The sequence below is a fragment of the Arthrobacter sp. 2MCAF15 genome, from assembly GCF_052115605.1.
In the GTDB taxonomy this organism is placed as follows: Bacteria; Actinomycetota; Actinomycetes; order Actinomycetales; family Micrococcaceae; genus Arthrobacter.
On the sequence record NZ_JBFRGZ010000013.1, the window covers coordinates 1 to 115,343 of the forward strand.

At 61.4% G+C, this 115,343-nt stretch carries 95 protein-coding genes and 5 pseudogenes (1 of these 100 running past the window's edge); 38 read left to right on the top strand and 62 right to left on the bottom strand.

All coding sequences use genetic code 11. The annotated features are described in order from the left end of the window. Both AB4089_RS15030 and AB4089_RS15035 read left to right on the top strand, forming a co-directional pair. A pseudogene (locus AB4089_RS15030) lies at nt 1–131 on the top strand (IS110 family transposase); the annotation flags it as partial. Between the two features lie 198 nt (nt 132–329). Then, entirely contained in the window at nt 330–1,682 is a 1,353-nt protein-coding gene (locus AB4089_RS15035) for a ParB/RepB/Spo0J family partition protein (protein ID WP_441410082.1), read from the top strand. A 566-nt stretch (nt 1,683–2,248) separates the two neighbouring features. Here the strand turns inward: AB4089_RS15035 and AB4089_RS15040 are convergent. Further along, nucleotides 2,249–2,548, bottom strand: a complete 300-nt coding sequence (locus AB4089_RS15040) for a hypothetical protein (protein WP_441410083.1) — start codon at nt 2,546–2,548, stop codon at nt 2,249–2,251. A 227-nt stretch (nt 2,549–2,775) separates the two neighbouring features. On the opposite strand from AB4089_RS15040, the gene mobC reads away from it, so the two are divergent. From mobC to AB4089_RS15060, 4 genes are all read left to right on the top strand, one after another. Continuing rightward, nucleotides 2,776–3,165 (top strand): plasmid mobilization relaxosome protein MobC, encoded by a 390-nt coding sequence (mobC, locus tag AB4089_RS15045; protein ID WP_441410084.1) that lies wholly within the window; start codon nt 2,776–2,778, stop codon nt 3,163–3,165. Between the two features lie 2 nt (nt 3,166–3,167). Then, on the top strand, nt 3,168–4,808 hold the full coding sequence (locus AB4089_RS15050) for a relaxase/mobilization nuclease domain-containing protein (RefSeq protein WP_441410085.1): 1,641 nt from the start codon (nt 3,168–3,170) through the stop codon (nt 4,806–4,808). A gap of 27 nt (nt 4,809–4,835) precedes the next feature. Continuing rightward, a complete protein-coding gene (locus tag AB4089_RS15055) occupies nt 4,836–6,068 on the top strand; it encodes a hypothetical protein (RefSeq protein WP_441410086.1) in 1,233 nt (410 codons plus the stop codon). Nucleotides 6,069–6,304: 236 nt separating this feature from the next. Beyond that, entirely contained in the window at nt 6,305–6,607 is a 303-nt protein-coding gene (locus AB4089_RS15060) for a DUF4193 domain-containing protein (RefSeq protein WP_248761080.1), read from the top strand. Nucleotides 6,608–6,687: 80 nt separating this feature from the next. Here AB4089_RS15060 and AB4089_RS15065 read toward each other — a convergent pair whose 3' ends face one another. Further along, complete coding sequence (locus AB4089_RS15065; RefSeq protein ID WP_441410087.1) at nt 6,688–7,011, bottom strand: hypothetical protein; 324 nt, start codon at nt 7,009–7,011, stop codon at nt 6,688–6,690. Between the two features lie 225 nt (nt 7,012–7,236). On the opposite strand from AB4089_RS15065, the gene AB4089_RS15070 reads away from it, so the two are divergent. Both AB4089_RS15070 and AB4089_RS15075 read left to right on the top strand, forming a co-directional pair. Then, complete coding sequence (locus tag AB4089_RS15070; RefSeq protein WP_441410088.1) at nt 7,237–8,469, top strand: ATP-binding protein; 1,233 nt, start codon at nt 7,237–7,239, stop codon at nt 8,467–8,469. A 67-nt stretch (nt 8,470–8,536) separates the two neighbouring features. Further along, on the top strand, nt 8,537–12,217 hold the full coding sequence (locus tag AB4089_RS15075; RefSeq protein ID WP_441410089.1) for a YobI family P-loop NTPase: 3,681 nt from the start codon (nt 8,537–8,539) through the stop codon (nt 12,215–12,217). 318 nt (nt 12,218–12,535) lie between these two features. Here AB4089_RS15075 and AB4089_RS15080 read toward each other — a convergent pair whose 3' ends face one another. The 4 genes and pseudogenes from AB4089_RS15080 to AB4089_RS15095 form a co-directional block, all read right to left on the bottom strand. Beyond that, entirely contained in the window at nt 12,536–13,333 is a 798-nt protein-coding gene (locus tag AB4089_RS15080; RefSeq protein WP_441410090.1) for a hypothetical protein, read from the bottom strand. A gap of 287 nt (nt 13,334–13,620) precedes the next feature. After that, complete coding sequence (locus AB4089_RS15085) at nt 13,621–13,914, bottom strand: hypothetical protein (protein WP_441410197.1); 294 nt, start codon at nt 13,912–13,914, stop codon at nt 13,621–13,623. Between the two features lie 160 nt (nt 13,915–14,074). After that, nucleotides 14,075–14,233 (bottom strand): annotated as a pseudogene (locus AB4089_RS15090) (hypothetical protein); the annotation flags it as partial. Nucleotides 14,234–14,236: 3 nt separating this feature from the next. Next, nucleotides 14,237–14,629 (bottom strand): hypothetical protein, encoded by a 393-nt coding sequence (locus tag AB4089_RS15095; RefSeq protein ID WP_441410091.1) that lies wholly within the window; start codon nt 14,627–14,629, stop codon nt 14,237–14,239. A gap of 358 nt (nt 14,630–14,987) precedes the next feature. On the opposite strand from AB4089_RS15095, the gene AB4089_RS15100 reads away from it, so the two are divergent. From AB4089_RS15100 to AB4089_RS15115, 4 genes are all read left to right on the top strand, one after another. Further along, a complete protein-coding gene (locus AB4089_RS15100) occupies nt 14,988–16,085 on the top strand; it encodes a tyrosine-type recombinase/integrase (RefSeq protein ID WP_441410092.1) in 1,098 nt (365 codons plus the stop codon). Between the two features lie 5 nt (nt 16,086–16,090). Next, complete coding sequence (locus tag AB4089_RS15105; RefSeq protein WP_441410093.1) at nt 16,091–16,423, top strand: helix-turn-helix domain-containing protein; 333 nt, start codon at nt 16,091–16,093, stop codon at nt 16,421–16,423. Between the two features lie 181 nt (nt 16,424–16,604). Beyond that, nucleotides 16,605–17,924, top strand: a complete 1,320-nt coding sequence (locus AB4089_RS15110) for a hypothetical protein (protein ID WP_441410094.1) — start codon at nt 16,605–16,607, stop codon at nt 17,922–17,924. Nucleotides 17,925–17,974: 50 nt separating this feature from the next. Then, nucleotides 17,975–18,301, top strand: coding sequence for a hypothetical protein (locus tag AB4089_RS15115; protein WP_441410095.1), 327 nt, complete (start codon nt 17,975–17,977; stop codon nt 18,299–18,301). A 232-nt stretch (nt 18,302–18,533) separates the two neighbouring features. On the opposite strand, the gene pmfR is transcribed toward AB4089_RS15115, so the two are convergent. Continuing rightward, entirely contained in the window at nt 18,534–19,946 is a 1,413-nt protein-coding gene (pmfR, locus tag AB4089_RS15120; protein ID WP_441410096.1) for a transcciptional activator PmfR, read from the bottom strand. A 232-nt stretch (nt 19,947–20,178) separates the two neighbouring features. Between pmfR and AB4089_RS15125 the strand changes: the two genes are divergently transcribed. The 5 genes from AB4089_RS15125 (at nt 20,179) to AB4089_RS15145 (ending at nt 25,351) form a co-directional block, all read left to right on the top strand. After that, the gene (locus AB4089_RS15125) at nt 20,179–21,456 is read left to right on the top strand and encodes a flavin monoamine oxidase family protein (RefSeq protein ID WP_441410097.1); all 1,278 of its coding nucleotides are present in this window, start codon (nt 20,179–20,181) and stop codon (nt 21,454–21,456) included. Next, nucleotides 21,453–21,803 (top strand): cupin domain-containing protein, encoded by a 351-nt coding sequence (locus AB4089_RS15130; RefSeq protein ID WP_441410098.1) that lies wholly within the window; start codon nt 21,453–21,455, stop codon nt 21,801–21,803. Before AB4089_RS15125 ends, AB4089_RS15130 begins: the two co-directional genes overlap by 4 nt. Before the next feature lie 99 nt (nt 21,804–21,902). Then, nucleotides 21,903–23,477: an aldehyde dehydrogenase family protein gene (locus tag AB4089_RS15135; RefSeq protein WP_441410099.1), complete on the top strand. Its 1,575-nt coding sequence runs from the start codon at nt 21,903–21,905 to the stop codon at nt 23,475–23,477. Between the two features lie 221 nt (nt 23,478–23,698). Next, on the top strand, nt 23,699–25,078 hold the full coding sequence (locus AB4089_RS15140; protein WP_441410100.1) for an NAD-dependent succinate-semialdehyde dehydrogenase: 1,380 nt from the start codon (nt 23,699–23,701) through the stop codon (nt 25,076–25,078). 57 nt (nt 25,079–25,135) lie between these two features. Further along, entirely contained in the window at nt 25,136–25,351 is a 216-nt protein-coding gene (locus tag AB4089_RS15145) for a hypothetical protein (protein ID WP_441410101.1), read from the top strand. A 149-nt stretch (nt 25,352–25,500) separates the two neighbouring features. Here AB4089_RS15145 and AB4089_RS15150 read toward each other — a convergent pair whose 3' ends face one another. Then, nucleotides 25,501–26,016: a TetR/AcrR family transcriptional regulator gene (locus AB4089_RS15150; protein WP_441410102.1), complete on the bottom strand. Its 516-nt coding sequence runs from the start codon at nt 26,014–26,016 to the stop codon at nt 25,501–25,503. 122 nt (nt 26,017–26,138) lie between these two features. Next, complete coding sequence (locus AB4089_RS15155; protein WP_441410103.1) at nt 26,139–27,755, bottom strand: helix-turn-helix domain-containing protein; 1,617 nt, start codon at nt 27,753–27,755, stop codon at nt 26,139–26,141. Between the two features lie 269 nt (nt 27,756–28,024). Here AB4089_RS15155 and AB4089_RS15160 point away from each other — a divergent pair, with 269 nt between their 5' ends. Beyond that, nucleotides 28,025–28,882 (top strand): acetoacetate decarboxylase family protein, encoded by an 858-nt coding sequence (locus tag AB4089_RS15160; protein WP_441410104.1) that lies wholly within the window; start codon nt 28,025–28,027, stop codon nt 28,880–28,882. A gap of 80 nt (nt 28,883–28,962) precedes the next feature. After that, the gene (locus AB4089_RS15165) at nt 28,963–30,393 is read left to right on the top strand and encodes an APC family permease (RefSeq protein WP_441410105.1); all 1,431 of its coding nucleotides are present in this window, start codon (nt 28,963–28,965) and stop codon (nt 30,391–30,393) included. 227 nt (nt 30,394–30,620) lie between these two features. Here AB4089_RS15165 and AB4089_RS15170 read toward each other — a convergent pair whose 3' ends face one another. The 20 genes from AB4089_RS15170 to AB4089_RS15265 all read right to left on the bottom strand — a co-directional run bounded on the left by AB4089_RS15170 (nt 30,621) and on the right by AB4089_RS15265 (nt 55,280). Beyond that, complete coding sequence (locus AB4089_RS15170; protein WP_441410106.1) at nt 30,621–31,550, bottom strand: bifunctional methylenetetrahydrofolate dehydrogenase/methenyltetrahydrofolate cyclohydrolase; 930 nt, start codon at nt 31,548–31,550, stop codon at nt 30,621–30,623. A gap of 96 nt (nt 31,551–31,646) precedes the next feature. Beyond that, nucleotides 31,647–34,121: a GcvT family protein gene (locus AB4089_RS15175; RefSeq protein ID WP_441410107.1), complete on the bottom strand. Its 2,475-nt coding sequence runs from the start codon at nt 34,119–34,121 to the stop codon at nt 31,647–31,649. A gap of 59 nt (nt 34,122–34,180) precedes the next feature. Beyond that, nucleotides 34,181–35,044 carry a formyltetrahydrofolate deformylase gene (gene purU, locus AB4089_RS15180; RefSeq protein WP_441410108.1) on the bottom strand — a complete coding sequence of 288 codons (864 nt, stop codon included), beginning with the start codon at nt 35,042–35,044 and terminating at the stop codon, nt 34,181–34,183. A gap of 368 nt (nt 35,045–35,412) precedes the next feature. After that, nucleotides 35,413–36,201, bottom strand: coding sequence for an SDR family NAD(P)-dependent oxidoreductase (locus AB4089_RS15185; RefSeq protein WP_441410109.1), 789 nt, complete (start codon nt 36,199–36,201; stop codon nt 35,413–35,415). A 46-nt stretch (nt 36,202–36,247) separates the two neighbouring features. After that, on the bottom strand, nt 36,248–37,714 hold the full coding sequence (locus tag AB4089_RS15190) for an APC family permease (RefSeq protein WP_441410110.1): 1,467 nt from the start codon (nt 37,712–37,714) through the stop codon (nt 36,248–36,250). 152 nt (nt 37,715–37,866) lie between these two features. Next, entirely contained in the window at nt 37,867–38,274 is a 408-nt protein-coding gene (locus AB4089_RS15195) for a DMT family transporter (RefSeq protein ID WP_441410111.1), read from the bottom strand. Beyond that, nucleotides 38,264–39,016 (bottom strand): SDR family NAD(P)-dependent oxidoreductase, encoded by a 753-nt coding sequence (locus tag AB4089_RS15200; RefSeq protein WP_441410112.1) that lies wholly within the window; start codon nt 39,014–39,016, stop codon nt 38,264–38,266. Before AB4089_RS15200 ends, AB4089_RS15195 begins: the two co-directional genes overlap by 11 nt. Nucleotides 39,017–39,095: 79 nt before the next feature. Continuing rightward, a complete protein-coding gene (locus AB4089_RS15205) occupies nt 39,096–39,416 on the bottom strand; it encodes a DMT family transporter (RefSeq protein ID WP_441410113.1) in 321 nt (106 codons plus the stop codon). Between the two features lie 142 nt (nt 39,417–39,558). Continuing rightward, complete coding sequence (locus tag AB4089_RS15210) at nt 39,559–40,407, bottom strand: acetoacetate decarboxylase family protein (protein ID WP_441410114.1); 849 nt, start codon at nt 40,405–40,407, stop codon at nt 39,559–39,561. Between the two features lie 444 nt (nt 40,408–40,851). Next, nucleotides 40,852–42,063 carry a D-arabinono-1,4-lactone oxidase gene (locus AB4089_RS15215; RefSeq protein WP_441410115.1) on the bottom strand — a complete coding sequence of 404 codons (1,212 nt, stop codon included), beginning with the start codon at nt 42,061–42,063 and terminating at the stop codon, nt 40,852–40,854. A gap of 98 nt (nt 42,064–42,161) precedes the next feature. Further along, the gene (locus tag AB4089_RS15220; protein WP_441410116.1) at nt 42,162–42,359 is read right to left on the bottom strand and encodes a hypothetical protein; all 198 of its coding nucleotides are present in this window, start codon (nt 42,357–42,359) and stop codon (nt 42,162–42,164) included. Further along, the gene (locus tag AB4089_RS15225) at nt 42,360–45,296 is read right to left on the bottom strand and encodes an FAD-binding and (Fe-S)-binding domain-containing protein (protein ID WP_441410117.1); all 2,937 of its coding nucleotides are present in this window, start codon (nt 45,294–45,296) and stop codon (nt 42,360–42,362) included. It abuts the gene before it with no gap. Between the two features lie 125 nt (nt 45,297–45,421). Then, nucleotides 45,422–46,390, bottom strand: a complete 969-nt coding sequence (locus AB4089_RS15230; RefSeq protein ID WP_441410118.1) for a sugar ABC transporter substrate-binding protein — start codon at nt 46,388–46,390, stop codon at nt 45,422–45,424. A gap of 67 nt (nt 46,391–46,457) precedes the next feature. Next, nucleotides 46,458–47,456 (bottom strand): ABC transporter permease, encoded by a 999-nt coding sequence (locus tag AB4089_RS15235; protein ID WP_441410119.1) that lies wholly within the window; start codon nt 47,454–47,456, stop codon nt 46,458–46,460. Continuing rightward, entirely contained in the window at nt 47,453–48,337 is an 885-nt protein-coding gene (locus AB4089_RS15240; protein ID WP_441410120.1) for an ATP-binding cassette domain-containing protein, read from the bottom strand. Before AB4089_RS15240 ends, AB4089_RS15235 begins: the two co-directional genes overlap by 4 nt. Nucleotides 48,338–48,970: 633 nt before the next feature. Continuing rightward, nucleotides 48,971–49,978 carry an inositol 2-dehydrogenase gene (gene iolG / locus AB4089_RS15245; protein ID WP_441410121.1) on the bottom strand — a complete coding sequence of 336 codons (1,008 nt, stop codon included), beginning with the start codon at nt 49,976–49,978 and terminating at the stop codon, nt 48,971–48,973. A gap of 48 nt (nt 49,979–50,026) precedes the next feature. Beyond that, complete coding sequence (locus AB4089_RS15250; protein WP_441410122.1) at nt 50,027–51,490, bottom strand: APC family permease; 1,464 nt, start codon at nt 51,488–51,490, stop codon at nt 50,027–50,029. Nucleotides 51,491–51,640: 150 nt separating this feature from the next. Further along, a complete protein-coding gene (locus tag AB4089_RS15255; RefSeq protein ID WP_441410123.1) occupies nt 51,641–52,624 on the bottom strand; it encodes a D-2-hydroxyacid dehydrogenase in 984 nt (327 codons plus the stop codon). Nucleotides 52,625–52,695: 71 nt separating this feature from the next. Then, nucleotides 52,696–54,456, bottom strand: coding sequence for an IlvD/Edd family dehydratase (locus AB4089_RS15260; RefSeq protein WP_441410124.1), 1,761 nt, complete (start codon nt 54,454–54,456; stop codon nt 52,696–52,698). Nucleotides 54,457–54,509: 53 nt separating this feature from the next. Further along, nucleotides 54,510–55,280: an SDR family NAD(P)-dependent oxidoreductase gene (locus AB4089_RS15265; RefSeq protein WP_441410125.1), complete on the bottom strand. Its 771-nt coding sequence runs from the start codon at nt 55,278–55,280 to the stop codon at nt 54,510–54,512. A 183-nt stretch (nt 55,281–55,463) separates the two neighbouring features. Here AB4089_RS15265 and AB4089_RS15270 point away from each other — a divergent pair, with 183 nt between their 5' ends. Continuing rightward, nucleotides 55,464–56,648 carry a Gfo/Idh/MocA family protein gene (locus tag AB4089_RS15270; RefSeq protein ID WP_441410126.1) on the top strand — a complete coding sequence of 395 codons (1,185 nt, stop codon included), beginning with the start codon at nt 55,464–55,466 and terminating at the stop codon, nt 56,646–56,648. Nucleotides 56,649–56,737: 89 nt separating this feature from the next. Here AB4089_RS15270 and AB4089_RS15275 read toward each other — a convergent pair whose 3' ends face one another. From AB4089_RS15275 to AB4089_RS15315, 9 genes are all read right to left on the bottom strand, one after another. Beyond that, entirely contained in the window at nt 56,738–58,093 is a 1,356-nt protein-coding gene (locus AB4089_RS15275) for an aldehyde dehydrogenase family protein (protein WP_441410127.1), read from the bottom strand. Nucleotides 58,094–58,185: 92 nt separating this feature from the next. Next, nucleotides 58,186–60,132: a 3D-(3,5/4)-trihydroxycyclohexane-1,2-dione acylhydrolase (decyclizing) gene (gene iolD / locus AB4089_RS15280; RefSeq protein WP_441410128.1), complete on the bottom strand. Its 1,947-nt coding sequence runs from the start codon at nt 60,130–60,132 to the stop codon at nt 58,186–58,188. Nucleotides 60,133–60,320: 188 nt separating this feature from the next. Then, nucleotides 60,321–61,454, bottom strand: a complete 1,134-nt coding sequence (locus tag AB4089_RS15285; RefSeq protein ID WP_441410129.1) for a Gfo/Idh/MocA family protein — start codon at nt 61,452–61,454, stop codon at nt 60,321–60,323. An 83-nt stretch (nt 61,455–61,537) separates the two neighbouring features. After that, nucleotides 61,538–63,298 carry a hydantoinase B/oxoprolinase family protein gene (locus AB4089_RS15290; protein ID WP_441410130.1) on the bottom strand — a complete coding sequence of 587 codons (1,761 nt, stop codon included), beginning with the start codon at nt 63,296–63,298 and terminating at the stop codon, nt 61,538–61,540. A gap of 2 nt (nt 63,299–63,300) precedes the next feature. After that, on the bottom strand, nt 63,301–65,391 hold the full coding sequence (locus AB4089_RS15295; protein WP_441410131.1) for a hydantoinase/oxoprolinase family protein: 2,091 nt from the start codon (nt 65,389–65,391) through the stop codon (nt 63,301–63,303). A 34-nt stretch (nt 65,392–65,425) separates the two neighbouring features. Next, complete coding sequence (locus AB4089_RS15300) at nt 65,426–66,325, bottom strand: fumarylacetoacetate hydrolase family protein (RefSeq protein ID WP_441410132.1); 900 nt, start codon at nt 66,323–66,325, stop codon at nt 65,426–65,428. A gap of 2 nt (nt 66,326–66,327) precedes the next feature. Next, nucleotides 66,328–67,617, bottom strand: a complete 1,290-nt coding sequence (locus AB4089_RS15305; protein WP_441410133.1) for an aspartate aminotransferase family protein — start codon at nt 67,615–67,617, stop codon at nt 66,328–66,330. Between the two features lie 19 nt (nt 67,618–67,636). Continuing rightward, nucleotides 67,637–68,584, bottom strand: coding sequence for a C-terminal binding protein (locus AB4089_RS15310; protein WP_441410134.1), 948 nt, complete (start codon nt 68,582–68,584; stop codon nt 67,637–67,639). A 224-nt stretch (nt 68,585–68,808) separates the two neighbouring features. Then, a complete protein-coding gene (locus AB4089_RS15315) occupies nt 68,809–70,608 on the bottom strand; it encodes a sigma-54-dependent Fis family transcriptional regulator (protein WP_441410135.1) in 1,800 nt (599 codons plus the stop codon). A gap of 394 nt (nt 70,609–71,002) precedes the next feature. On the opposite strand from AB4089_RS15315, the gene AB4089_RS15320 reads away from it, so the two are divergent. After that, nucleotides 71,003–71,671 carry a TetR/AcrR family transcriptional regulator gene (locus AB4089_RS15320; protein WP_441410136.1) on the top strand — a complete coding sequence of 223 codons (669 nt, stop codon included), beginning with the start codon at nt 71,003–71,005 and terminating at the stop codon, nt 71,669–71,671. Nucleotides 71,672–72,705: 1,034 nt separating this feature from the next. On the opposite strand, the pseudogene trpA reads toward AB4089_RS15320, so the two are convergent. Together trpA and AB4089_RS15330 are read right to left on the bottom strand one after the other, a co-directional pair. After that, nucleotides 72,706–73,490: pseudogene (gene trpA, locus AB4089_RS15325) on the bottom strand (tryptophan synthase subunit alpha). Next, nucleotides 73,487–74,392: pseudogene (locus tag AB4089_RS15330) on the bottom strand (pyridoxal-phosphate dependent enzyme). Before AB4089_RS15330 ends, trpA begins: the two co-directional pseudogenes overlap by 4 nt. A 1,570-nt stretch (nt 74,393–75,962) precedes the next feature. Between AB4089_RS15330 and AB4089_RS15335 the strand changes: the two are divergent. The 7 genes from AB4089_RS15335 (at nt 75,963) to AB4089_RS15365 (ending at nt 84,822) form a co-directional block, all read left to right on the top strand. Then, nucleotides 75,963–76,703, top strand: coding sequence for an IclR family transcriptional regulator (locus tag AB4089_RS15335; protein ID WP_441410137.1), 741 nt, complete (start codon nt 75,963–75,965; stop codon nt 76,701–76,703). 25 nt (nt 76,704–76,728) lie between these two features. Further along, on the top strand, nt 76,729–78,762 hold the full coding sequence (locus AB4089_RS15340; protein WP_441410138.1) for a hydantoinase/oxoprolinase family protein: 2,034 nt from the start codon (nt 76,729–76,731) through the stop codon (nt 78,760–78,762). Beyond that, nucleotides 78,759–80,414: a hydantoinase B/oxoprolinase family protein gene (locus tag AB4089_RS15345; protein WP_441410139.1), complete on the top strand. Its 1,656-nt coding sequence runs from the start codon at nt 78,759–78,761 to the stop codon at nt 80,412–80,414. Before AB4089_RS15340 ends, AB4089_RS15345 begins: the two co-directional genes overlap by 4 nt. Before the next feature lie 50 nt (nt 80,415–80,464). Continuing rightward, nucleotides 80,465–81,808: an MFS transporter gene (locus AB4089_RS15350; RefSeq protein ID WP_441410140.1), complete on the top strand. Its 1,344-nt coding sequence runs from the start codon at nt 80,465–80,467 to the stop codon at nt 81,806–81,808. 40 nt (nt 81,809–81,848) lie between these two features. Beyond that, a complete protein-coding gene (locus tag AB4089_RS15355) occupies nt 81,849–83,177 on the top strand; it encodes an aspartate aminotransferase family protein (protein ID WP_441410141.1) in 1,329 nt (442 codons plus the stop codon). A gap of 26 nt (nt 83,178–83,203) precedes the next feature. Further along, nucleotides 83,204–83,569 carry a RidA family protein gene (locus AB4089_RS15360; protein ID WP_441410142.1) on the top strand — a complete coding sequence of 122 codons (366 nt, stop codon included), beginning with the start codon at nt 83,204–83,206 and terminating at the stop codon, nt 83,567–83,569. 71 nt (nt 83,570–83,640) lie between these two features. Further along, nucleotides 83,641–84,822 carry an aspartate aminotransferase family protein gene (locus AB4089_RS15365; RefSeq protein WP_441410143.1) on the top strand — a complete coding sequence of 394 codons (1,182 nt, stop codon included), beginning with the start codon at nt 83,641–83,643 and terminating at the stop codon, nt 84,820–84,822. A gap of 221 nt (nt 84,823–85,043) precedes the next feature. Here the strand turns inward: AB4089_RS15365 and AB4089_RS15370 are convergent, their stop codons facing one another. Continuing rightward, nucleotides 85,044–85,274 carry a hypothetical protein gene (locus AB4089_RS15370; RefSeq protein WP_441410198.1) on the bottom strand — a complete coding sequence of 77 codons (231 nt, stop codon included), beginning with the start codon at nt 85,272–85,274 and terminating at the stop codon, nt 85,044–85,046. A 113-nt stretch (nt 85,275–85,387) separates the two neighbouring features. Beyond that, nucleotides 85,388–85,531 (bottom strand): annotated as a pseudogene (locus AB4089_RS15375) (TraM recognition domain-containing protein); the annotation flags it as partial. 276 nt (nt 85,532–85,807) lie between these two features. Between AB4089_RS15375 and AB4089_RS15380 the strand changes: the two are divergent. The 4 genes from AB4089_RS15380 (at nt 85,808) to AB4089_RS15395 (ending at nt 90,121) form a co-directional block, all read left to right on the top strand. After that, a complete protein-coding gene (locus AB4089_RS15380; RefSeq protein ID WP_441410144.1) occupies nt 85,808–87,205 on the top strand; it encodes a flavin monoamine oxidase family protein in 1,398 nt (465 codons plus the stop codon). Between the two features lie 14 nt (nt 87,206–87,219). After that, nucleotides 87,220–87,633, top strand: a complete 414-nt coding sequence (locus AB4089_RS15385; protein WP_441410145.1) for a Rid family hydrolase — start codon at nt 87,220–87,222, stop codon at nt 87,631–87,633. A 142-nt stretch (nt 87,634–87,775) separates the two neighbouring features. Further along, entirely contained in the window at nt 87,776–89,260 is a 1,485-nt protein-coding gene (locus AB4089_RS15390; RefSeq protein ID WP_441410146.1) for an APC family permease, read from the top strand. A 192-nt stretch (nt 89,261–89,452) separates the two neighbouring features. Continuing rightward, on the top strand, nt 89,453–90,121 hold the full coding sequence (locus AB4089_RS15395; RefSeq protein ID WP_441410147.1) for a TetR/AcrR family transcriptional regulator: 669 nt from the start codon (nt 89,453–89,455) through the stop codon (nt 90,119–90,121). 65 nt (nt 90,122–90,186) lie between these two features. Here the strand turns inward: AB4089_RS15395 and AB4089_RS15400 are convergent, their stop codons facing one another. The 4 genes from AB4089_RS15400 to AB4089_RS15415 all read right to left on the bottom strand — a co-directional run bounded on the left by AB4089_RS15400 (nt 90,187) and on the right by AB4089_RS15415 (nt 92,726). Then, nucleotides 90,187–90,489 carry a Dabb family protein gene (locus AB4089_RS15400; RefSeq protein ID WP_441410148.1) on the bottom strand — a complete coding sequence of 101 codons (303 nt, stop codon included), beginning with the start codon at nt 90,487–90,489 and terminating at the stop codon, nt 90,187–90,189. Nucleotides 90,490–90,583: 94 nt separating this feature from the next. Next, nucleotides 90,584–91,024, bottom strand: a complete 441-nt coding sequence (locus tag AB4089_RS15405; protein ID WP_441410149.1) for a cupin domain-containing protein — start codon at nt 91,022–91,024, stop codon at nt 90,584–90,586. 125 nt (nt 91,025–91,149) lie between these two features. After that, nucleotides 91,150–91,926: a fumarylacetoacetate hydrolase family protein gene (locus tag AB4089_RS15410; RefSeq protein WP_441410150.1), complete on the bottom strand. Its 777-nt coding sequence runs from the start codon at nt 91,924–91,926 to the stop codon at nt 91,150–91,152. An 11-nt stretch (nt 91,927–91,937) separates the two neighbouring features. Beyond that, nucleotides 91,938–92,726, bottom strand: coding sequence for an SDR family NAD(P)-dependent oxidoreductase (locus AB4089_RS15415; protein ID WP_441410151.1), 789 nt, complete (start codon nt 92,724–92,726; stop codon nt 91,938–91,940). A 313-nt stretch (nt 92,727–93,039) separates the two neighbouring features. Here AB4089_RS15415 and AB4089_RS15420 point away from each other — a divergent pair, with 313 nt between their 5' ends. Then, nucleotides 93,040–93,351 (top strand): putative quinol monooxygenase, encoded by a 312-nt coding sequence (locus tag AB4089_RS15420; protein ID WP_441410152.1) that lies wholly within the window; start codon nt 93,040–93,042, stop codon nt 93,349–93,351. A gap of 436 nt (nt 93,352–93,787) precedes the next feature. On the opposite strand, the gene AB4089_RS15425 is transcribed toward AB4089_RS15420, so the two are convergent. Genes AB4089_RS15425 through AB4089_RS15475 form a run of 11 tightly spaced genes read right to left on the bottom strand, consistent with a single transcriptional unit; the run spans nt 93,788 to nt 105,181 of the window. Then, a complete protein-coding gene (locus tag AB4089_RS15425) occupies nt 93,788–94,297 on the bottom strand; it encodes a DUF4913 domain-containing protein (protein WP_441410153.1) in 510 nt (169 codons plus the stop codon). An 11-nt stretch (nt 94,298–94,308) separates the two neighbouring features. Next, the gene (locus tag AB4089_RS15430; protein ID WP_441410154.1) at nt 94,309–96,078 is read right to left on the bottom strand and encodes a type IV secretory system conjugative DNA transfer family protein; all 1,770 of its coding nucleotides are present in this window, start codon (nt 96,076–96,078) and stop codon (nt 94,309–94,311) included. Further along, nucleotides 96,075–97,673 (bottom strand): ATP/GTP-binding protein, encoded by a 1,599-nt coding sequence (locus AB4089_RS15435; RefSeq protein WP_441410155.1) that lies wholly within the window; start codon nt 97,671–97,673, stop codon nt 96,075–96,077. Before AB4089_RS15435 ends, AB4089_RS15430 begins: the two co-directional genes overlap by 4 nt. Then, nucleotides 97,673–99,181: an SCO6880 family protein gene (locus AB4089_RS15440; protein ID WP_441410156.1), complete on the bottom strand. Its 1,509-nt coding sequence runs from the start codon at nt 99,179–99,181 to the stop codon at nt 97,673–97,675. The genes AB4089_RS15435 and AB4089_RS15440 overlap by 1 nt, the downstream gene beginning before the upstream one ends. Next, complete coding sequence (locus tag AB4089_RS15445) at nt 99,168–100,448, bottom strand: hypothetical protein (protein ID WP_441410157.1); 1,281 nt, start codon at nt 100,446–100,448, stop codon at nt 99,168–99,170. Before AB4089_RS15445 ends, AB4089_RS15440 begins: the two co-directional genes overlap by 14 nt. Continuing rightward, complete coding sequence (locus AB4089_RS15450) at nt 100,445–101,185, bottom strand: hypothetical protein (RefSeq protein WP_441410158.1); 741 nt, start codon at nt 101,183–101,185, stop codon at nt 100,445–100,447. The genes AB4089_RS15445 and AB4089_RS15450 overlap by 4 nt, the downstream gene beginning before the upstream one ends. 27 nt (nt 101,186–101,212) lie before the next feature. Then, complete coding sequence (locus tag AB4089_RS15455; RefSeq protein WP_441410159.1) at nt 101,213–101,482, bottom strand: hypothetical protein; 270 nt, start codon at nt 101,480–101,482, stop codon at nt 101,213–101,215. Between the two features lie 11 nt (nt 101,483–101,493). Then, entirely contained in the window at nt 101,494–102,111 is a 618-nt protein-coding gene (locus tag AB4089_RS15460; protein WP_441410160.1) for a DUF6668 family protein, read from the bottom strand. Nucleotides 102,112–102,145: 34 nt separating this feature from the next. Then, nucleotides 102,146–103,552 (bottom strand): chromosome partitioning protein ParA, encoded by a 1,407-nt coding sequence (locus AB4089_RS15465; protein WP_441410161.1) that lies wholly within the window; start codon nt 103,550–103,552, stop codon nt 102,146–102,148. A 40-nt stretch (nt 103,553–103,592) separates the two neighbouring features. Beyond that, on the bottom strand, nt 103,593–104,108 hold the full coding sequence (locus tag AB4089_RS15470; RefSeq protein ID WP_441410162.1) for a hypothetical protein: 516 nt from the start codon (nt 104,106–104,108) through the stop codon (nt 103,593–103,595). Next, on the bottom strand, nt 104,105–105,181 hold the full coding sequence (locus AB4089_RS15475) for a CHAP domain-containing protein (protein ID WP_441410163.1): 1,077 nt from the start codon (nt 105,179–105,181) through the stop codon (nt 104,105–104,107). Before AB4089_RS15475 ends, AB4089_RS15470 begins: the two co-directional genes overlap by 4 nt. Before the next feature lie 128 nt (nt 105,182–105,309). Here AB4089_RS15475 and AB4089_RS15480 point away from each other — a divergent pair, with 128 nt between their 5' ends. Then, on the top strand, nt 105,310–105,636 hold the full coding sequence (locus AB4089_RS15480; protein ID WP_441410164.1) for a helix-turn-helix domain-containing protein: 327 nt from the start codon (nt 105,310–105,312) through the stop codon (nt 105,634–105,636). 271 nt (nt 105,637–105,907) lie between these two features. On the opposite strand, the gene AB4089_RS15485 is transcribed toward AB4089_RS15480, so the two are convergent. The 4 genes from AB4089_RS15485 to AB4089_RS15500 all read right to left on the bottom strand — a co-directional run bounded on the left by AB4089_RS15485 (nt 105,908) and on the right by AB4089_RS15500 (nt 108,608). Beyond that, a complete protein-coding gene (locus AB4089_RS15485) occupies nt 105,908–106,363 on the bottom strand; it encodes a hypothetical protein (protein ID WP_441410165.1) in 456 nt (151 codons plus the stop codon). Nucleotides 106,364–106,513: 150 nt separating this feature from the next. Next, on the bottom strand, nt 106,514–107,137 hold the full coding sequence (locus tag AB4089_RS15490) for a hypothetical protein (protein WP_441410166.1): 624 nt from the start codon (nt 107,135–107,137) through the stop codon (nt 106,514–106,516). Further along, complete coding sequence (locus tag AB4089_RS15495; RefSeq protein ID WP_441410167.1) at nt 107,134–108,135, bottom strand: hypothetical protein; 1,002 nt, start codon at nt 108,133–108,135, stop codon at nt 107,134–107,136. The genes AB4089_RS15490 and AB4089_RS15495 overlap by 4 nt, the downstream gene beginning before the upstream one ends. Continuing rightward, on the bottom strand, nt 108,132–108,608 hold the full coding sequence (locus tag AB4089_RS15500; protein WP_441410168.1) for a hypothetical protein: 477 nt from the start codon (nt 108,606–108,608) through the stop codon (nt 108,132–108,134). The genes AB4089_RS15495 and AB4089_RS15500 overlap by 4 nt, the downstream gene beginning before the upstream one ends. 793 nt (nt 108,609–109,401) lie before the next feature. Here AB4089_RS15500 and AB4089_RS15505 point away from each other — a divergent pair. The 3 genes from AB4089_RS15505 (at nt 109,402) to AB4089_RS15515 (ending at nt 114,063) form a co-directional block, all read left to right on the top strand. Next, entirely contained in the window at nt 109,402–111,243 is a 1,842-nt protein-coding gene (locus AB4089_RS15505; protein ID WP_441410195.1) for a hypothetical protein, read from the top strand. A gap of 1,096 nt (nt 111,244–112,339) precedes the next feature. Then, nucleotides 112,340–113,314, top strand: a complete 975-nt coding sequence (locus AB4089_RS15510) for a ParA family protein (protein ID WP_441410169.1) — start codon at nt 112,340–112,342, stop codon at nt 113,312–113,314. A gap of 2 nt (nt 113,315–113,316) precedes the next feature. Beyond that, nucleotides 113,317–114,063, top strand: coding sequence for a hypothetical protein (locus AB4089_RS15515; RefSeq protein ID WP_441410196.1), 747 nt, complete (start codon nt 113,317–113,319; stop codon nt 114,061–114,063). A gap of 272 nt (nt 114,064–114,335) precedes the next feature. Here AB4089_RS15515 and AB4089_RS15520 read toward each other — a convergent pair whose 3' ends face one another. Continuing rightward, a complete protein-coding gene (locus tag AB4089_RS15520) occupies nt 114,336–115,148 on the bottom strand; it encodes a helix-turn-helix domain-containing protein (protein WP_441410170.1) in 813 nt (270 codons plus the stop codon). A 73-nt stretch (nt 115,149–115,221) separates the two neighbouring features. Between AB4089_RS15520 and AB4089_RS15525 the strand changes: the two genes are divergently transcribed. Beyond that, nucleotides 115,222–115,343, top strand: partial view of a VOC family protein gene (locus AB4089_RS15525; protein ID WP_441410171.1) — the 5' portion only. The gene runs 391 nt beyond the window's last position; only the first 122 of its 513 coding nucleotides appear in the window; it begins with the start codon at nt 115,222–115,224; its stop codon lies beyond the right edge, outside the window.

Below are 115,343 nucleotides of genomic sequence, written 5' to 3' on the forward strand. Positions count from 1 at the left end.
ACTGGCATGCAGCGGCCCAGCGCAACCTCTTCAATCGCTTCCTAGGCCAACTCCACCACTGCCTCACCACGCGTATCCATTTCGATGAAGCTACAGCCTTCACCCCGCGGGCAGCAGACCTTGCCGCTTGACTTCTTAAACACGTGAGATGTCTGCGTCGCTGATTTCCTCCGGGAATTTCCTTCCCCTTGCCTGCGGTAGACAGGCCTCCGTCGGCCGCCGAGCAAGCAAGCTTGCCAGCAACAAAAAAACAACGGGGGGAGAGGGGAGCTGGCCGGTCACCTAAGCCGCCCCACCCACCCCACTTCTCGGACAAGAAGGAGCAAACCATGAACGTCACACCCACCCTCGAAATGCTCGACCCGGCCACCCTGACCGTGGACATCAACGTCCGCAAAGACGCCGCCCTGACCGCCGATTTCATCGCCAGCATCAAGGAACACGGCGTGGTGGAACCCGTCATCGCCCACCGCAAAGACGACGGGACGGTGCATGTCCTGATGGGACAGCGCCGCACCCGCGCCGCTGTGGAAGCCGGACGCGACAGCATCCCGGTGATGATCATCGAATCCCCCGAGGAAGCCGAGCGGATCGTGACGCAGGTGGTGGAGAACATCCAGCGCGCGGAGCTGACCGAAGCCGACGAGGCCGACGCCTACCACCAGCTGTCCCTGATCGGCGTCTCCGCCGCCGCGATCGCCAAGAAGACCGGGCGGACCAAGACGACCGTGGAGAGTGCGTTGAAGGCCAAATCCACTGACACCGGATCCGCCGCCCTGGGCAAGGGGTACACGATTGAAGCGGCCCTGATTCTGGCCGAGTTTGCCACTGACGGTGACGCGGTGGAGGAGTTGGAATCGGTCATCGCCGATGAGCCGGACATGCTCGCCCACGTCACCCAGCAGTTGCGGGACCGCCGCGACCGCGCGGCCGCCCTCGCGGCGCTGACCGCCGAGCTGGAAGCCGCCGGGACCACCGTGGTGGAACGGGCCGGATACGACGGGGACAGTGAAAACGTCCGGGTGTCCTCACTGAACCGGGCCGACGGGGAACCGGCCACCGAGGAGGATGCCAACGCCGTGCACATCGCCTCCTCCTACAACGGCCAGCACTCCACCGTCCCGGTCGTGGCCGGATGGAAGGAACTGGGTTTCACGCTCCGGTACAGCGGCTACGGGGCGTCAGCGGCGAACAAGGGTCCGATGACGGAGGAGCAGAAGGCCGAGCGGAAAACCCTGATCGAAAATAACAAGCTGATGCAGTCGGCTACTGTGGTCCGCCGCGACTTCGTGAAGGCCCTGCTGGCGAAGAAGCAGCCGCCCAAGGGATGGCAGCACTTCACCGTCCACGCCATCACGCACTATCCCGAAACGGCGAGTGGCTACGAGGGTGCCGTCGCCGCCGAGATGGCCGGAGCCAAGCCGGGGGAGACCTCGGACAGGTGGGGCTGGAACCCGTTGCGGGACCATGTGGCCAGGTCCACGGCCCGGCCCGAGGTGTCCCTGATTGCACTGGTCTGCGCAGGGTATGAGAAAACAATCGCCAAGGACTCATGGCGGTCCCCGAGCGTCCGCCACGTCGACTACCTGACGAGGCTCATTGCCTGGGGATATACGGCAAGTCCGGTTGAGCGGATCATTCTCGACACCGCCGCACCGTCACAGGACGACGAAGCCGCATAAGAGCCCCTTGCCGGGCGGAATCCCTACCGCCCGGCAAGGCCCCCGGCCACCCACCACAGGAAGGGCCGGGAACCTTCCAGAGGTCGGGCGGTCCGCCGCACGACGGGAACCAAAGTTGCTGGTCATCAGCGGCGGACCGCCGTTTGACGCGACCGCCAGGAACCATCCAGGTGCCGCGGCTCCGGCAGACCACGCGACCCGCAACGTGGCACCACGCGCACAATTCGATGACCCGTCAGCCGTTCAGGCTCGGCGCAACATTCAGCTAAGCTGGATCACAGTTTTCCTTTGTCCGAGGAGCAGAAAAGGACCGGCCACCAGGCCGGTCCTTTTCTGTTTAACCGCACACCCGGACGGCAACGCGGACGTCAGATCTTCAAATCTCTCCGACCCGGCTCGCTCCTTACGGAGACTGTGCACAGCCACCGCTTACCCAGGGTGACGTGCGCTGGGGAGGGTGACGTGGTGGTTGTGTGCAGACGGTCAGGTGGGTCCCGTCGTCCAGATGTGTGCGGGAAAAGCCCGTAGGAAATAGCTTTTGCCGTGCCCATGTGGGCGAGGGGTTGCTACTCCGAGACGCCATCTACGGGACCTGACTCTTGCGCGGCCTTCCGGCCCCGCGGACGCCCGCTGGCCTTCTTGGTCGGAGCGTCCAGACCGAAGCCGCGCAGGTCGGAGTCGCTCCAGTCTGCGCGCAGGGCGGCCTGGTAGTCCTTGGCGTACTTCTGCTCCGCTGCAGCGAGCAGCTGAGCAGCTTCCTGAACCTCGACACCGCTGGCAGCGGCCTGCTTCACGGCGTTTACTTTTGCGTCCCTAGCGGCGTCGATCTTGGCGGCGGCTCTTGCGGCGATGTCGTTGATATCCATACCCGAACCCTACCGGCCACCGCTGACGGTCGGAGGCAGGGTTTTCAGAAGTCTCGCATACGGGGCGAAAAACGTCCAAAGCCGATCATGCGGAGCAAGCTATACATTTACACGGGTGTAAATGGCGTGTCGCTCACGCGCCTGCTGCGGTTTGCTTGGCACACTCGTTGGTGTGGTCCCCGGTTTCGGGGTCGCTGGGCTGGGCTTTCAAGGGGACGGGGGAGTGCTTGACTGAGCAGAATGAATCCCGTCCGCGCCTGTCCAAACGCCGCCGTGAGAATTCGCCGGCGGGGACGAAGAAACGCCGCGAGGTGTGGGTCACCGTTGAGGAAGAAGCCGCGCTTGTCGCCAGGGCCGAGCGGGAGAAGGTCACCGTCCCGAACCTCCTGATTTCAACGGCGCTGTCTGAGCACTCGGAATCTCCGACGGAGCGCCGCGCCATTGCAGCGGAACTGATGTCCCTGCACAATCTGCTGGCCCGGTCCTCGAACAACATCAACCAGCTTGCCCGGCAGGCCAATGCGACCAGCGAGTTCCCCGCCGAAGCGCGTGAAGCGCTCAAGCACATCCGCACTGTGGCCATGCGGATCGACGACGCCATTGACGGGCTGATGTAGGGATGATTCCGAACATTACCCGCGGTTCGCGCATGGGCGGGCTCATGGTTTACCTGGCATCGACCGATGCCAACAAGACGAAGAACGCACACACCGACCCGCACCTGGTGGCCGGGGATGCGGCGATCATGGCGTGGTACGACGACGGTGTGCTGGACCGCGACGATGCCCTGGCGATTGCCAAGCATCTGGACCGGCCGCGGAAGATGTTTGGCGTCTCGGTGCAGATCAAGGACATGCAGTGGGACGCGGCGAAGAAGGAGCGCGTTCACGTCGGGTACAAGGACGCCAGCGTGTGGCATTGCTCGCTGAGCCTGCGAGCCGAAGAGGGCGCACTGACGGATCAGCAGTGGGGCGATATCGCCAACGACTTCGTGGACGCCATGGGCTTCACCGAGGCCAGCGGCAAGGCCCGGTGCCGGTGGGCCGCGGTGAACCACGGCACGTCCGAGAACGGCAACCACCACATCCACCTGGCCGTGTCCCTCGTCCGCGAGGACGGCACCAAAGCCTCCACTCACGGCGACTATAAGCGTGCGCAGGAAACCTGCCGTGAGCTGGAGGTCAAGTACGGTCTTGAGCAGCTCTCCACGGTGCACGCCACACGTGGCTACGACCGGGCCGAAAAGGCCACCGCTGTCCGGGACGACCGGGAAATGCACCGGTCATCCCTGGCCCGGAAGGTACGGGCCAGCGCCAGCGCCTCCGGGTCCGAAGCGGAGTTCGTCCGCCGGGCCCGCGACACCGGACTGCTGGTACGGCCGCGCTACGCGAAGAACACCACCGACGTCGTGGTCGGGTACTCCGTAGCCGAACGCCCCGCCCGGGGAGAGCGTCCTATCTGGTTCGGCGGCGGGACCCTCGCCTCCGACCTTAAACTCGGGGCCCTCCGTGAAGAGTGGCCCGACACCCCGCACCTGGCAACGGAAGCCGCAGCGGAATGGAACGCAGCCGCACGGAACAGGCGCACGGCCTTAAAGACCGGCCCCGAGCATGCAACACCGCCGGCGGAGGCGTGGGTGGAATACACCCGCAACGCGGCTGAATTGGCTAACCAGCTGCGCACCATCCCGCGTGACGATCACGCGACCTGGGCGAAGGCAGCACGGGACGTATCCGGGGCGTTCGCGGCCTGGTCCTACCGGCTCGAACCGACCCCCGGTCCGCTGGCGGCCACCGCCGCCGAACTGTCCCGCACCGCTCAGCTCCGCGCACCACGGCAGCACAGCAAACCCGTCGCTCTGCCGAGCATTGCCGGGACGGCCATGTTGTTCATGGCCGCGTCGAGCAAGAACAAGACAGCCGCCCAAACAGCACTCATGGTGCAGCTGATCAACACCGCCTTCGCCGTCTATGAAATGCATGCCCAGTCCGGGAGGACCCGTGAGGCCCAGCGCATCCGCACCGTGGTCGAGGAGCGGCTGGCCCCGTTCACCGGCACCATGCCCAAGGCCGTTTTGGTCGGTGCCGGGCAGCAGCCGGCACCCACGGCTGGAGTAACGCCGCGGGCGATCGACATCGCCCGGCGCGGCATGGTCCCGATCCGTCCCGGATCAGCGGTGCCCACGATCCCAACGCCGGCGACGCCGACCAAGACCTACCAGCCCAGCCGGCGCGACTCCGGTCCGGGCCTCGACCGATAGATCACCACCAACTGCAAGGGGAACACGATGAGTGAATCAGATGGCATGGATGACGTCCTGGACGGCGGTCTTCGGCAGTCGCTGATGATCGCCTCACGCATGGCCGAGACACTGGCACGCCGGCGGCAGGAGAGCCAGCGCCAGATCGAACACCAGGACACCCAGACAGCGCACGAAGCGCGGGCACGCCTCGGGGCTGAACGCAGTGCCGCGCACGCAGCGCTGGCACCCGTGGAGAAGGACCAGTGGTGGGACAAGGCACAGCCCAGTGACATCGCGACGGCACACGCCGTCGCGACAAGCTGGAAGGACCACGACCCGGCCGCCTTGGCAGCCTCGGAGAAAATCCGGCAGGAAGTGCTCACCCGCTACGGCATCGACACCCACGACGTCGGCACGGACGCCGCCTATCTGGAATCAGGGATCGAGACCATTACCACCGGGAAGGCCCGGCAGGACGAACTGGCCCAAAGTCAGGAAGAGGCACGCAAGGCGGCCATAGAACACGGGAAGGCCATGCAGCTGCTCGCAGCGGCCCGCGCCGAAGAACTCCGCGCTCAGGCCGCGACACTCGCCCCGGAAATGGAACGCCACCAGGTACCTGCCGAGTACCTGGCCAATCCCGAGCTGGCCCAGGCATTGCAGACCGCCCACAGCGCGAAGACCCCCACGGCAGTGGCGGCGGCGGACGCTACCGTGCGGGAACGTCTGTTCCTTGTCGGCAAGGACGGGATCAATGGTCCCGACATTGACCAGTTGCGGAAGGAAACCACCGCGATCGTCAACGGCGCCGGCAACTCCCACTTTCAGGATCCGGCGTTCGTGAAGGCGGCCAAGGAGATGCACGAGGCCAGGCTCCTGGCAGAGGGCGGGTTCAAAGGTTCCGAGCGGACGCCCATGGAGCAGCGGTACGAACGCGCGGAGAAGGAACTCTTTTCCCGTCTTGAAGGTGTTGGCCGCGAGATCGAAAGCCGCGTTACCGGTGACGACAGCAGCCGGGTCAAAGACCAGGGCCTGAAAACTGAAAGCACATCGGCCGCTGGCTACGGTTCGGCCGAACGCCACGAAAAGTTTGCCGAGACCCTGACGAATACCGGCGCTAGCGAAACTCAGGTTCGGGGCCGCCTCGCCGCGGCCCGCAGCGAGGGCACACACCCTAATTCGGCAGTAACCATGGGCAAGGGCGCAGCCAAAGCCCGAAAGTCCCGCACTGGGGCAGCAGTAGGGGCTGAACGAGGTAAGAACGGCCTCAGCCGGTAAGCACACCGCAACAAGGGCTGCCATCAGGCAGCGCCTGTAGGGGAGTTGCCCGATCCGGCGGCGGCATATTGCTCTGGCACTGCGTAACGCGGGGAATGCACCGGCGCCGTCCGCGGCTGAGGGCGGCACACTGACGTCTTTCGGTCCTTTCAGGTGGGAACAGCGGCGCATTGGTGTACGTTGCTGTCTCGTCAGAAGAACATCGCAGAAAACATCAGAAACGAGAATCACCTAAAGTGGCAACCGATTACGACGAAGTCCGTTCCGACGTCAAGGAATCCCAGGACCGTTCCTTGGAGGCATTGCAGTCAGCGAATGCCCCGGATGCCCGCAGCGTCGTCACCGAACTGGACGAGGCCGATGCCCTCGATGAGGGCCTGACCCCCGGGGGCGAAATCGTCGCCGAGGAGCTCATTGTTCAGGTCATTCCGCAGGCCGCGGATGAGTTCACCTGCTATTCCTGTTTCCTTGTCCGGCACCGGTCCCAACTCGCGCGCGAAAGCAACGGCCACTCGTACTGCATCGAATGCGAAGGGTAGGGCATCCATTCCTCAAGAGGCAGTAGCCGGCGGTTCATCGTGGGTTCTTGCCCTGAGGTGGGGGAGTTGATTGTTGCGGGTCAGGCTGCCTGGGTAGCCGAGGCCGCCAGGGCCGCGGTCTCAGGGGCGAGGATGCTCAGCCTGTAGTCGGACTGGAGCGGATCGACGCGGGCAGGCAGATGGTGGGATCTCGAGCAGGCCCGGAGTTCTTCCAGCGCGTCGGGCTCGATCCGGGCCCGGGTCATATCAAGCTCTAAGGCCATGTCCGCGGTGAGCGAGTTGGCGCGCTTCATCACTGCATACAGGCCGTGGACGCTTTTGGATGTCACATGACCCTGCGCGGCAACCTGGGCCTTTGCGCAGTCGAGGTCCACCCGGACCAGCACCCGAAGCTTGTCTGTCACGAAATTTCTCCGCTCTATGTTGGGGCGCCACGACGCTGTGGCGACCCCGGACAACCATAGACCAAATGTGATCCACGCAACACCATAAGGGTGGGCGTATTCCATCGAGGAGCGGGGCCGACCTCTTCCGCCGCTGTAGCTTCCACCCCGACCCCTGGCTTTATTGCAAAATACACACTTTATTAGAAACCAATAAAGTCAAGTAAATCTTGTAAGATTCGTGACATGGATCCAGTGAACAACCCCTACACTCCGAACGCGGGTGCGACGCCGGAGATTGTCATCGGCCGTGACGATCTCCTTGAGGACTTCCGGATCCTCCTGCGCAGGCTCGACAAGGGCCGCACCAATCAATCCATGATTGTCACCGGGCTCCGCGGTGTCGGCAAAACCGTCTTGCTGGGGGAGTTCCGTCAGATAGCAGAAGAGTTCAAATGGAAGGTCCTGGAACTCGAGGCCAGCAAACACGATGACGACCACTTCCGCAGGACGATCTACTCGCAGCTGCGGGCCGCGCTCTACCAGATATCACCCCGGGCCAAGTGGGGAGACAAGGCCCGGAAAGCCGCCCAGGTTCTGCAGTCCTTCAGCCTGTCCATCGATCCGTCCTCAGGTGTCCCCACCCTGTCGCTGGACGTCGATGCCGCCGACGGCTTTGCAGACCACGGCAGCCTCAGCCTGGATCTGACTGATGTTCTGGTCTCGATTGGGGAGGCGGCGCGGGACCATGGCACTGGTTTGGTCCTGCTGTTCGACGAAGTCCAGTTCTTGAGCCAGTCACAACTGGAGGCTGTCATCCAGGCGGTCCACAAGTCTGTGCAGCGCAAGCTCCCCGTGACGTTCGTCGGTGCCGGGCTGCCGCAGATCGCCGAGTTGGCCGGTGACGCGAAATCCTATGCTGAGCGGCTCTTCAAGTTCCCGAAGCTCGGTTCCCTGGACTTCGACGACGCGAAGAAGGCTCTGGCTGAACCTGCGAATATTGAACAGGTGCGATTCGAAGACGATGCGCTGGTCCGGGCCTTCGAACTCACCGAAGGTTACCCATACTTTGTGCAGGAACTCGGCTATCAGGTGTGGGCCATCGCGCAGGGCAATGTCATCACGCTCGGGGATGTCGAAGACGCGAAAGACGCCTACGAGGCGAAACTGGACTCGTCCTTCTTCCGTGTCCGCCTCGACCGAGCGACGCAACTACAGATCGCGTACATGCGGGCCATGGCGCAGCTAGGTCCCGACTCTCAAAAGGCCGCGGACGTCGCCGCCGTCATGGGACGTGAATCCACGCAACTGGCCCCCACCCGCTCGGAACTGATCAACATGGGCCTGCTCTATACCCCCGCCCACGGCTACGCAGGGTTCACGGTGCCTCACTTTGACCGGTTCATGCTGCGGGCCGTCCCACATCTCGAAGTTCCTCCCGTCCAAAAACGCCGCCCCAAGCCCAAGAAAGCCGAGTGAGTCCATGTTTCTTAGCGGTCTTGTAAGCAAGTCGCGGTGGTCCCCTGAGCGCAGGGGAGTAGTTGCCGTGACGGACGTGGAATCAAGACAGGATGGGGGTGGGGACGTTCCTGAATTGCACCCACTTGCTCCTAAGTACAACGCGGCACATCACAGTGCCTATGTCTCGGTTCTCCGGCATGCCATTGAGAAGCAACCAACCGCCCGAAACATCGCCCTCGCGGGAACATACGGCACCGGCAAAAGCAGCATCCTTGGAGAAGTGAGCCGCCAATTCAAGGATCGGGTTCTGGAAGTTTCCCTGCTGACGCTTGGCGTGGAACCGGACGACCACCCTCCGGCAGCCGCCGACAGCAATCCGGCCGCAGGTACAACAACGAACCGCATCCAGAAAGAGATCGTCAAGCAGCTTTTGTATCAACAGCGCCCGGCTTCGGCTCCAGAGTCACGCTTTCGCCGTATCACACGGTTCCAGTGGCGGCGTGAGTCACTATGGGCGGTTGCAGTCGGTGTCTTCGGCTTGGTCTCCTTGATCGCCATTGGACTGGATATTTCGGCCTTGCCAAATGTCGGACGTGCTCTGGAGCCGTTGCCTACCTGGGTGCGGACTCTGGGGATCTACTTGGCGATTCCCCTGATAATTGCGTCGGCCGTCCTTGTGGTCCGGTTATTCATCCATGGCCGACTCGGCGTTGAGAAGGTCAGCGCAGGCCCGGCGACAATCACATTGCCACCGCGTTCATCCAGCTACTTCGATGAGTACCTCGACGAAATCATCTACTTCTTCGAGACCAACACAGCGTGCGACATTCTGATCATTGAGGATCTTGACCGGTTCAACGATCCCAGGATCTTCGAGGCCCTTCGGGCCCTCAACAGTCTGCTCAACTCGGCGAAGCAACTGGGCGGTCGGAATATCCGATTCATCTACGCAGTCCGGGACAGCGTATTCGAAAAGCTTGGCCGTGAAGACGATGATGCGAACGATGAAGCCCGCGCCGAGCTGAAGCGCGCCAACCGCACGAAATTCTTCGAGCTCGTCGTCCCGGTCGTGCCATTCATCACCCACAAGAACGCCAGAGACCTTATGCATGAGCTTCTGACGACGCGGCGCCACAACATCTCGAAGGATCTCATCGATCTCGCTGCACGTCACGTCGCCGACATGCGGCTCATCTACAACATCGTCAACGAATACGAAATCTTCGAGCACCGGCTTCTCAAAGTTGATAATCCCGTACCAGAACTGGACGCCGATCGGCTACTCGCCATGATCCTCTTCAAGAACGCCCATATGGCTGACTTCGAAGCCATACGACACGGAACGTCCTCGCTCGACAAGCTCTACGATGCATGGCGCGCGCTGGTGAGTCACAACCTTCAGTCCATTCGGAAGAACAACGAGACACTTCGGAACCGCATTGAATCGCAACAAGGCGCAAAGGAGCGCGCGCTGGCCTTGGCTGATCGGCTACGGAAGACGATCGACAGTCTCGCGGACGCGCCGGGCACGAGCATTGCCGACAGAACGATTTATATCGACACGAAGCCTGTCAATGATGCCATCATGGCGACACCTGCCTTCTGGCGGAACCTGCGGAACGGGGAAACCCAACTCAGCATCCTGGTCCAGAGCCACTACTACAGCAGCCACAACAACAACCATATGGTCCTGTCTGCCGAAGCCGTTCAAACGCTGATCGGTGAGGAAATCGACGTGGAGCCTTTTTCGCAGTCATCAATATCAGCGGATCAAAAAACAATCGAGCGCAGTAAGGCGTACACCGCCTTCCTTCGCCGGCACACCTGGAAGCAACTGATCGAACGGCTTGAATTCAGGCACACAGCTATCGAAGGCGGCCCAACCTTGACCTTCGGCGGAATAGCAGAGCGCCTGTTGCCGTCACGGTTGGCGCTTGATCTGATCGTTGGGGGTTACGTCACGCCGTATTTCACCCTCTACGTTTCTTCCTTCTACGGCCAATTGATCCGCCCGGACGCAATGACGTACATCATGCGCTGCGTCGACCACGGTGTGGCAGATCCTGACTACCCACTCGATGCTGCTGACGTTGAAGCGATCATCCGGGACCAGGGTTCGTCGGTCCTCAACGAGCGCAGCATGTTCAATGTCTCGGTGTTGGACCATTTGCTCGCAGCGCGCCCTCAAGAGGCGGTCATAGTGGCCAGGAATCTCGCTGCAGGAGGCGAAACTGAGAGCAAGTTTGTTGATCAATACCTCGGCGCAGGGATGGACAAAGCAGGGTTCGTCACCCAGCTGACTCCATTCATGCCGACGATCTTTACCTGTCTTGCAACTCATGCTGCCCTCGATGCTCCCGAAAAGGCGACAGTGATTGATGCCGCGATAGGAGCACGTCGAACAAACATTGAGTACGACAACTCCGAGCGGCTTCGCACGTTCGTGGAGTCTGCATACGTGCATTTCCCGGCCCTCACTGACGGGAAAAGCAAGACAACACCCAAACAAGCCGTCTCATTCATCGATTCAATCGGTGCCCGGATCGCTAGCGTGAGTAGTCTTTCCGATGCCAGTTGCGCAGAACTGGCGAAGACAACTGCCTATCGGATCACGGCTGAAAATCTGGAACGCGTAAGTCAGACCGACAACATCTCCCTCGACCGACTGAGATCCATCGGCACGACAGCATATCTCCATACGATGGCCCACATCGAAGACTATTCGCTGGCCTATGCCGACTCGCCGGCGACTCCTTGCACAGTGGAGGATCCGGATGCTTTCGTAGCCATTTTAAATGAGTCTTCCGAGTGGCGTAAATCCGACTATGCCTTTGTCGTATCCAATGCACACCCTGATTGCCGGGTCGGAAACCTTGAGGATGTGCCGACCGGGGCCTGGCCGTCACTTGTTGCAGGTCTACGGACGCCTATGACCTATCGGAACGTCGCGGCCTATCTCGAGTGGCAGGAAGAGGTCGACGAGAACCTGGCCGCGTCTCTGAAGGCCGTCTCCGAAATACCCGATGCTGACGGCGCCGACGAACAGCAAAGGGTGGAGCTGGCCTTGTCTGTTCTGAATGCCTCAAAGACCTTGCCAAGTCCCGACCATCGCCTTTCACTGGTCCGTTCCCTAGAAACGGGCGAGCTGCCAACTGCATCCATTGATCCGGAATCCGGAGACCTCATCGGAAACTTGATCGACGTAGGACTCATCGCCGATGATGCGGACGCCTTCAGCCCGAGGCTCATGGTCGACTGGTCAACCCTCGAACATGCGATACGGAAGTCTGGTCAGTACGCAGAACTACTGTCGCCAGACACACTGGCATCCCAGCACATCGCTCCACTCTTGCTCAGCGAGAGCATCAGCAATGACCTTCGAAGACGAGTCGTCAATATACTTCGGACCTTCCCGAACGCGCCAAGGGACGCATACGAAGCCGTCGCCCAGGTGGTCTTCCAAGGACGTATCACGTTGGATGCCACAGGAATCGAGCTGGTCCACCAAGGAGGTGTAGCCACGTCGACTGTCGTGAAGTTAGTGGCGGATGCGGTTGATCGACTGGCTCTCGAAGACCTGCAAGACCTACTCCGCAAACTCGGCAAACCCTACTCCCGCATAGCCGACAAAGGCAGATACGTAACTAAGCTTGCCAACACGCCCGAGCACCAAGCAATCCTCAAATCCCTCCACCAAGGCGGGATCGTTTCCAAGTTTCCGATCGACACGGACGCCAGGATCAAAGTGACACTAAAACAAGCATGACCTTCAATCCGCTCCGAGGGCGGCGGTGGATTCCAGCCACGCCTGAGGTCCGGGAAGGGCAGGACCACCGCCGAGGCCAAAGCCATCGCTTGAAGCCGCAGGATGACAACTAGTTCCCCATCCCATCGATTGATCCCCGCCGAAGCCCTGCGAGGATCCCACTCGCGGATCGTTCGTATCAGTAGTCCAAAGACACCCTCCGATAGGGACCTAATCCTTAATGCGATCGGACAGAAAAGGACAACTCAGTCGTTCTCCCACTACGGCCCGACGAGGAGGCGCCGAACCCGGTTTGGCGCCGCTCTCGAGCACGCTACTCTAAATGACCTTCCGTCGGTAGAGCCAGTCCGCTAGCCAGCGAATGCCTGGTTCTTTTCGCTGAATCTCCTCAATGGCCGTCCATCGCAACGTCGAGAAGGCAGCGGTAGCAGCTGCCGCAAGAACAGAAAAGACAAGTCCCACGGGCGCGAGCATCGCCTTAACCGCAGCTGTATCCCACCCGAACCATCCTGCCATCAATGCAAGGTTGAAAAGCATGGACAGCATCACCGGGCCCAGGTGAACTGCGAGCCAGCCGACGCTGGTTTCAAAAGGCTCACTGAACCGCAGAGCTCGTACACCGATTACTCCAGCGGCAGTGGCGCCGCCTATGCACACGTTCCCAAGAAGAACGGCCTGCACTGCAGGATTAAAGTCGTCCTCACCAACAACCTTGAGTGCTGGGGACAGTGTTTGCTGCAGGGCCTGTGAAAACAGGAAGAGCGCAACAGCAGTGCCGAGCACAGTCGCGATAAATAGGAATATCGCGCTGCCTCGTGCCCATCTCCGCTCTCCTGGTGGACTTTCATCTACACCGTCTTCGCGCCATATCTTGATGAGGAGGAACAACCCGGAGAGCCACGAGAAGTGGCGTTTCACATCCTTTTTGATGGCATTGGAATAGAACAACGATTTGGGCTGATCGAACGGGAAGGTGTGAGCCTCTTTCCGAACGGTGTACCGCGCCAAGAACTTCTTGGCGCCCGGCTGATCTGCAGATGGGTTTTCCTGAACCTCCACATGTACTACGCGCCGGCGAAACAACCCTAGAAAACTCATATCCCCCACTTGATTCATTGGCGTCCCTGATCTGGGCGCTAACGAAGGATTCTACGTCGGCCAGGTCCGCGCGTCGCGGAACCAGCGCTGGCGCTCTCCAATAGGCGGACGTCTCACATCCAACGTAGATTTTCCTCCCTCCTACACCGGCGACGGTCGACGCACCAGTTGTGCATTAGCTTCTGCTTTTGGCCGGGGGGCCTTCGGGAATCGTGCCCCAGTCGTGCTCCCATTGGAGCTCGAGGAGGCGAAAAGCACCGCGGATTTCGGGACTGTCGTGCTGCAGCAGTTCTTTGACCGTCACATCATGGATGTTCGGCGGGGATCACCCGGGCGCTCAAAGATGGCCCACAGCTGGAGATCGTCACCTGACGGGAGGCAAAATTCACGCCATCGAAGTCTGTCATCTCATAGAGCCACGCCGCGACAGCCTGGGTCAGGTGACGTTGCCGGGCGTCCTTCAGGGCGGCGGCGTCAAAGTCTGCCAGACCCAGGCTCAGGGCCATACCGATGAAGTGCGGGTATAGGGCCGCGACGCTGCCGGAGTCGGTCACCGCGCAGTACCGCCCGGACAGCTCTGCGGACGCGGCAGCGCGCACTTCCAGCCACACCCTGGGGACGCGCCCCCGGGGTGATGGTGGGATGCAGGACCTTATCCTCGTCATCCTCAACGATCTCGTCCAGCTCCACGTTCAGCCGTGCATCTTTGCGGAAGTGCGCCAGAACTTCGAGCAGGCACGCCAGCAGGGATGAGCCGGCGTAGATGGTGCGGACGTTGCCGTGCAGGTCATCCCACCGGCCCGGGAACCGTCCGTCGGTGGCCCATTCCCAGCCGCTCCAGGCCCACGGTTCCGGGCGGAAGCCGACACGCCAGACCCTGCCGTCGGCCCCGGCCGCGGTCAGTTGTGCAGAAACCACAGATCAGCCTGCGGCCGCGAAAGCGCGGGCGGCGGCCAGCACCTGCGGGCCGGCGTCGTCCAGCTGGCCTTCGCGGAGCAGGCGCGCCGGCGCGACATCATCCAGCTGCGGGTTCATGCCCTGGAACCAGGCCTGCACCACGGCCCGGGAATCCCGCTCCGCGAGCAGGGCCGCCACATGGTAGGCCGTGCGGAGCCGGTGCATCACGTCGGCGGAAGGTTTCCGTTCCCCGTCGGCCCACAGCCGGACGGCCCGGGTTTCCTTCACGGAACCGATGTAGGCGACCAGTTTTGCTCCCAGCAGGTCCCTCAGATCCCGGACCAGCACGTCGTCGGGCAGCCGGATGGAATCCTGGTGCGCCTTCAGCCCGCCGCGGGCGCCTGTCACTGCAGTCATAGTTCATGCTCCCACGAAAACACAGGTCGGATCAATACTCAGATCACACCCTGGATCACACCCAATATAGCCGATATCCGTGATTATGTCAGCCTGAATGATGATTATTGCATCAGATGCAATATCGCTGACCCCAGGGACTCTCCCATCGCAACGGAACCATTCCGACCAGTTAACCTGGCCCTGACCTGAGTAAACGCTTCGACGACGGGCGGCGCGAGGCGTTCTGCCGGAGTCATCCGGACAGCCTCCCGGACACCTGTTCCCACAGAACATGAACCATTGACCCGCGGATTTGCAACGATCGTGCATTAATTGCATGATTCATTCATCCAATGCAATGTCAGGAAGGGTTGTTGTGGCGGTTGATTCTGCCGGCCGGGTGCTGGAGTTCGGCGATGTGCGGTTCCTGCATCCCGAGGATCAGGTGTTCGCCCAGATGCTCACCGGGTGGCGCAATCAGCAGCTGAGCCGGAATCTCGCCCTGGGCACCATCGAGTCCCGGGAACGGCTGGTGACACGGTTCCAGGAGTCCACGAACGAGTACCCCTGGCAGTGGACACCGGCGCACGTCGATGAGTTCTTCGGCGATCTGCGCAGTGTGAAGCATGCCGCCCAGTCCACGATCCGCAGTTATCAGGCGGCCTTGCGGGCTTTTTGCTCCTACGCGGCCTCTCCTGACTACGGGTGGGACAGGGTCTGCGAACAGTACTTTGGAGCGCATCCCTCGCAGGTCTGTTTCGACTGGAACACCGCCGTCCACGCCCAGGCCACTGAATCGTCGCCAGGCCGGCGCCCGTTCACCCGCCGCGAGCTGCAGGCCTTCTTTGACCGTGCCGACGATGAAGTGGACCGGATCGCATCGCTGGGCCGCAAGGGCTGGCTCCCGGCCTACCGTGACGCGGTCCTGTTCAAAGTCGCGTACTGCTGGGGGCTGCGCCGCAATGAGGTCCGGCACCTGCAGACCGTCGATTTCGCCAGGAACCCGCACGCCCGCGAGTTCGGCAAATACGGGGTCCTGCAGGTCCGGTACGGGAAGGCCATGCGGGGTTCTCCCCCGAAGCGCCGGAGTGTCCTGACGGTGTTCGACTGGTCGGGCGAAATCGTCTCCGACTGGCTTGAACGCGGCCACGCGCACATGACGGACGGGCTGGATCTCTTTTCGTCCGAACGCGGCACCCTGGTGTCCGAGACTGCGTTGAACCGCCGGTTCAACCGCTACTGCGAGGACCTGGGCCTCTCCCCCGGCCTGGACATCCACTCGCTGCGCCGTTCCTACATCACGCATCTGATCGAGGCCGGCATGGATCCCCTGTTTGTCCAGCATCAGGCCGGCCACGAGCACGCCTCGACCACCGCCCTCTACACCTCGGTCTCGAGTGACTACCGGGTAAAGACCCTGCGCCGGGCCCTGGATTCCACGGTCCGGGACGCGCTGGCCGGAATGGGAGACTGATCCTCATGAAACGAGAGATCGACTACCGCTGGCGGCTTCCGGAACTGATGGCAGCGCGGGGACTGCACAACAGCACCGACCTCAGCCCTTTACTGCGGGAACGCGGTATCGAACTGTCGGCCTCCCAGGTCTACCGGCTCGTCACCCAACGCCCGGAACGGATCTCGCTGATGATGGTCGCCGCCCTCTGCGACATCTTCGGCTGCGGACCCGAGGAGCTGATTACGGTCACGGCCTCGGACGCGAAAGTCCGCAAGGTCGCCTCCGACGCCAACGTCGTCGATCTGAACAAGACGATCCGGCCCAAACGCGCCCGCGTGATCCGCGATGACGGCTGAGATCACCCCGCGACCCATCAGGCGCGGCCGCCCCCGCACCACAGGCGCGTTCACCTGTGACAGGTGCTCGAGGGCGGCCGGCCGGCACCGGGCCAGCTGGCCCGAAGGCAGGATCTGTGGGACCTGCTTCACCGCGGCCATGCGCACGCACGGCCCCTGCCCGGGCTGCAGCACGGACCGCATGCTCCCCGGACGATCCCCGGCCCACGGCAACGAACCTGTTTGCGTTGACTGCGCAGGCATCACGCAGGACTATCACTGCGGGCGTTGCGCCACGGAGACAGAGCATTACCGCCAGGACATCTGCGCCCGCTGCTCGCTACGGGACGACCTGACCGTGCTGCTGCGCGTTGACGAACCAGCCCCAAGTCCCGAAACGGCACCGGCAAAGCTGCTCACTGCCCTCTGCGGAGCACAACGCCCCGAAAGCATCCTGACCTGGCTGCGCAGGGCCGGCGTCCGTGATCTGCTCGGGCGGCTTGCTGCCGGCGACATCCCTCTCAGCCACGAGGCGCTGGACAAGGAACCGAACAGCCTGAGGGTGGAGCACGTCCGCAGCCTGCTCATCCATCACAAGCTGCTCCCGGAGCGGGACCACTACCTCGCCCTTTTCGAACGCTGGCTCACCAGCAAGGTCGACGCCGTCGAAGACCCCGAGGTCCGGCGGCCTGTTGAATCCTTTGCCCGCTGGCATCACCTGCGACGCATCCGGAGCCTCTCCGGGGACGGGAGCCCCACGCGCGGTCCCGTGCACAGCGCGAAGCAGGAAATTACCGAAACCATCAAGTTCCTTACCTGGCTCAAAACCACCCACGGCCGGGTGGTTGAGTCCTGCGTTCAGGGCGACGTCGATGCATGGCTGGCCGACGGCCCGACCACCAGGCACGCCATCCGGACCTTCTTCATCTGGGCGGTCAAGAACCGGACCTGCACAAACATCACTATCGGCCACCGCCAAGCGAAAACCATGCCGTTGCTAGGTCAGGACCAGCGGCTCACCATGCTCAAAGCCTGCCTCACGGCCGACGTCGACACTCTGCCATACCGGGTCGCCGCCACGTTCCTGCTGCTTTACGCCCAGCCAGTCGTGAAGATCGCCGCAATGAGAAGCACCGATGTGATCCTTACGCCCGATGGCCTGCGTCTGTCACTCGGGGAAGGAGATCCAGCGCCAGTACCGGAACCTTTCGCCGCACTGCTCACAGAACACGTGGCCTCACGCCCCAACATGCGCACCGGCAACACTTCCGGCAGCGAGTGGTTGTTCCCCGGCTACCGCCCCGGCCGGCATATCCACCCCAACACCCTCATGGAACGTCTCCGGGAGGTCGGCATCGACCTCCTAGGCGCACGCAACGCAGCCCTCCGCGCACTCGTCAACGAGGTGCCCGCACCGCTCGTCGCCGAAATGCTCGGCTACAGCTACCAAGTCACCCACAAGCACGCCATCGCAGCAGCCGAACCATGGTCTCGCTACTCGCGCCAAGAGAGGCTGCCATAGTCACCGGCAGGAAGCTTCCGTAGATTTGTTGCCACCGCTAGGATCGCTGGATGCAAGCCGAGGAGAAGAACGGTGGAATCAATCCACGCAGCATTGCCCGCGCTCTGAATACGTGCCTGGCCTTTGGTATCGCGCTTCTTGTCATGGCGTATGCCCTGGGCTTTCACAACAGCACCCCCCAATACTCCGCGATATTAGGTGGGGCACTCCTCTGCTTCGTAGCCGCGCTGGTCATTTTGATGCGGCACCTTGCCAAGCGGGCACAAGATTCGTCTCGTTCGTTTCCTCGATCGGCCGCATGGGTTGTTTCCATACTGATGGCCGGGTCGGCGGCACTCTTAATTTGGGGAACATTCGTTGACCAGCTAAAAAGCTGACACAACCGGGCCTGCGCTTCAGCAATCCACGGCGCGCACGACCACTGAGATTGCTCAAATAGTTCGAAAACGAATATCGACGGTTACCAGTAAGGGTGACGAAAGGTTGGGGACGGGCGGCCTTCGTCAGCTCCCGGCGGAAGTGCTGCACCGGTGGCCGGTTCGTTGTCGGTGAGCATCCCCGCAACGGGTCGTTTTGTTTCTCGCTGCATCTGCTTTAGCGGATGCTAGATCAATCTGAAGTTGGTGAATAGGAGGCCCATGCCTGGTATGCCAACCAGAACGCAGAAAGGTCCGCTGACGATGAGATATCCCTACCGGTGATCTCTTTGATCTTGGCTAACCTGTAAGACAGGGTTTGGCGATGGATCCCTAGTTCCGCGGCCGTTTCGTTCCATCTGCGGTCTTTTGCAAGGAAAGCGAAAAGCGTCTCACGAAGAGCTGAGGATTTGGCGTCGGGCGCAGCCAGTTCACCTAGCACTTGCTGCACAATTGCTGACGCCTCTTTCCTTGATCGGGTCAGTAGCGAAATTGGTACGCCCGCGAAGTCGAGCCACTGGTGATTTGCTCCACCGGAGGACAAGACTTTATGGGCTTCCTCTGCGGCGAATTTTGCGTCCCGGAGATCAATATAGGTTGATGACGCGGCGGCTCGGATTCCTAGCCCTTCAAGGAGCTGCCGGACGTCCTTGCGGATTCTCTCGGGCATAAGAAGCATGAACGAGTTGCGTCCGGGGCCGGCGAGCACTGGCATTCCCCCGATCGAGACTGCCCTGGCGGCTTTGGGCCCTTGGTCCGTCGCGATCGCAACCATCTGATACCCAGCCGCGATGGCACCTGGCTTCAGAACAGCATCGAGATTATCGGGTATGTGGCCGTCGAGAAGGGCTTCAAGCGCGTGTGCGGAGCGTTCAGCTCGTTCTCTAATCGAACTCAGAAGTTGGCTCACTGCGACGTCGATAACCTGCAGGACGTGGATCAGCAGGAAGCTACCGATTTCTTCGCCGGGAAATTCGGTGACTCTTAGCTTTACCTTGGTATCGCCGGGAAGGGAGTATGAACGCTCGCGAGCCTTCGGCGACATCGTGGTAACGGGCGGCCCCTCGAGGATGGTCAGGCCCGTCTGGGTGTCAAGCACGCTGAGCCTAGCCCCTAAGAGGGCCTGAAGGTCGTCCATCAAACGCTTCGGATCGGCGTGGGCATATGTAGAAAGCTGGTAAAGCTTGCTCAGCTTGAGCACCTGCAGTGTCTGAGTGGAGGCGGTTGCGGCAGCAACGGTGCGGCCAAGGGCCGCAAAGGGGGTTTCCTCATTGGTGAGCAGAACTGGAAATGCTCGGCGGTCGGCCTCATCCAGGAGTTCCTGAGTTAATGGCGGCAAGCTTGGGTGGTCGCCAAGGGCTACTCCGGCCAAACCCGCTTCGTCCAACCTTCTGATAAAAGCCAGTTGCTCCTCGGCTTCGTGCGGGACGCACAGCCCAACGGTCATGAGCAGTTCGTGGGGCCCCAGCCAACGGTCCGGATCGCTTAGCTCGCAGCTGTGGGCCCAAAGGACTTGTCGGTCAAGACCATTTGCCCCTGCCAGGACTCGGGTCCCCAAGCTCTGGGTGCTTACTAGGTCATTTACGGTCAAAACAGACTGGTCCACGTATGAAATGGTACGCCTAAACCAAATTGCAGTGAAATTCTTGCATTCGTACGATATATCTCCCCTTTCATGGTCAGTACTGTGAGTCACACGACATGGAAGCAACCATCAAAGGAGATGCACCGATGGCCCCAAGCTACGGGCTTGCAGCTGATTTATGGCGTAAAGCAGCACACCGCCCAGGTATAGCCGCGGCCAACGCCTCGTTGTGCGTCGGTAGGGAGACAAAACAATGAGTACCCTTCGTGAAGGTGCCAGAATTGCCGTGCTCGGCGCTGGTCTTGCCGGTCTGGCCGCTGCTACCCAGCTCAAGAGCGACGGATTCCAGGTAACCGTTTTTGAGGCCCGGGACCGCTCCGGCGGCCGCGTCTGGTCAGAATCCATTTCGGCCGGGCGTGAGGAACCGTGCATCATCGAGCGTGGCGCAGAGTTCGTGCTTAACGGTTACACGACGATGCGCCGCCTCTTGGCTCATACCGGGCTTGAACTCGTCGACACGGGGATGAGCTACTACGTCCGTGCCTTGGCAGACACGCCGAAAATCAGCACGGATGATGTCGTCGAAGCAGGACGGGCCGCTGCAGCCATCGCCCGGACCTACGATACGCCGCCCTCAGCCGAAACCGTTCTGCAGCGGTTGGAGCTAAGCGACCGCCTCGTCGACGCACTGCGGGGCCGCATTGAGATCTCGACCGCTGTAGCGGCGGATCAGGTCAGTGCTGACACCCTCGAGCACATAGCCTCTTTCGAGCCACTCCCTAGCTGGCGAGTCAGCGGCGGCAACCAGGAACTGCCAAAGGCCCTGGCGGCCCGTCTTGGTAGTGCAGTCCGCTATCGGGAATACGTTCACTCGGTACAGGATTCCGGAGCCGGCGTCGTCGTGGAAACGACAGGCGGAGTGGCAGTTTTTGATGCAGTGGTTGTGGCGCTGCCCCTGTCTCTGATTAGGGACGCGGCCACCATCGCGCTGCCCCTGCCCGGATGGAAGAAGGCGGCACTGGGTCGGGTGCTGCAGGGAGACGCTGCCAAGCTCCATCTTCCTCTCCGCTCTGCGCCAAAGACCAGCGCAGTTATGTCGACGAACGGTCGTTTTTGGACCTGGACCGCGACCGACAGTACCGGGACAGTGACGCCGGTGCTCAACTCATTCATGGGCTCCCCCGGAGCGCTGGACAGGGCCGCCGGCAGTGACGATGACTTTCAGGCCTGGATTACACACGCCCAGCACATACGACCGGACTTGGACTTCGATGAGTCCGAAGCTGTAACCACAATTTGGCGTCACGACCCCCTCGCCCGGGGCGCCTATGCTGCGTTCGGCCCAGGCGGAGGGAAGAAAGACTCCGAAGAGCTCGAACGATCAGTCGGCCATATCTACTTTGCAGGCGAATATGCAGACCCCGATTTCACGGGCCTCATGGAAGGTGCCTTGAGAAGCGGGGAGCGCGCAGCCGCCAGGATTCATCACGCTGCCGTCGGCGTTGCTGCCGAGGTGGTGGGTGTCCAATGACAAACGTCGTAGCAACGATAGCCACTGTTCAATGGCCAAAGAAGGTAGCCATCAGCCCAGAACGTGTGATTTCCGGGAGTCCTTCCGCAAGCACCTTTGTCCTTTACCGCGATTCCCGCACAGAAGCCGGGCTCTGGAAGGTCGAACCAGGTGAGTTCACGACCAGGCTGACCGGCTACAGGGAATTTATCCACATCGTCGAGGGCGCAGGCCAACTCATCCACGATGACGGCGAAACCATCGACCTGCGCGCCGGGACTGTCGTAGCACTGCCAGAAGGATGGGCAGGCCGATGGCGAATAACCGCGCCTTTGGTCAAGTCCTACTCCATCGTCAGCCAGTACTGAGGCCGCCAACCTGCGGATGCTCCGGCAACCAAAGGCCGTTCAATCCAGCCGGCACCCCGGCCCCTATCCACAGAAACAAATCCGAAAAGGAACCAAGTCATGAACTCCGACATCGAATTCGCCCGCGTAAGCAACAGCTTCTTCAGCAACGGTGAATACTTGGCAGCGCCGCACGGGCGTGACGTTATCGATCCCTCCAACAACACCGTGTTGGGAAGCATGGCCGAAGTCCCCCATGACGACATCGAGACAGTCATTGCCAATGCCAACTCCGCGCAGAAGCTCTGGTATGCGAAGACCGCCCTCGAACGGGCTGAAATCCTTCACGAGGTCGCAGCAGAGATGAAGAAAATCAGCCCGGAAATCGCTGAATTGCTGACGCTTGAAACCGGCAAGCCCTATAAGGAAAGCGCAGATGAGATGGGCTGGTCCGTCTCGGCCGTTGACTACTATGCCGAGCTGGGCAGGCATTCAATCGGTTCCATGCTTGGCTCGACCGTCCCCGGGCAAACCCATTACACGCTCAAGGAACCTATGGGCACTGTCGTGAGCATTCTGCCCGCGAACTTCCCGATTCTGCTGCTCATGTGGTCTGCGGCGGCAGCGCTGGCCGCCGGTAACTCCCTCATCATCAAGCCCTCGGAGACCGCGTCTCTGACAACCCTTTCGTTCATGCGGGCCTTCGACGCTCTTCCGGCCGGCCTGGTGCAGTGTGTGACCGGCGGACCAGATGTCGCCAAGCAGCTTGTCTCCCACAAGAACACACACATGATCGCATTCACCGGCAGCATCTCCACCGGCCAGGCTGTCTCCCGCGCCTGCGCCGAGCACTTCAAGCCGCACCTCATTGAAGCCTCTGGGAGTGACGTCTTCCTAGTCATGCCCTCGGCACCCATCGATGTGGCCGCACGGGCGGCCACCTTTGCCTCCTTCTTCAATGCAGGTCAGGTATGCACCTCGGCAGAAAAGTTCCTTGTCCACGAAGACGTCTATGACGAGTTCATGGAGGCCTTCATCGCCAACGTAAAGAAACTGCGCATAGGACACGGCCTCGACAAGGTTGACCTTGGCCCTCTGGAAACCGCCCGTGAGCTTGACCGTGTTGAGGCCATCCTCGCCCGCGCGGTGGAACAAGGCGCGACAATCACCCTTGGCGGAAAGCGGCTGAACCTCGGCGGAAAGCTGGAAAACGGCTTCTTCTTCGAACCGACCATCCTCGAAGGCCTGCGCCCGGACATGGACATCTTCACCACCGAGGTCTTCGGCCCCGTTGCCCCTGTATACAAGGTATCAAGCTTCGAAGAAGCCCTGAAGATCACCAACGACTCCCCCTTTGGCCTCGGCTCCACCCTGTACTCCAAGGACGTGGAGGAGATCACCCGGGCAACGAACGAAATTGTCGCCGGCATGGTCTGGATCAACGCCCCGATCCTCGACAACGACGCAGGACCCTTCGGCGGACGCAAAATGTCCGGCATCGGACGCCAGCTGGGTGCCGAGGGCCTGGACACGTTCCGCCACACCAAACTTGTCATGATCGACCCGGCCGCCACCAGCCATGACTTCTGGTGGTTCCCGTACCAGGACGATGAAGCCTGGAAGGGTGCAGACAACCAGTCGGCCGAAGCCGTCGAAGAGCAGCCCATCCACCACTTCGCACCTGCCGGGGCCTGACCGCCAATCCAGCGCAGCACACATTAGAGGGAACCCGGTTGCCGCCAGGCCGGGTTCCCTCCCCCCCGGACGTAGCTGATTTCAGTCGAGGCAGCACGCGTCCAAATGATCTGCCGGAGTCTTGCCCACCTTTCCAGCGAGGCTGCAGCTGGGTACAGAGACCCCTAAGTTTCTGACCAACCACATCCCGGCCACCACCCACATTCCTAAAGGAAAACATCATGATCGCCACGATCAACCCGGCCACGGGCGAACACCTTCAGTCCTTCGATGCACACTCGAACCGCCAGGTTGATTCCATCCTGACCACAGCAGCCGAGGCCCAAAAAGCGTGGAGGCTTGTGCCTGTTGAAGACCGGGTGCAAATACTGCGAAACACCGCCAAGATCCTCCGTGAAAACAGCGGGGAATACGCCCATCTCATCACCCTAGAGATGGGCAAACCCATAGCCGAGGCCCGTGCTGAAATCGAAAAGTGCGCCCTAACAGCGGACTACTACGCCGAGAACGCCCCCCGGTTCCTGAGCTTCGAAAGCATCGAGAGCGGGGCTCAGGACAGCGGAGTCGTTTTCGAACCATTGGGTGTGGTGCTAGCGATCATGCCCTGGAACTATCCGTTCTGGCAGTTCTTCCGGTTCGCGCTTCCGGCACTCGCTGCCGGTAACGGAGCCATTCTCAAGCACGCAAACAATGTCCCGCGCTCGGCGCTGGCCGTCCAGGACGTTCTCGATAAGGCGGGCCTGGCCCCCGGCCTATGCGCTACCATCCTCGTCGAGCCTGAACGGGTAGCCAGCATAATCGCAGATGACCGGATAGCGGCAGTCACATTAACCGGCTCCACACAGGTCGGCAGCATAGTGGCTGCGCAAGCCGGGGCTGCCCTGAAGAAGCAGGTGCTGGAGCTAGGCGGGTCAGATCCATTCATCGTATTGGCTGACGCGGATATCAAGGAAGCAGCCAGGGTTGCTGTCAAAGCCCGATTTACCAATGCAGGCCAAGCTTGCGTTAATGCCAAGCGTTTCATCGTCGATGAAAAAATCGCTGACGAGTTTGTTGCCGAGTTCGTGATTCAAACCCGGGAACTTGTCATAGGAGATCCTTCAGATCCTGCAACAGAGGTCGGGCCGATGGCCCGTGAGAACCTTCGGGCCTCACTTCACGACCAGGTCCAGCGCACCCTGGATGCAGGCGGACGCCTCCTGCTCGGAGGCGAGGCTGTTGAGGGACCCGGATTCTACTATCGCCCCACCATCATCGACCGCGTCAAACCGGGCCAGGCGGCCTTTGACGAGGAAACGTTTGGACCCGTCGCAGCAATTACTCGCGTGGCATCCACCGATGAAGCCATCGCGCTGGCAAATCAAACGGAATTCGGCCTCGCAGCCGCGCTGTGGACCCAGGATCTTGCTACCGCCTGGGACCTGTTGCACCGGATCGATGCCGGAGCGGTATTCGTCAACGGTATGGTCGCGTCTGACCCGCGCCTGCCCTTTGGCGGCATCAAAAAATCCGGATACGGACGCGAGCTGGGTCCTCAGGGAATCCGAGAGTTCACGAACATGAAGACGGTCTGGATAGGCCCCAACACCGGAGGGAGTTAGAAAAGCATGAAAGGCCAGTTACAACAACCGGGAAAAGGACATACCGTCTCAAACCCTGTGCCTGACGACTTCACTTCGGCCAACGCCGTGTGGGACTGGATTGACCTGACCCCCGGAGACGTTGTCCATGTCCGCACGGACACCGGGGTAATTAGCCGGGCGGTGGTCGACACGCTCACCGATGACGGAACCATGGTCTGGCTCCGGAATGATCCCATGGGCTACCGATCCCTCCACCTCATCACTGACCCACTCACCTTGTACAAGCAATGACCAGTAAGGACAGCGATCAGCCGCTCCGGTCGCTGTCCTTCAAATGGAGTGCTTCTCCGACCAAGTTTGATGTGGTGAGCAACGGGGGCTTCATCACTGACTTCCCTGTAGGTGGCCCCCGCACAGACTTCCGGCCAAACCAGCTGTACTTAAACGGGTGTCGGTAAAACCTTCCGTAAGCAGAACCGTGCCCAATCCTCGCCAAGCGGGTCGTCAAGCCCTAATCCGTATAACATGATGCCGTCGAGCATCGCGATGACGAGTTTAGTGTCATCGACTGAAAGGTGAGGTCTGAGCAGTTCACTGAACGCCACTTCCCACCGCTGGTTGAGGGACCGCAGGGCTGGCCTGCGGTAGGCAAGCACGTGCACTTCATACTCCAAAATGCTCATGTCGCGGCGAGTGTTCGTGTAGATGAGCGCCAGGTCAACCAGCGCGTCTTCAAGATCGCGGGTCAGGTCCCATGACCGGTGCCATTGATCAAGGACCTCAAGCTCACCATCGCTGATCCACTCCAATGCGGCGGCTAGAAGGCCGTCGAGATCCTCAAAGTGATAGGCGATAGAGCCGACCGGTACATCGGCATGAGCTGCTACCGCACGGTGATTGAGCGCTAAGAAGCCGTCGCGTTTCAGCACGTCGGCGGCCGCCCGGGTCAGCCGCATTCGACGGTCCGGGTCGTAGCGTCGCGGGCGGCGTCCTCCTCCGGACGGCTTGCTTGCCTCGGGGATACTCGGGGCAGCAGGTTCCGTAGGCTCTGGTGAACTATGCACCGTCGTCTCTGTTCTCATGACTGGACCGCCGGACTTGCGAATAGAGTCTGCTTCGGACCGGCCACGGTTGCTTCCAAACCGGAGTGCATGGAGCCGCCGGGAGTTCGCGGCCTTCCCTGCCGCGCCTCGTCATCCCGACGTGCACCGTTGACTCCAAACATCGGGACGGGCATGGCTTCCAGAATGCGTTGAATTTTCAGAGCGACATGCAGTTCGACTAGATCGTCCATATTGTCCAGCCGGCGGCCGGTTAGCTCGGTGACCCGGCCGAGCCTATATCTCAGCGTCTGACGGTGCACATGAAGGCCGGTGCTGGCAGACTCCCAGGAACGGTTGCAGGCCAGAAAGTATTCAAGTGACCGGACCAGGTCGCTGCGATGCGACGCATCATATTCCACGAGCGCGCCGAGTACCGTTTCGACAAGCTCTCTTGCTCCGGTCAGGGTGGCAGGGGCCAGTGCGCGGCCTATCAGGTTAGGCCTCTGGTACTGCTCTGAAGCAAGGTGGCGGGCCCATGCGGCAGAGCGGGCGGCATCAGTGAAGGATTCAATCGACCAGAACTTGTCGCTTTGCGGTAGCTCTTGGCCCGCACCCGCTGCCCCGCGGTCTTCGTCGAACCTGACCGCATCGACAAGAACCGACACTCCTCCCGCGTATGTCAAGGGGATATGCGGAATACCGGCCTGTTTGAGACAGAGCAGAAAGTCTGATGAGGCTTCTGCTCCCACATCGATGACCCGCCAGGGAGGTTGCCCCAATCCTCTTCGGGCAAGCGAATTCAGGGCCTGCTCGACGTCGATTAACCCTCCAAAGTATCTGACCATTGTCTCCGTGAGGGCTGAGCTATCTCCATTGTGCTCCACGTAGTAGCGCTCGACCTCCACGGCGAACAACGTACAGAGGTGGAGCAAACTGCGGCGGTCGACGACTTCCTGATCAGCCGGTGTCATTAGCCACACATGGTGTCGTCCCTTGATCGGCAGTACATAGTAATCGCGGCCGGCAATGGCTGCCCGGCGGTCAGCGGAGCCGGTACTACCGATATTGAGAAGCCGTCGCCGCTCGTTCAGGACGCCTGAGTCCACCGTCGATCGCGTAAAGAGTGAGCATCCGGTCTCGGCCTCCACCACCTCTACCCGTATGCCCAGCATGGAGGAAATTTCGTCACTCAAAAACGGCCGCGCCGTTCGACTAAGACTCTTGCTGTAGGCCTCGTAGACGTCGGCAACTTTGTTTAAGCCGGCCTGGGCCTGCTCTGCGGCGTCTTTCGAGACAAAGGCCGCCAAAGTCGAAAAAGGTGTCTCCCAGTTGACTTGAAGCAGCGGAAACCCGAGGTGTTCGGCAGTTCTGCACATCACCTCGCTGAATGGCGAATTCCCGCGCGGATCCGAGGCTGCGAGGCCTACTATGCCGTGGCGATCCAACTGCTGAATTAGAAATTGTTGCCCTCGTGAGTCTGCCGGGAGCGCATCACGGGTCACCATCAGCAGTTCACCACTGGAGAGCCACCGCCAAGGGTCGGTCTCGGCGCAGACGTTGGCTGCGTCGATGAACCGCGTTTCACCGCGGCCGCCCGCGATCAGCCGAGCTCCGGCATCAGGGAAGTGCACTAGTTCGCGAATCGTTGTCATAGTCAATCCTGTCCTGCAGCGATATGAACCATTGTACATATGGATGAGTGCTGGATCACAACTCTGTGCGAACCGACGATATTCAGACGCGGCGGTGGGATCTAAGCTGGCTCAAACGCTTCCGCCGGGGCCTCGGGCTCCATAGCCGAACGGGACACGGGGGGCTACCTCTGAACAGCAGCCCGGGCAACACGCGCGGCTCCGCCACCAGAAGCCAACGACAAGGCACCAGTGGCCGCAAGCAGACACTCACGAACAGGAATTCGCAAATGACTTACGTTTGGACACAAGAACAGATCCAGCGATACTTCGGCTACTACGAGGGCCTCGCGACCCGCAACACGTACTCGTACCTCACCTTCTCCACTTCCGAGGAATTCGCACGTTCGGTGCTGCCGCCTTGTTTGGAACCCACGGATACACCTGAAGTGACCGTATCCTTCATGTCTTTCATGGAGGTCGCGAACGGCCGCACGAACAGAACAGGCCGGGACCGCTGCGCCATGATCCACATCAACGCCAAGTTCGGTGACGCCGAAGGAATCTACTACCTCAGCGTTTTGGAGACCGAGGAAGTCAACCTCGAGACCGGACGCGAGCTCTGGGGCATGCCGAAGAAGCTGGGAACGATCGATTCGTTCGACGACGGCGACACCCTGTTCGCGTTCGTCGAACGCAAGAACCACCGGATCATGGAGTTCCAAGCCGAAATGGGACCGGAACAGGGAGCCCAGCCCTTCCAGGAGGAGTTCTACTTTGAACTCCGTGGCCACTTCGGCGCTAACGGGTTCACGCTCAAAGACCGCGAACTGGTCGTCTTCAAGCTCGGCTCGACAGTGAACCGCTACCGGGAACTCCACAACCCGCACATCGTCCTCAAGGGCTCCCCCTGGGACCCCGGCATCGGCAGTGTCCCCCTTGGCGAATTTACAGGGGGAGGAATGACGGGCGGAAGGATGACGTGGGAGATCGTCGACGTCGTCAATCTGAACGACGACGGCCACGACTACGCGCCCTACATCCTTGGCCGCATGTACGACGACTGGCCGGACCTGCGCGAGACCGCCGGCCGCCACACTGAAGAAGCAACGCTCAAGCAGGACGTTCCCACACTGGCCCTGGCCTGAGCCATGGGTGCCAGGCCTATGGTGTTCCGCTGGCCGCACTCGTGCCAGCCCATCCTTCCGTCAAGTCCATGGAGACTCTCATGACACAGCAACACAACGCGATCAGTCCGCCGCAAACTGATGAAACAACCCTCAGGCACGGTCAGGCATCACTTCTTTCCGTAACCATCCTTGGGCTTTCCGCCCAACAGATCGGCCCCGGGATCGCTCTGGCCGGAGGCTACATGATCGTCTATGCCGGCGATGCTTCCTGGGTGTCGATGCTCATCGCCTTTCTGGGTGCCTGTGCCATCGGTGCCATGGTGACGACGTTCTCGCGGCGCCTTGTAGCCACCGGCGGGCTGATGTCTTATGTGGCCTCAGTGCTGGGCCCCTACGCCCGAGCACTCGTTGGCGCGGGATATGTCGTGGGCATTCTGATCGCTGTGGCAGCTGTTGTGACGGGCGTTGTCATCTTCAGTTCCAGTTTCCTGGTTCAAATGGGTATGGACTGGGCCGCGACGCCGATGGGTCAAGCGCTTTCGGCCATTGTCATAGCTGTCATCGCGGGGGCCATCGCCTACCGGGGGCTGGACGCTTCAGTGAAAGTATCTGCAGTTCTGTCCTTCATCGGCATCCCTTTCGTCATCTGGGTTACGGTGGCGGCGGCAGGAGCGACTGAAGGCTACTCCCTGGCGCCTCAATTCGATTTCGGCAGCGAGGCAATGTCGTGGGATGCCATCCTGCAGGGAACCCTGATCGCGCTTGCCTACTTCGTGGGCTTTGAGGGATTGAGTGCCATGGCGGGCGAAACCAGGAATCCTAAACGCAATGTGCCCCGATTGGTCTTGTGGCTTCTGGGTGTCACCGGTTCGGCATACATACTGACCCTTTGGTTTCAGATTCCGTCACTGGGAGCCGGCCTGGACCAGCTGGCGGCCGGTGAATCACCCGCTGCGGTTCTGGCGCACATCGGCGGGGTGGGGTATCTGGCGGCACCGCTGGACCTCCTCCTCGCGGCAGCGACATTCGCTGGCCTTATCGCGACGTTCAACTATGGCTCACGTATCGTGGCGACCGCGGCGTCCGCAGGGCTCCTGCCAAACAAGCTTTCGCGCATCCACAAGCGTCATCACTCTCCCTCGGCTGCGGTGTTCTTTATGACATTCATCGCTGCGGGAATTCCCATCACCCTGCAGCTGGTTTCGTCTGCCCCGCCGTTGGAGTCATCTGTGTATCTCTACACACTGTTTTCCTACTGCTACCTGCTGCCGTACGTACTGGCATCCGTGGCTGCTGTGGTTTTAGTGGTTCGGGAAGGGCGCCCGAATCCAGTACTGGTTGCGACCTTTATTGTCGGCGGGGGCGCCTGCGCCTACGTGCTCTACTACGCGCTAACAAGCGCAGGTGAGGGTGTCTTCGGAGCACTCCCGTGGATCGCGCTAGTCCTGACCTTAGTCGCCTTCCTGGCCTTCGTCGTTGCGCATAAGCGCAAGCCCGCCGCGGAAGACGCTTTGGCGGACCTCCTCTAACAGAACTCCGAACATCACCGGTGCCATGGGCGCTGGAGAATTGGATTGCCTCCCGTAAGCAGAGGGCGCCCCGTTTCCAAACGAAATGGGGCGCGCCCTGCTTAGAGGGAGCTACAACGTGTGCAGCTCCTTTTCCTTCACCGAAAGCGGGCACGGAAGCACGCGTACAGGTGTTGCGAGCCTGCGGCGCCGTGCCGCATCCGGCGAAACCATATCGCCGCTGACGCTCAGGTTGAAGTCAAGGACTTCCGCGCAGCGGCTTCCACGACATTAGCCAAGAGCATGGCCCGGGTCATTGGACCAACTCCCCCGGGATTGGGCGATATCCAGCTGGCGACTGTGCCGGCGTCGGCTTCAACATCGCCCCTGAGTTCCGCCTTTCCGGTGTCCTCATCAACAATGCGCGAAACGCCAACGTCCAATACAATCGCTCCAGGCTTCAGTTGGCTGGCTTTAACGAGTCCCGGCACGCCTACAGCGGCAACAACGACATCCGCGCGGGCTATCAGGCCGGGCAGGTCCAGCGATCCTGTATGAGCCAAAGTAACAGTGGCGTTGATAGCCCGGCGTGTCAGGAGTAGGCCCAGCGGACGACCGACCGTCACCCCCCGTCCTATGACCAAAACCTCCAGCCCCTGAAGTGCTATCCCGTGCCTGGCCAACAGCTCCACGATGGCGTTGGGAGTGCAAGGTAGAGGAGAGCTAAGGTCAGCACCAACATTGAGGACAAGTCGTCCAAGATTTGTTGGGTGCAGGCCGTCGGCGTCCTTCTCCGGCGAAATTTTTTCCAGGATGGCGTTCTGATCGATGTGGGCTGGCAAAGGAAGCTGGACAATATAGCCGGTGGTTCTGGGGTCGTCGTTCAGTTCTTCCAGAACGGCCTCCAGTTCGGTCTGGGAGATGGCCGCTGGAAGATCCCTCCGGATTGACTTAATTCCTACTTCCGCACAGTCGCGGTGTTTTCCTGCGACATAGGAGCGGCTTGCAGGGTCGTCGCCAACCAGGACCGTTCCAAGCCCGACGTTTGTGCCGCTTTCCTTCAGCGCAGCAACGCGGTGAGCCAATTCGCTCTTGATGGCCCCTGCCATTGCTTTCCCATCCAGGACCCGCCCTGGTCTGCCCGCCACGGCGTTTTTCTCCAGTAGATTCCCTGCCATCTTTTGCTCCTTACTTGATGCTGAGGTTCTGTTTGACCGGCGCTGGCCCGCGTACGCCGATTCTTCGGGAGGCGGTGCAGTGCACAGGCGTGATTGTTAGCCGCGGAGCCGTTCGCCCTTGGGGTCATAGAACGGTCGCCGTGAGACCGTTGCCGCGTAGTTCTGTCCCTTGCATTGAACTTCGAAGGCACCGGAGAGGTCGGTATCAGGGTTGATGGCTGCGATGCCCACGGCTCGGCCGAGCGTGTGGCCGTAGCTGCCGCTGGTCATGCGGCCGACGGGGAGACCGTTGCAGTAAACGGTCTCATCGTGGACAAACACGGGCTCCGGGTCCTCCAGCGCCACATAAACCGTGCGGTGTTCTGGTGCAGCGGGGTCCAGCTTGAGCAGCGCGTCCCTTCCAACGAAACCCCCTGGTTTGTCGAGGGCCACCGTGAAGCGCAGACCCGACGAGTAGGGGTCGTCGATAGGGCCAATGTCGTGGCCAAGGTGCCTGAAGCCCTTTTCGCTGCGCAGCGAATCCAAAGCATGATAGCCAGCCATTTTGATGCCCAGATCCTGGCCGGCTTCCCACAATGCATCAAAGACGTTTACTGCCAGGTCGGCACTGGGGTACAGCTCGTAGCCGAGTTCCCCCACGAAGCTCACCCTCAGGCTGTAGGCGTAGCCGTCCGCGATCTCTACCATCCGGCCATGGGTGTACTCCTGGGCCTCGTCGGACCAGTCCTCAGGTGAAACCCTGGAGAGCAGTTCCCTGCTCTTAGGTCCCATGACGCCGATCGTGGCAAGTCCCGCAGTGCAATCGAAAACAGCCGCTGCCTTTCCCTCAGCAAGGCGCTGAAGGTAGGTCAGGGTCTTTTGCTGGGTAAAGGATGGCGTTACTACCAGGAAGCGGTCCGCACCCAGGCGGGTCACCGTGCCGTCAAGTTCGATCCCGGCAGCCTCGTTGAGGAACAAGGTGTAGACAGCCTTATCGAGCTGTACATCGACGTTGGCCGTCGTCGCTTGCTGGCACACCGCCAGAGCGTCAGGACCGGCAACTTCAAACTTGGCGAATGGGCTGAGGTCGAAGAGGACTACGCCTTCACGGGCTGCCTTGTGTTCGGCGGCGACCCGCTCAAACCAGGTCGGACGGCCGTAGCTGTAGTCATAGCTGGGCGTCATTCCAGCCTCGCCGTACCAGTTGGCCCGTTCTCCGCCGTTGACTTCACCAAAACAGGCTCCAAGCTCTGCCAGCCTGGAATGCAAGGGCGTGCGGCGAACATTTCGTGCCGTGTCCATCTGCAGACTCGGCCAGTGCATGGCATACAGCCGGCCCAGGCCTTCTTTAGTTCGTGATTGCAGGTACCTGCGGTTGTTTTGGTGCCTTGAGAAGCGCTGCACGTCTACACTGGACGAGTCGAAGCCGGGAGTTCCTGAAATAACCCAATCCGCCAGTTCCTTACCCACTCCAGGGGCAAAGATGATTCCTTGTGAGTTGAAGCCCGCCGCCACGTACAGGTTCGGGGCTTCCGCGGTCTCACCAATGGCGAAATTGGCGTCAGGGGTGAAGCTCTCCGGGGCGTTGAGGAATCGGTCATACCCGACCGTAGTGAGCGCTTGGACGGTTGCTTCTGCCTTCGACCGGATCGGAGAAAAGTGGTCCCAGTCCGGATAGAACTCGGCGAATCCATTGCCGGGAATGTCTTCGACAGGTCGCGGCAGGCCATCGGGTTCGAACGCTCCCACCAGAAGACGCCCAGCCTCATGGCGCAGATAATAACTGCTGTCCAGATCCCTGAATACGGGCAGCGCCGGACCCGCCCCATCTATAGGTTCGGAGCGGACGTGAACGTGTTCGGCCGCGTATAGCGGCACCTTCACCCCCGCCGTCGCAGCGAGTTCCCGGGTCCACAGCCCGCAGGCAAGGATCACCCGTTCGCAGTGCACAGTGCCCTGATCTGTGAGGACACCGACGACCCGGTGCCCTTCGCGCAGAACCCTTTCGACCTTTACGCCTTCGCGGATCTGTGCATCCAGTTCATGAGCCAGCTTGGCGAAGGCAACAGTTGCGTGCCCAGGGTTGATGTGTCCGTCATCCGGCAGCAGTAGCGCGCCCAGGACCCCTTCATGGCTGGCCAGAGGCCACACTTCTTTAAAGCGGTCTTCGGTTAGCCATTCTGTTCGCAAACCCTGCTGGCCGGCGACATCCTTTGCGTAAAGGATCTCATCGACCCGCCCGGCTGTACGGGCCACGCTGAGGGACCCTGAGCGTTGGAATGAGACGTCAACGCCGGACATCTGCTCGAGCTTGCCGTAGAACTCCAGCCCGTACTTTGCGAGCTTTGTCATGGTTGTCGAGCCGCGCGCGCCCGTCACGAGACCGGCGGCGTGCCATGAGGTGCCGCTGCCGAGGACGTTGCTCTCCAAGACAAGGATGTCGCTCTCCCCCGCCGCGGCGAGATGATAGGCGATGCTGGCGCCGACGATGCCGCCGCCAACGATGACGGTCCGGACTCGTGCGGGCAGGGGGTCGTGGGACGTGTCCGTGAATGCTTTGGCGCTGATGCTGCGGTCGACAAGCCTGTCCATGGGGTTCTCGCTTCTGTGATGGTCAGTGCCCTGCGTGGCAAGGGTGTTGAAGTTGGTAGTTAGTTGAAGACGACGGTGCGGTGGCCGTTAAGCAGGACTCGCTGTTCGGCGTGCCACTGGACAGCCCGCGACAAGGCAAGCCGCTCGGCGTCCTGGCCTGTAACCGCGAGCTGCGCCGGGCTGTAGTCGTGCCCGACCCGAAGGACTTCCTGCTCGATGATCGGCCCTTCGTCCAGTTCTCCGGTCACGTAATGAGCGGTGGCGCCTACGAGCTTGACCCCCCGGTCGAAGGCTTGGTGGTAGGGCCTGGCGCCCTTGAAGCCGGGGAGGAACGAGTGATGGATGTTGATGGCCTTGCCGGCAAGTTTCCGGCAGAGCTCGTCGCTGAGGACCTGCATGTAGCGGGCCAGCACGGTCAGGTCCACTTGGTGTTCGTCAATGAGGGCGAGCAGCTTGTCTTCTGCTGCAGGTTTCGTCTCAGGTGTGACAGGGATGTGGAAGAACGGGATCCCGTGGGCGTCGGCCACAGGCTGGAGCGTCTGGTGGTTCGAGGCAATAAAGGAAAAATCGACTTTCAGTTGGCCTGCCCGCCAGCGGAACAAAAGGTCATTGAGGCAATGTTCGGCTTTGGACACCATCAGCGCTACCTTGGGACGGTCAGCGGTGTCAGCCATGGTCCAGGACATGCCATAGGCATCCGCTGTGGCCCGGAATGCCGTCTTCAAGTCACCAATTGATACCGTCCCCGGATAGGTTGCATGAACCCTCATGAAGAACGTGTCTTCGGACGCGTCGTCGAACTGCTGGCTGGCGAGGATATTGCACCCATGCGATACCAGGAAACCTGATACTGCATGGACGATTCCAAGAGTGTCGTGGCAGCTGAGGGAAAGAATCACTTCGCGGGGATGTGCGTGATTCATAGGAACTCCTAGGTGGGGATTCGTCACGTTGGTGTCCTCAAGCCGGACGCCATCCGTGGATGGGCGAAAATTCCAGAGGTTTCAGAAGGAACGCCTCACAGCACTGGAAATATCGCGTTCAACATCGACCATATGCGACCAAAAATCCCAACTCCATGCTGAAAATGCAAGAAATGCGGGCATTTTTCATACTCTGGTACCCCCGAGGGGCGTGAAGTGAAGTCCCGGCCGTGCACTTCTTTGCGCTATTGCTCGGGGTCGGGACGAGACTGATCGGGTGCAGAATTTTCCTGAGAAATGGCGCTGCCGTGCAGCACCTTGTCGGTGCTGCACGGCAGTTGCTTTTCAAATCCCACGGAGGGGGAGGATCACACGGGGGCAGCGGGGTGGGATTGGTCGGATCCAACGAAGTAGCCGGCCGTAGCACCACCGTCGACGGCGTAGACCGTTCCGTTGGCATACGTGGATTCCATAAAGTGGCGAACAGTGGCCGCAATTTCTTCGGGCTTCGCGAAACGGCCCAACGGCACAGAACTCTTGTAGAACTGCACCTCCTCTTCGGAGCCTTTCGCAAAGAGTCTCTTCGCCATGGGTGTTTCCACGAAGCCGGGACAAATGACGTTGCTGCGCACACCGACGGGGCCGAAATCCAACGCGAGACACCGAACCAGCCCGACCACTCCGTGTTTTGCAGCTACATAAGCCGAGTACCCCTGGGCACCATTTGTCCCTGCGTCCGAGGCAATCGCGGTGAACGTCCCCCGGGTCTTGATCAGCGAATCAACGGTTGTCTTTGCGGTCACGAACGTTCCCGTTAGGTTGACCGCAAGGGAACGGTTCCATTCCTCCAGCCCAAGATCCAGGACACTTCCCTGGACTTCCACGCCGGCGCAGGCTACGGTCGCGCTGATCGTGCCCAAGAACGACTGACCGTCTTTCACTGCACGCCGCATTGATTCCAGGTCAGTAACGTCGGCAACGAAGGCTGCGGGGCGGCCGCCAGCCTCCACGATCAGGGCTGCGGTCTTTTCAAGCTCTCGTTGATCTCGGTCCACAATGATGACCGCATGCGTTCGTGCCAGCTCGAGCGCCGTAGCTCTGCCAATGCCGCCCGCTGCCCCCGTAATCAGTGCTACGGGTTGGTCGTTGGAGTTCATGTCTTTCCTTTCAGGGTTCGTGCAGCGCAGCTGCAGGCAGCGGGGCTCAGACGTCCTGTCGTCCGATGCGGGCGTAGGTATCAGGCTTGGTGCGGCGGAAAATCAGCGCCAGGATGATTCCAATGACGAGGCATCCGTAGAACAGTGCCATCAGGAATGCCGCCAGGGTTTCGTCGCCTCCAATCATTACTGCGATGTTCTGGGTGGCGAGGACGCCGGCGACGATGAGACCCAGCGTCGCGGCGACGGGTGCAACCTGGCTCTTCCAGCGGTTGACCTTGAGTTCGGGACGTTTGTGGAAGTAGACGACGACGGCTGCGCTGGTGAGGATCAGCAGGAGGATCAGGGCATAGCCGCCGACTCCTACTAGGACCGCATAGAGTGTTGCGCCCGGGGCTCCCGCGATCACTACGACTGCCAAGAAGATCACTGCAATCACGCTGGTGGCTAGGGACGCAACGTGGGGGGAATCGTGGCGGCTGTGAACCCGGCTGAGGGCTGCCGGAAAGACACGGTCGACGCTGAGGGAGTAGAGGTAGCGGGCGCTGATGTTATGCGTGGCCAGGTTGGCCGCGAAGATGCTCGAGCAGAGAAGCACGATCATCACATCCATGACGATCTTGCCCAGGAGCTGGGAGACAACGCCCATGACCGTCCCGGTGGGGTCTGTCGCAGAAGCTTCAACGACGGTCCCGGGACCGATGGCAATGATTTGTGCCCATGCCGTCAGGGCGTAGATAGAACCCATGGAGAGAATGGCGATGTAGGTTGCCCGGGGCACGGTCTTTTCCGGGCTACGGGCTTCCTCGCGGAAGACAGCGGTGGCTTCGAATCCGGCGTAGCAGACAATGCCGAAGAGGAGGGCGAGCCCGATGTTTCCCGACAGCATGTTCGCCGGTTCAAAGGGTGCCGTCGTGAGCCCTTCCGGACCACCGTTGATGAAGGCAGCAACATCGAAGGCCACCATCAGGATCACTTCGAAGATCATGGAAACCGTCAAAATCTTCGCGGAAAGAGTGATCTTGAAGTACCCCAGGGTTCCGACGATTGTCATCAGCAGCAGCGTATAGGCCCACCACGGCACTTCCGGGCCGCCAAGCACGTCAGTTACCAGCGCTTCCAGTGAGATGCCGCCGAATGCGTAGCCTCCAACCAGGATGAAGAAGTACGACACAATAGCCAGGAAAGATGCCCCAAGTCCCAGGGGCTTGCCCAAACCTGCTGTGATGTAGGCATAGAAGGCGCCGGGGTTGGGAAGGTGCCGGCCCATCGAGGTGAATCCGACGGCAAAGACCAGAATCAACGCCCCTGCTGCGAGGTAAGCGGTGGGTGCCCCCAGCTGGTTTCCGGATCCAATGATGACGGGAATAAACCCAACAAACACCGACAAGGGTGCATTGAAGGCCAGGACGGTGAAGACGATGTCAAACGTGCTGAGTTTTCCGGTCAGCCGGCGTGAGGGTGTCCCGGGCTTTGAGCCCGGGCCTGCCGCTAATTCGTTGAGGGTGCTCATAACTGGCTCCTTGGGGGTGATTCAAGATGTGTGTGCGGCGCGTTCGAAGAGTTGCCGGGTGTTGGGGTAGACGCGTCACTGCAGCTGAATCCCCTAGGTTCAGGCAGAAGATGTGTCAGAGAGGATTGGTATTGGTCGTCCAGCGTGGCCGTTCAGGTGCTAGGACAGGGCTGGTTTGCCCGGTTGGCGAAGTTGAGAAGAACAACTCCGCCGATGATGGCGGCTATGGCTGCGGCTTTCCCCCAGGAGATCACTTCGTTGTGTAGGAGGACTCCGGCAAGTGCCACGGCCACCGTGCCGATCCCGGACCAGGTGGCATAAGCAATGCTCAGAGAGACGGATCTGAGCGCACGGGTCAGGAGGTAAAAGGACAGGGCGTAAAGGGTGAGCGCCGTTGTTGTCTGCACAGGGAGCCGAAAGCCCTCTGAGAAGTCGAGAAGTATCGTGCCTGTGATTTCGGTGACGATCGCTCCTGCGAGGAACAGCCAGCCTGTGACTGGCTTCTTCCGTAGATCTGGCTCTGCCGGGTCATTTTGGGTGGTTTCTTCCTTAGAGTGCAAGGTACCCCCCATCCACAATGAGATCGGTTCCAGTCACAAACGATGATTCCTTTGATGCGAGGAACAGGACGGCGTGGGATATCTCCGCCGGGGCAGCCATTCGCTTCATGGGCGTGGCGGCAACGTATGAGTCCGCGTCGACTTCGGCTTCATTCATGGGTGTCTGGACCATGCCTGGACATACTGTGTTGACGCGGATGTTTTCCGGGGCGAGTTTGACGGCGGCACTGCGCGTCATGAGTCGTAGTGCGCCCTTTGTGGCGTTGTAGGCGAAGTATTCTCCGTCCCCGATGTAGCCGAGTATGGAGGAGATGTTAATGATGGACCCGCCTCCAGCCCGCCGCATGGAAGGAACGACGGCCCGCATCCCGAGGTAGGCGCCGGTCTGATTCACTGCGACGGTCTTGGCCCAGTCGGACGGTCCCTCGATTTCAAAGCCACCGGGCGTGCCGGTTATGCCGGCGTTGTTGACCAGCACGTTGATCTGGCCGAAGGATTCGTTGATTTCCCTGACCGCATCAAACCAGGATGCTTCATCCGTGACGTCCAAGTACAGGTAGTGGATAGATAGGCCCCTGGAAGCGGCATCTTTTGCGAAACCTTTTCCCTCCTCGTCGAGTATGTCCCCAATCACGACCGTTGCTCCACGCTGGGCGAGGATTTCGGCATGGCTGGCCCCCATTCCCCGTGCTCCCCCGGTGATCAGGACGGTTGTGTCGGAAAGTCGTTGATTCGTTTGCATGTCAGTGTCCTAGTTCATGGGATGAGAGCCAGCACGAGACTGGGAAGACCGGCGGACTGGCCTTGGGCTTGTCGGCGGCTTAGTGTCCGCCCTGAAGATTGAGAGTGACGACGCCGGCCACGACGAGTCCCATCCCCAGGGCATGTTTCCAACCGGCTTTTTCGCCTCGGAACATGACGCCTACGGCCGCGACGGCCGCAGTTCCCAGCCCTGCCCAGAGTGCGTAGGCGACACCCATGTCGGTGAATTGCAGGATCTGGGCCAGTAAGGCAAACGCGATGGTGTACAGGCCTGCGACCGCCAGGGTGGGTTTCAGTTTCCTGAACTCGTTGGTCCTTGGAAGCAGAGTTGTTGCGGCCACTTCAGCTGCGGTGGCGAGTAGGAGAAGCGGCCAGATCATAGCGGCTTCCTTTCCGGTGATCGGGGCGGGTTGCCGTGGTTGTACTTCACGGCAACCCCGCCATTGTCAGAATCCGATTCCCGGGCGCCACCGGCCGGGTGGGCGGCTTGCGCCCCGGCGGGAGCTTGGGCGTGGGCTACAACTATGCGTTGAGCTGCTCTGTCTGACGGTCGGGATCAGGGTTCAGCTGGTCCAGGCCCTTAAACCGGTGTGCGATCGGCATCCAGGTGGGATCGTCGAAGCCGCGGCCCCACATGTACCCGGCGTAGATGTTGTCAGGGTCTTCCAGTTCGATCTGCTGCCCGAGAGGCCAGTAGCCGGCAAACTGGGCGTCGATTGCCTTGTCGATGGACACGATGGGGATGGTGTCCGTGGGATCCCATTTGGAGTGGCCCCACTCGAGTGTGGCGGTTCCTTCCCGGTAGGAGGTGTACTCATACTTGATGTCCCAAATGTTCAGCAGGGGCGGGTACTGGAGGCCACGACCGTTGGAGTGGGGGAACATCTTGATGTCGAAACCGTTGCTGTCAACCACGTGTGGGCCATGGTCCGGGCCGGTGATGTCGGCGTTGATTTCCATGAGCTGGATGCCACGTCTGTCTCCTGTTGCGCGGACGTTAGCCCCATCGCGCCAGATTCGCCCGTTGCCGTTCTTCTTGACCTCACCCCAGAGCTCGCGTCCGATCGCTACGGGAAGTTCCGGAGAAATGATCTCAGTCAACATCCAGTAGCCCTCGATGTCGCCGTACTTGCAGAGGATTGAGACAATTGCTCCGTCGAAAGTCCCACAGTAGGCGCTTTCGTACTGGGTGACGTTTGCATACGCGTTGCAAGTTCCTGCTTCCTCGTCGCCCAGTGGCTCAAAGATGGGAGGCAAGACAGACTTTGCGTACTCCCAGGTCGTCTTGAAGTAGACTCCGATTTCGTCGCAGGTAAACCTGGACGGCGCAACGAAGTCCTCGATTCGCTGCACTTCTTCTTTGTTTTTCACATAACCCGGCATGGGAAGCCCTCTCTTAGCTGGTGACACGCCCTTCGCTGGTGCTAAGGGTGTTACATAAACAACACCACTCCCTGCCGAGCATCCCAATAGTACAAAGGCAAGAAATTGTGATGGCTGTCATACTGATGGCCAAAAAAGTGACAGTAGTCACTGTTGGATTCCTTGCGGGTTGGGCAGCCCACCGTCCTCGATCGGACGTGAGCGCCCGATCCTTCGTTCAGCCCACCGAGCACCGCGGTCCCCCAGTGTTTCCGTCAGGTAGAACCACACCCAAGCTGACGGTTAGGGGCCTGGATGTCTTGACTTCCTTCTGGGACGGGCCTCCTGTGAAAGTACACCGTGAATCCACGGCATGTGCTTTGCACCGCATGATTGCCAGGCTGTCGCCGGACATCCGGTCCGGCGACAGCCATGCGTTTCCTTTGCCTGCTCCTACCCGAACAACGCCCGCAAGGGAGCGTTTAGGAAGGTACCGTTGGGGTCGAGCGCCCTCCGCACAGCATTGAAGTCGTCCCATTTGGGATAGCGGGACCGCAGGAGGTCGGGGGCAAGAAAATATGGTTGTTTGCCCCAATGGGGTCTGGCATCGAATTCGGACATTGCACGGTCAATCGCTTGGAAAAAGGGCAGATTGTCGGCGCCGAACGTCCTGCAGAAACCAAGAGCCACGGAATCCCTGCCAAACATCGGGGAGAGCCATGATTCGTCTCCTGCTACCGTCCGCACCTCCAGCGGAAAATCATCCGGGAAACGATCCAAGATGGGCAGGCAGGCCGATATCGCATCCTGCGCCTTGTCGTAAGGGAGGAAATACTCCACTTCATCCCATGGCGTGGAATACAGATCAGGGTAAATGCGGTATGGGCGGTTGACGCGTGCGCCTGGTGTGGGATCGTCTTCAGCGTCTACTGGGACTGTGTCGTAGGTCCGTACCAGCGTTGGATCATCCAGATCGCGGGGCAGCGGGGGCAGCTCAGCGGACATGTCGTACATGGGGCCGCGTACGAAACTGAAGTGTCGGTGCGTCCGGTTCCTCTCATCCCAATCGCTGAGAACCTCCGCAAAGGGGTGGAAAGTCAATGATTCCTTCAACTTGAATGCGGGCTCAAGCTGCAGATCTACGCTCACAAGAATGCCAAGCATGCCCATGGACGCCCGGAGAGCAGGCAGACGTGGATCGTCCGGTCCGATTCGTTCAAGTGTGCCGGCCGCAGTTATCAACTCTGCTCCGATAACCGATCCCGACAGGGCCGTAAGCTGCAGTCCTGACCCGTGGGTGGATGTGCTAATGGCACCGGCGATCGTCTGGAGATCAATTGCTCCTTGGTTCTTCAAGGACAGGCCGGCGTCCCATAAGGGTTCCCCCATCGCCCAGATGGGGGTGCCTGCCTTGACCCGCACCTGTGCCGCTTCCCTGTCGATGTCTACGATTCCGGAGATAGCCGAGATGTCGAGCACGATTCCGTCGGTGGGCACCAAGGGAGCAAACGAATGGCCGGCCCCCACCGGTCGAACCGAAATCCCCCGTTTTGTGGCGTCCTTGACTGTCTCGCTCACCTGCTCAACAGATACTGCCTTCACGACCGATTCGGGCTGGCATGTTTGTGTTCCCGCCCAATTGCTCCACCCCGTCTGAATGCTCACTTTTCCAAATCTCCGTTCTATGGCACCTAATGGGTATCCCGCCGCTGAACCAACCGATTCAGTTTTGGACACGGTCATACGTCGCGGTTGGGACGGGATCATCGTGAGCTGATGCTCGTGACGAAGATGAAGAACCCGGCCGCGGCGATTAAAAAGGCTGCTGGGCCTGATGGTACAAAAAGGATGCCGCGCACGTTGGCCATGTTTCGCAGTTGACGGGCGGGCTTGCCCAGATGCGGGCCGACCAAGCCCAACCCCGCCGCCACCAAAATGAGGAAAATTCCGAAGTATTCCACCTACCGTCCCCCGCTGGCATTGTCAGGGTCCATCGCCACGGCTAGATGCTTGCTCGAACGCCCGGGGTCTATCTGCGAGACCTGCATGGCGCAACTGAAACCGTCGGTGAGAACAAGGGTGTCCTTTCCGGCCTTGGCAAGGGCGGGAATGACGGAATGCTCGGCAACTTTCATAGACATATCGAAGTGCTCGGCCTCAAAACCGAAGTTGCCGGCGACACCGCAGCAAGAGGATGATTCCACAAGGTTCGGAACCCCCCAAGCTTCCAGGACGCGTTTCTGGGCACCTGAACCGAATACGGCGTGCTCGTGGCAGTGGGTTTGCAGCACGGCTGTTTCGGGCGCCAGCGCCGTGGGCTTCCACCCGCGTCTGATGGCGTCATCGACCGCCACGGAGAACGACCGGATCCTTGCCGCGACTCTGGCAGCGGCCGCGCCGCCTACCAGCTTTGGGCCTTCGTCTCGAATGGTCGCGGCGCAGCTGGGTTCGAGGACGACGATATCCCGGTTCGTGCCGTCGTCGAGTTTGCTTACCAACCGGGCCAGCCGCCGTCGGGCCCCATCGCGTTGCCCGGTGGAGATCCAGGTCAGGCCGCAGCAAGCGTCCGGAGTGCACCCTACCGAGCTGCCGGTGTCGCGGAGCACCCGGGCCGCAGCCGGGACGATCTCGGGCCGGAACGCGCGCGTAAAGCTGTCGATGAACAGAAGGACGTCGGCGTTGCCCGTGAACGCGGCTTCCCGCACCTGCCGCCGGATCCGGCCGTTCGTTGCGAAAGCTGGAAGCCGCCGCCGGGCGCTGATGCCCAACCATTCCCCCACAAGCCGGAAGGGGCGTAAAGCAGTCCCCACATTAGCCAGGGGTGCTACGCGGGTCAGCAGCGGGAGCCACCGGGGCAGCCAGCCAATGGAGTAGTGAGTAAAGGGCCGGATGCGCCCGCGGTAATGCTCATCGACGAGTTCCGACTTGGCTTCAGCGATGTCCACTCCGGTGGGACAGTCAGCGGAACAGGCCTTGCAGGACAGGCAGAGGTCCAGTGCCTCCCGGACTTCGGGGCTCGACCAGCCGTCCTTGCTACTGCCTTGGGTCCGGGTCAGTTCCTGCAATACCCGGGCTCGGCCGCGGGTCGAATCTTTTTCATCCTTTGTGGCCCGGTAACTGGGGCACATGAAGCCGCCAGTGGTGGACCGGCACCGTCCTACACCGATGCATGCGTGGGTGTTCCCGACGAACGGACTTGCCACCGGCAGCAGAGCACGGTCTTCGGAGGAAGGTCCGACGGCGGCAGTCTGGGCTGTGGTCAGCTCACCATGGGCGGGGCCGGGTGCAACTACTCCTTCCAAAGCCAGCGAGGCTGAGAAAGGTTCCGGGTCGACGATGATCCCGGGGTTGAGGACCCCTGCCGGATCCCAGAGGCGCTTGAAGGCCTTGAAGATGCCCACCATCTCCTGGGAGTACATCACGTCAAGTAATTCGCTGCGCGCCCGACCGTCACCGTGTTCCCCGGACAGGGAACCTCCATGGGCCACCACCAGCTTGGCCGCCTCACGAGTGAAGTCGCTGAACACCCTGCGGCCGGAGCCGCTGCGCAGATCGTAGTCCAACCGCATATGGACGCACCCTGCACCAAAGTGGCCGTACATTAAGGCCGTATAGCCGTACTTTTTCACCAGTGGGAGCAAGTCCGCCAAGTAGTCGGCAAGACGCTCCGGTGCAACCGCGGAATCTTCCCAGCCGGGCCACGTTTGCACTCCATCGATCCGTCTTGATGAAAGGCCCGCGCCGTCTTCTCGCACCCTCCAAAGTGCGGCCCTGTCCAGGGGTTCCGTGACGATCGAATGGCCAACGACGCGGCCATCGACGCCGAGCTTGTCAACCAGGTCTTCACAAGATGCGGCCGCCTGCTGGAGGGTGTCATCCGAAAACTCGACCATGAGAAAGGCTTTGCCCTCCGGCAATGACTCCACGCTTGCCGCTCCCCGTCGGTGCCGCATGATGTCCACGATCGATACGTCCAGGCCCTCGATGGCGCTCGGCTTTGCACCCAGGATTGTCGTCACATCACGCGCGGAATCGATAGTATTCGCGTAGCCAAGGCACAGCAGCGCGGTAGCCGAGGGCTTTTGCACAAGGCCCACCTTGGCCCGCACGACAACGGCGCATGTGCCTTCGCTGCCTGCCATTGCACTGGCAACATTAAAGCCGTGTTCCGGCAGCAGATGGCCCAAGTGATATCCAGAGACCTGCCGGGGAATGGTCTGCAGCTCCACCCGGAGGGCCGCCAGATGTGCTCCCGCCAGCGCTTTGAGGCCCTCCAGCAGGTCCTCAGCCCGGGCAACGGAATGGGCGTCGTTATCGTCGACAGCGCGGAGGAAATCCCGCCCCGCCCTGAGGTACGCGCCGTCGGCCGTGACCAGCTCCAACTCCTGCACGTGGTGGGTCATGCGGCCGTAAGCTACTGAGTGGTTTCCGCAGGCGTCGTTACCGATGGAGCCACCCACTGTGGCGCGCGTCAGGGAAGAAGGGTCCGGGGCAAATGTCAGCTTGCCTGTGGTGGCCTTCCCAACCTGCGCACGCAGCTCACCGAGGACGACCCCCGCGTCGGCCCACACCGTCGCCTGGCCTGCATCGAGGGATCCCACAGAGGTCATGTGGCGGGAAAGGTCGATCACCACACCGTCGCCTACGGCGTTCCCTGCCATCGAGGTTCCCCCGCCGCGTGCGGTGGTCGGTACTCCCGTGGCCGAGCATGCCCGCAAAACTGTCCGAACGTCGTCGACGTTTTTCGGGAAGGCGACGGCGGCAGGCCGTACCCGGTAGTTCGATGCATCGTAGGAATACTCAGAGCGTCTTCGCGGAGAGTCGTCCACCTGGATGCCGTGATCCCTCAACCTGGCGAGCAGCTGCCTGAGTTTCGTGTCACCGTCGTCGTCGGGCATGGTTGCATTCTCCATTCGTAGTGGTCCGCAGGAAGTGTAGGCAGATGCGGTAGGCGCGGGGGTGTGCCAAAACAGAACGGGCACAGCAGATGAATCCGCTGTGCCCGTTGGATTGATGGAACTGCCTACTTCAAGAACTCGGAAAGGTTGTCCTTGGTGATGAGCGTGAATGGCAGCGTGTAGCGGTTCTCCACGTTTCCGCCTTTAAGGAAGTCGGTGACAACCTCGACTGCTTTGACGCCCTGTCCGGCTGAGTCCTGGCGTACAGTTGCCGAAATTGTCCCTGCCTTGATGTCCTGGAGGGCGGGGTCGGTGCCGTCGACGCCAACCACAGCCTTGAACTCGGCCGTGCGGCCCGCGTCAGCAATGGCCGAGGCTGCACCGATGGCCATTTCGTCGTTGTTCGCCACCACGGCGTCAATCTTTCCGGACGGGAAGCGCTGAAGGGTGTCCTCCATGTTGCGCTTGGCGTCGTCACGGCTGCCCTTTGCCTGGAATTCGGCGACAATCTTGAAGTTCTTGTTGATTGTCTTGTCGAAGCCCGACTTGCGGCGGTCGGTCCATGACGCACCGTAGACGCCGGCCGCGAAGACGAGGTTGCCGCCGTTGGGAAGGAGCTTGTTGAGGTACTCGGCCTGCATTTCGCCGGCCACCGTGTCATCGACACCGATGTAGCTCTTGTAGCCGACGTTGGCACCTTCTGCGAACTCGGTTGACAGGATGAACAGCGGAACGTTGGCGGCGATGACCCGTTTCGCAGCGTTCTGGCTGGCATCGCCATCGAGAGGCTGCATGATGATGGCGTCAACCTGGCGGGTGAGGAGGTCCTCAACCTGGTTGAGTTCGCTTCCGACGTCTTTCTTGGAGTCGGTGATGCTGAGCTTGACGCCCTTTTCGACGGCCGTCTTCTTCATGGCGTCAGTCATGTGGGCCAGGTCCGGGTCCTGCAGGTCGAGGACCACAACTCCGATGTTGTAGGTCTTGCCTGCGGCTGAACCGTTGCTGGCATTGCTGCCGCCGGCACACCCGGTCAGCGTGAGGGCACTCGCGGCCAGCATTGCGACAGCCGCGGCGAGCTTACGTCGCATTCCCATGGTTGTTCCTTTCAATGATTTTGTCTGTGGTGAAGGAAATTGGTGGTTTGTTTGTCGTTGGTGAGGGTCAGTCCGACTTCCAGCGGTTCAGCAGTACGGCGAGCACCAGGATGATGCCCTGGACTCCTTGCTGGAAGTATGAGGAGACGCCCAGCAGGTTCATGCCGTTCATTACGACGCCCAGCAGGAGCACGCCGACGACGGTTCCCCGGATGGTGCCCACACCGCCGAACAGGCTTGTCCCGCCGATGACGACGGCGGCAATCACCTGCAGCTCGTAGCCGGTGCCGGCCACGGGGGCCGCACCATCGAGACGGGCAGTCAGGACGAGGCCGCCCAGCGCGGCGGTGATGCCGCCGATGAGGTAGACGGTGAAAAGCACCCGGCTTGTGGAGATACCCACTTTCTTGGCGGATTCTTCATTTCCACCCACGGCGTAGACGTGCGAACCAAACTTGGTGCGGCTCAGCACGAACTCACACAGCAGTGCAGCCAGGAGGAAGATAATCACCGGCACCGGGACAGGACCAATGAACCCGGAGCCGAGCCACTCAGCCGGGCCACTCAGCCCGGAGACAACCTGCCCGTCCGTGATAACCAGAGCCGCCGTGCGGGCAATGGCCATCGTCGCCAAGGTTGCCAGAAATGGCAGGATAGCTCCCCACACCACCAACGCTGCGCTGAGGAAGCCGACCAACAGGCCCACTCCGAGCCCGGCTATCAGCGGCAACCAGAAGGCACCTCCGCTGGCCGGGGCCAGTAGCGCGAAGGTCATGCCGGCCAAACCCACTACGGATCCCACAGAGAGGTCGATTCCTGCGGTGATCATGATGAAGGTCATCCCCAGCGCAATCAATCCGATGATGGATGATTGCCGCACGACGTTGACCAGGTTGTTCAGCGTGAGGAAGTTCGGGGCGGCAGCAGCCAAGAAGACGATGATGAGGACGAAGAAAATGAGGATTCCGTAATCCCCGATGAGGCGCTTGGTTTTGGTGGCAGCGGATTCCTCATTGAGCTCAGCCGGTCCCAGCTTTGTCTTCAGATTTTCCATTGTGAGGCTCACGAGTCGCTCCCGTTCGTCGTACCGCGTCCGGCCAGCGCGTCAACGACACTCATCGACGAGGTGCTTCCGATTTTGCGGCGCTCGTCCGGAATGCCGCTCCCATTGTCGACATAGTCGTCCAGAGTGCCGTGTGAGATGAGGTGCGCCACTTCGGCTTCAGTGACGTCTCCTACGTGGAAGCGCCCCACCACCTGGCCTTGGCGCATGACCGCGAAGCGGTCGGCCACTGCAAATGCTTCATCCAGGCGGTGAGTGATGATGATGACAGCGATGCCCAAATCCTTGAGCCGCTGCGTCACCTCGATGAGCTTGTCCACCTTGGCCACTGACAGGTTCGCGGTGGGCTCGTCCATGATGATTAGGCGTGCATCAAAGGCCAGTGCCCGCCCAATGGCAACGGCTTGCCGTTGTCCACCCGACAAGCGCTTGACCTTGAGCCGGGGGTTGATAGGGATGTCCAGCCGCTCCAGCACCCGCCTGGTTTCGGCTTCCATTTTTTTCCGGTCGATGATCTTCAGCAGCGGACCCAGAATGTTCTTCTGCGGCTCCCGCCCCAAGAAAATGTTGGTACGGACATCCAGGTTGTCAGCCAGGGCAAAGTCCTGGTACACCATCTCGACCCCTTGGTCGCGGGAGGCCGACGGAGTGGGAAACTCCGTCCTCTTTCCGTCCAACTCGATGGAACCCCGATCGGGTTGGTACACGCCCGTGAGTACCTTCATGAGCGTTGACTTGCCGGCGGCATTGTCGCCAAGCAACGCGAAGGTTTCGCCGGGCTGGACATCGATGCTGACGCCGCGCAAAGCGGACACCGCCCCGAATGTCTTATGTATGTCCTTTAGGGCGACCAGTGGAGGGGTCGCCGGTGGTGCGTCGGTCATCTCATCCTCGTTCGATAGGGCTATGCAATGAACCGGTGAAACGTTAGGCGGCGGTCGATCAAATTTTTGTTTGATCCTGCAGTTTCAGGGGTAATCCGGGGAAGCCCTATATCTGCGTGACCCCCACCACACTGTTTCACTTACTTGAACTTTGACGGATTCGAGAATGCGGGATGTGTGCCAATTTGAAACAGGGGAAGGAATGCCGAACAGACCATGTGGATCGTTTCAATTAATAGCGGATTTAGGGGCTCGTGCTGGCCCGAGATTGGCCGGACGCCGGCTTATCTCCCTATAAGAAGGCTGCAGCCGTCCTGTGAAAGAGGCGACGCTCACCCCTCGAGACAACCCACATGATGTCCCCTCGGGAGCTTTGTCCTCTACGTATCCGTCGAGCAGTACCCGCCCGGCTTTTGCAAACGGACCAAGGTCCCCTGTCTCTGTTTGCAAATGCCAACCGACGCCGTCCAGCCAGTCAGCCGTCATGTCCTGGGCCTATGAGCTGCGACGACACCGGCTTTCCGCCCAGCTCATCTGGGTTGGTTCTGTGTGATCAGCGAAAAGAGCCTGACCTGGGTCGCAGATGCTGTTGCGAAACATCGGGGCCCAGTTCAGGCGGCATCTTTGGCCCCTCTAGGTATGGTCCACTTCTATCGCAACCCCGGCCCGGGCCGATTTCTCTGCGGCGTCGGCCAGGATCAGCGCTGCGCGGCCGTCCTCAAAGCCCGGGTTCCGCGAAGGAAGTCCCCGCACTGCGCGCAGGAATTCGGCCACTTCAAGACGGTAGGCCTCCGCATAGCGCTCCAGGAAGAAGTTCTGGTAGGGACCGATCGCTTCGACTGCCCTGGCACTCCAGTGCCGGACGAGCGTGTCATTCTTGTTGCCCACTTGCAGCAGTCCCGTTGAGCCAAATGCCTCAATTCGCTGGTCGTAGCCATAGGCTGCATGACGAGAATTCACAATCGTCACTAGCTCGTCCTTGGACCCGCGCAGAGTAACCACTGCCGAGTCGAAGTCTCCGGCGTGGCGGGCGTTCTCGCTGAAAACGTTCGCGCCCTGCGCTGATACCTCCACGATGTCCGGTATGAAGTACCGCGCCATATCCAGATCGTGGATGGTCATGTCCCGGAAGATCCCACCCGAGTCTGCAAGATACGATGCCGGCGGCTCCCCAGGGTCGCGACTGGTGATCACCATCTGCTCCAACCTGCCAATCTCGCCAGCTGCTACACGACGCTTTAGCTCCACAAAATGCCTGTCGAAGCGCTTGTTGAAGCCCAACGCGATGGGAACGTCCGACGCCGCCGCTTTCGCACGGAGCGCATTCACACGCGCGATATCCAGATCGATTGGCTTCTCGCACAACACGGGAACACCTGCATCAATGGCTCTCTCCACCAGGTCCACGTGGGTTGCAGTTGGTGAGGCGACAATGACGGCATCGACTTCTCCTGAGGCGAACACTTCCTCGGGGTCGTCGCTCACACGGCCGCCAAACTCGGCGGCTGTCCGTTTGGCACTTTCGATAATGGGGTCACATACCCAGGCAAGCGTGGCTTCGTCCAAGGTAGCCAAACTCATGGCATGCACCTGACCGATCCGTCCGGTACCGAACAGGCCAATCCTGATCTGTTTCGTCATTGCAATCTCCCAGATGTAGATATGTCGCTGAGGGGAAATGGGGAACTGTCAGTCGACCTTCTGCCGCCCCAGCCGTGCATACACCTCAGGGCGCTTGGCACGCAGGACGAGGGCGTAAGCAATGCCGCCTAAAAACAATGCGAAAGTGAACGTCATGAAGATGACCGTCAAGACAGTGGATCCGCCGATGAGCTCAGGGTAGTTGGTGATTGCCAGGTAAGTGATGAGTCCGAGGAATCCGGCGCTAATGAGCGGTGCGACTATTGTCTTCCAGACCGACTCCGGCGCAAAGCTACGACGGCGCAGGAAGTAAACGAGAACCGCGCAGCTCGTGATGAACATCAGGAGCAAGACTGCGAAACTGCCGCTGCCGCTGGCGATTGGATAAAGGTTGTCCGGGGATACTGCCAGGATCGTGAAGATCACGGTCGCCACGCCCCAGACCAGACCCACAGCCAGCCCCGACACGTACGGGGACTTATGGCGGGGGTGTACCCGCCCAAGGATTGACGGCAGCACCCCATCGGCCGCGAGGGAGAAGCTGTACCGGGCCGCGATATTTTGCACAGAGAGCATCGACGCCAGAATCGAGGTGATCAAAAGGATCGTGCCCACATCTGCGAAGATTTTTCCGAGCAGCGCTGTGGCGGCGTCATTGAACAAGTTGACGGTGTTGTCTTGGGCGGCAGTCTGGGCGTTGTCAGCTCCCAGGAACGCGATATAGGCCCAAGCCGCAATGGCATAGAACAGGCCGATACCGGCCACGGCAAGGTAGGTTGCCCTCGGGATCGTCCGCTCGGGGTTCTTGACCTCGTCGCGGTAGATCACTGTGGCCTCAAATCCGAAGAAGTTTCCAACAGCGAAGAGCAAAGCCAGTCCCAGTCCGGCGTCTGCCAGCCCCGGCATGGCAAAGCCGATGCTGTGCTCCATATTGCCGCCGCTCGAGGCGAAGGAGGCGATGTCGAAGATGACAACTACCGTGGACTCAAGGAGCATCACGATCGTCAAGACCCTCGCCGAAAGATCGATCCGATGGTAGGCGAGAAACGTCGTCACCGCGATAATTCCGAGTGCATACCAATACCACGGGATGTCCGGGCCGATTAGGGTGTTGACGACGAAAGCCTGCAGCGTTACCGCGAACAGCGGCGGCGCGAAGAAGCCGATGAACATGTAGCCAAAGAGCGCAAGGAAGGCCCCTCCCAGACCGGCGGGCTTACCGAAGCCCGCCGTGACGAAGGAGTAGAAACCACCGGGGTTCTTGACGCTCTGGCTCATCTTCACGAATCCAACGGAGAAGATGAGCAGCATTACAGTCAGCAAAATGTAAATGCCGGGCGCGGTGTGGCCGCTGAACATCAGCAGCACAGGGATGAAACCTGCGACCGTTGTCAAGGGCGAGGAGAACGCGAGCACGCTCATCACGAGCTCGCCCACGCCCATATTTCCGCTGAGCTTATGTTCCTGCGTATGGGCCGGCGTCTTCGTCGTACCTCTTGGTGTGCTTGACATGTAAAATCCTCGTCACGAAATAATTTTGAGTGCTAAATCACACTATCGACGGGGATCGTGAGAGCACTGTACCAGCTTGGGACACGGGATCCCATGGGGGTATTCCGGCCCGTTTCTAGAACCCGGAATACACCCCATGGAATGGCTTCATCAGGGCGCTTCAGACGCCAAGGCAGGAGTAGCCGGACCAAGCTTCTTCAGGTCCACCACGTCCTGGAGCGGCTCACGGGCCTTCCACAGCCTGAGATTCCGGGCAAAGCAATCCACTACTCTTCCCCGCCAGCCGATCAAGTCGCCGGAGGCATGCGGGGAGACCAGGATGTCCCGACGACTCCATAGCGGATTCCCGATATCCAAGGGCTCATGTTCAAACACATCCAGTGCCGCCCCGCCCAGATGTCCGGCGTCAAGGGAGTCAAGAAGGTCCTGCTCCACCACCACCGCCCCGCGGCCTACGTTGACCAGACGCGCCCCGGGCCGCATTGTGCGGAGCCGCGACGAGTTGAACAGCCCGCGGGTTTCTGATGTAAGCGGCAGGGTCAGCACCACGTCATCGGCTTGGCCAAGAAGCTGGTCAAGCTCATCAAAGCCGGAGATTGAACCCAGCTGGGGATCGTTCCTGGCAGACCGGCCCACAACGTTGACGTCCATTCCTGCAGCGCGCAGGAGGAGGACGGTTTCGCGGCCCACCGGACCCGGCCCCACTACCAGGACTTTCCGTCCCAGCAGCGGCTCGGTTTCTCGGTGCTGCCAGATGCGCGCCTGTTGCAGCTCTATGGTGCGGCGCAGGTCTTTGGTGAACATCAGCAGGACGCCCAGTACCCACTCTGCGATCGGCCGCTCGCACACGCCGCGGGAGTTGCTCACAACGATGTCGCTGTTGACGATTTCATCGGTCATCAGGCTGTCAACGCCGATGCTTGAGGTGTGTATCCAGCGCAGCTCTCCCGGCCCCACCTCACGCAGGAGCTTGGTCCTGAAGTCGTTCAGGAACAGGATCTCCGCACCGGGCTGGGCAGCCCGGAACTCGTCCGCGGTGCGCACCACCACGACATCTGCCTCGGCTTCCAACCGTTCAACAGGAGGGCGCGGGCGGCCCTCCTGGACAATCACCATCACTTTTGGTCTTGACACACTTACCCCTTCCCGGGGCTGCCCCTCAGGAGCAGCCTCCGCTTGTTCTTGTGTTTGGAGTTTGCTGTCGTTTACCAGCCGCCCTGCCAACCGCTCATCAGACCGTACGGCAAGCGTTGTGGCTCCTCGTCCGGCAGGCCCTTGAGGAAGTCGAAGTCGCAGCCTTCATCGGCCTGGTTTACGTGATCGATGAAAAGCCGTCCGTAGCCGCGCCGGTATTTCGGTTCCGGGAGCTTCAGTTCCGCCAGTCTGCTCTCGATCTCCTCGGCTGGGATGTCCAAATCCAGGCGCTGGTTCTCGACGTCCAGCACAATGGGATCTCCGTCCCGGACAATCGCCAGCGGCCCACCCACGGCAGCCTCTGGAGAAACGTGCAGCACTGTGGTGCCAAAGGCGGTGCCGCTCATGCGGGCATCCGAAATCCGGACGATGTCACGGATCCCCTGACGCAGGAGCTTCTCGGGAATGGGGAGCATGCCCCATTCGGGCATGCCGGGAGCTCCAACCGGTCCACTGTTGCGCAGAACCAGCACAGAGTCTTCGGTGATGTCCAGATCGGGGTCGTCAATCCTGCGTCCCAGGTCGTAAATGTCCTCGAAGACCACTGCTGAGCCTTTGTGCTGCAGCAGATCCTTGGACGCAGCACTCCGTTTGATGACCGCTCCGTTGGGTGCGAGGGAGCCACGGACGACGGCAATGCCTCCGGAAGCATCGAAAGGGGCCTCGAGAGTACTGACCACGACGCCGTCAGGTTCGGGGGCCGAACGGTAGCCATTCTCAAGGGACTCCCCAGTGACCGTGATGGCGTCCCTGTTCAGCAGCGGCGCCAGTTCCTTTAGTACGGCGGAGATGCCGCCGACCTGGAACAGTTGCTGCACCAAGTACTCGCCGGAGGGACGGACGTTGACAATGCGGGGGGTCCGTTGGGAGATCTCGTGGAAGCGGTCCAACGGCAGTTCATAACCAACCCGCCGGGCCAGTGCCAGAAGGTGCACCACGGCGTTGGTGGAACCACCCACAGCCATCAGGAGGGTGATTGCATTATCGAAGGCCTCTTTTGTCAGTATTTCGCTGGGCTTTGGCCCCTGCGACAGTGCCATCTCCACTGCCCGGCGGCCGGTGGCTTCCGCCGCTTGAGCGCGACGCGCATCTACCGCAGGGATCGACGCAGTGCCCGGCAGACACATGCCGAGTGCTTCGACGAGGGACGTCATGGTGGAGGCCGTGCCCATCTCGCTGCAGTGTCCTGCAGAAGGTTTCGCAGCCGATTCAAGCTCGTCGAAGTCCGCCTCGGTGATCTTCCCTGCGCGGAGCTCATCTGCGTACTTCCAGGTGTCTGTGCCGACCCCGAGCTGCTTCCCCCGGAAGTGTGCGGGCTCTTGGGGGCCGCCTGTCAGCATGATGGTTGGTACATCTGCACTGGCGGCCCCCATGAGCTGGGCTGGGACTGTTTTGTCACAGCCGCCGAGCAGCACGATGGCGTCCAGCGGGTAGGCGCGGATGGACTCTTCAACGTCCATGGCCATCAGGTTGCGGAACTGCATGGCCGACGGCTTCATCAGACTTTCACCCAGGGAGATGGTGGGGAATTCCAGCGGAAGACCGCCGGCCATGAGAACGCCGCGCTTCACGGCGTCCGCCAACAGCTTGAAATGGATGTTGCAGTTGACCAGCTCCGACCAGGAGTTTGCGATTCCAATCACCGGCTTGTCCTTGAGAGCAAAGCGCGAGAAGCCCTCGGCCTGGATCGCTGTGCGGTGAACGAATCCGGTGAGGTCGTGCGGTGCGAACCATCGCGCACTTCGGAGGTCCTTGTAGTTCGACTCTTCCATGTCCTTTAAACTCCTTGGGCTTGTTCGGTCTTGGCGGGTAAATTGGGGCGTTCCTACGCAGCGGTTGTGCCGCCGTCGAACGCCATGCTGGTTCCGGTAGCAAAAGTCCCTTCGACAGCCAGGAAATAGATAGCCGCTGCCACCTCGTCCGGATCCGCGAGCCGGTTCAGGGGCACGGTGCTTTCCTTCAATCTCCGGGCTTCCGTTGGATCCGGCGCCGCCGCCAGGCCTGCCCGCACCATGGGCGTATCAATCGGCCCGGGGCAGACTGCGTTCACTCGGACAAGGGGTGCCAGTTCCAAGGCCAAAGCCTTGGTGAGTCCTACAACGCCGGCTTTGGCCGCGCAGTAATGGACAAGCCCGGGTGCACCCATGGCGGCGAGGTCGGAAGCGACGTTCACGATCGAGCCTCCCCCGGACCGCCGCATATGGAGCCCGGCCTCACGGGAAACGTAGAAAGTCCCGGACAGGTTTGTCTCCAGCACGTCGTGCCAGCGGTCCTCGTTGAGGTCTTCCAAGGCCACATGCCCGGCCACACCAGCAGCGTTGACCGCTACGTCCAGGCCCCCCAGCGTATGGATCGCACCTCGGACGGCGTTCTTGACTGCGGCGGCATCGGAGACGTCGGCAACCACTGTGTGCGCGCCGGCGCCGATCTCGTCTGCGACGCGCTGCAGACCGGCCGACCGCCGGCCCAGCAGTGCCACCCGGGCGCCTCGTTTGGCGAAAAGCTTTGCGGTCGCTTCCCCGACGCCGGATGCCGCACCCGTGATGAGCACGCGCAGGGGTTCCGTTCGAAGCTGTTGATTTCGGTCCATCATCATCGACGGAACTCCTTCTGTAGGCACAGGTGGCTGGCATGTTCCACTAAAGCAGTGCATCCCCGCCGCCAGCTGTCTCACATTGAGACACATCGCACACTGCCTGCGTTCTTAGGCTGGTCAGCAGATGCCGCCTTCATTCCGTGGCACAGCACCGCTGAGAGCGGCACAGACTAAGGAGTCCTTTTGGAACAGCAGAACCGCATTGGGGTTGGCTTGATTTCGGTCGGATGGATGGGCAGGTTGCATTCGCGCGCGTACCTGGCCACCAAGCAGTTCTTTCCGGAACTGCCTCGGCATCCTGAGTTGGTGATCGCCGCGGACCCGGACGACGCCGGTCGCCACCATGCCGAGGACGCACTCGGTTATAAGGAAACGGCCACGGATTACCGCAAGGTGCTGGAGAACCCGGACGTGGACGTTGTGTCCATTTGCTCCCCCAACTTCCTTCATCACGAAATAGCACTTGCCACCATCGAAGCCGGCAAGCACTTCTGGATTGAGAAGCCCATGGGCCGCAGCGCGCAGGAGTCCCGCGAAATAGCCCAGGGCGCAGAGGCCGCAGGACTCATCACATCTGTGGGATTCAACTACCGGCACGCACCCGCTGTGGCGGAAGCCAGGCGGCTCATCCGGTCCGGAGCCCTGGGCCGAATCACCAACGTGCAGATCCGCCTCCTCACCGGATACGCCTCGGATCCAAGCCAGGTGTTTACGTGGCGCTATGAGCAGGCCCGCGCAGGCTCCGGAGTCCTGGGCGACGTCCTAAGCCACGGCTTCGACCTCGCACAGTTCCTGGTGGGCCGCATCACCTCGCTGAATGCCGTGACGGAGACCTTCATCAAGGACCGGCCGCTGCCTGCCGGCAACTCCTCGAATTCCTTCGACATGGGCCAGGCCTCGGACGTCACCCGGGAGGTGGAAAACGAGGATTACACCGCCATGCTGGCCCGCTTCGAAGGCGGCGCGATCGGCATGTTCGAGTCCACGCGCGTGGCCATCGGACCCCATGCCGAATACATCATCGAGGTCTACGGCACTGAAGGCTCCCTGCGTTGGAACTTTGAGCGCATGAATCAGCTTGAACTCGCCACAGACCGCAGCGGCTACCGCACCATCATGACACCGCCGTCCTTCGGCGAATTTGGCCGCTTCCAGCCCGGTCCCGGGCCCGGGATTGGATTCAACGACCTCAAGACCATCGAGGCCGCGCTGTTCCTGCGTTCAGTTGCGGAAGGAAAGCAGCTTGGTCCGTCCGCCGCGGACGGCTGGTCAGCCTCCGAACTCGTGGATGCATCGCTGCGCAGCGCCGGTTCCGGCGACTGGGTTGAGATCCCGGAAGTTTCCGGGAACACGACCTACCAGGCCTAAGCCCACACCGCACTCCACTCGCAACAAGAGGAGGCCGGATCTGGATGATCCGGCCTCCTCTAGCGTTTTAGTGCTTGCATAAAAGGTTGCTACTTGGCGAAGCGGAACAACTTCTTGTTCGCGAACTCCAGCATGCCCACCTTGCCCAGTTCGCGGCCGTAGCCGGACTTCTTGACGCCACCAAAGGGAACATCGGCTCCGCTGAGGTCGTATGCGCCGATGAAGACCATTCCGACGTCGAGCTGGTTGCCGACGCGCTCAGCGCGCTCAAGATCGTCGCAGATCACCACGGAACCGAGGCCGTACGGCGAGGAGTTGGCGAGCTTGATCGCTTCCTCGTCGCTGCCGACCTTGTAGAGCTGGGCCACCGGGCCGAAGAGCTCTTGGCTGTAGACGTCCATGGACGGCGTGATGTTGGTGATCACCGTTGGGGTGAAGACGTTGCCCTGGGGCTGGTTGTTGCCCACCAGGATTTCGGCGCCCTGGTCGACGGCTCCCTGCACCTGCTCTGTGAGGAACTTAGTAGCCGAATCTGAAGAGAGCGGGCCGAAATCGCCGTTTTCGTAGGATTGCCCGGCAATGGCTGCTTTGAACTTCTCTGAGAATTCATCGAAGTACTTGTCCAGCACCACGATCCTCTTGGAGCCATTGCAGGACTGGCCGGTGTTGCCCATACGGCCCATGACGGCCTTTTTAACGGCCTGGTCAACGTCATCGGTGTCCAGCACAATGAACACGTCAGCGCCGCCGAGCTCCAGCACGCACTTCTTCAGGGCACGCCCGGCCTGCTCAGCCACGATCGCACCTACCTGCTCCGAACCTGTGAGTGATACCCCCTGGAGGCGGTCGTCGGCGATGATGTCCGAGATCTGCTGATGCGTGGCAAAAAGATTGACGTAGGCACCCTCCGGGAAACCGGCGTCGCGGAAGAGTTCCTCAAGGGCCAGGGCCGACTCGGGGCACTGGCTCGCATGGCGGACGATCACGGTGTTGCCCAGGATGATGTTGGGAATCGCGAAGCGTGCCACCTGGTAGTAGGGGTAGTTCCACGGCATGATGCCGAGGACCACGCCCAGGCCTTGGTACCGGAAGAAGGTCCGCAAGCCGTCGGCTACCTCAAGTTCTTCATCGGCGAGCCATTGATCCGCGTGCTCGGCAAATGCTGCCGCGATGGCGCCGGAAAACTCTGCTTCCCCCACTGCCTGTGGAAGGGGCTTGCCCATCTCCCGGTTGATGATGGCCGCGAGCTTGTCCTTGCGTTCCACAAACAGGTCGGCCAGTCGCCTGGCCAAGGCTGCCCGCTCGGCCACGGAGGTGGTGCGTGACCACTCCTGATAGGTTTTTTGCGCTGCGCTGAGGCCTGCCTCCACCTCTGCGTCGGTAGCCGCAGGGTATTGCGCGTGGGTGGTTCCTGTGGCGGGATCTACAACAGCGAATGCACTCATGGTGGATGCTCCTTTGTCAGAAAATTGAAAGAACGGGGTTGCCCCGTAGAACGTCGGGCGGGACCGCTCCAGAGCGGTCCCGCCCGGTGCGTTTAGCGCGCGTTAGGTGCGACGGTGGCTGCGTAGAAGCGCTGGCGGGCACGGCCTTCCAGGTGCTTCGCAGTCCCTTCCTGGCTGCCCGGGCGCTCCGAGGTCATGGGAACTCCGACATCCCAGAAAGCACCGTTGCCGGACAGGTAGCGCGCACGCTCGACACGGGCCACAATGACTGCAGGCCCGTCCACTTCTTTGGCCTCGGTGAGCGCCGCCTCGAATTCCTCGATGGTGGTCGTGGACCAGGCTGCACAGCCCATGCTGGCAGCATTGGCCGCAATGTCGAAGTCCAGAATTGCTCCGTCGAGGCGACCGGACTCCTTGCTGCGTTCCCGGTACTGGGTACCAAACTCGCGGCCCCCGCCCTTCGCCACCTGGAGCGGCCAGATGCACTGGTGCCCGCGGTTGTCGACCACGATAGTGATGATCTTCTTGTGTTCCTGTACTGCAGTGACCAGTTCAGTGGGCTGCATGAAGTAGGTGCCATCACCGATCAGCACGTACACCTCGCCCGGTGCGTCCCCGCGGGCGATCCGGTAACCCAGTCCGGCCGGGATTTCATGGCCCATGCAGGAGTTGGCGTACTCGAAGTGGATCTCGGTGCCGTTGGACGGATCCCAGGCCTTGTGGATTCCTTCAACCGCACCGCCAGAGCCCAGGACCAGGGCGTCCTGGCTGGTGGCCGTCCGGTTGAGCACGTCGATCACCTGGGCCTGGCTCATGTTCTCACCGGGGAATGCCTGAAGGTCGTGCCGGCGTACCTCGAAGGTGGCCTTCCGGGCGTCCGCGATGTCGCTGCGGAAGTCCTGGGACGTGCCGTAGTCAACAGCTGCGAGGCGTTCCCGCAACGCAGCAAGGGACAGTTTGGCATCGCCAATGACGGGGAATGAGCCCATCTTGTGGGCGTCGAATGAGCCAACGTTGAGGTTCACGAACTTCACATTGGGGTTCTGGAACAGTGAGTGTGATGCAGTGATGAAGTCCTGGAGGCGTGAGCCTACAGTGATGACAACATCCGCGCCGTCGGCGATTTCGTTTGCCCCCACCGTGCCGGTCACGCCGAGGGCGCCCAGATTGAGTTCACTGATGGGGCCGCTTCCCTTGCCGGAGTACGTCTCGGCCACCGGAATGCCGAACTCGGCGCTGAAGCGTGCCAGCTCCTCCTGTGCCTTCGAGTAACGGACGCCACCACCTGCGATCAGAAGGGGGCGCTCGGCGTTCGCAATGATTTCGGCAGCATCGCGATACTCGTCCTCCACAGCCGGACGACGACGGATGTGCCACACACGCGGTGTGAAGAAGGATTCCGGGAAGTCGAATTCCGCGCCCTGGATGTCCTGGGGCAGGCAAACTACTACGGCGCCGGTTTCGACGGGATCGGTGAGGACCCGCATCGCTTCAGGGAGTGTGGACAGCAGCTGGGCCGGGTGGGTGATCCGGTCGAAGTAGCGGCTGACCGGGCGGAAACAGTCGTTGGCGGATACATCCCGTTCTACCGGGTGCTCGATCTGCTGCAGCACGGGATCACCGAAACGGTTGTTGATGATATCCGCGGGGAACAGAAGCACCGGAAGGCGGTTGGTAGTTGCCGTGGCGGCACCTGAGATCATGTTCGTCGCTCCCGGGCCGGCGGAGGCGGTGCAGGCGAGGGTTGCGGCGCGGTTTGAGGCCTTCGCGAAGCCAATGGCCGCGTGCACCATCGATTGCTCGTTCTTGCCCTGGTAGTGGGGGAAGTCCACGCCATATTCGTCGATTCCCTGCGCCAGGCCGACGGAGTTGCCGTGTCCGAAGATGCCGTACATTCCGGCAATCAGGCGCCTCCTTTCACCGTCCAGTTCGCTGTACTGGACCTGAAGGTATTCAACGATTGCTTGTGCGACAGTGCGGCGGCGGACGTTCTTGATGTCGACCTCGGTGCCGATATCAGCAGCGGCTGTGCTGGTCATGCGATCTCCTAAATTCGTAGGTGCGTCGGCATTTGCAAACCGATTCGCCAGAACATCAGGTTTTCATCCTGGGGAGGCAATGTTGTGTCCCAGTTTGATACGCAGCTTGCCCACGGGACACAAAACAGCAGCCGACGACGGCACGTCAGTACCGCCGTCGGCTGCTGCAGTTGTTTACGTCCGTCCCTCTAGTCGAAACGGTAGGGCTCCTGTGGCCCCACCGAAGGCAGCGGCCGTGGCCGCTCGCAGGTGCTTTCAATCTCGATGTGACGGCCCTGCTCCGAGGATGCTTCAAAGGCCAGAAGGACTTCCAGCACGTGGTAGGCGAAGTCGCCACCGGTGCGCGGCTCCACGCCCTTGCGGATGGCATAGCCGAACTCGGCCAGGCCGATGCCCCGGTAGGCATCGTCACGGTGAGTGATTGACGTTTCCCGCCAGTCGCCACCGCCTGGAGGAGTCATGTCCAACGCCAGGTCGCCGGGCTCGCCACGGCGCAGAACAGGTGCCCCGGAGAAGTGGTCCGGGTTTGGCGCCGCCAGCGAGCCACCCGTTCCGTAGATCTCCAAATGCGGCAGGTTGTGGTTCCAAATGTCCCAGCTGACGATCACGGTTGCGGCCGCACCGGACTCGAAATCAATGGCGCCTGTGACGTGCGTCGGGGTCTTGATCTGAATGACTTCGCCCTCTTTGCCGGGACGGGGCCGGGTCTCCGACGAACGCGGTGTTGTTGCAGAAACCCGCTTGACCGGGCCGAAGAAGTTTACAAGATTGGTGATCAAGTACGGCCCGATGTCCAGCATGGGGCCGGCTCCCGGGCTGTAGAAGGGGTCGACGTTCGGGTGCCAGTGCTCATAGCCGCGGCACGCGAAGGACGCGAAGGCGGCCACGGGTTCACCGATCCAACCGTCATCGATGAGCTTGCGGCTGGTCTGCATGCCGGAACCGAGGAAGGTGGTGGGCGCGGAGCCCACTTTCACCCCGGCTTCGCGGGCTGCGTCCAGGATCTGGCGTGCTTCCTCCAGGGAGGTGGCAAACGGCTTTTCCGAAAGGACGTGCTTACCTGCGGCGATGGCTTGGAGGGTCACCGGCGCGTGGAGCTTCGGCGGGGTGAGGTTGAGGACCAGCTCTACCTCGTCGTCGGCCAGCAGTTCGTCCGGCGAGAGGGCCTTGGGAACCGAATAAGCTGCTGCCCGGGCTTTCACGGCCTCCGCGTTAACGTCTGCCAGTGCCACAACCTCGACATCCGGGTGGACGTCGATCTTGTCCAGGTATTGGTTGAGAACGTTTCCGACGCCGATGATGCCGACTCGAATGGGTTCCATGTGAATCTCCGTCATTAGTTGGTGAAACCTCCCGGGGCGAGGAACATACCCCGCCCCGGAATCAGTTGCTATGGCTGATACTTCTAGCTGGGCAGACGCTCTAGGCGGGTCTTTGCCGTGGCCGCTTCGTCGACGGCGTCGTCGGTGATGACGACGCCATATTCGGCAACCGCCGCTTCAAGGGAAACCCGCGACTCGCGGTAGTCATCGAGGACCGCCAGTACGTCACGTTCCAGCGGGTCGCCGTATCCGCCACCACCCGGGGTGATGGACACTACCTTCTCGCCGGACTGCAAGTCGTAGCGGCCCACCACGGGAATTTCACGGCGTTCACCGGTCTTGAGATCTTCCACCCAGGTCGACGGCACGGTCCCGTCGTGTCCGCCGCGGACGCCCTTCGGCGGGTTGAGCTTACCCTCGATGCCGTATGTGAGGGTGACGCTTTCCCCCCGGGGTTCCATGGTGACGCGGGTTGCGAGTCCGCCGCGCTGCCGACCTGCTCCGCCGGAGTCGGCTACCAAAGTGCGTTCGTGGACCAGGATCGGATAACGCTGCTCATCCACCTCCACGCTGTCGTGGTAGAGAAGAGCACCGCAGACTGGCCGCTGGTACGTCGGCCAACCGTCGACGTAGGGGGTGGCGGGGCCACCGACGCCGCCCACCAGAATCTGGTTGACGTAGGCATTGCCGTTGCGTTCGTCGATGCCCGAAATGACCGACTTGGCGGGTGCCTGCCCGGCTGCCCCCTCAGCGGTGCCGTAGCCGTCGTCGATTTGGGAGAACGCGGCCTGGACGATGTTGACCACGCGGTCGGCGAGGTTGGTGGTTCCCGACGAGCAGGAGTAGGGGTGCTTCGGGACACCGACTGCGCAGCCGTCACGGAGCAGCACCTCCACCCTGCGGAAGGTTCCGGCGTTGCTCGGCAGGTTCTCCGGGATACCGGAGAGGATACCTGCCAGTGCTGCACCCGTTGCCGTTGCCCTGGTGAGGTTCAGGCCGTTGGGGAGGTTGTCCGGGTTGTCTCGAAGGTCAATGGTGATCTTGCCCTGCTTGGGCTTGACCTCGATGGTGGCCTGCAGGTGCACACCGTCCGGGCCGGTGCCGGGGAAGGGATCGTGGACCGAGGTGCCGTGGAGGACGTACTCGGGCAGCGTTTCGATGGCACTGGCGGTGAGGCGTTCCGAGTAGTCGAACCAGGCGTCAACGAAGTCCACCAGGTCATCGACGCCGAATTTTTCGGCGAGCTCGTGGATGCGGCGCTCGGCGATGCGCGATGCGCCCACCGATGCGAGGTAGTCGCCGTACCACTGGTCAGGAACGCGGATGCGGGAGCGGCACATGCGGATGATGTCGTCGATGTCCGTGTAATCGCGCTGGATCCTCACGCAGGGGAAGATCAGGGCGCCTTCCTCGTAGACGTCACGGGCGGTGGCGAAGAACGTGGTGGGCAGCGAGTTACCGCAGTCGGCCTGGTGGGCCTTGGTCACGGCGGTGAAGAGGTGGCGTCCCTGGATGAAGATGGGCACCAGGATGACGTGGTCGGCGGCGTGGGAGTTGCCCATGTAGGGGTCGTTGTGGAGGAACGCGTCACCCTCACGTATGTCATCATGGAGTTCCACCATGTCCTCGCCGAGAGGGCCGGCGCCGAAGACGTGCACGGGGACGCCTTCCGCTGCTGCGAGGAGCTGGTTGTCTGCGGTCAGCACGGCGCAGGAGAAGTCGCGGGCCGTGTTAATGACGGACGAACGTGCCGAGCGGAGCAGGCCGCTGGTCATCTCGCGGACGATGCCGTCGAATGCATTGGCAAGTACCGAAAGCTTTACAGGATCAAATTCGCGCGTCACGGTTATGCCTCCTTACGGGTGAGGTAGATGTTGGATCGTTCGTCGAGCGTGGCGTTCCACTCCGGCGGAACGACGATTGTGGTGGTGGGCTGGTCAATGACTGCAGGCCCCACGATCTTGTCCCTCGGTGCCAAGGTGACGCCGCGGTACCGCTGGGTGCTGAAGGCCTCGCCCCCAAAGACGATGTCATCGGTACGGTGGACCTCGCTGGTGCCGGTGGTGCCGGCCTCGTCCTTCGTGTGCTCGGGCCGCGGGATCTCCACACGGACGCCCCAGGTGATGATCTCGACGCGGCTGTCCGGATCGTGTGTGCCGTTGCGGCGGTCGTGTTCTTCGTGGAAGGCCCGCTCAATGATTCCAGCGGCATCGCCGGAGGTGTCGGGGGCGGCATCCAGGTACACACGCAGATCCCAGGCCTGGCCCGGGTAGCGGGCGTCGACGAAGTAGGTGACGTTGGCTGCCTCGCCCACCCCATCGAAGCGCTTCACGAAGAACTCGGCCTTGGCCGTCAGGTCCTCCACAGCGCGGGAGGCCGAACCGGCGTCGAAACTGCGGGTGTCGTTGTGCAGCGGCGAGAGGAACTCCGTGGCGATGGGTGCACGGTGGGCGCCGTAGGCCGCCAGCACACCTGCGGTGGCCGGAATGAGGATAGTCTCAGCTTCGAGGAGGACACCAATCGCGGCGGCAACCATGGCCCCGGCGCCACCGCCGGCAACGATGAGCGCACCCCGGGGGTCTACACCCTGTTCCAAGGCAGCCTGCCGGATAGCCGTGGCCATGTGGTTGGCAGAGACGTCCAGAATGGCCTGTGCGGCCTGCAGGGTGTCCATCTTCAACGGTCCGGCGATGCGGGTATCGATGGCCCGCACGGCGGCCTCGCGGTCCAAGGTGAACCCGCCTTCGAAGCCCTCGGTATCGAGGTAACCGAGTGCCACACATGCATCCGTAACCGTTGGCTCTTCGCCGCCGCGGCCGTAGGCTGCCGGGCCGGGGGTGCTGCGCGCGCTCTGCGGACCCACGCGGAGCAAGCCGCCGCCGTCGATCCACGCGATGCTGCCGCCACCGGCACCGATGCTGGAGACGGCAACGGAGGACAGACCGGTGAGGTGTCCTACGAAGGGCTCACCCAGCCAGGCCTCCCTCGTGTGGCGGACCACGCCTTTTTCAACCAAGGACACGTCGAAGGTCGTGCCACCCATGTCGCAAACAACCACAGTGTCGCGGTCCGGAGCCGCTGCCGCGCCGACCAGCGGCGCCATGGACGGGCCGGAGTTCAGCAGCAGAACGGGACGGTCCAGGACATCGGCGACGTCGAGAACAGCACCTTCCGAGGTCACCACCAGAAGGTCACCGGCGAAGCCGTACTTCTGGAGGTCCGAGCGTAGCTTGCCCAGGTGGTCGGCCATCAAGGGCTTCAGGGAGGCGTCGATCGAGGCTGCAGAGGAACGGCGGTATTCGCGGATGGTGGGGTTGGCCTCGTTGGAGAGCGTGAAGGGAACATCAGGGAGGATTTCCTTTATCAGCTCGGCAACCCGCTTCTCGTGGGTGTCGTTGATGATCGACCAGAGGAAGGATACGGCAACAGCTTCAATCCCCTGTTCCTTGAAGGAACCCAGTACTTCCCGGACCTGCCCTTCGTCCAGCGGCACCAGGACATCGCCTTCGGCGGAGATGCGTTCGGTGATCTCGAAGGTCAGCTGGCGGGGAACGTAGGGCGGCGGGTAGGCGGCCTTGGAGTCGAAAGCATCCCGGCGGCCGCCTTCGCGGAGCAGCAGAGTATCCGCGAACCCGTCCGTGGTCAGCAGTGCGGTCTTGGCAACCTTGCCGGTCAGCACTGCGTTGGTGGCGTGGGTGGTGCCGTAGACGATGACGTCGGCGTTGCGGAGCACCTCGTCGCCGCTCCAGCCGACCGACTCCGCCGCACGGCGGACAGAAGCTTCGAAGCCGGTGAACACGCGGTCGTAGGTGGTCAGTGCCTTACCGACCGCCATGTCGCCGCTGTTGGAATCGACCACGACGTCGGTGAACGTACCGCCGGTGTCGACGGCGATACGGTACCTGGCCTCGCCTGGTTGTGTTTGTACTTCACTCATGGGTCTTCATTACTTTCGTAGAGCTTGCAGGGAATTAGAGTTGGGGCTTGCCGACGGTGTTGCGAAGCAGTCCGACCTTTTCGATCTCGATCTCCACGGTGTCTCCGGGCTCAAGCCAGACAGGCGGGTTCCGCTTGGCACCGATACCTTGCGGGGTACCTGTGGCGATGACGTCACCCGGTTCCAGGGTGAGGAAGCTCGAGACGTAGGAGACGATGCGGGCGATGGGGAAGATCTGGTATCGCGTGTTGGAGCGCTGGACCTCATTGCCGTTCACGCGGGTTGCCAGTTCCAGGTTTTGCGGATCGCCCACTTCATCCAGGGTCACCAGTGCAGGGCCCCAGGGGGTTGAGCCGTCGACGGCCTTGCCAGCAAGCCATTGGGTGCCGCGGTATTGGAGGTCGCGTGCCGTGATGTCGTTCAGCGGAGCGAGGCCGCCGACGTACGCCAGCGCGTCCTCTTCTGATACTTCGCTGGCACGTCGTCCGATGACCACTGCCAGTTCACCCTCGAAGTCAAGGTTCTCGCTGACTTGTGCACCACCGATCTCGTCTTCAGGACCAACCATGGTGGAGGCGAACTTGGCGAAAACGTCCGGGTACTCGGGGAAGGCTCGTCCGGTTTCTGCTACGTGATCTTTGTAGTTCAGTCCAACGCAAAGGACCTTGGAGGGATCAGTCACGGGTGTGGTGAGGCGGATCTCGGCCCGTGCACCAACGCGGGCCACGGGGTCCTGACTTGCCAACGTGTTGACCTCGGCAGAAATGGCCTCAAGCCGGTCACCATACAGCTCGAGGAACTCACGGACGACGGTGGTGGCTCCATGAACGGCTTGCTTGGAACCCTGCAAGAGCAGCTCCAGGTCGTAGACGGTATCTTCGATCAGGACACCGCCACGAACGCCGGATTCGTGCTCGTAGGAAACGATCTTCATGGTTATTTGCCGCCTTCCGTTGCGGGAGTCTTTGCGGCAATTGCCAGCACGGCATCTGCCAGACGGTCAGCGATGTCGCTTACCACCTTCTCGTCCATGGGTGTGGACAGGGACAGCAGGTTGGCTGGGGAACCGAGCAGCCCCCGTTCGTAGGTGGCCCACCACAGCTGGTGCTGGGTCTGTTCGTCCACTTTCTCTGCGCCAGCCGGGACCGCGCGGAGCAGTGAGCCACGGCCGCGGATTTCCCAGCCTGCCTCAGCGACCCGGGAGTTCACTGTGTCCCGTGCGGAATCGCCCAGATGGTTCAGCCGCTTAACTTCCTCTTGAGTGTAGAGACGCAAGGCCACGGCCCCTGCGGCCATGCTGACCGGGTTGCCGGAGAATGTGCCGCCATGCGGCAGGCTGCCCGGCCGGGTCGGGTCCACCTCGGCCATGAGTTCGGCCTTGCCGCAGAGGGCTCCAACGGGGAAGCCGCCGCCGATGAGCTTGCCGGTTGTCAGCAAGTCGGGGGAGACGCCGTATTCGCCGCTGAAACCGTTGAATCCGAGCCGCAGGCTGATGACCTCATCGATGATCAGGACGATGCCGTACTGGGTCGCAAGCTCCCTGGCCGTCTGGACGAACTCTTTAGAGATCGTGAGCAGGCCGGCGCGGTTGGGCAGCAGGTCGAGGATGATTGCCGCGTACTGATCAGGGGCGGCCTCAATCGTCTGGCGCAGGAATTCGACGTCGTTGAGCGGCACTGCGGTGACGTCGTCGATCACGCCGCGGGTCACCCCACGCTGGTAGGAGGGTCCGCCGGGCACCAGGGCTACCTCGGACGTTCCGTGGTAACCGCCCTTGGTGACGACGACGCGTTCACGGCCGGTACTCGCCCGGGCGACGCGGATTGCGGACATGACGGCTTCTGTGCCGGAATTCGCGAAGCGAACCTGGTCGAGGTCGGGCAGGCGGGATAGCAGGAGGTCGGCAAGTTCCCATTCGTAGAGGTTTGGGATGCCCCAGCTGGCTCCAGCGGTGAGGGCTTTGGTTGCGGCCTCCGTGATTTCCGGGTGGGCGTTGCCGTGGATCAAGGACGTGAAGTTGTTGTTCGCGTCGATCAGTTCGCGGCCGCGGTCATCCCATACACGGTAGCCTTCGCCTTTGATGGCATATGGGCTCGGGGCTCCGGTGTAATAGGTTGATCGGCCGTAGCCGCCCGGCAGCAGCGGAAAACCGCGCGGCCCACGACGCACGTGCGGATCTTCCGTGGGATTGAGCTCCGCGACGTTGTCCAAGTTTGTTGTTCCCAATTTCGAGTCTCCAGTCTTTTCAGTTCACGAGGTCGATGAGCGGTTGCCCGGTCAGTGCCAGGCGGACCCGTTCCACGGCTCCGTCCTGCAGTGCGCCCGTTGAGCGGTTGGAGCGCCAGGCGATGTGGGGAGTCAGGATGGTGTTGGGCGCTGAGCGGAGCGGGTGTCCATCACGCAGCGGCTCCTCGGCGAAGGTGTCGATGCCGGCGCCGGCGATGTGTCCGGAGGTCAGTGCTTCGGCAAGAGCTGCTTCATCGATGAGGCCGCCCCGGGACACGTTGACGACCACCGCGCCCTTGCGCATCCGTGCCAGGACATCCCCGGAAAGGAGGTTTCCCGTGTCTGCGGTCAGTGGCAGGTGCAGCGAGACGACGTCGGAGTTCTCCAGGATGTCTTCCAGGGCAGCCAATTCCACAAAGCTGTCTGTGACAAAGGGGTCATAAGCCCGGACGCGGGCTCCGACAGCCGAGTACATTCGGGCCACATGCTGGCCGATGCGTCCCATTCCGAGCACGCCGACCTCAAGCTCGGAGAGTACCGGTGTATCGTAGCCGATGGTTCCGGCCCAGCCCAGGTCGCGGATCGAGGCATTACCGGCCGGCAGGCGACGGGCCAGAGCCAGGCCCATGGCAAATGCGTGAGAGGCGACTTCCTCGGATGCTGTTCCTGGAACAATTGATACCGGGATGCCGGCTTCCGTGGCTGCGGCAACGTCGATGTTGTCGTAACCGATTCCGTACCTGATGACCGCACGGCATTTGGACATGATCGGAAAATCGTCGGCAGTGAGTTTGGCGTAGGGCGTGATCATCACAATGTCGGCCTCAGGAAGCCCGTCGCGGAAGGCATCGGTGTCTGCCGCAGGGTTGAGTGTGTAACCGAACTCTTCCGCGAGTGCGTGTTCGCGGTCCAGATTCGGGAAATGGTGGGGAGCCACAAGAATGGTTCCCTGGGCATCGAGGGTCATAGTCTGTCGTCCTGTTCGTGTCGTACCGTCGTTCGCTGCCGAACACTCCATGGGACGGGGTGCCGGTGTCGGGTGATTTCAAGTACAACGCGATATCGAAGCCTCTATCCGTGCCAGATCGAGACACAAGAGTGGGACACCTGTCCCACGGGACAGGGTTGCCGGGCAGCACGCAGGAGCCGGTCATCCTTTGATGGCCGGCTCCTGCGTGCTGCCCGGTGGAATCAGAGGTCGATGCCCCGACTGCGGAAGTAGTCCATGCGCCTATACAGGGTGGAGCGGCCGATCTGCAGAGTTTCCGCTGCGAGGCTGCGGTTGCCTTTCGCCTCCTGAAGCGCGGTGCGCAACTCGCTGAGCTCGGCGTCTTCCAACCGCGAAAGCCGGCCCTTGGTCAAGACCCGGTGGAAGCCCTGTGACAGGTCGTCCCCCGTCACTTCGGCACCTTCTGCCCGCTCCACGGCGTTGGAGACGACGGACCGGAGCTGGTCTATGTTTCGCGGCCAGTCGGCGTGTGTGAGCGTCGAGACGAGCCTGCGGGAAAGCCTGCGCTCCCCCAGTTCCTCCGCAATGGCAGTGGCGAGTTGCGGGATGTCTTCCCGTCTGTTCCGCAGCGGGGCCACTGGGATCTCAAGGACGTCAAAAGACTCGGAAAGCAGCAGGGTGGCTTCTGTGGGCCGAGCAATGGTGAAGATCAGTTTGGTGGCCGAATTGCCCCGCAGGTTGCGGGCGATCTCGCTGGCTTCGTTCTGGGAAAGCTCATCGGCGTGCTCAACAATCAGCGTCGCAGGCAGTTCCGTAGCCACCCGGTGGAGCACGTCCCTGAATTGGTGGTTCCTGAGGGTGCCACTGCGTGCATCAACTGTCATTTGGCCACCGCGCAACGATGCGATGGCGCTCGCCAAGCGGCGTTTCCCGCTGCCAAGTTCACCGATCATTACCACGGACCTGCCCTCGTCCACCGCCTTGCGGGCCAGGTTCAGGGTGCGCTTGAATTCGGTGCTGGTGCCATCCAAGTGCTTCATCAGCCGCTCAACTGTTCCTTGCGGGGAAGACTCCAACTGCAGAGGTATGGCTGCAGCAGCGACAGCCCGATCCTTGGTCGGAGCATGGGGCCGGACCACAACAATCGCCCCGACACTCGCAGGCGACAGGGTTACAGGGGAAACTTCCAGAGTGGACAGTCCAGGCCCCCGCAGCATGACCTCGCAGTTCATGCTGCGGCCGGAAGACATCACCGCCGTGGCGTAGCCGGATATGATCGAGAAGTCGCTGTCTTCCAAAGAAGCCGTTGCAGAGGTGTTCAGGAGGGAGTTCTTCCCATCAACTGCTATCACCGCGTGGTTGCCCCTTCGGCGCGAGATTCTCAAGTACTCATTCAGAAGCGCCCGCTCCTTGGAAGAGGTCCGCACCTCGATATCGCGTTCGATCCGCGAGGCCACGCCCTCAAGCATCAGCAGCGTCGAGGAGGGTTCCAAGGTGGATACGCGGTTGGCTGGGAGCGTCAGACCAATGACTGCCCGCACACGGTTGTGGAACGGGTCCCGAACCAGGGAAGCAAAGCACCAGTTCCCCCGCATATCTTCGCGGAAATGTTCCTCCGGGGCCAGCCAGACGCCGCGGCCTTCCTCCAGCGCTAAGCCCTCACCGTTGCTGCCGCAGCTTTCTTCCAGTAGCGAATATCCGGCCGGGAAGCCGTCGTCGCGAAGGAAATTGGCCTTGACGAGTACGCCGTTCGGTGCCGTCAGATTGACATATCCGCCCAGGTCGGCGGCCACTTCGTCCAGCTTCTGCAGATGCGGGCCGGCCGCATGGATTGTATATTCGTCGACCCGGCCTTCGCCAAAAAAGCCTCGATCGACTATGGCATCGACCCCGGCGGCCCTGCTGCGGTACCACGAGCGCGCCACGATCGGCCGGATTCCATGGAGATCCGCATGAGGTTGCATGAGGAAGAGTTCACGAATTCGATCTGTTTCGCGCAATGACTTCTGCGGCCAAGGGGATAGCAGTTCAGCGGAGGCCATGGATTAACGGTCTTTCTGGAGAAAGTGAGAGGGTCTAGGAGGCAGCGGCAGTACCGCGGCCGTGTGATGCGCGTCGCCGTGCGAGCCACCCCGGGATCCGAGGGCGGAAGGCCTGCTGGGCCTGCCAAGCTTCGTCTTGGGACGCGTTATCTTCCAAGGCTCTGGCGCTGATGTGCGCGGCAATCATGCCCGAAAGGCCGCTTCCAAAGTTGTTGCTTTGCTGGCTTGCCCCCCGGCTTGTGTTTTCGGTGACCATGTTCCGCTCTTCCTGCTCAGAACCGCATCTATACAACGCCCAAGGCGGTTGTTTCTTCGTGCCACTCCAAGAGTACCTAACGAATGATCGTTAGCCAAGAGTTTTTTTGACCCGTTGTTTGCTTGTTAGGGTCGAGCTATGAGTGGTACATCGTATGTGGCTGCACGCGACGCTTTCGCAGATCGCTTGGAGGAGTGGGGCTGGGCCGGGCAGTCGGCTTCGCGTCGGCGCATCCTCGAGGCTTTCCTTGAGCTAGCCATAGCGAACGGGTTCAACTCAGTCTCGATGCGGACCATCGCGAATGCCGTCAACATCAAGCCCCCAAGCCTTTACTCACACTTTCCGAATGGCCGGGATGAGATTGTCGCAGAGTCGCTCAAGTGGCACTTCCACCGGTTCGGCGTCGCACTGTTAGAAGCGGTTGGCCAAGCCGCATCCGCTGAGGACTTCTGGGATGCCATGGTCAGGCTCCATTTCACTCGTCAGGTGCGACTTCCGGAGAGCAATCTGTGGGATCTGCTGGTTGCCACGGACAGAGCGGCACGCATACTTCCGGACGAACTCCGCACCCAGGTCGATGACTGGGTGCGGATGCACCAGAACATGTATGTGGCCGCAGCCATGGATATGGGGTATCCGGAGGCGGAAGAGCGAGTCAAAGTTGTCGTGACGTTGCTTGAAGGTGCGACCCGGTGGGCATCACCCGACTGCGACGATGAAGAGTTGGAGAAGCTGACCGACCGGGCGGTCCTGCTTTCGCACGCTGTTCTCAGGCTGGATCTCCATGCTGCAGCGCAACCGCTATAAACGGGACGGTTCGACTATTGACGGGCGTGGCTTCGAACGGACTCTAGCCGCTCCCGAAAGAGTGGCCCTTTACTGCATCTCAAGGTGTAGCCAGGAGGCTCGCAGGTGCGGCAGGCAAGAAACGAAACGTACCGCGATGCTGCTCTCGGCAGCTGTCAGAGCGATCCGCGACTCCAATATGTAACCAGGACCTGCAGGACGTCGCATTCGGTTTGCAAGTGAAAACCTTTACCGATCCACTTTCACGAGGTCGTAACCGTCGTGCTCATGAAAGAGTCGCCGCTCTCCGAGGCTGTCCAGAAGCCACACGAAATCACCGTCGGGAGTACACTCATCAACGGTTCCCACTTGCACGAACCTCCCCGCGAAACTTACTTCCACTACGTCGCGTCGAGCTACGTTGTCCCAACGTGTCCCTAAAATTCTCGTCATAGATGCTGCACCATTTCTTTGTCGAATTGCTTGATGGTATTAAGCCTTAGTGTCCAAATAACTTGCGCATTAGTGGATGTCTGGAGATGCTTAAAGCATCAGCTTTGGGTTTACCAAGAGACCGTGTCAGTTTGGGACACCCTGGCGCGACCCAGAGTTTGAACGGCCCATTAAAGCTCCTGGACTTGGAGTACGCTCAAACCGTAGTCTTCTCAGCGCTTCCTAAAACGAGGACGCCCCTAGCCTGGAACTCGAAGTCCCGGCCCCCGACCTGAGCTAGAACTCGCCAATGGCCTCCTGGGCGGCGAGGGTCTGGGTGCCTGGGCTCAGATCCCCAAAGTCACGGCCGAGGCCACCCTCGGACGATACCTGTCCTGCCGGCCATCCGGGCAGAGCAGTTTTCAGCGAGCTTGCCGAACCGTCCCGTGGGGTTGCACGGACGGGCTGTTGGCTGGTCCGTCGTTTAAATGATGCTGCCCTCGATTACAGGGCTTCGGCGTGCGTGATACGGAGCGAACCCCACGGCAGCGGGATATGGAACCCGGACCAGTCGGGGCTCGGGATGGTTGCGGGACCCATAAGGAACGTCTGCTTGATGCGGGCTACTTCCTGGCCGGCACTGCACTGAGGTCTCTGGTGAGGGAAGCGATGGCATCAACGCCGCCTTCGTGCAGAGCCGACACAAGCTCCGAGCCGACAATGACGTCATCAGTGTAGGCGGCGATTTCGGCAACCTGCTCTGCGTTGGAGACACCGAGGCCAACACACACCCGTTCGGCGCCGGCAGCCCTGGCAGCGGCCACGACGTTCGTGGCGGGCGAGCTCACCGATGCCCGGGAACCGGTGACACCCATGATGGAGGCGGCGTACACGAAACCACAGCTCGCCTCCACGGAGCGTCGCATGCGCCCCGGGGTCGAAGAGGGCGCCATCAGGAAGACGCGATCGAGGCCGTACTCCTCGGAGGCCTCCATCCACTCGGCTGCCTCGTCTGGAATCAAATCAGGGGTAACAAGTCCTGCTCCGCCAGCCTCCGTCAGGCGCCGCGAGAACTCGTCCACACCCATGCAAACCACTAGGTTCCAGTAGGTCATGACCAGGACAGCAGCGTCCGTTTCGCTGTGATCCCCGCAACCACGTCGAAGACCTGGCGGACGGAGAACCCCTTGGCCAGGGCCTCGGCAGTGGCCGCCTGGATGACCTGCCCATCCATGACTGGGTCGGAGTAGGGAATCCCGATTTCGATAAAGTCGGCACCGTTGCGTGCCAGGGCGATGCCTGCCGCAATGGTCTCCTCCACACTGGGGTAACCCAGGGCAGCCCGGCCTTCCGCTCGGGCCTTGTCGATGGCACACGCTGATTTGCTGGTCGACTGCGCGGTGCTCACAGCTGTTCGCCTTCCTTGCCGATGGCTGCCTCCGGCGAGTTCTTGTCCTGAAGGTCGAACCATTCTGCGGCGGTCGCCACGTCCTTGTCGCCCCGGCCGGACAGGCTCACAAACACGACCTTGTCTGCTGCCCCGGCGGCGCCGACCTCGGCAGCCAGCCGCTGTCCGACTTTGATGGCCCCGGCCAGGGCATGGGAAGACTCGATTTCGGGAATAGTGCCCTCGGTGCGGCACAGAAGGCGGAAGGCTTCCATGGGCTTCGCTGTCCGTAATCGGCTCGTAGCCGACACGCCCGATGTCAGCCAGATAACAATGCTCGGTCCGACGCTCGGATAGTCCAGGCCGGCCGAGACGGAATGTGATTCGATGGTCTGCCCGTCGTCGTCCTGCATGAGGTAGGAGCGGGCGCCGTGCAGCACGCCGGGACGACCAAGCGTGATGACGGCGGCGTGGCGGCCGGTTTCCACGCCGTCGCCGCCGGCCTCGAAGCCGTAGATCTTGACGGACAGATCATCCAGGAAACCGTGGAAAAGGCCGATGGCGTTGGGCCCGCCACCAACACACGCGCAGGCGGCGTCTGGCAGGCGGCCGGTCTGCTCCAGTATCTGGGCCCGGGCCTCCTCGCCGATGACCTCGTGAATGTAGCGGACCATCACCGGGAACGGGTGCGCCCCGGCGGCTGTACCCAAGAGATAGTGAGTGTTCCCGACATGGGCCACTCAGTCCCGGAGAGCTTCGTTGATGGCGTCTTTCAGCGTCTGGGATCCATTGGTGACCGGCACGACCGTGGCACCGAGGAGCTCCATCCGGGCCACATTCAGCGCCTGCCGCCGGCAGTCCTCCGCCCCCATGTAGACGACGCACTCCAGCCCAAGCAGTGCCGCAGCGGTGGCGCTGGCCACGCCGTGCTGGCGCGGCTACCTTGGCTGCTGGCAGTGGTCGCGCGGTGGTGCGCTTCATTTCGATTGCCATCAATTCCTGTGAACAAAAACCCCGTCCGACTTGAGAAATGCTTGGTTTTGGGATTGGTTATTCACAATCCACAGCACTCCCCCGCTCTCCGAGACTTCTTCCACTCGACCTTGGGCAACGATCATTGCATTCCTCAAAATGTTTACTCGTTCACCGTCTTGCAGTTCTCGCCAGTCGGAAAGCGCAGCATGCTTTCTCTGTCTCTTGTGAGCTTCTCGAGCCTTCATTGCTTTCACCCTAATCTGTAAAAAAGGAACTGTTTGTGCGCAGCAGCTTGGGCGCCGATTGAGGTCGCCAATGACCTAGACGCTGAGAGCGGCTAGTCGGACCTGCCCAGCCGGTAAGAACCTGTGGCGGAACGTACCGTCACTGCCACGCGGGCCTGTTCACAGACCCTGAGCGCCAAACTCAATAGTGGGTGGATCCCGTGACCCCCGCGCAAGCATTACTTTGTATCCGCGTCCTCGCCGCACCGTGTCAGGCCACTGCCGCCATGGTGTCCGGCCAAATGCCATCGAGGGTATGGCCGACAACTGAAACCATTGATTCGTTGGAAGCAGGCAACCGCGGCCCCATGGGCTCACTCAACTCCGAGCGCTGCTTGCGCTGGACCGACTCGTCGTCGAAGGCCCCCTGCGGGTTGCATTGCTCATTCGCGCGTAGCCCCCACTCGAGGTGCCGACCGTGCGCAAGCTTCCGGTTCATCATTCTGATCAACTCACCAAACTTTGAGATCTAAAGGGTCTCCTCCAGCATGAGATCGGGGGCAAGGAACAAAACGTGTCACTTTGAGACAGCTGGCGACGCCAATTCCCCGCCATGGCGAGGGGTCTTTAGGTAGCAACAAAATCCATCAGAGCAAATGCAGCATGTACCTGCGGCCAATGGCCAGGTGGCCGGGGCGCTTAGGTTTTCAAACATTTCTCGCCCTGTTTCCGTAGCGGTCGACGCGACGCTACCCACCCAGATGCCTTCAGACGGTGTGAGGACGTCTTCGATCCTCTCGACCGGAAGAACACTGGGCTGGACGCTCTGTCCGCGGTGAACGCGTCGACACCACAGACAACACCTTGCCGAAACACCGGCGTCCGGGCGGTATCAAAAGAGGGACATAAACCCCTCCATCCCGGCTTTCCAAAGGGCAAGCCGCCTCGGCGACTTCGCTGTCGTGAATGAAGACAGGCCCGCTCCGTTATGAGCATCCTAGGCTTCGTCGTAGGCATTAGGCCATGTGTCCCAGGAGTGGGGCTGCTCCTTCAGCCGGTCCCTCGAGCGGCCCCCGGGATCCCAAAATACCGCGCACGCCACGGCCAGTACTTCCGCGCTGCAAGGGTTGCCAGAGATGCAGAGACCGTACTCTCACATCCGGCTAATTCGGAAAAGACTCTTGACCGGTCTCTAGGCACAGGGCATGATCTACAGGCATTCGCATTTTACGAAGGGTGTTCGCATATGTCAAATAGCTCTAGGACCTCAAGCACAGTTGCAATGGCCCTCCGGGTGCTCAAGCTGCTGAGTGAGAATCCTGATGGTATTGGGGTAAGCGACGTTGCCCGAAGGATGGGAATTGGGCGCAGCACAGCACACATGCTCCTAGCCACCCTTGTCGAACAGGAATTCGCCCTGCAGAACGAGGAGAGCCAGTATGTTCTGGGCATTACAGCTTTTGAGGTCGGAGCAGCTGTACCGGACGCGGCCCGCTTCGGGGGTGAGCTGCTTGGGCCGATGCGCGAGCTTGCAGATCTTTCCGGCGAGGCCGTATCACTGGCAATCCCGTGGCATCGCGACGCGGTTATTGTCCAGCGCTTTGAGACCAATCACGTCCTAAGGGTGGACATTGGGGTTGGGACTCGGATGCCACTCATCAGTTGCGCGTCCGGAAAAATCATATTGGCTTCCCTGTCGGATGCAGAGATCGACAATCTCTACCCGGAGGACGACCTGCCCCCCGTGACGGAACACAGCATCCGTTCCAAAGACCTCCTTAAATCCGTGATCCTCCCAACTGTGAGGAGGCAACGATATGCGGTGACCGAAGGCGAATACGCAGTAGGGATTGATGGTGTGGCTGCCGGAGTCGCCGATTCCACGGGTTCTGTGGTGGCGGCACTGAGCGTGGCGGGACCAAGCAGCCGATTCTCAACAGACAAATGGGTGAGCGGCCTGCTCCAGGCCGCAGACGACATGACTGCACTTCTTGCAGCCCGCCGCCGCAACTCAGCAGTGAACACACGTTTCTAACGAGAACGATGAAGGAACAAAACTTATGGAATATATCGCTGGGATCGACGTCGGAGGCACATTTACCGATGTGGTCCTCCACGATGCAGAAACGGGAAGACTACGGATCGCCAAAGTCTTCTCCACACCCGGGGACCAGGCAGAGGGGCTCGTGTCTGGACTCAACCAACTGGAAGTACCGCTCGAACGTCTAGGTGCAGTTGTCCACGGAACGACTGTTGCCACCAATGCTGTCCTGGAGCGCAAGGGTGACCGCTGTGCCCTTGTAACGACCCGCGGATTCCGGGACGTGCTTGAGCTTCGCCGCCGCGACCGGCCCACGACCTATGGTCTGACTACTGGTTACACCCCAATCGTGCCTCGAAGCCTGTCCTTCGAGATCGATGAACGCATCGATTCGAAAGGCCGTGTTCACGCTCCTCTTAACGAGGATGAAGTACATGCCCTGGCAAGACGGCTGCGAACGGCGAACATCGAAAGCGTCGCCATATGTCTGCTCAACAGCTACGTCAATCCCGCTCATGAACAACGAATTGTCGAACTCCTGACGAAACTACTCCCGGACGTGGCCGTTAGTGCGTCCTATGAGCTTTGCCCCGAGGCCGGCGAATTCGAACGGGCCAACACCACGGCTGTCAACGCTTATGTAAGCGCCACGATGAGCCGATACCTGGACAGCGTTCAGAAACGTTTGAACTCCCAGGGCTTCAGGCACGAAGTTCAGGTCATGCAGTCCAACGGCGGGCTGACTCCCGCCAGCCGAGCTGGGCATTTGGGCGCACGGACCCTGTTGTCCGGACCTGCCGCGGGCACCGTCGCCGCGGCCGCATTCGGGGCCGCATCGGGCCTTGCCAACGTCATTTCCTGCGATATGGGCGGCACCAGCTTTGACGTGGCGCTCATCCCTGATGGCAGCCCAGCCATCACTTCCGAGAAGAATATCGACTACGGAATGCCGATCAAACTGCCGATGATCGACATCACTACCATTGCCGCGGGCGGAGGATCAATCGCTTCAGTCGACCGCGGAGGCATACTGCAAGTCGGCCCTGAGAGTGCAGGATCTGACCCCGGACCTGCCTGCTACGGCCGTGGAGGTATTCGGCCCACCGTGACAGATGCCAACGTCGTCCTCGGCAGAATCGCCCCTAAGCAGCAGTTGGGGACACAAGAAGGTTTCAAGATTGACCTCAACGCCGCACAAGATGCCATCCGCAATGAAGTCGCCGAACCTCTCGGACTCACTGTTGACGAAGCCGCGCTGGCGATCATCCGCATCGCCAATGAAAAGATGGCCGCTGCTATCCGAAGCGTCAGCGTTGACAAGGGCTATGACCCGCGCAACTTCGCCTTCGTCGGTTTCGGCGGCGCCGGCCCAATGCACATTGTCGAACTTGCCCGGACTGTCGGTGCCACCACAGTGCTGATCCCTCCCCACCCAGGCGCCCTGAGCGCCTACGGCTGCTTGATCGCGGATGCAAAGTACGACTACGTAACCGCAGTCAATGCCACCGTTGAAGGCAGCAGCTTTGCCGACACAGTGCAGCACATTCTCGCCGAACACCGCGTCACCGGTGACGTACTGCTGACCAACGACGGCTTCGACAACACCGTCATAACAGTCGAACACTTCGCTGAAATGAGTTTCAGCAAGCAGAGGTACACACTGCGGATTCCCCTCGGGGACGTAGAGACCAACTGGACAGCCAAGTGCCTCATCCAGGCGTTCCTCGATCAGCATGCCACTACATATGGGGGCAGGCACCCATCACGGGATATCAAACTGATAAACCTCCGTACCGTCGCCACCGGAAAACGGTCACTGCAAATGGGGTCAGCTCTACCCGCAAGTACCGGTCACGCGCTGGCAAAACGAACCATAACGTTCGACGGCATGACAGTAATGGTCGACGTGCTCTCCCGGGACACATTGACCGTGGGCCAGACACTGGAAGGACCTCTGGTGATTGAACAAACAGATACAACCATCATCCTGCCGCCAGGCACAACGTCGGTGGTCCAGAACGATAGTTCTCTTCTCGTGGAGGTGGCCCGATGAGGCCCGAAGTAGATGCCCTGTCTTTGGCCGTGATCCGCGGCCGACTCGAGCAAATCGCAGACGAAATGGACACTGTCTTTGAACGCATGGCGTTCTCCCCGGTCATCTCAGACGCATGGGACCGCGCCGACGGAATCTATTCCGCGGTTGACGGATCGATGATCGTGCAAGGCGTCCGCGGTCTGCCCATCTTCGTCGGCACCATGCAATACACGGTTGCCAGCGTCTTATCCGCAATCGAGGATCCGAAGCCTGGCGACATGTACTTGGTGAATGATCCTTTCGCCGGCGGTACTCACATCATGGACACCAAGATGGTGCGGCCGTTCTATTACCGCGGCAAATTATTTGCGATGCTGGCAAACACAGGCCACTGGACAGACCTCGGCGGACGCGTCCCCGGAGGCTTCGCAGCAGAAGCGAGCGACTGCTACCAGGAGGGCCTGCGCATCCCGCCTGTGCGTCTCTTCACTGACGAGGCATTGAATTCGGATATCCTCGCAATCCTGCAGACTAATTCCCGGCTGCCGGACGATGTCCTGGGCGACGTCCAGGCACAGGCGACGGCGTTGCGAGCCGGGGATGCACGATTGACCGAGCTCCTTGATGAATACGGTGCCGACCTTGTCTCCGCGGTGATCGATACACTGCGCGAACGTTCTTCGATTCAGATGCGTAGCTATATCAAGGACATCCCTGATGGCACGTACCAGTTCACTGAGGACATGGACAACGACGGCATCGTCGATAAGGCCCTAAGCATCGCAGTTGAGCTCACCGTCTCCGGCGAGGAAATGACAGTCGACTTCAGCAAATCCTCACCCCCTTGCGAGGGGCCGATGAACTCCGTTTACGCGGCCACCGTCTCCAGCGCCATTGTCGCGATCAAACACGTCTTCCCCGATGTGCCCATCAACTCAGGGATCTTTGAACCCCTTACTTTCGTAATCCCCGAAAGTGTCTTCCTGAACGCCAAGGTGCCCCGGCCTGTGGCCGGATGCGCAGCGGAAACAAGCCAGCGGATCATCACGGCGGTCATGGGCGCGTTGGCCGGGGCCCTTCCGGACCGAGTGCCCGCGGGCTCCTCGGCTACCTCCAACAACCTGTCCATCGGCGGCGTTGACGAGGAAGGCGACCCGTTTGTCATGTACGTCTTCCTAGGCGGCGGCTACGGGGGCCACAAAGCTGGAGATGGGCTCTCAAACGGCTGCTCGCTCATGAGCATTGGCCTGATCCAGTCAGTCGAAACACTGGAACAGCGCTATCCCATTCTCGTCCGCCAGTACTCGCTCCGCGAGGACTCATTCGGTGAAGGCGAATTCCGAGGCGGACTCGGTGTGCATTTCGAGTTCGAGTACACCGGTGATCGAGGACGCGCGAGCCTGCTCGGAGACCAATCGAAAACCGCTCCAGTTGGTCGCGCCGGTGGAGGTCCCGGGGCGGCATCGGCGCCCTGGTTCCGCCTCCGGGGCGAGAAAGTCATCCTTCCCATGATCAGCAAGGGAGAGAACATCCCACTCACGCGGGGTGACCTCATCTGCATGCTCACTCCTGGAGGAGGTGGCTACGGCCACCCTTCAGCCCGGTCCGACAAGGCCCTAAGGGCCGATGTCGAGTCAGGCTACGTCCGGGCAGCGCCCTCCGCCCTGTGACACGCAACCATCGCAAAGCATCAGCTTCGGCACCACCACCTGGAGGCATCATGGAAAACACCGGACAAGCAGCGCACGAACAGACAAAATCCCTGCGGCGGGCCATCATGGGAAGCCTTGTTGGCACGTCTCTGGAATGGTACGACTTCTTCCTCTATGGGACGGCAGCCGCCCTCGTCTTCGGCGAGGTATTCTTCCCGTCATATGACCCTCTAACGGGAACGCTCTTATCATTCATTACATTCGCTGTGGGCTTTGCTGCCCGCCCCGTTGGCGCAGTGATAGCTGGCCACTTCGGCGACAAGATCGGACGCAAAAAGGTTTTGCTGGCCACCATCATGGTGATGGGATTGTCAACTATCGGTATCGGACTCCTCCCAAGCTACGCGACCGCAGGAGTGCTCGCTCCGATTCTGCTGGTCACGGTCAGGCTCATTCAGGGCCTTGCACTTGGCGGTGAATGGGCTGGCGGCGCGCTAATGATCGCCGAACGTGCACCCCAGGAACGGCGAGGCTTCCTAACAAGCTTCGTTCAGGTCGGTGCATCCATCGGCAACCTTCTTAGCACCGGAATCCTGCTGCTGATGTCCACGGCCCTTCAACATGACGATTTCGTTGCTTGGGGGTGGCGCGTACCGTTCCTGCTGTCGGCAGTAGTAGTTGTCGTGGGCATCTACATTCGTCTGAAAGTCACCGAGACACCCGCCTTTGACGCCCTGAAGCAAAGTGGCAGCGTCAGCAAATCCCCCGTGCTTGAGCTGTTGCGGCGGCAGCCCCTCGACGTCCTTCGCGTGATTGGGATTCGGGCCGGAGCGGACATTATGTTCTACCTGCTCATTACCTTTCTCCTGACCTACATTTCGAAGACCCTGGGCCTGCCCACTACGGTTGGCCTCACCGCAGCAATGCTTGGAGCGGGAATGCAGCTCCTGACGTATCCGGCTTTCGCCGCACTCAGCGATCGCTTCGGTCGGAAACCGCTGACCATCTTCGGCGCGGTAGGGGCGATCATCTGGATGGTCGTCGCCTTCTTCCCGCTGGTCGACACCAAATCTGTCGGGTTGATCATCCTTGCCGTGCTGGTCGGTCTCGTCTTCCACTCTGCGATGTACGGCGTCCAGGCAGTGTGGATCTGCGAGCTATTTGACGCCAAGCACCGGTACAGCGGCGCTTCACTCGGATACCAGCTAGCCGGCATCGTTGGCGGCAGCCTGGCGCCTACCATCGCGATCGGTCTTCTGCAGATCTTCGGTTCCACAACTGCCATCACCGTCTACGTCTGCCTCGCTCTGGCCATTGTCGCTGTGACGGCTGCCTTCACCCGGGAAACCCGGGGCGTGAGGATGAACGACCACGAAGAACAGCAAACTGCGGACACATCTGTTCACGCATAGCGTCCGGCCGCCGGCCCCACCAAATGAACTAGGAAGAATTATGACCAGCACAAGCACGCTGAAGGCACTCGAGGCTGAGTGGTTGGAGACGTATCACCGGCGAAATGCCCGATCGAAGGCGGCGAACGAGTCCGCACAAAATTTCATTGCCAAAGGTCAGCGAACACGGTTCAACTCGGGAATGCCATATCCCGTCTACATCCAGCAGGGATCGGGTTCCCATTTCACTGACGTGGATGGCAATGACATCCTGGACTGCAACGCTGGGTGGAACGCAAGCTTTATTGGACGGTCCCACCCAGTCGTGGCCGCCGCAGTCCACGACGCTATGAACCAACTGGGGGCGCCTGGAGGCGCGATGCACCCCTCCCCCATTCGGGACGAATTCGCGCAACAGTTGTGCGAACGCATCCCGGGTGCGGAACGGGTCGTGTTCGCTCCCTCCGGGTCGGAAGCCAATACGTACGCGCTGCGCCTGGCCCGGTCCTTTACAGGACAGCAGACCGTCATCAGGGTAGCTGGCGGCTTCCACGGCCAACACGACGCCCTCCTCGGCGAACAATCGTCAAAAGCGGGTATCTCCCCAACTGCGCATAATAACGTCATCACCGTGCCGTTCAATGATCTCGCAGCCGTTAACGAGGCCTTGGATCTCCATCCGGGGTCAGTCGCGGCAGTGATCGCTGAGCCCATGATGACGATCCCCGGTGCTGTGCATCAAAGAAATGGGTTCCTTGAAGGCCTCCGCTCTGCCACACAGCGCCATGGGACGCTCTTCATCCTTGACGAGGTCATAACTGGTTGTCGATTCGCTGTCGGCGGCGCAAGTGAGTACTACGGCTTTGAAGCGCCGGACCTGATTGTCATGGGCAAAATGCTTGGCGGCGGCCTGCCTGTCGCCGTAGTGACCGGGCGGCCCGACATTCTTGAGCAACCAATCAGCGCATCAAACACGCATGCTCAAAATCCTGTTGCCCTTGCCGCGGCCGTAGCTACGATGCGACTAACAACCAGGGAGGTATTCACAGAAGCGGCGTCTAAGGGCGAAAAGCTACGAGAGGTCCTACGCGGCCTCTCGGCAAGGCTTGCAACCCCGCTGGCAGTCACTGGTGACGGCCCGTGCGTGGGACTCCACTTCACCAGTGAAGAAGTCACTGATTTCGCGTCAGCCGAACGTGCAGACCACGGGTTGTGGCGCCTAATGTGCTTGGGATTGGCCAACACTGGGCTCGGGCTTACCAGCAGGACCTTTGGTCCGAATGCAGCCTGGACCGAGGAAGATCTCGAATTTGCCATCCAAGCCTTCACATCGACGCTCACGGCCATTTCGAGAGCGCAGAAAAATACATTGCAGGAGGCCAGCGTATGACACATCCAACAAAGAGGACGGAAGTGTTGAGCATTGACGTACCAAGCCCCCGCGGTCACTTTTCGCACGCCGTAATCGCCGGAGATTTTGTGCACGTGTCCGGCCTGCTCGGCTTTGACGCCTCCGGACAGCTCCCTGAACCGGGGGACATCGAAGCTCAGACGGCGCGAATATTGGACTCACTCGAGTCGATCCTTCATGCAGCAGGTTCTTCTCCAGCCTCCTTGGTAAAGCTCACTGTCTACGTCACCGACATCAGCGAACGTTCCGCAGTGAACAGGCTGCGGGCTACTCGCTGGCCCGACACAAAACCGGCCAGCACCCTTGTCGAAGTCAGTGACTTGGCCGCCGAAGGTGCCGTCATCGAAATCGATGCCGTCGCCGTACGCTGACCCGCAGTCCCTGGCCTACACAAGCAGGCCAGGGACTGCCCCCAACGCCCCAGCTGAAGAGAATCGACACAATGCCAACGTCCACCAAACATTTGCCCGACATTTTCGATCGAGCCAAGAGGGTCATGCCAGGCGGCAACACTCGTTCGACCGTGTTCGTCCCTCCCCATCCACCGTATGCCGCCGAAGGTTCCGGCGCCCTTGTCACCGATGAAACCGGACGATCGGTCATCGACTGCAACAACAACTACACATCCCTGATACATGGGCATGCCAAGGAAGAAGTCCTTGACGCCGCTCTTGATGCCGCCAAAAAGGGAACTGCATTCGGCCTGCCGACCAGGTACGAAGTGGAAATGGCTGAGTGCCTTGCAGAACGAACCGGTATCCAGCAGTGGCGCTTCTGCAACTCGGGAACTGAAGCCGTTCTCATGATGCTTCGCGCAGCGCGAGCCCACACGGGGCGCGACATCATCATCCGCTTCGAGGGCAGCTACCACGGCACCGGCGATGAAGTTGTGGACCAAAAATCGCTGGGCGTCCCGGCTTCGACACGACAATCTGTTGTTGTGCTCCCCCAAAACGACCTCCGGGCTCTTTCGGATGCACTCCAAAACCACAGCCACAGAACTGCAGCGGTTCTTATCGACCTGATGCCTAACCGCGCGGGGCTGCAACCAGCAACCCAGGAATTCGTCCAAGAGCTCAGGGCACTCACACGGCAATACGATGTGCTGTTAGCGGTAGACGAAGTGATCAGCCTTCGCCTTAGCTGGGGGGGGTTTCATAAACATTATGGCGTGGAGCCGGACCTGATCTCGGTAGGGAAGATCATTGGAGGCGGTTTTCCCGCCGGAGCGATCGGCGGAAGCCCCGACATTCTCAAGACGTTCAGCCCAACAACGACCGGCAACGTCATGTGGGGTGGCACGTTCACCGCCAACCCCGTGACTATGGCAGCTGGCCTCACTGCCCTCCGCCTATACGACGAAGAAGCCGTATTAGATCTGAACATCCGAGGCGACCGCTTGCGCAGTCAACTGAAATCCGCGGGAATTCCGGTCAACGGCTTCGGATCACTGATGCGCATAGTCACCCCAGACATCGAATCCCTTTGGTGGAATCTCTACGATAAGGGCGTCCTGGCCGGCTCCAATGGACTCCTTGCCCTCTCAACAGCAATGACCGATGACCACATCCAACAAGTCGCAGAAGCAGTCATTTCTAGTACCGCTGACCTCTCAGTCAAATGAAGGTGATTCAAATTGAGAGAGCTGGTCGGTTGAGTGCAATAAAACCACAACCAAACCGGCTTTGCTGCTTTTGACGTTCTTCCGAGATAGGCCTAGAACTCACCTGACAGGATGAGTGTTGGAGGCCGGCGGTGGCTGGTCAGCCGATTGGGAGTGTGCGCGTGAGTACCTGGATCAGAACGAGGAGCGTCAGCTCGAAGGCCTGGTTCTGGACCGGGTCTTCACCGGGATATAGCCAGGCCACAGCTCATCGAACTGCTGCCGTTCGCCCGCGACGGAGACGCCGTGGTGTAGCGGTTGGCGATGGCGCGCCATTGTTTCTTCTGCCCGGTGACCCAGGGGGTGGCGGCAGCTGCTGCAGCGAGGGGCACTTCGTCTTTCTCCGGCCTGGGGCTGTACTTCTTGATGGACGCCTCCACGGCTTCCCTGTGGGCCCCGGTGTACCAGGGCATGGTGCGGACCAGGGTGCCGGTGCGTCGGAAGCGAGGACGACGGCGCGGCCGCGGTCGAGTTCGGCGAGGTTGGAGACGTCGAAGATGCGTTCCTTGCCCTCCTGCCGGGAGCGGCTGGAGCCGGACTTGCCGGAGGAGATGGAGACGTTGGTGTAGCTGTAGTCCCCGATCAGGTCCGAGAGGGCTCGGAGGAACCCTTCTTCGGCGACGTCGCCGCCGTAGACCTTGACGTTGGCGGTCGACCAGATTTTCCGCATGTTCGCTTCGCCCCACAGTTAGTAGAGGGGACGCCCCGAGGGGCGTGTCCCATTGCCAGGGACTACTGCTGCGGCTGGGGACAGCCGACGAGTGCAGGGCCGGTCAAAGAATATTTCAGAAAAGTGCTGCTACTTCAGCCTATTCCTGCTAAATTGATTGCTACCTAACGTTAGTTAGGTCACTCTCTGGCATTAGGTACATCACTGAGGGGAGCTGCGGTCGTGAGCCGTCTGGCGATCGCATCGTGGGCTCCCATAAGCAGGAAGAGCTTCACAATGTCAACCACTGTTAATGAGGCCGGCAACCAGACCGATGCCATCATCGTGGGTGGCGGCCTGTCTGGAATGGCCGCCGCCTACACTCTGGCGAGCGAGGGCCTGCGGGTCACGGTGCTCGAAGCGAAGGACCGTGTGGGAGGCCGCACGCATTCTGACCCGGATGTCCCGGGCGGTCCTCTTGATCTGGGCGGCATGCTCATTGGAACAACCCATCATCGTTCGCGAGCTCTGGGGGAGGGACTTGGCTTGGCCTGGGTTCCGGCGCGACCGAAGGGCGATATGAGCTACCGCGTCGAAGGGCAGGTCGTGAGGGCTCCTGATGGGGGCTACCCGGAGTCCATCGCCGGGGCCACCGACCTGGAAGTGGAGCTGTCGAAGGCAAACGCACTGTTCGATGAACTCGCCAAGCAGGTCGGAGCGGAGGGGCCGTGGAACACCCCTGAGGACATCGCACTGGACAGCATCACCGTTGCGTCGTGGCTTGAGCAGAACGTTGCCAATCCGGTGGTGCGTCGCATCGTCACCACGGATCTGAATATCATCGTCGGTGCCGATACCTCGGAAATGTCCATGCTGTTCTGGGCGCAGTACGTCGCCAAGTGCGAAGGCATGCGCTCTCTGCAGGTCACCGCCAACGATGCCCTTTGGCTCGGCGGCTCCCAGCAGATCTCGCAGCGAATCGCAGAACTGCCTGGGATCACTGTCGTCACCGAGGCACCCGTTCACGCCATCTCCTACACCAATGACTTGGTCGTAGTGGAGTCGGCGCAGGGCCGGTTCACCGCACCGGCGGCCACCATCGCGGTTCCGCCGTCCGCGGCGAACACCATCCAGTTTTCACCTGAACTGCCCCTTCCCCGCCGGCAGCTGCAGGCCCGAGCGCCCATGGGTCGGGAGTCGAAGGTCCAGATGCGCTATGACCGCCCGTTCTGGCGTGATGCCGGCCTTTCAGGCGAAATTTTCGATCTCGACCTTGGCTACCTTTCCCTGGACGTCACCCGGCCCGGGGACGACTGGTCCACTATCGTGGCGTTTATCGGAGGAAAGGACTACGACGCCTGGTTCGCCCTCGGCGCCGAAGCCCGGAAGAAGGCGGTGCTCGATTCGCTGGTCGCAGTCCTGGGCCCTGACGCCGCCCACCCACTCGGATACCACGAGACGGACTGGCCGAGCGTCCCGTACACAATGGGCGCCCCGGTGACCGTCCTGCCACCGGGTCTGTTGAGCAGCATCGGCAACGCCCTCAACGCACCCGTGGGGCCACTCCGGTTCGCCGGCACTGAAGCCGCGCCGATGTGGACCGGCTACATGGAAGGTGCTGTCCAGGCCGGCGAAGCCGCAGCCCACAGCATCCTGGCCACGCACAAGACCCGGGCGGCAGGTGCCGCCCGATGACTAAGGAGCCATCAATGACAGAAGATACCGCTGCCGGTTTCACCTACCTCGTTCCAGAGGGAACGGAAGAGGTGGGCGAAACCTACGGGCTGGCTCCGGGACTGCGAACGGGCGACCTGATCTTCGTTTCCGGCCAGCTCGGAATCGACGAGAACGGCGCGATCCCGGCTGACGGTGCGCGTCAGGCTGAGCTGGCGATTCTCGCCGTGCAGCGTGTACTGGCCGAGGCAGGGGCTACCCTGCGTGACATTGTTCAGCTGCAGACCTTCCATAAGGGAGGAATGGCTGCCACGAACGAATGGTTCCTGCCGGTGAAGTCGCGCTTCTTCACCGCTCCTTACCCTACGTGGACGGGCTTCGGAGTCGCGGACCTTGGCGGAGAAGGCGCCCTTATCGAGATCGGCGCGATCGCCCGCGTCCGCTCCTGAATCCTGCATGGCCGCCGGCACCACACATGTTGGCGGGCGGCCATGCAGGCGGGATCCTTAGGGTCCCACTTCTTTCTGGCGGCCAGCTTGGGGCGGCACCAGGTCCATCTATTGATTCGCATCCAAAAAAGAGGCAAACAAGATGAGGAATGATCCCCCTCCCACGACACTGAACACCGGCCCAGCCTCGGAGACGACGACCAGCCGTCTTACCGGCAACATGGGCATCACCGAGCTCGTGCTGAGCGTGCTCGCCTTCTCCGCCCCGATCGTCACCGTCTCGGGTTTCATCGCCTTCACGGTCATCTTCGGCGGAACGACGTCCCCCGTCGCTTTCCTGACGGCCACGGTCGCCCTGACCATCTTCGCGGTCGGATTTACGACCATGACCAAGCACATCCCGCGCCCGGGCGCCTTTTACGCCTACGTCAGTACAGGCCTAGGCAAGATCGTCGGGCTGGGGGGCGCCTACCTGGCCATCGTCTCCTACTCCATGATCATCACGGGACTATACTCCTTCACCGGAATCACCATGTCTGCGCTGGTCCAGAGTTTCGGCGGACCAGAGACCCCGTGGTGGGTATGGTCCTACACCGCTTTTGCGCTCGTCGGTGTTCTCGGCTACTTCAACATCGAACTCTCAGCGAAGGTGCTGAGCGTGGTCATGATCCTCGAAGTCGTGGTCGTCATGACGTTCAATGTCGCGACCCTCTCCAAGGGAGGAGCGGAAGGACTTTCCGCCGCACCGTTCAACCCGGTGGAATTCTTTTCCCAAAGCGAGGTAGGCGTTGCGTTGCTGTTCGCATTCCTGACCTTCATCGGATTTGAAGCCACGGCCATGTACCGGGACGAGGTCAAAAACCCCAACAAGACAGTTCCCCGGGCCACCTATCTTGCCGTGGTCCTCATTGGTCTGCTGTACTGCCTGTCCTGCTACGCCCTCGTTAGCGCCTACGGCTCCAAGGCCGTGGATACTGCCACGAACAATCCGACGGGCATGTTCAACGACGCACTCGACCGATTCGTCATGCCGGGTTTCTCGAACGTCGCGCTGGTTCTGGTAGCTTCCTCCTGTGTTGCTGCTCTGATCTCTACCCATAACGTCATAGCCCGGTACCTGTTCAACATCGGCTCTGACCGGGCGCTGCCGCCCTATCTCTCCAGGGTTCACAAGCGCCATCACTCCCCTCACCTGGCATCTATCACCGTCTCGATCGTGGTTGCACTGGCCCTGCTTTCCTTCGTCGTCGCAGGCACCGACGCCGCTCAGCTTTACGGTCAGATGGCCGGCCTCGGTTCCACCGGCGTTCTCGTCCTGATGGCTTTGGTGAGCCTTGCCGTAGCGGTGTTCTTCTTCCGCAAGGGAGTGCCGGCCAGTGAAAACATCTGGAAAGTCTTCGTCGCACCCATCGTGTCCTTCCTGGCGCTTACGGCCGTTGTGGTGTTCGCCATCATGCGCTTCGAACTCGTCGTCGGCGGTGAACCAGGGCAGAACCTTGGACTGCTGTACGTTCTGGGTGCAAGCCTCCTCCTCGGAACCCTCGTTGCGGCATACTTCCGATGGGCCAAGCCGCAGATCTACCAGGGACTTGGCCGGAGGGACACAGGACCAGTCGACCTGTCCTGACTGGACTGTGGACGGGGGGCTGGAGACAGTGCCCCCTCCACAGCCTCGGCCAGCGCCGCTTTCCCCGTCAGCATCCCCGCAGGCTGGGGACGTGAACGGCGGTTGGCGGCGATCATGGCTGATGAGTGGACTTAAGATAGGCAGGTGGCCATCTGCCGGCAGCTGGCCATGCCAAACAGATTCAGGAGAGAAATGTTAGAGCGACCGCAGCGCATGCAGGCTCTTGACGTCGTGCGCGACCAGATAGCTTCGTTCGACTGGACGAACCTGACCGATGGACGACGACTCATACTTGAGGCGTTCCTACGCATCGCCACTACCGCCGGTTATTCAGCAGTCACAATGCGGGCCCTCGGCAGGCAGGTGAACGTCAAGGCACCCAGCCTGTACAGTCACTTTCCCGGCGGTCGGGATGAGGTCGTCAGCGAAGCCCTTACGTGGCACTACTCCCAATTTGCTACCGGGACCATCCAGGCAGTCGAAAGCACGGCTGACGCCATGGAATTCTGGACGACGCTTGTCGATCAACACGTCCGGCGCCAGCTGCAGACTCCTGAAAATGACATGTTCGACCTGATGCTCGCAACGGACCGGATCAGCGGGTTCCTCCCGCCCGAAACCCGCGAAGAAATTAGCCACCTCGTTGATTTGAACGCCGGGCTGTTCAAAGGCGCTGCCTTGGACATGGGCTATCAGGGCGACGTCGACCAGGCCGTCGCGATTGTCCTCACCGTCCTGGACGGAGTCCGGTCATGGAGCCGCTGGAACGGTGACATCGCTGCCTTGGATGGCATCGCGGAAGTCGCCATCCGCACCTCCTTAGCGACCCTGGACGCGCACCTACTCAGCAGCACAAAGTAACCGCTTGCGACGACGGGGTGCCCCTGAATACTCAGAGTATTCAGGGGCACCCCGTTTGCTTCGGCTCAGACCCGTGAATCGATGATCGCCTTCTCGGCGACGTGCACCGCGACTTCCCGCGCCACGGCCAGGTGCAGCGGATGTTCCATGTAGGTCTCCAGGGCGGCTTCGGATTCATGGTGGGAAACGAGAACCAGATCCCAGTGGGCGGCGACCTTTCCCAGATCCGGCCGCACCCGCAGGTCAACCAGACCGGGAATCCGGCCGGTGTCCAGTTTCCTGAGTTCAGCCTGGGCCAACGATGACTGCCGGCGCTTTTCCTCGATGTCAGTGCCGGAAAGGCGGAAGGCTACGATGTGCTGGATCATGGGGTTTTCTCCTGAAATGGATGGCTAAGGGGTATCGATTCGAAAGAGGGCTCCCGATCGTGAATGATCGGGAGCCCTCTTTCATGTCCAACTCTCAGTCGCGGTAGTCAATCTCGATGTCCGCGACCTCATGATCCGGGAGGTTCACCACGATGTTGTCCGGCTGGCGGGTGGTGAGCCAGATCAGTTCCTTACTGCGGCTGGCGTTTCCCTCGATGTGCGGCATGTGCGGGGGTACGAAGATGAAGTCTCCTTCATCCGCGTAGACGATCTCCTCGAATCGTTCCCCGAAACGAAGGTATGCGCTGCCCTGCAGGACATAGCCCCCGGTTTCGGCCACCCCGTGGTGATGCGGATCGGAAGCTTCGCCTACCGCCGTGTATACCTTTCCGAACCAGAGGTGCTCGACCTCGGTGTTCCGCGGCGTCACACCGGCGTAGCGCCGCGCCTGTGAAGTCTGGTCCTGATCCAGAAAGGGGAGATTGTCTCCCTTCTGTACGCTGGGGCGCTTGTACTCGATGCGCTGTTCGGTCATTTTCTTCTTCCTTCCTTAAGTGCGCCTCTGGCGCACTGTTCAAACTTGGTTGGTTCTGCCGTATGGGGGGGGAAGCTCAGTCAGCCGTTCCGATGCGGATGGTGTTGCGCAACTCGCCGATTCCTTCAATCCGGGTCCTCATCACGTCCCCGTCCCGCAGGTATCGCGGGCGGTGTCTTGACGAAGCCGACGCCTCCGGGAGTGCCGGTAGCTATGATGTCTCCGGGCTCCAGCGTCAGAAACTGGCTGATGTAAACCACCAGCTTCGTGACGCTGAAGATCAGGTCGGACGTGTTGCCCGACTGCTCCACCCTGTCGTTGACAAGGGTTTCGACTTGCAAGCCGTCCTCGGGAGAAACTTCGTCGGGTGTGACGATGACCGGACCCAGCGGTGAGGATTTATCGAAATTCTTGCCCTGGAACCATTCCGAGGTACGGCGTTGCCAATCCCGGACGCTCAGGTCATTGAACACCGTGTAGCCTGCTATCGCCTCCCGCGCCCGCTGCTCGTCGGCCTGGTTGGTTCGTGTGCCGATCACGACTGCAAGTTCTGCTTCCCAGTCGATTTCTGCGCTCAGGTCGGGTAAGCGGATCTCGGCCCGCGGCCCGGTCAAAGCGGTGGAGACCTTGGTGAACAAGGTCGGCACTTCCGGAGCCGTCTTGCCGACTTCTGCGGCGTGGTCGTAGTAGTTCAGGCCGACGCAGATGGTCTTGCCCGGCCTGCTGATCGGGGCCAGGAGGTCTTCAGGGTCGGGCGCTTCGCCCTGCTGCGCGGGAAGTGAAGTCCATTCTGGAGTATTCAGGAGCTGCCCCACGTCATGAACGTCGTAGTAGTAGGTGCCGGTTTCGTCTTGCCGGAATGCACGGCTGTGATCGCCGTTCCGGGCGGTGCCGAGCCTCATGGAACCTCCTCCTAGACCAGGGTCATACCGCCGTCGATCATGATGCACTGGGCGGTCATGTAATCGGAGTCGCCCGAAGCCAGGAAGAGCGCGGTGCCGACGATGTCCTTCGGGTACGCCTTCCGGCCGCGGATGATGCCCTTCTCATACTCATTCAGCGCCGTTCCGGGCTTCTCAATGTCACCAATGGCGTACAGGTCCTGATCCAGCTTGTCCCAAAGGGGCGTGGCAACGACACCCGGAGCAAAGGCGTTCACGGTGATCTCATGCTTGGCCAGCGCCTTGGCCCCGGACTGGGTCAAGGAAATGACGGCAGCCTTCGAAGCACTGTAGGGAGCAAAGGTGGGGAACCCTTCCCTGCCGGCAATTGAGGACGTGTTGATGATCTTGCCGCCCTGTCCCTGCTCGACCATCTGCCTGGCCGCTTCCTGGGTGCCGATTAGCACGCCCAAGGCGTTGATATCCAAAACCTTCCTGAAGTTCTCTTCCGTGATGTCGAGGAACTGCATTGGGGCATTAAAGCCCGCGTTATTGAACCAGACATCGAGGCGGCCAAACTCGCTGACTGCTGTTTGAACCGCCGCGCGCACCTGGGCCCGGTCAACAACGTTTGCGACGGCATAGGCGGCCGAGCCGCCAGCTTCGACGATGTCGTCGACAGCCTTCTTCGCAGCGTCCTCGTTCAGATCGACGATCAGGACCCTCGCACCCTCACGGGCGAAGGCCTCACCGAACGCCAGGCCCATACCACTGGCACCGCCAGTGATTCCAATTACTTTGCCTTCAAGCCTTCCAGCCATGAGAGCCCTTCCTCCCTGCGCGTCTCTGCGCGGTCGATAGTTCAAACGCTAGTAGTGCCTAACTAACGTTAGGTAGCAATGTAGCAGATATCACACCAGAAAGCAGCACCTTTTGGAAAATCTGGCCCGCTTCCTCGGAGTCTTATGGCTGGCTTATCGGCAGAAGCCCCTCGCATTCAGGGTTCGCAATTTTTGCACTGGGATCGCAGGGCGCCGCTCGCAGCACTCGAATAAGGCTGCCGCGGCCTCTATCCAATCTACGCCGCCCGAGCTAACGTTAGTTAGGTTGATCCACAAACCAAAGGAGTATTTCTTGAGTGTCATAGTTACCGCCCACTTCGAAGCGCACGAAGGGCACGAGCAGAACCTCATCGATGCACTGAGGGAGTCCATCCCTGCGGTTCATGCTGAGCCGGGCTGCCTAATGTTCGCCCTCCATAGGGCTGAAAACCGCTCTGTAGTCCTGCTCGAAAAATGGGAGTCGGAGGAGCTTCTCCAGACGCACCTGGATGGAGATCCGGTGGCCGCCTTAGTGGACCGAATCGAGCCCCACATCGCCAAATCCCCGGAAGTGGTTCGGCTAACGGCTGTACCGGCTGGGACCGGACATCAAGGAATTCTCTAAGATCACGACGCCGCAAACCATTTGCATGTGACCCTCCCGTTCCTCAGAGGAATGCAGCCACCGGAGCCTCCTGACTCTCGCAACTCGGGAGGCCCCGGTTCCACTCTCCGGATCATTCCATCGTCAAGGTTTCGCACCACCAGCCCCTGAGATACCAACACGACTTTTCGGATGGTTGGCTCGAAGAGAGCCGCCAGCCAGGATAGGAGTAATGTGATGGCCAATTTGTTCTGGCCATTCTTGGAATATTCCTCCTTCTCACCGCTCTAGGGTTGCGGCGACTCAAAGCCGCGCCTGGTCACATGCAGCCCCGCGGTACAGCTGTTTTTTCAAGCAGGCCATCGGCCTTTGCGGTCACCGCAAAAACGGCTGCCGCTCTCGTAACAGCAGTGGCTCATCTTTTGTCGTGCTATCGATCCTCGCGCCGGAGCGGTAACTAGCAAGTTCGAGGTGCACCCGGTTCCACTGAGGGCTCCGCCTCCCCTAGGAGCCCAGCCCTTGCGGGCCGGGCGGGATCAAGGCGGACATCGGGGAACCATCCAATCGGGGCCTTCTTCGGTTCCAGGTGCTCGGGATCCCGGTGCTTTTCCATGTCGCATTTGTAGAACGGTCCGCGTGGGTCGAGGAGCACGCTCATGTGGTGGTCTGCGTGGTCTTTGAACCACACGCTGATGCCGGTGGCCCCGTCGAGTCTGAGGTGTTCCCAGGCCCGCCACAGAGCTTCTATTCGGGAGACTGCTTCGGGGTGGAAGTACCATTCGATGCACCATTTTGCTGCGCGGCCGTCGACGTCGCGGACGTAGGTGGGCAGCAGCTGCTCGTGCAGGAATTCCTCGGCTGAGCCGTAGACGAGTTCCGGTGGCTTTTGCTCGTCTCCAGCCGTGCTGGCGGGCTCTTCTGCGCTGGTGCCGGGCGCTTCACGGAATCGGCCGATATCGATGGTCATGTCAGAATCTCTTACCCGGTGACCCAGGGGTTGGCGGCAGCTGCTGCAGCGAGGGGCACTTCGTCTTGCTCCGGCCGGGGGCTGTACTTTTTGATGGACGCTTCTACGGCGTCCTTGTGCGGGCCGGTATACCAGGGCAGGGTCCGAACCAGGGTGGCCGGTGCGCCGGAAGCGAGAACCACCGCGCGGCCGCGGTCGAGTTCGGCGAGGTTGGAGACATCGAAGATGCGTTCTTTGCCTTCCTGGCGGGAGCGGCTGGAGCCGGATTTACCGGAGGAGATGGAGATGTTGGTGTAGCTGTAGTCCCCGATCAGGTCCGAGAGGGCCCGCAGGAACCCTTCTTCGGCGACGCCGCCGCCGTAGACCTTGACGTTCGCGGCGGACCAGATTTTCCGCATGTTCGCTTCGCCCCACAGTTCGACGCCCTGGGACCAGGACTGCAGGATGCCCATGACGATCAGGCCCTTGGAGCCGTAGTGGCTGAACTGGTCCGGCAGGGCTGCCCAGCGGACGACGTTGGCCAGCTCATCGAGGGCGAACAGCGCAGGCTTCGGGAGGCGGCCGCCGCTGCGCTCGGCGCGTTCCTCCATCGCCTCTGCGATCGCCACCGTCAGCGCTGTGGTGAGCGGGGCTGCTGAGCCGGCCCCTTCCTTGGAGAGGATGTAGATCGTCTCCTGCGAGGCCGCGAACGCGTGAGGGTTGAACTGCCGGCGGGCATCCGTGGCCACGGACGCGCCATGGGCCGGGGCGACCCAGCGCAGCGTGTTCCTACTCTTGAGGCATTGGATCATCTTCTCGGCGGTGCCGAAGATACCGTCGCGCTGCTTGTCGGCCAGCTTCAGTGTGGATTCCAGGCCCTTGTACTGCAGCTCGTAGTCGTGCTCTTTGAGGATTTCGATGGGTTCCCGGCTGACCTGCTCCGTCACCCACAGGTAGACCTGCGTGATGGGCAGCCCACCGAGCGCGGCCGCGAGGAAGTAAGACGAGAGAATGTCCTCGGCCTTGGGGTCGAAGTAGGCATCCGGCTTGGACCCCGGAAGGCGTGAACCGACCGCGAAGTGCTGGGTGAGTTTGTAGGCTTTCTCTTCGTCGGTGACGTAGGAGAGCGGGTTCCACCACCACTGTGCTTCCTCTTGTGCGATCTTCTGCGGATCGAACACCCATACCGGGGCCGTGAGCTCGCGGACGCCGCGGGTGCCGTCCACGACGTCGCGCTTGTTCGAGGTGGAGACGACGGCGCCGGGTGCGTCCAGGATCGCGGGCATGACCCGGGAGGTCGACTTACCGGTACGGGGGCCCCAGATATCGAGGCTGAGGTCTTCCCAGGACTGAATGAACGTCTGGCCGGTGGAGACGACTTTGCCGACGACGATGCCCGGCGTGCCTGTCACGCCAAGGCGCTCGGCGGTGGTTTTTGCGCCCTTCTCGGAGAACGCGGCCAGGGATTTACCTCGCCCCAGGTATCGGGCCGCCTTATCGACGCGGGCACGCTTGGATGCACCCTGCCGCCAGGCCACGAGCACGACGATGGCCAGAACCACGAGCACCCCTGCCATGAGGGCGGCCGCGACGGTGGACTGGACGGGCCAGGGCACCCGGCCCTTGATGAGCCCGGCGATCAAGTCGATGGGATGGGCAGGGGGTGAGTCGATGCCGGCCATCCAGGAGCCGAGGTGGGCGGCGGCGTAGGTCCCGCCGCCGAAGACGACGATGAAACCAACGGCGAACCAGACCAGCAGTGCATCGCCGAGGCCCATTCCTTTACGGTTCGGTGCGCTCACAGCGTGCCTCCCTCAGTCGGTAGGTCAGGGGTCATTGGCTCGAGGAGGGTTTCCGGGCTGTCGTGCCATTTTTCTTCGGTGTCGTTGACTCCGTCCGGGCCTTGCTCCAAGGACGTCAGTCCCACCAGAACCGGGATCCCGGGACGGCCACCGACCTTGATCAGGAACTTCCCGCGTCCGGGAGGTTCGACGTCGAGGCCGCGGGAGTCCCACGCGGGCGGGTCCTGCCAGGAGATGAGCTTCTGCTGCTCCTGGCGGGACAACGGAATGGCCGAGGTCAGCAACGGCATCTCCGAGGCCGGGAGGCCGCCGCAGATCACCATGCCGGAACGCTCAACGAAACCCCGGGCTTTCATCCGGTCCTCTTCCGCCGGCAGTGCCAGCAGGTCGGACATGGTGTGGGAAATCATGATCTGCCCGACACCGACGGAGCGGTTCAACCGGGTCAGGGCGTCCACCCGGTCCACCATGCCTTTACCGGCGCGCAGTGCCCGCCACAGTTCATCCAGGACCACGAAGTAGTTCCGGCGCGGTTCCAGGCCGGCGTCGGCGAGGGCGTTGGCGACGTTGACGGTGCCGAATCCGTAGGACCAGCACGCGAGAAGGACGGCGGCCTGCAGGTCGGTTTCTGTCTCGTCAATGCTGGAGACGTCAAAGACCACGGCGCGGTCCCGCATCATGGGGTTGGTGGTGTGCCGGGAGAAGATTTCTCCCAGCTTCCCGCCACCGGTCAGGCCCAGCAGGGTTGCTTCCAGTGCCCGGGTTTCCTGCAGGTAGACGGCCATGTCGCCGCGGTCCAGGGCGACCTGCCGCAGCTCATCGGGGGCGGAGATGATCACGTCCAACAGGTCCTTCAAGACGGGAACACCGTCGAACCGGTCATCGAGGACCCGCAAGGCCCGGTCCAGGATCGTCTGTTCCTGATCGGTGGGCGGATTGTTCCGGCTGATCGTGATTAGGGAGACGACCATTGTCAGGCGGCGGCCGTGCGCGTCGGCGCGGACCCGGGCGGCGTCCTCATGGTGGCCGCTGTCTTCGAGCAGCTGCGCCGCTTCGACGGCCTGCCCGGGATCGAGAATGTTCAGGTAGCCGACACCGCGGCCGAGCTTGATGACCTGGCCGCCGAGCGCCTGCACCGCTTTGACGTGCTCGCCTTTCAAGTCCCCCAGGATCAGGGGGTGGACGCCCTGGGCGGAGAGACCGATGAACATCCGGCGCACCACGGTGGACTTTCCCAGCCCCGGCTTGCCCAGGATGAACGCAGACGGATTGGAAATCAGGCGTGCCCGCTGGAACCAGCTGATCGGGTCACAGCAAACCGTGGCCTGGGTCTCCTCATGGCGTCCAAGCGGGACGCCGATCATGGGCGAGGACGCCCCGGAGGAAAACGGCCACAGCCCGCAGACCTGAACCGTGGTTCCCCGGTATTCCTTCACGGACGGGACGAGCTGGGCCATGCCGCCGCCGCGTCCGGTCCAGCCACGGGCAGTCGGCCCGGCCTGACGTGGTTCCTTCTCAGCCTTCCTCTTCGGCGCAGCTTTGACCGGTGCTCCAGCCGTCTTGGCAGGTCGGGTGAAGAGTTTCATGCGGGCCATTACAGGGCGGCCTTGATTTCGGAGGGCAGCATGCTGTGCTTGGGAAGGACCAGCCCTAGGGGCAGCGACGCCGCGAACGCGGTGTCTTGGGCACCGTAGGCCCGGCGCAGCAGCACCCGGGCAGTACCGGAGGTCTGTTCCACGGCGGCGACGGCATCGGGGAGGCGGTCCTTGTCGGTCACGGTGGCCGTGACGACCATGCCGAAGTTCACCAGTCCGGCGCCCTGGGCTTCTTCCTGCGCCGTCTGTACAGCGGAGCGGGCATCGACCAGGGCGCGGGCGGAGGGCCGGGTCCCGGAGGTGATGCGGACGTTGGCGTTGTTCTGGTCCCGCTCCACCACGGCGGCGGCGCGGGCTGAATCCATCGGGCGGTACAGCAGCGAGATCCGCTTCCGGTCGATGTCCCCGTGCGGGGCCAGCAGCCGGGACAGGACCGAGGAGTTCACCGACCCGCGCGGGGCACCGGTCATGGTCCAGGAGACTGAGAACGCGCCGTCGTGCCGGTAGTCATCCCAGGCCGCCTGCGTCGCGGAGGGTCCGACTTCGCCCCAGGTCAGGGTGACCGGGGAGCCGGCGGCGTGCGCTTGATCAATGATCAGGGCGGCGGGAGGATCGTAGGCGATCCGGACAACCTCGCAGAGTTCCTGCGCGGACATCGGACGGGCGATACCGGCGCCGGTGGACTGCAGCCGGGCCGACAGCCCGGGGATCCGGGACGCGAGGTCACGGGCCACGTCCTCCGGTGTGCGCTTCTTCGATCCAGCCCGCAGGGAGGCATTAAACGACAGGGACACCCAGGCCCGGACCGTGGCCGAACCTTCCGGATACGTCTGGACGACCTCGTTGAGCACGTTCCTGGCAAAATCCGGGGCATTCGGGTCGATGTTCATCATGACCTCATTGCGGAGCCGGTAGCCGGAATCCGGTGCGGTCTCGACCGTCACCGCTGCTGCGTCCAGGCCCGCTTCATCCCCGAGGCCGGCGAGCCAGCCGCCCCAGTTCGCCACCCACGCATCGACCTGTTCAGGGTCCACCAGGGACGCACCGTCGGGTTCGGTGGAGAAGATCACGGTGTAGTGGCTGGTGGTCGGCACATGCAGGAGGGCGAACGGGCGCTTGTAGGAGTCGGTGAATTCGTACAGGGTCGACTTCGCGGCGAGGCCGGGCAGCTGGTACATGCCCCAGGCCGTCACCCCGAGGGGGCCGGAACGGTAAAGATTCGTTCCAGAGGACCTGGCGAGCCGGAAGCTCATCCGTGTTCCGAAACGGTCAACAACGGACTGGCCGTGCTTGTCCTTGACCGTCAGCAACAGCGCGCTGGCCCCGGCCACGGCCAGGACAGCAAGGCCCGGGAACAGGCCAAGACACGCGAAGGTGATGATCCCGGCCAACAACCCGGCCATGACAATGCCGGTGCCGATAGCGCCGAGGTTGCCCAACCCGGCAGAGCGCGGGACGCGCCAGTTGCCGTAGGACGGTTCCTTGTATTCGGTATTAATTGCTGCCACTGGGGCCCTCCGTTGTTTCTGATTGGCCGGTTGAATCCTGCGCGGTCTGGTGCGCGGCCCGCGAAACCCTGGACGCTGCTTGTGCTCCTACGGCGACGGCCATGCCAGCCGGACCCGCGGCCTTCGCCGCACCCGACGCGGCGCCTGCACTGCCGGCGGCAGCTCCTGCCCCGGCTCCGGTAGTGCTTGCTGCGCCGGCCATGGCGCTGGTCGCCCCGCCCGGACCGGTAGCCCCCGGTGTCGGCTGGGCGCCGCTTCCCTTCGGGCCAGGTGTTCCGTTGCTGCCCTTCGGAGATGTTCCTGACTGGTTGCTTTGTGTACTTGCCGGGGTCGGGGCGGCGTTGCCCTTACCGCTGCCGCTGCGGCCCAGGGACACGGCGCCTGTGGCCATGGCCCCAACGGCAGCCCCTGCTCCCGCTCCCCCGCCGGAGGCGACGGCACCAACCATCGGCGTCACGAAGCGCATCAGCGCCGGCAAAGCGAACAGCGCGACGATCATCAACGTGAAGCCCGTGATGGACCCGATCAGGCCGTCCTTCCCGCTGTTCTTACCCATGAGGAGGAATGCGACCGAGTACACGATGGCCGCAGCTGGTTTGTAGAGGATGAACGCGATAGTCCAGCCAACCGCCTTCTGGAACCCCTGCCTCCCCATCTCCGTGTTCGTAAACGCGGCCGTGGTGGGCAGGATGCCCGCCAGGATCACCAACATGCCGCTGCGGACCACCATCAGAACGACCTGGACGAGGGACGCCATCAATCCGATCAATCCCAGGACGATGAGGATGAACACGCCAACCCCCGTCTGGCCGGTCACGACCAGGACGCCCATCGCCTCGGCAAAGCCCTTACCGTCCGTGGAACGCTCAATGATGGCAGCGGCGAAAGCGTCGGCGGCGATCACAAGGATCGAGATGACACCCAGACCCAGACCGGATACCAGGGTGAGCGTGACCAGGGAACGCAAAAGGTCTCTCAAGGGTGCCCCGCGCTGTTCCCAGATCATCCGGATGCCACCGAGAATGACGGAAAGGACAGCCAATGCCACGGTCCAAACCATCAATTCGCTGTTCACCATGGAAACGATGGGGCTCGGCGTCGTTCCGTCCCCGCTGGCCAGGTTCACCGTGGGCATGGACACCCAGAAAGTCGACAGAGTCGTCACCATCTGGCTCATGCCCTCCATGATGGCCTTCGCCATGTTGCCCATGGCGTCATCAGCGAGCCCTGAAAACCAGTCCCCTACGGGGTTCCAGGTAGGCCTCATGCTCCGCTCCAGAGGATGAAACCGGAAAGGTCACGGACTTGCCGTGGTTCCTCCAAGGGTGCGCCGTTGTCGGCAACAACGCCCTTCCAATCCCCGTCCTGCCAAAGCAGAGTCGTCCGCACCGAAGCAAGCGCTCCGTTGTCCGCCTTGAATGCCAGTTCCACAACGGTTTGGTTCGCCGTGTATGAGACATTGAAGCCCGCTATCTGGACTTTCACGGCCGAGGCTGGGGCCGCGGACGTGGGTGTCTTCATCCCTGCATCACGGCCAGGTCCTTTGGCTGCAAGCCGCTCTGCGATAGCTCGTTCTTTGGAGGGGTCGATGCCCAGAGCCCAAAGGTTCACCGCCGCATAAAGCGCCCCTGTCGGAGTGTGAGCGAAGCAGGACCGGATGCCCTGATCGTCCGTCTTTCCCGGACCTATTTTCGGGTCGGTTGGTGCGGCCATTGTTCCGACGAGTTCCCACTTCGTCTTGGGGGCCGCTCCCAGCGATGACTCCGACGAGGAGGGCAGGCCACAGATACTCTGTCCTGCTGTCGCCGAAGCGCTGGGGCTGGCTGTAGCTGTGTTGCTGGATTCCGCCGGAGCCGGTGCCGGCGGGGCGCTCTCCTGTCCTTTGGGGAGCAGGAAGATGACGACGGCTGCTGCAATCAGCGCGACCACCAGCGCGGCAGCAATGATGAAACCGGGTTTGGTGAACGGATTGCTTTCGGTGGTGCTCTCAGTTGACTGGCTCATGCTGAACCTCCCGTTGTTGGTGCTGGCTTAGACGAAGGCTCGGACGATGCCGGCGGAGCCGGTGATGATGATGCAGCCCATCAGGACCCAGCCGAGCTTGCCGATGGCTTGGGCTCCCTCACCGCGTTGGAGCTGGATGACCATGCCGATGCCCACGATGATCACGCCCAGGACGCCGAGGACCAGGCCGATGCCGGAGGCCCAGTTCAGGATCGTGAGCAGGCCACCTGCCTGTGCCGGGACGACGGGGGTGGGGTTGGGGATGACGCTTGCTGCAATTGCGGAGAAGGGGTTCATGGTGAGACCTTTCAGTGGTTGGTGCTGGGTGTGGTGTCGGTGGCCAGGGCGGCTAAGTCAGTGATGAAGCGTTGGTATTCGCGGGCCGGCGGCGGCGGGGTGGTGGAGTCCCCGTGTCGCCAGGCCTCGACCCAGGGCAGGGTCCAGAGCCGGGGTGCTCCCCCGCCGACGATGGCGGCGAAGTCCCGCAAGGGTTTGGGAGTCTTCCCCGGTGCGTCCGCCAGAACGGCTAGGCCGAGCAGATCAAGCTCCGGTGCCGCGCCTGATGCCCACTGCGTCAGGGCGCTCTGTGCAGCTGTCAGGCCGCGCATGTCTGCACGGCAGATCAGCAGCACTCGAGGCTTGCTGCCGTCCTGGAGAACGGGCCAGCAGTGATCGGTGACCCGTGCCCCGCCGATCAGATCAGCGATGCGGCTTTCACCGGATCCCCCGTGGGCGCCGGTGACCCACAGGGCTGCGGAGCCTGAGACGGTGCGGCGGGCCAGACGGTCTGCGGCGTCCGGTTCGACCATTCCCCTGAGCGGCGCACTGATCACAGCCGCCTGCGGCACGTGCGCTTCCGGTGCTGCGGTGTCCGCGCCGTCGGCGGGGACCGGGTGGGTGATCCAGGGGTTCAGGGACTGTTGCATGGTTGCCTCCTTTCAGAGTCCGTTGGTGGGTGGTTTAGAAGCCGGCGGCGACGGCGGCCGCGGCCGCGAGCCATGCCCGCTGGGTGGCGGGCTGGAGGGCTTCATAGCGGATGGGGCCGTTGACCAGGGCCGGATCGTATGGAATCCGGACGACGGCCCGGACGAACGGTGCGAAGCCGTCAGCAATCCGCTGTGCCTCGTCCTTGGCCCGCTTCAGGGCATCCCCGCTCATGCTGCGCTTGGCGTCGGTGGACTCAGAGACGATCACGACGGCGTTGCGGGCCAGTTCCGCGTCGTGGCCGCCGCGGGATTCCAGCGTCTGCAGCGTCAGCCGTGCAGCTTCGGCGCGGTCCTCGATGGCTGTCACCGGGACGACGAGCTGGTTGGTGTGATCGATCATCCGCCGCCAGTTCGCGGCCCGGGCGGTGTTGCCGGAGTCCATGACCACCAGCCGGTAATAGCGGGTGAGCACCTGGTGGGCGATATCGACTTCCTCGGCGGTCACTTCGTGATCGCCTTCTTCGTTTTCATCCGAGCGCAGGACATCGAACTTGTCGGCGGTCTGGTGATGGACGAACTTGGCGATTTCGGCCGCGTTGGTCGAGGGCGAGAGCAGAGTCCGGGAAGCATCGATCAGGTCCAGGACGCTGCGGTCATGGGCGCCCTTTTCCGTCCGCCAGCCGAGGGTGCCCTGGGACTCGTTGTTATCCCACGCAACCGTGGCCGCGCCGCTGTAGCGGGCGAGGATCGCCGAGAGCATCACCACGGTCGGGGTCTTGTTCGCCCCGCCCTTGCGGTTCACCACGGCAATGGTCCGGGGACCGGGCCAGTGCTGGCTCACCGTACGGATATCCTCGCGCTCGGAGAGTTCTTCCTGTGAGGGGTCCATCCGCAATCCCAGGCGCGTGAGCGTTCCCCGCCAGCCCTGGGTGGCCGGCTCCAGCACCGGGACGCTGACCAGGAACGACGTTTCCTTCAGGCTGCGCCGCGTCGGCGCCGCTCCCTCAGCAACGACAGCCGTCTGCGGTTCCGGGTTGGCTGGCACCGGAACGGGCGCGGACTCTGACGGAGCGGCCCCGGGCTCCTGTGCGGGGACGGTCTCTATGATCGCCGGGGCGACTGTCTTGGGTGTGGTTTCCGGGGCTTCTGCCCGGCGGCGGGTCTGTCGGGGGTCGTAGGAGACGGATTCGATCTTGTTATCCGGGTGGACGATGAGTTCACCGTGGCCTTCGGGGTCCTCGATCTGGACCCTGACGGGGCGCTGGAGGGTCTGTGCCTCGCCCACGATGAGGGCCAGCGCGTTGTTGCGCAGTTCCTGCACGGAGTCCCCGGCAGGAACGACGCGGGAGTTCCCCGCGACGACGACCTCGGAGGTTCCGTTGTCACGGACGATGGCCCGGATGTTGGGAAAGGCCATGACCTCGGTTGGTGTAGTACCCATGAGCTTCTTCCTTACGTGTGTGGGATGGAGGGTGCGGCGCTTAGGACGAGGGCGGGGTGAGCCGGTTGACCTTCCACGTGGCGTCCTTGCCCGTGCGGAGCAGCTGCACCGTGTACGTCCCGGCGTTGGTAGGGACCGCCGCCATGACACCGAAACCGTTGGCTTCATCGACGTCCAGGGTGGCGGGGCCGGTGACGCGGCTGACCGGGATGTTGGCCGGGTCCACGGCCGAGTAGTCGGCGGTGGCCTGCGGGGTCAGCCAGCGGGCCAGGTCATTGGCCCACTGCTTTTCCTCCACCGTGGGGCGGGCGAAGTCCGTCATTGCCTTCCCGGCGACGTCCACCGCGTTGTCCTTGCTGGTCTGATCCCAGGTGATGCCGATCGTGGCCGGGATCGTGCCCCCGGGCGCCTGGGGTCCGCTGTTGGCGCTCAGTGAGACCGGCGCGGACGCTGTGGGCTTGCTGGGTGATTCCGCCGGTGCCGGCGTCGTGTTCGCCGCCGGTGCGCAGGAAACGCAGAGCAGGGCCACGGCGAGCAGGGTCAAGGGCTTTTTCACTTCTTCTCCTCGTGAGTGGGCAGGTACAGGAAAGCGGAGGGGACGGTGTTGGCCACTGTCCGGGTGTAGTAGCTGTGGTCTGCCGGGGCCGGGTTGCCGTTGTAGCCCTCCTCCAGATAGGTCCCGTTGGCGTTGACGGCCTTCACCACGGCGACGTGACCGAAGGTCGGGTCCGCTCCCCCGGCCCCGGGGGCGTACCAAACGACCGCGCCGACCCGGGGCGCGGAGCCGGTGGGCCAGCCCTTGGCGTCCCAGCCGGCCTTCCAGGTCAGGGCCGAGCCGAGGCCCTGCCCGTCCGGGCGGAAGGAGCCGTTGAGGAACTTGAACGGTGCACTGGTTGAACCCATCTGCTGGTTCACCCGCCAGAGGGCGAAGTCCACGCACTCGCGGTAGTACATGCCCAGCGGTGAGGTGCTGGCCGCATTCGCCCCGGCCTGCAGCCAGGTCGGAGAGTTCTTCCACGGGTAGTCATCCCCCGCCCCGGACTGCCCAGGGATGGCGCAGTCGCTGCCTTGCAGGGAGAACTTCGAGCTCGAAAGAGCCTGAACGAGTTTGACGGCCTCGGGCCAGTACTTCTGGTAGTGGTACGGGTCGGCATTGCGCTGGACCTTGTTACCGGCAAGGGTCGGTTCCAACAGCTCCCAGCCGGGCACGGCCTGCAGGGCCTTGATGAAGTTCGTGGCGCTCCTGGTGGGGTCCGTGCGGTCTGCGTAGGAGCCCCACGCACCGTTGTCGCGCTGCTGGAACAACCCGCGTGAGTCCGGGCCGGCACCGTCGCCATGATCCAGGACCCGCAGTCCGGACTCGCCCAGGGCCACCATGACGCTGATCATCTGACCGTTTGCGGATAAGTTCAGTGCCTTGCCGGCGCCCATGATGGCGGCGGCATTTTTCAGCTGTTCCTGGGTGTAGCCCTCAATCTTGGTGTTGCCGTCGATGACGATGGAAACGGCCGGGCTGCAGTCGGCCGCAGCAGGTGTCGGCCCGAAGAGCAGAACGATCGACAGGATCAAACCTAGGAAGAGCATCGGCACAATAACCGCAGCGCCGATCAGAAGTCCTTTTGGCTTCACGGTAGTTCCCCCTCTTGGCTGTCCTGGCGAACACCTGCAATTAAAAGCATCATCTTTAAAATGATGTTAGCATCACCAAAAATATGTTGGTACTTCTTGAGGGCGCGGCGGTGGGTGAGAATTGACGAATGCCCCGCATCTACAAGCCACTCCCCGGACAGCCGCAAGAGGCTGCAAAGGCTTTGATTGTGTTCAACGCCAACACCCTGCGGGCGGCTGTTATCAGGGACTTGGCCCAGCATCTTGACGGCGACACAACGGGAAACATCGCCAAGCGCATTGGCGTGGACTACCGGCAGGTCTACGCGCATATCAAGACACTTGAAGCCGAAGGGTTGGTCTACGCTGCGGGCGAAGTCGGTGTCCGCAATGGGCAGCGCATTCACTACTCCATAGACCTGGGCAGGTTGCGGGAGTGCGGCCTCGCCTACATGAGCTATCTGTCGGGAGAATAGGCGTCGAATGTCCCAGCACCCGAGAATGAAGCCCACGCCGAGATTTCTTGGATCAAAGGCGGGAGCGCCGGGAGTTGAGCATTGGGGGGCGGCGGCTTGAGTGCACATCTGAGGTGCGCACGCTGCGGGGGTGTAGCCCCTACTACCCCCCAAACCTGTCGTAGGGGCTACACCTTTGATGCCACTCAATGTGCATGGTCAGGCCGTAGCGGGCGCCTGGGGCATGTCATGCTCCAGAGTCTACTGAAAAAAATTCAGTAGTGAAAATTTTTCAGTTGGGCGGACTTTTTTTCTCGGGCCTGGGTGGAAGGTTTCGGAGAGCTTCGGTCACCGCACGGAGAGCGTCCACGTTCACTTCGCCCAGAACCCGCGCTGCGAAGTGCTCGACCTCGGCAATGCGGTACGCCTCTATCAGGCGGAGTTCAGCCTCCACGCGTTCAGGGATGGGACCGCTGCGCTGAAGCAGGTAGTTCTCGTCAACGTCAAAAAAGTACGCCAGTGCCTTCAGGAGCTCCGGGTCCCAGCGGTTATCCGGTGAGCCGGCCAGCAGCCGATGCCAGCGGGTTCTCGTAAGCGTGATTCCCTGCTCGGCCAGACCTTGTCGAACGTCCTCGTAGGTGAAGCTGTCGGCGTCTTTGGCATGAACGATGTCCAGGAGAAGCTGGATTTTCGAGGCGAGAACTTCTTTGTCAGTCCGCGGATCTATGGGGTGGTCGTTCGAGTTCACGCGTGATCCTGCTCTCGGCCAACGAGGGCGGCCACATCCCGTGGGCAGCGCTCTGCCGGTGGTAGCGAAGCCACAGCCCTCCTTTTGATTCCGTTATCATTGCGACCTTTTGCCCGGCCCAAAGGGCTTTGTGGAGTGCCACATAAAGCGTCAGCCAACAATGAGAGTATATGAGGCCCCGAATGCGAACATACCGGTCAAGAACCCGGCTATGACCTGAGGAGCCGAGTGATCCCGGAGATAGACCCGGGACCAGCAGACAAGCGGGGCCGCTACAACGAAGGGAAGCCCCAGCCAGCCGAACATCAGTACGGCTGACACGGTTGCGCCGCCCAACGTCATTGCATGGCCCGATATCTTCCAGATTGGACTGACCAGGATGAGGGCCACAATCCCGCAGAGAATCCCGCCAATTAGCCCCCAGACTGGCTGGGGTGCCCCGATGACCGAGAGGATTGCGCAGCCAAGCAGCGACGAGCCCAAGGTCCAGAGCATGACCGGGCGGCGTTGTTTCTTGTCTCCGACATGGTGGTCCGTCAGCTGGCCCCTCTTGGCCAGGATCAGTACGACAGCAAATGGCACCAGGCAGATGAAAAGGGCAGCGATGATGCCCGACCAGAGGGAGACGATCCATTGGTCACTCAACAGGGAAGCCAAAATCAGCAGGAGGGACAACACCAGGGGTGGCTGTGCGATCTCGGTTGCGGACCGGGCCACACGGCCAACGGCCGTGGAGGACCTCTCTGCAGTCAGTGTCGTGGTTGATGCTGTCACTGTGATGCCTTTACCGGCAGCACAGATTCCAGGGAACCGAGGCCGCCATCAAATCGGGCTTGGACCGCGTCTAAGACACGGCCGGCAAGCATGGGGGTGGATCGCCCGGAGAGAGCGACCTTGTGATCGCTGGAGCGAATAACGTACTCGTACAGGCGCGCGGAGGGGTGTCTCGCGTAGAAGCTGCTCACAATGCTGGCCAGCCAAGCTGCATGGGAGAAACCCCAATAGCCTCTGCCCAGCGTGGCCGTAAGAAAGACCAAGGCGGCTCGGTCCCAAAGCTGCAGCCGGCGCCACGCCTTCACAACCGGAGGGATGCCCAGCCCGAGAGAGGTGAGCAAAACCCCGCCATAGAACAGCGGATTGAACAAGACGTACAGAACGTGGTGGAGAGACGAACCGCCGACATTGATGTGCGCACCGGTCATGTATGCGATTTCTTCGACCGACGCGAGTGCGACCAGAGCCATGCCGGATGCAACAATCCGGGAACTGGCGCGGACGGGCAGGCTTTCCTGAGGCCGGAGACAAATGCGAAGGACAGAAACAGCCAACAACGCCAAAATGCCCATGTAGACGCTGGCATAGACGAAGACCGGCAGCTGCTCGACGTTTTCCGGCACGAAGCTCAGAGTGGTAGGTACGAACTCCTGGAACAGGAACGGAACGGTGATCGCGATGGCTCCAAGGCCGGCTGCCAAGGGTCGGTGGCTGAAGCGTGAACGGTAGCTCTCATCCGGAGAATAGGCAGCGAAGATTCCCTCCCGCACCAGCCAGACGGCACACGTGACACACAAATTGCGAACGAGGTGCAGAAAGTTGACGCCGCCCAAGGCCGCATCAATGGTTGCTTCAGGTACGGCGACGCCCGTAAAAAAGAGGCCGAGGACACCGATTCCGATCGCACCAATAAAGGCCGTTGAAGCACCCCACCGAGCGACAAAATATAGACGGAAGACAAATACCGCTGCCAGGATCCAGAACGCGGCAGCGATCATAGGCCAAACACTCGTTCCGCCTTCGTGGCCTCCTTCACGGGCGTGGCATGCAGAACCCGGGCCAGGCCGAAGGCCAAATTTTCGGCGGCAGCTTCCGCCTCGTCCAGGGGAACGTCCACTGCACGGCACATCCAGCTGACACCTTTCCGCTTGCCAATACCGGAGAAGAAAGACCCCGCGACAAGTCCGTCGAGAGGCTTCCCCTTATGGCCCAAGAGAATGTGGCTCAGTTCATGTAGCACGACGTGAACACTCCAAGCCTTGCCTCCCCGCAGGTAGCTGACGATGCCATGGCTGGGAGTATCGATCCAGTGGCCGGTGACACCTTCCCCGAGACTGTCCACTGTGCCCTCCTCGAAGACCAGACGTTTTCCGTACTTTTCTTCAACTGCGGACACCAGGTCGCCCAGATCCGGGTACTCCGGAAGGTTCAAGGTCTCGATGACGTCAGCGGTCAGTGTGGCCTGTTCCATGTCCCTACGGCTCCGGTAATCCACTGAAAAAATTTCAGTAATGTGTACTATGAAATCAGCGCCAGACGCGCCTTGGCAAGGAGCCACCCTACCAAGCTTCCGAAAACACGTGCCGTCATAGGAGGACGAGAAATCCCCGATGACTCGAGGCCTTACACCAGGAGCAACAGTGCTGGGTTATATGCCAACCAGGGAGACTGATCTGCTGGAACCGACTCTCCCTCCCCGGATCACGACTATGCAAAAGACAGCAACAGCAGGCGCTGACAGCCGTCGCGCTCATAGCAGCCTCTCTTCGTCCACCCTGGGCGCGGCATTAGTCGGGCGCCTGACCTTGGAAAATACTGGCGACACGCCTACGGACACAGAAGCACTTAATGGTACTGGTACGGATAGGCTCGGGTTTATGAGTGCAGCCATTCACCGACGCGAACGCGGTACAGGTGCCGGAAACGTCGTACTGAAAGTTGACGTCGCCGCGCCTGCAAAGGCTCTGGTAGAGCGAGTAGCGACCCACATGGGCCTCTCCAAGGGCCAGGCAACCGAAATGCTTCTTATGAGCATCCGCTTGGACTCTCGTGGGCTGCCGCTCTGGGACAACATTGACGACTTTCAGAACCAAGGAGCTTTGCCTATCGCAAAGGCCGGTTAAAGACTGAAGGCCCGCTCTCGCGGGCCTTCAAAAGTATGACGTTCAGATCCACATCTTGGCGGATCAGAGATCTGAACTTATCCAAGCTACCCGTGAGGGTGGCTCGCTTTGCTATACCCCCGAAAGGACTAGCTGGTGTCTATGGTACCCGCAGAGGTCGCCTGGTCAAGATTCGACGCGGCGCGTCAGATCACGCCTGAAGAAGCATGGGCCCTCGCCCCGCTGATCGCCGGCGCCCCGACTTACCGGTTGGGACGGTGGATTGGCGGACGCTTCCAGTACCCGCGGCCGCAGAATCCGCCCCGGATTACTGCTGCGTTGCCGACGCGTGCGGCGGCAGTCCTCATCCATGGGGCCGACGGTTCCGTTGCCACGCTCTGCCTTGACCTCGATACCTCCAAAGCACTGCAGGGCGTTGTTGACGACGACGCCCAACGGCTCGGGATCCTCCTGGAAAGTTGCGGTGTCCGCTATGTCGAGGACGTCTCCCCCAGCGGCGGACGCCACCTCTACATCCCGCTTGCAGAGTGCATGAGCGGCCCGGAGGCCCGGGAGCTCGTCGAAGCCATGACTCTGATGGCTCCGAGTCTCGATCCCGGTCCGCACCAGAACGTCACGGACGGCTGTATCCGGGTTCCGGGTTCTGCGCATAAGTCCGGCGGTCACCAGATCCTGACCACTCCCCTAACTAGTGCCTATGACATCCTGCGCCGCCGTAATCCCGCCCGCGCTGTCACCGCGCTCCGGCTGGCCCTGGCGCCGGAGGTCAGGCGCGCCCGCGAGCTGAAGGACCGCACCGCCAAGATGACGGCCGCCGCGACGGCACACGGTATTCGCCCCGTCCCCTTGAGCGGGAGCCAGTCCCCCTTGCGGGTGCTGGCCCGTACCGGGCTTTACGACACAGCCAGGTACGCCAGCCCGTCAGAGGCCCGCATGGCGGTCCTGAACCACTTCGCCGCCTGTGGCTGGACCCTGGATCAGGTCCGCCTCGAGCTGGGCGGCCAGTTCCCCGGCCTCGCGGCCCTTTACACCACCACCGAGCGGCAGGAGCGTCTCCTCGATACGGAGTGGGCCAAGGCCTGCCGCTGGATCGAAAATCGGGAAAGCCAGCCAGCAGGCAGAAGGACTACCCGTATTAACGACACAAGCCTGCCTAAACCCACAGGGGGGGCTGATCGGACCACTAGCAAAGCCGGCATACAGCAGCTCGTGAACGATCTTGAAAACGTCCTCTACGCTGTCCTGGACCACAGACTGAAAGAACGAGGCCGCGAGGGCCTGAGCCTGCGTCTCCTGCTCCGGGCAGTGCTCGGCTACATGCGGACCCTGGAGACTGATCTGCTGGACGTAGGCTGCCGTACCTTCGCTACCGCAACGGGCAAACACCACGGCACTATCGCCAGACTCCTCCCGCTGCTTCAACAGGCCTCTGACGGGATCCTGACCAAAGTCTCCGATGCCCGCGGCCGCGATGCTGATGTCTACGTGATTCAACTCCCCCCGCACTTTGAACAGCTCGCACGGGAACTGTCCTGGCGCAGCGGAAAAATCCATGGCATCCGCCCCGTTTTCCGCGCGCTGGGCGATGCCGCTGCCCTCGTCTACGAATCCATCGAACGCGGGCGCCTCTCCCCCACCACAGCAATGATCGTCCGATCCACAGGCCTTAGCCGCACCGCCGTAGAAACAGCCCTGGGCGCCATGAGCAGCTACAACATGATCAAGCGCCGACATGGGCAATGGACCATTACTGCCGGGACCAGCCTGACGGCGCTGGCCCGCCGGCTCGGGGCCCTTGACGACGTTGCAGAACAGATCAGCCGCCATCGAAAACAGCGCGCAGCCTGGCACGCATGGCTGGACCGGCACCTGGTACCCGCACTGGCAGAACACGAAATGCACGACCCCGATTCGGACCTTCACTGGATCCCTCCCTCAGAAAGAGAACAGGACTTGATGGGAACGCTGTGGAGAGCGGCATAAGGCTCGCGTTGCGTGCAGGCGGCGGAAGCATTCCCGTTCCCCTACACAGACCCATTGGTTCCGGACATGGGGCCTGCCTGCTTTACTGCATGATTTGAGTTCTGTTTACTGCATTTGTAATCCTGAAGTAGTGCCTGCTCTACTGTTTTATTAGTGCCCTTCTACTGCAACGGTATGCAACCCGGTATGGTTGGGTGGTTTAGTGGCCTAGCACTGGCTAGTATGTGTTTCTTTGCTCGCTACTACATGCTTCAACTTGGCTGTGGCGCCTGTCAGTTAATGGGGTACGACTGCCGGATGGAGGATGCTTGGGCATCTCTGATTTCTTTCGCTGCCCCTTCCAGAACCGAGGGCTTTGCCGGGTCGAATCCTTCGCCTGGGGCCTCCACCGTACTCGTCACCACACCCCTCACCCAAGGTGCCGAGCTGCTTGGGCCCCGCCGGTTCGTTCTCTACTGTGACGTTTGCTGCCAACTGGATTGTTTGATGCCCGCGGCGGACCGCTGCGCTCAGACTGTCGTCGTACCGTTCCCCCGGTCATAAGAATTAGACGTCTGAATTGGAGGTTTGCAGGAAAAATGGCCCGAACCGAGAGAGCGGCGCCGGCGAGAATAAGTAGGACGGCTGAGAAGATGTAATGCCAGGTTCGGCCTCGAGAGGGCCACGCGCACCGAGGGCTGTTGCGCCTTTCTACTGCATGTCGCGGCGGGGCTCGCCTACTGCAGGGATTGCGGAGTCTCTACTGCGATGGCCGTTTCCTACTGCACTGCAACTGCGGGACAACTGCCCTTTCTACTGCGGTGATACTGCTTATGGCTACTGCAAATGTGATGCGGTATTAGTCTTCTTTGACTTTCTAGTAGGTGTCTATTGTAAATACTGACGATGATGCGCAGTTGCTGGCGCGATATATCTGAAGTAGTGGTGTTGGTACTATTCACTGGAACTGAAGCTACTAGGAAGCATTAATAGAGCTACTTCGTGTCTACTGCATAGTTAGTGCGTACCAGCTACGATACAGAGGGGATGGTGTTGTACTGCGACACCACAGTGAATGTGCGGCTGAAGCACACTGAGCACATTTAGGATGTGCATTATGGATACGGCAACTACCTCCCACACCTTGACGCCCGCGGTTCAGCTGGCGTCGCGACGCACAATCTGCATCTCCAACGGCAAAGGCGGTGTCGGCAAGACGACGGTGACCACCAATCTGGCTGCTCTCCTCGCTGAGGCCGGATACAAGGTGCTCGTCGTCGACCTGGACTCTCAAGGCGACACGTCCACCAACCTGGGCATCATCAACGATGATCGATATGACCGCGGCGAAGCACTGGACATTGCGGTCCGATACGACAAGGTCCCGGTGCCAATCAAAGATGTTCGGCCAGGCCTGGATGTTCTCGCTGGCGGTAATCACACGGCACAGCTCATGGATACCTTCCAGGGAGACGCCTCCCGGCAGGGCAAGATGCGTGGGGGAGTGGCGCGAACCTTGGCCAAGATTGCGCCGAACTACGACATCGTTCTGATTGATACGCCTCCTTCGGAGGCTGGTTGGACCGCCATTGAGGAAGCGATGCTGGCCTCCCGGTGGATTCTGGCTCCCGTGAAGCCCGAGCCAAAGTCCATCCGTGGTCTTCAGTCCCTTGCCCGTCGCATCCTCAGCGTTCAGAACGACAATCCAGCGGTCTCACTGCTCGGCGTCATCCTCTTCGGTATCCCCACTAACGCCACCAACGTGGACAAGCAGGCCCGCACTCTGTTGCAGGAGTCCTTGGATGGCATCGCGCCTGTATTCGAGGGCAGCATCCGCGACGTTGTTGCAGCTGACGCGGACGCCAGCTTCCGTGGTCTCGCAGCACATGAGCTGGCCGCTAGGGCAGCGACGCAGTCGCCGTTCTGGGAGCGGTTGCGCAACAAGGGCAAGAGCACCTCGGATGAGCCACGTATCGCACAGTCAGCGGGAAACCTCGCAGAGGATTACATGCGGCTGACGGAGCAGATCGTCCACGAGCTCCAGGCGCAGGAGGAAGCGCTTGATGAGAACCTTGAGGTGGCCGCCAAGTGAGCATGCCATCCAGCCCGGGAAAGATGGATCTCAGCGCACTCAGCGGCCTCAAGAGGCGCGTGCTGCAACCGGTGCCGTCCGCTGCTGTTGAAGCAGTTCCCACTGAGCAAATATCTGAAACGGCGTCCGAAAGTGCCCCCGAAACAGTTGAAACTTCGAGCGGTGCTGCGCCTATGCCGCAGGCTGCACCAGGGGCACAGGAGGCTCGCACGGCGGAAGCGACCGGAGCTGGGCAACCAGACAGGGCACCTGTACCCGAAGTAGATGTCACGGTGGCCTCAACGGAACAGCTCGAAGATCTGGCCCCAGACAGGTCTGTGGACCAGCCTGCATCCACTGTCATGTCCCCGCAGAAAATTGAACCCGCCGAAGAAGAACATTCCGGCCATGTCACGCTCTACCTTCCCAAGGACCTGAATCAGTGGTTGGGGGATCACCACGACAGCACGGATATCTCGTATCCGGGCATCGTTCTGAATGCGATCAGCTGGGCTGCGGGCGAGAATCGATTCGGGGAGATTTTTGCGCCGAAGGATAGCCAGATCCCGGCCAACGACATCTTCGGGCGGGCGCCGGCCATACCCAAGCTCGCCCGTGGGTCCGTCGAGCCGGAGACTAGGCCGCTGCGCTTCCGCAGGGACCACATGAAGGTGATCATCAGTCTCGCCCGTACCTGGACGGCTGATAACCGAAATGCGTTTTTCGTAGGAGTTCTCAGCGCTTACAGGGACCAGCAGAGCAAGGAGTAACGATCTGAGCTCTGCCCGTAAGCCGGTCGATCACCGGGCGACCCAGCACCGTAAAGGCTGTCTGTGCAGATGCTGGAGCTGACTCGCCCGTGTACCGGCCCGATTAAATGCCCAGTGTTAGGTACCCCAACTGCAACACCCCTGATGTCTCGTATCCTTAGGGTTTTGAGGCGCAAAGGTTTCTAGACACTGAATCGGATTAAGAGAACGAGTCGGCTCAGAGGGAACGTCTAGTGGAAACTTCTCGCCTAAGGGCAGCAGCACACGTGGACCTAATCCCCGTCCTGATTCCCGGCATGATCTTGGAGGACTGACCGCCGGTACGTGCTTGGTGTGAATCCCAGGGTCTTTTGGAAGTCGTTCGTCAGATGGGCATGGTCGGTGTAGCCGAGTTCGGCAGCTATCGCCGCGAGGTCTGCAGCCTGGTCGGTCCGTGACCGATCAGCGGCCTCCTGCAGGCGGCGCCGTCGGATGAGCGCGGACGGGCTCAGGCCGATGTACTTCCCCGCCACCCGTTGAAGGGTTCTCGGCGAAACAAACAGGCGCGCCGCAACGTCCTCAATGCGGAGCACGTCGCTGCACGTTCCGATAATGTCCATCATCGCGTTGGCAAGAATGCCCTCCTCGGACACCTCCGGACGCTGCGCTACCAGCCAACCAGCGAAAGCCTCCACAGCGTGTTGCCGACGCTCCTGTGGATCGGGTCCGCCCATGGCCTCCGACACTGAGGCATGCAGATCCGCAAGCGGCAGTGGCAGCTGGGAATCCCGCAGGCTCCCTGGATCGTGGGTGAAACGCGGAACCAGCGCGGGACGCAGGAGGGCGCCCACCGCCCAGCCCCGGCCCGTGAGGTCGCGATGTGATCGATGTGTTGTCGGGCCTGCGAACTCAACAAGATCCTTCTGGACCACAAGGTTGGATGCCGGGAATGCGATCAGGTGCTGGCGTGACGTGTGCCCAGGCTCAATGTCCCATTCGGGGATCCAAAACCACTGCACCAGGTCCGACACGGGCTCGGGCGCGGGCACACGGTGAAACGTGGGAAGCCGGGCAGGGTAGAGGATTCCCTTGAACGAAACCACCATGGGCGGACACTCCTTATCCAGGCTGTCGCAATTCACCAAGCCGCTGGGCGGACGCGTGCGTACCGTGAGATCTATGACTGATACTACAAGCCCCGAACTGACCGCAGCCGCCAACGGCAAGCACACAACATCCGGCATCCCGCACGGCTTCACCAGCCTCACGACATTCCTTGCGATCCCCTCGGCGAAGGAGGC

Excerpts from the sequence above, each read along its gene's own strand:
- AB4089_RS15035 (WP_441410082.1), top strand. The coding sequence starts at position 330 with ATGAACGTCACACCCACCCTCGAAATGCTCGACCCGGCCACCCTGACC.
- AB4089_RS15040 (WP_441410083.1), bottom strand. The coding sequence starts at position 2,548 with ATGGATATCAACGACATCGCCGCAAGAGCCGCCGCCAAGATCGACGCC.
- AB4089_RS15050 (WP_441410085.1), top strand. The coding sequence starts at position 3,168 with ATGATTCCGAACATTACCCGCGGTTCGCGCATGGGCGGGCTCATGGTT.
- AB4089_RS15055 (WP_441410086.1), top strand. The coding sequence starts at position 4,836 with ATGAGTGAATCAGATGGCATGGATGACGTCCTGGACGGCGGTCTTCGG.
- AB4089_RS15070 (WP_441410088.1), top strand. The coding sequence starts at position 7,237 with ATGGATCCAGTGAACAACCCCTACACTCCGAACGCGGGTGCGACGCCG.
- AB4089_RS15080 (WP_441410090.1), bottom strand. The coding sequence starts at position 13,333 with ATGAATCAAGTGGGGGATATGAGTTTTCTAGGGTTGTTTCGCCGGCGC.
- AB4089_RS15095 (WP_441410091.1), bottom strand. The coding sequence starts at position 14,629 with ATGACTGCAGTGACAGGCGCCCGCGGCGGGCTGAAGGCGCACCAGGAT.
- AB4089_RS15105 (WP_441410093.1), top strand. The coding sequence starts at position 16,091 with ATGAAACGAGAGATCGACTACCGCTGGCGGCTTCCGGAACTGATGGCA.
- AB4089_RS15110 (WP_441410094.1), top strand. The coding sequence starts at position 16,605 with ATGCTCCCCGGACGATCCCCGGCCCACGGCAACGAACCTGTTTGCGTT.
- AB4089_RS15115 (WP_441410095.1), top strand. The coding sequence starts at position 17,975 with ATGCAAGCCGAGGAGAAGAACGGTGGAATCAATCCACGCAGCATTGCC.
- AB4089_RS15125 (WP_441410097.1), top strand. The coding sequence starts at position 20,179 with ATGAGTACCCTTCGTGAAGGTGCCAGAATTGCCGTGCTCGGCGCTGGT.
- AB4089_RS15130 (WP_441410098.1), top strand. The coding sequence starts at position 21,453 with ATGACAAACGTCGTAGCAACGATAGCCACTGTTCAATGGCCAAAGAAG.
- AB4089_RS15135 (WP_441410099.1), top strand. The coding sequence starts at position 21,903 with ATGAACTCCGACATCGAATTCGCCCGCGTAAGCAACAGCTTCTTCAGC.
- AB4089_RS15140 (WP_441410100.1), top strand. The coding sequence starts at position 23,699 with ATGATCGCCACGATCAACCCGGCCACGGGCGAACACCTTCAGTCCTTC.
- AB4089_RS15150 (WP_441410102.1), bottom strand. The coding sequence starts at position 26,016 with ATGCGGCTGACCCGGGCGGCCGCCGACGTGCTGAAACGCGACGGCTTC.
- AB4089_RS15155 (WP_441410103.1), bottom strand. The coding sequence starts at position 27,755 with ATGACAACGATTCGCGAACTAGTGCACTTCCCTGATGCCGGAGCTCGG.
- AB4089_RS15160 (WP_441410104.1), top strand. The coding sequence starts at position 28,025 with ATGACTTACGTTTGGACACAAGAACAGATCCAGCGATACTTCGGCTAC.
- AB4089_RS15165 (WP_441410105.1), top strand. The coding sequence starts at position 28,963 with ATGACACAGCAACACAACGCGATCAGTCCGCCGCAAACTGATGAAACA.
- AB4089_RS15170 (WP_441410106.1), bottom strand. The coding sequence starts at position 31,550 with ATGGCAGGGAATCTACTGGAGAAAAACGCCGTGGCGGGCAGACCAGGG.
- AB4089_RS15175 (WP_441410107.1), bottom strand. The coding sequence starts at position 34,121 with ATGGACAGGCTTGTCGACCGCAGCATCAGCGCCAAAGCATTCACGGAC.
- purU (WP_441410108.1), bottom strand. The coding sequence starts at position 35,044 with ATGAATCACGCACATCCCCGCGAAGTGATTCTTTCCCTCAGCTGCCAC.
- AB4089_RS15185 (WP_441410109.1), bottom strand. The coding sequence starts at position 36,201 with ATGAACTCCAACGACCAACCCGTAGCACTGATTACGGGGGCAGCGGGC.
- AB4089_RS15190 (WP_441410110.1), bottom strand. The coding sequence starts at position 37,714 with ATGAGCACCCTCAACGAATTAGCGGCAGGCCCGGGCTCAAAGCCCGGG.
- AB4089_RS15200 (WP_441410112.1), bottom strand. The coding sequence starts at position 39,016 with ATGCAAACGAATCAACGACTTTCCGACACAACCGTCCTGATCACCGGG.
- AB4089_RS15205 (WP_441410113.1), bottom strand. The coding sequence starts at position 39,416 with ATGATCTGGCCGCTTCTCCTACTCGCCACCGCAGCTGAAGTGGCCGCA.
- AB4089_RS15225 (WP_441410117.1), bottom strand. The coding sequence starts at position 45,296 with ATGCCCGACGACGACGGTGACACGAAACTCAGGCAGCTGCTCGCCAGG.
- AB4089_RS15230 (WP_441410118.1), bottom strand. The coding sequence starts at position 46,390 with ATGGGAATGCGACGTAAGCTCGCCGCGGCTGTCGCAATGCTGGCCGCG.
- AB4089_RS15240 (WP_441410120.1), bottom strand. The coding sequence starts at position 48,337 with ATGACCGACGCACCACCGGCGACCCCTCCACTGGTCGCCCTAAAGGAC.
- iolG (WP_441410121.1), bottom strand. The coding sequence starts at position 49,978 with ATGACGAAACAGATCAGGATTGGCCTGTTCGGTACCGGACGGATCGGT.
- AB4089_RS15250 (WP_441410122.1), bottom strand. The coding sequence starts at position 51,490 with ATGTCAAGCACACCAAGAGGTACGACGAAGACGCCGGCCCATACGCAG.
- AB4089_RS15260 (WP_441410124.1), bottom strand. The coding sequence starts at position 54,456 with ATGGAAGAGTCGAACTACAAGGACCTCCGAAGTGCGCGATGGTTCGCA.
- AB4089_RS15265 (WP_441410125.1), bottom strand. The coding sequence starts at position 55,280 with ATGATGATGGACCGAAATCAACAGCTTCGAACGGAACCCCTGCGCGTG.
- AB4089_RS15275 (WP_441410127.1), bottom strand. The coding sequence starts at position 58,093 with ATGAGTGCATTCGCTGTTGTAGATCCCGCCACAGGAACCACCCACGCG.
- iolD (WP_441410128.1), bottom strand. The coding sequence starts at position 60,132 with ATGACCAGCACAGCCGCTGCTGATATCGGCACCGAGGTCGACATCAAG.
- AB4089_RS15285 (WP_441410129.1), bottom strand. The coding sequence starts at position 61,454 with ATGGAACCCATTCGAGTCGGCATCATCGGCGTCGGAAACGTTCTCAAC.
- AB4089_RS15295 (WP_441410131.1), bottom strand. The coding sequence starts at position 65,391 with ATGAGTGAAGTACAAACACAACCAGGCGAGGCCAGGTACCGTATCGCC.
- AB4089_RS15300 (WP_441410132.1), bottom strand. The coding sequence starts at position 66,325 with ATGAAGATCGTTTCCTACGAGCACGAATCCGGCGTTCGTGGCGGTGTC.
- AB4089_RS15310 (WP_441410134.1), bottom strand. The coding sequence starts at position 68,584 with ATGACCCTCGATGCCCAGGGAACCATTCTTGTGGCTCCCCACCATTTC.
- AB4089_RS15315 (WP_441410135.1), bottom strand. The coding sequence starts at position 70,608 with ATGGCCTCCGCTGAACTGCTATCCCCTTGGCCGCAGAAGTCATTGCGC.
- AB4089_RS15320 (WP_441410136.1), top strand. The coding sequence starts at position 71,003 with ATGAGTGGTACATCGTATGTGGCTGCACGCGACGCTTTCGCAGATCGC.
- AB4089_RS15340 (WP_441410138.1), top strand. The coding sequence starts at position 76,729 with ATGGAATATATCGCTGGGATCGACGTCGGAGGCACATTTACCGATGTG.
- AB4089_RS15345 (WP_441410139.1), top strand. The coding sequence starts at position 78,759 with ATGAGGCCCGAAGTAGATGCCCTGTCTTTGGCCGTGATCCGCGGCCGA.
- AB4089_RS15350 (WP_441410140.1), top strand. The coding sequence starts at position 80,465 with ATGGAAAACACCGGACAAGCAGCGCACGAACAGACAAAATCCCTGCGG.
- AB4089_RS15355 (WP_441410141.1), top strand. The coding sequence starts at position 81,849 with ATGACCAGCACAAGCACGCTGAAGGCACTCGAGGCTGAGTGGTTGGAG.
- AB4089_RS15365 (WP_441410143.1), top strand. The coding sequence starts at position 83,641 with ATGCCAACGTCCACCAAACATTTGCCCGACATTTTCGATCGAGCCAAG.
- AB4089_RS15370 (WP_441410198.1), bottom strand. The coding sequence starts at position 85,274 with ATGCCCTGGTACACCGGGGCCCACAGGGAAGCCGTGGAGGCGTCCATC.
- AB4089_RS15380 (WP_441410144.1), top strand. The coding sequence starts at position 85,808 with ATGTCAACCACTGTTAATGAGGCCGGCAACCAGACCGATGCCATCATC.
- AB4089_RS15385 (WP_441410145.1), top strand. The coding sequence starts at position 87,220 with ATGACAGAAGATACCGCTGCCGGTTTCACCTACCTCGTTCCAGAGGGA.
- AB4089_RS15390 (WP_441410146.1), top strand. The coding sequence starts at position 87,776 with ATGAGGAATGATCCCCCTCCCACGACACTGAACACCGGCCCAGCCTCG.
- AB4089_RS15395 (WP_441410147.1), top strand. The coding sequence starts at position 89,453 with ATGTTAGAGCGACCGCAGCGCATGCAGGCTCTTGACGTCGTGCGCGAC.
- AB4089_RS15400 (WP_441410148.1), bottom strand. The coding sequence starts at position 90,489 with ATGATCCAGCACATCGTAGCCTTCCGCCTTTCCGGCACTGACATCGAG.
- AB4089_RS15405 (WP_441410149.1), bottom strand. The coding sequence starts at position 91,024 with ATGACCGAACAGCGCATCGAGTACAAGCGCCCCAGCGTACAGAAGGGA.
- AB4089_RS15410 (WP_441410150.1), bottom strand. The coding sequence starts at position 91,926 with ATGAGGCTCGGCACCGCCCGGAACGGCGATCACAGCCGTGCATTCCGG.
- AB4089_RS15415 (WP_441410151.1), bottom strand. The coding sequence starts at position 92,726 with ATGGCTGGAAGGCTTGAAGGCAAAGTAATTGGAATCACTGGCGGTGCC.
- AB4089_RS15425 (WP_441410153.1), bottom strand. The coding sequence starts at position 94,297 with ATGACCATCGATATCGGCCGATTCCGTGAAGCGCCCGGCACCAGCGCA.
- AB4089_RS15435 (WP_441410155.1), bottom strand. The coding sequence starts at position 97,673 with ATGGCCCGCATGAAACTCTTCACCCGACCTGCCAAGACGGCTGGAGCA.
- AB4089_RS15445 (WP_441410157.1), bottom strand. The coding sequence starts at position 100,448 with ATGAGGCCTACCTGGAACCCCGTAGGGGACTGGTTTTCAGGGCTCGCT.
- AB4089_RS15450 (WP_441410158.1), bottom strand. The coding sequence starts at position 101,185 with ATGAGCCAGTCAACTGAGAGCACCACCGAAAGCAATCCGTTCACCAAA.
- AB4089_RS15455 (WP_441410159.1), bottom strand. The coding sequence starts at position 101,482 with ATGAACCCCTTCTCCGCAATTGCAGCAAGCGTCATCCCCAACCCCACC.
- AB4089_RS15460 (WP_441410160.1), bottom strand. The coding sequence starts at position 102,111 with ATGCAACAGTCCCTGAACCCCTGGATCACCCACCCGGTCCCCGCCGAC.
- AB4089_RS15465 (WP_441410161.1), bottom strand. The coding sequence starts at position 103,552 with ATGGGTACTACACCAACCGAGGTCATGGCCTTTCCCAACATCCGGGCC.
- AB4089_RS15480 (WP_441410164.1), top strand. The coding sequence starts at position 105,310 with ATGCCCCGCATCTACAAGCCACTCCCCGGACAGCCGCAAGAGGCTGCA.
- AB4089_RS15495 (WP_441410167.1), bottom strand. The coding sequence starts at position 108,135 with ATGATCGCTGCCGCGTTCTGGATCCTGGCAGCGGTATTTGTCTTCCGT.
- AB4089_RS15500 (WP_441410168.1), bottom strand. The coding sequence starts at position 108,608 with ATGGAACAGGCCACACTGACCGCTGACGTCATCGAGACCTTGAACCTT.
- AB4089_RS15505 (WP_441410195.1), top strand. The coding sequence starts at position 109,402 with ATGGTACCCGCAGAGGTCGCCTGGTCAAGATTCGACGCGGCGCGTCAG.
- AB4089_RS15510 (WP_441410169.1), top strand. The coding sequence starts at position 112,340 with ATGGATACGGCAACTACCTCCCACACCTTGACGCCCGCGGTTCAGCTG.
- AB4089_RS15515 (WP_441410196.1), top strand. The coding sequence starts at position 113,317 with ATGCCATCCAGCCCGGGAAAGATGGATCTCAGCGCACTCAGCGGCCTC.
- AB4089_RS15520 (WP_441410170.1), bottom strand. The coding sequence starts at position 115,148 with ATGGTGGTTTCGTTCAAGGGAATCCTCTACCCTGCCCGGCTTCCCACG.